103 protein-coding genes, 1 pseudogene and 1 riboswitch (2 of these 105 cut by a window edge) are annotated in these 111,516 nt (G+C 65.4%); of the genes and pseudogenes, 51 read left to right on the top strand and 53 right to left on the bottom strand.

Annotated features, from left to right (window positions below):
• Both ACRSCF_RS01485 and ACRSCF_RS01480 read right to left on the bottom strand, forming a co-directional pair.
• Positions 1 to 1,216, bottom strand: the 5' portion of a protein-coding gene (locus ACRSCF_RS01485; RefSeq protein WP_050042251.1) for a sensor domain-containing diguanylate cyclase. Its footprint begins 362 nt before the window's first position; the window shows 1,216 of its 1,578 coding nt (coding positions 1–1,216); its start codon is at positions 1,214 to 1,216; its stop codon lies beyond the left edge, outside the window.
• Between the two features lie 965 nt (positions 1,217 to 2,181).
• A complete protein-coding gene (locus ACRSCF_RS01480; RefSeq protein WP_193726188.1) occupies positions 2,182 to 3,069 on the bottom strand; it encodes a transglutaminase-like domain-containing protein in 888 nt (295 codons plus the stop codon).
• Between the two features lie 273 nt (positions 3,070 to 3,342).
• On the opposite strand from ACRSCF_RS01480, the gene ACRSCF_RS01475 reads away from it, so the two are divergent.
• Positions 3,343 to 5,739 carry a catalase gene (locus tag ACRSCF_RS01475; RefSeq protein ID WP_034366588.1) on the top strand — a complete coding sequence of 799 codons (2,397 nt, stop codon included), beginning with the start codon at positions 3,343 to 3,345 and terminating at the stop codon, positions 5,737 to 5,739.
• 62 nt (positions 5,740 to 5,801) lie between these two features.
• A complete protein-coding gene (locus tag ACRSCF_RS01470) occupies positions 5,802 to 6,320 on the top strand; it encodes a low affinity iron permease family protein (RefSeq protein WP_171249260.1) in 519 nt (172 codons plus the stop codon).
• An 89-nt stretch (positions 6,321 to 6,409) separates the two neighbouring features.
• Here the strand turns inward: ACRSCF_RS01470 and ACRSCF_RS01465 are convergent, their stop codons facing one another.
• Entirely contained in the window at positions 6,410 to 9,184 is a 2,775-nt protein-coding gene (locus tag ACRSCF_RS01465; protein ID WP_034366585.1) for an excinuclease ABC subunit UvrA, read from the bottom strand.
• Positions 9,185 to 9,281: 97 nt separating this feature from the next.
• On the opposite strand from ACRSCF_RS01465, the gene ACRSCF_RS01460 reads away from it, so the two are divergent.
• Positions 9,282 to 9,926 carry an HAD domain-containing protein gene (locus tag ACRSCF_RS01460; protein ID WP_432675181.1) on the top strand — a complete coding sequence of 215 codons (645 nt, stop codon included), beginning with the start codon at positions 9,282 to 9,284 and terminating at the stop codon, positions 9,924 to 9,926.
• Positions 9,927 to 10,116: 190 nt separating this feature from the next.
• Here the strand turns inward: ACRSCF_RS01460 and ACRSCF_RS01455 are convergent, their stop codons facing one another.
• Entirely contained in the window at positions 10,117 to 10,749 is a 633-nt protein-coding gene (locus tag ACRSCF_RS01455) for a hypothetical protein (RefSeq protein ID WP_050042316.1), read from the bottom strand.
• Positions 10,750 to 10,844: 95 nt separating this feature from the next.
• Here ACRSCF_RS01455 and ACRSCF_RS01450 point away from each other — a divergent pair, with 95 nt between their 5' ends.
• A complete protein-coding gene (locus tag ACRSCF_RS01450; protein WP_050042317.1) occupies positions 10,845 to 11,294 on the top strand; it encodes an HAD domain-containing protein in 450 nt (149 codons plus the stop codon).
• Positions 11,295 to 11,308: 14 nt separating this feature from the next.
• On the opposite strand, the gene ACRSCF_RS01445 is transcribed toward ACRSCF_RS01450, so the two are convergent.
• The 3 genes from ACRSCF_RS01445 to ACRSCF_RS01435 form a co-directional block, all read right to left on the bottom strand.
• The gene (locus tag ACRSCF_RS01445) at positions 11,309 to 13,060 is read right to left on the bottom strand and encodes a hypothetical protein (protein ID WP_050042318.1); all 1,752 of its coding nucleotides are present in this window, start codon (positions 13,058 to 13,060) and stop codon (positions 11,309 to 11,311) included.
• A gap of 95 nt (positions 13,061 to 13,155) precedes the next feature.
• Positions 13,156 to 15,690 carry a S8 family peptidase gene (locus tag ACRSCF_RS01440; RefSeq protein ID WP_154833140.1) on the bottom strand — a complete coding sequence of 845 codons (2,535 nt, stop codon included), beginning with the start codon at positions 15,688 to 15,690 and terminating at the stop codon, positions 13,156 to 13,158.
• A gap of 66 nt (positions 15,691 to 15,756) precedes the next feature.
• Positions 15,757 to 16,740 carry an AAA family ATPase gene (locus ACRSCF_RS01435; protein WP_034366583.1) on the bottom strand — a complete coding sequence of 328 codons (984 nt, stop codon included), beginning with the start codon at positions 16,738 to 16,740 and terminating at the stop codon, positions 15,757 to 15,759.
• An 81-nt stretch (positions 16,741 to 16,821) separates the two neighbouring features.
• On the opposite strand from ACRSCF_RS01435, the gene ACRSCF_RS01430 reads away from it, so the two are divergent.
• Positions 16,822 to 17,118: a helix-turn-helix domain-containing protein gene (locus tag ACRSCF_RS01430; protein WP_050042346.1), complete on the top strand. Its 297-nt coding sequence runs from the start codon at positions 16,822 to 16,824 to the stop codon at positions 17,116 to 17,118.
• Between the two features lie 145 nt (positions 17,119 to 17,263).
• Entirely contained in the window at positions 17,264 to 17,614 is a 351-nt protein-coding gene (locus ACRSCF_RS01425) for an H-NS histone family protein (RefSeq protein WP_050042347.1), read from the top strand.
• 29 nt (positions 17,615 to 17,643) lie between these two features.
• Here ACRSCF_RS01425 and ACRSCF_RS01420 read toward each other — a convergent pair whose 3' ends face one another.
• From ACRSCF_RS01420 to ACRSCF_RS01380, 9 genes are all read right to left on the bottom strand, one after another.
• Positions 17,644 to 18,078 carry a hypothetical protein gene (locus ACRSCF_RS01420; protein WP_227469604.1) on the bottom strand — a complete coding sequence of 145 codons (435 nt, stop codon included), beginning with the start codon at positions 18,076 to 18,078 and terminating at the stop codon, positions 17,644 to 17,646.
• Between the two features lie 7 nt (positions 18,079 to 18,085).
• A complete protein-coding gene (locus tag ACRSCF_RS01415; RefSeq protein ID WP_034366580.1) occupies positions 18,086 to 19,072 on the bottom strand; it encodes a hypothetical protein in 987 nt (328 codons plus the stop codon).
• Positions 19,073 to 19,428: 356 nt separating this feature from the next.
• Positions 19,429 to 20,946 (bottom strand): IS66 family transposase, encoded by a 1,518-nt coding sequence (tnpC, locus tag ACRSCF_RS01410; protein WP_059153614.1) that lies wholly within the window; start codon positions 20,944 to 20,946, stop codon positions 19,429 to 19,431.
• 143 nt (positions 20,947 to 21,089) lie between these two features.
• Complete coding sequence (gene tnpB, locus ACRSCF_RS01405; protein ID WP_014386445.1) at positions 21,090 to 21,431, bottom strand: IS66 family insertion sequence element accessory protein TnpB; 342 nt, start codon at positions 21,429 to 21,431, stop codon at positions 21,090 to 21,092.
• A complete protein-coding gene (gene tnpA / locus ACRSCF_RS01400) occupies positions 21,428 to 21,769 on the bottom strand; it encodes an IS66 family insertion sequence element accessory protein TnpA (RefSeq protein WP_014386446.1) in 342 nt (113 codons plus the stop codon). Before tnpA ends, tnpB begins: the two co-directional genes overlap by 4 nt.
• A 445-nt stretch (positions 21,770 to 22,214) precedes the next feature.
• Complete coding sequence (locus ACRSCF_RS01395; RefSeq protein ID WP_016452127.1) at positions 22,215 to 23,156, bottom strand: TniQ family protein; 942 nt, start codon at positions 23,154 to 23,156, stop codon at positions 22,215 to 22,217.
• A 6-nt stretch (positions 23,157 to 23,162) separates the two neighbouring features.
• A complete protein-coding gene (locus ACRSCF_RS01390) occupies positions 23,163 to 24,056 on the bottom strand; it encodes a TniB family NTP-binding protein (RefSeq protein ID WP_223275228.1) in 894 nt (297 codons plus the stop codon).
• A 7-nt stretch (positions 24,057 to 24,063) separates the two neighbouring features.
• Entirely contained in the window at positions 24,064 to 26,013 is a 1,950-nt protein-coding gene (locus ACRSCF_RS01385) for a Mu transposase C-terminal domain-containing protein (RefSeq protein WP_227740878.1), read from the bottom strand.
• Complete coding sequence (locus tag ACRSCF_RS01380) at positions 26,003 to 26,653, bottom strand: heteromeric transposase endonuclease subunit TnsA (RefSeq protein WP_034366604.1); 651 nt, start codon at positions 26,651 to 26,653, stop codon at positions 26,003 to 26,005. The genes ACRSCF_RS01385 and ACRSCF_RS01380 overlap by 11 nt, the downstream gene beginning before the upstream one ends.
• A gap of 153 nt (positions 26,654 to 26,806) precedes the next feature.
• Here ACRSCF_RS01380 and ACRSCF_RS01375 point away from each other — a divergent pair.
• A pseudogene (locus ACRSCF_RS01375) lies at positions 26,807 to 27,478 on the top strand (ATP-binding protein); the annotation flags it as partial.
• A 122-nt stretch (positions 27,479 to 27,600) separates the two neighbouring features.
• Positions 27,601 to 27,903, top strand: coding sequence for a helix-turn-helix domain-containing protein (locus tag ACRSCF_RS01370; protein ID WP_034366575.1), 303 nt, complete (start codon positions 27,601 to 27,603; stop codon positions 27,901 to 27,903).
• An 88-nt stretch (positions 27,904 to 27,991) separates the two neighbouring features.
• On the opposite strand, the gene ACRSCF_RS01365 is transcribed toward ACRSCF_RS01370, so the two are convergent.
• Positions 27,992 to 28,915: a LysR family transcriptional regulator gene (locus tag ACRSCF_RS01365; RefSeq protein ID WP_034366572.1), complete on the bottom strand. Its 924-nt coding sequence runs from the start codon at positions 28,913 to 28,915 to the stop codon at positions 27,992 to 27,994.
• 102 nt (positions 28,916 to 29,017) lie between these two features.
• On the opposite strand from ACRSCF_RS01365, the gene ACRSCF_RS01360 reads away from it, so the two are divergent.
• Together ACRSCF_RS01360 and ACRSCF_RS01355 are read left to right on the top strand one after the other, a co-directional pair.
• Positions 29,018 to 30,220 carry a YbfB/YjiJ family MFS transporter gene (locus ACRSCF_RS01360; protein WP_016448656.1) on the top strand — a complete coding sequence of 401 codons (1,203 nt, stop codon included), beginning with the start codon at positions 29,018 to 29,020 and terminating at the stop codon, positions 30,218 to 30,220.
• Positions 30,221 to 30,254: 34 nt separating this feature from the next.
• Complete coding sequence (locus ACRSCF_RS01355; protein WP_209801435.1) at positions 30,255 to 31,328, top strand: NAD(P)H-dependent flavin oxidoreductase; 1,074 nt, start codon at positions 30,255 to 30,257, stop codon at positions 31,326 to 31,328.
• 13 nt (positions 31,329 to 31,341) lie between these two features.
• Here ACRSCF_RS01355 and metC read toward each other — a convergent pair whose 3' ends face one another.
• From metC to ACRSCF_RS01335, 4 genes are all read right to left on the bottom strand, one after another.
• The gene (gene metC / locus ACRSCF_RS01350) at positions 31,342 to 32,559 is read right to left on the bottom strand and encodes a cystathionine beta-lyase (protein ID WP_034366569.1); all 1,218 of its coding nucleotides are present in this window, start codon (positions 32,557 to 32,559) and stop codon (positions 31,342 to 31,344) included.
• A complete protein-coding gene (locus ACRSCF_RS01345) occupies positions 32,559 to 33,557 on the bottom strand; it encodes a Bug family tripartite tricarboxylate transporter substrate binding protein (protein ID WP_065345443.1) in 999 nt (332 codons plus the stop codon). Before ACRSCF_RS01345 ends, metC begins: the two co-directional genes overlap by 1 nt.
• A 206-nt stretch (positions 33,558 to 33,763) precedes the next feature.
• Positions 33,764 to 35,335, bottom strand: coding sequence for a rhodanese-like domain-containing protein (locus ACRSCF_RS01340; protein ID WP_034366567.1), 1,572 nt, complete (start codon positions 35,333 to 35,335; stop codon positions 33,764 to 33,766).
• A 131-nt stretch (positions 35,336 to 35,466) separates the two neighbouring features.
• Positions 35,467 to 36,003: a cysteine dioxygenase family protein gene (locus ACRSCF_RS01335; RefSeq protein WP_052151702.1), complete on the bottom strand. Its 537-nt coding sequence runs from the start codon at positions 36,001 to 36,003 to the stop codon at positions 35,467 to 35,469.
• A gap of 165 nt (positions 36,004 to 36,168) precedes the next feature.
• Here ACRSCF_RS01335 and ACRSCF_RS01330 point away from each other — a divergent pair, with 165 nt between their 5' ends.
• The 4 genes from ACRSCF_RS01330 to ACRSCF_RS01315 all read left to right on the top strand — a co-directional run bounded on the left by ACRSCF_RS01330 (position 36,169) and on the right by ACRSCF_RS01315 (position 39,468).
• Entirely contained in the window at positions 36,169 to 37,029 is an 861-nt protein-coding gene (locus ACRSCF_RS01330) for a LysR substrate-binding domain-containing protein (RefSeq protein WP_016448662.1), read from the top strand.
• A gap of 140 nt (positions 37,030 to 37,169) precedes the next feature.
• The gene (locus ACRSCF_RS01325; RefSeq protein WP_016452138.1) at positions 37,170 to 37,496 is read left to right on the top strand and encodes a DUF3649 domain-containing protein; all 327 of its coding nucleotides are present in this window, start codon (positions 37,170 to 37,172) and stop codon (positions 37,494 to 37,496) included.
• The gene (locus tag ACRSCF_RS01320) at positions 37,493 to 39,190 is read left to right on the top strand and encodes a PepSY-associated TM helix domain-containing protein (protein WP_244387732.1); all 1,698 of its coding nucleotides are present in this window, start codon (positions 37,493 to 37,495) and stop codon (positions 39,188 to 39,190) included. The genes ACRSCF_RS01325 and ACRSCF_RS01320 overlap by 4 nt, the downstream gene beginning before the upstream one ends.
• On the top strand, positions 39,187 to 39,468 hold the full coding sequence (locus ACRSCF_RS01315; protein WP_016452140.1) for a DUF3325 domain-containing protein: 282 nt from the start codon (positions 39,187 to 39,189) through the stop codon (positions 39,466 to 39,468). Before ACRSCF_RS01320 ends, ACRSCF_RS01315 begins: the two co-directional genes overlap by 4 nt.
• 17 nt (positions 39,469 to 39,485) lie before the next feature.
• On the opposite strand, the gene ACRSCF_RS01310 is transcribed toward ACRSCF_RS01315, so the two are convergent.
• The gene (locus ACRSCF_RS01310) at positions 39,486 to 40,277 is read right to left on the bottom strand and encodes an SDR family NAD(P)-dependent oxidoreductase (RefSeq protein WP_244387731.1); all 792 of its coding nucleotides are present in this window, start codon (positions 40,275 to 40,277) and stop codon (positions 39,486 to 39,488) included.
• Positions 40,278 to 40,370: 93 nt separating this feature from the next.
• On the opposite strand from ACRSCF_RS01310, the gene ACRSCF_RS01305 reads away from it, so the two are divergent.
• The 4 genes from ACRSCF_RS01305 to ACRSCF_RS01290 all read left to right on the top strand — a co-directional run bounded on the left by ACRSCF_RS01305 (position 40,371) and on the right by ACRSCF_RS01290 (position 44,101).
• Positions 40,371 to 41,306, top strand: a complete 936-nt coding sequence (locus tag ACRSCF_RS01305) for a LysR family transcriptional regulator (protein ID WP_244387730.1) — start codon at positions 40,371 to 40,373, stop codon at positions 41,304 to 41,306.
• Positions 41,307 to 41,567: 261 nt separating this feature from the next.
• A complete protein-coding gene (locus ACRSCF_RS01300) occupies positions 41,568 to 42,341 on the top strand; it encodes a ferredoxin--NADP reductase (RefSeq protein WP_016448667.1) in 774 nt (257 codons plus the stop codon).
• Between the two features lie 44 nt (positions 42,342 to 42,385).
• Positions 42,386 to 43,192, top strand: coding sequence for an IclR family transcriptional regulator (locus ACRSCF_RS01295; protein ID WP_016448668.1), 807 nt, complete (start codon positions 42,386 to 42,388; stop codon positions 43,190 to 43,192).
• A gap of 135 nt (positions 43,193 to 43,327) precedes the next feature.
• On the top strand, positions 43,328 to 44,101 hold the full coding sequence (locus tag ACRSCF_RS01290) for an SDR family oxidoreductase (RefSeq protein ID WP_016448669.1): 774 nt from the start codon (positions 43,328 to 43,330) through the stop codon (positions 44,099 to 44,101).
• Between the two features lie 92 nt (positions 44,102 to 44,193).
• On the opposite strand, the gene ACRSCF_RS01285 is transcribed toward ACRSCF_RS01290, so the two are convergent.
• The 12 genes from ACRSCF_RS01285 to ACRSCF_RS01230 all read right to left on the bottom strand — a co-directional run bounded on the left by ACRSCF_RS01285 (position 44,194) and on the right by ACRSCF_RS01230 (position 55,917).
• Positions 44,194 to 44,493 carry a HigA family addiction module antitoxin gene (locus ACRSCF_RS01285; RefSeq protein WP_013800141.1) on the bottom strand — a complete coding sequence of 100 codons (300 nt, stop codon included), beginning with the start codon at positions 44,491 to 44,493 and terminating at the stop codon, positions 44,194 to 44,196.
• A gap of 42 nt (positions 44,494 to 44,535) precedes the next feature.
• Positions 44,536 to 44,817: a type II toxin-antitoxin system RelE/ParE family toxin gene (locus ACRSCF_RS01280; protein WP_016452144.1), complete on the bottom strand. Its 282-nt coding sequence runs from the start codon at positions 44,815 to 44,817 to the stop codon at positions 44,536 to 44,538.
• Positions 44,818 to 44,946: 129 nt separating this feature from the next.
• Positions 44,947 to 46,122 carry an ABC transporter substrate-binding protein gene (locus tag ACRSCF_RS01275; RefSeq protein ID WP_013800139.1) on the bottom strand — a complete coding sequence of 392 codons (1,176 nt, stop codon included), beginning with the start codon at positions 46,120 to 46,122 and terminating at the stop codon, positions 44,947 to 44,949.
• 55 nt (positions 46,123 to 46,177) lie between these two features.
• The gene (locus ACRSCF_RS01270; RefSeq protein WP_013800138.1) at positions 46,178 to 46,885 is read right to left on the bottom strand and encodes an ABC transporter ATP-binding protein; all 708 of its coding nucleotides are present in this window, start codon (positions 46,883 to 46,885) and stop codon (positions 46,178 to 46,180) included.
• Entirely contained in the window at positions 46,872 to 47,636 is a 765-nt protein-coding gene (locus tag ACRSCF_RS01265) for an ABC transporter ATP-binding protein (RefSeq protein ID WP_016452146.1), read from the bottom strand. Before ACRSCF_RS01265 ends, ACRSCF_RS01270 begins: the two co-directional genes overlap by 14 nt.
• Complete coding sequence (locus ACRSCF_RS01260; RefSeq protein ID WP_034366560.1) at positions 47,623 to 48,597, bottom strand: branched-chain amino acid ABC transporter permease; 975 nt, start codon at positions 48,595 to 48,597, stop codon at positions 47,623 to 47,625. Before ACRSCF_RS01260 ends, ACRSCF_RS01265 begins: the two co-directional genes overlap by 14 nt.
• Positions 48,598 to 49,461 carry a branched-chain amino acid ABC transporter permease gene (locus ACRSCF_RS01255; RefSeq protein WP_016448674.1) on the bottom strand — a complete coding sequence of 288 codons (864 nt, stop codon included), beginning with the start codon at positions 49,459 to 49,461 and terminating at the stop codon, positions 48,598 to 48,600.
• Positions 49,462 to 49,681: 220 nt separating this feature from the next.
• Positions 49,682 to 50,620, bottom strand: a complete 939-nt coding sequence (locus tag ACRSCF_RS01250; RefSeq protein WP_016448675.1) for a LysR family transcriptional regulator — start codon at positions 50,618 to 50,620, stop codon at positions 49,682 to 49,684.
• A 123-nt stretch (positions 50,621 to 50,743) separates the two neighbouring features.
• Positions 50,744 to 51,730: a YihY/virulence factor BrkB family protein gene (locus ACRSCF_RS01245; protein WP_034366599.1), complete on the bottom strand. Its 987-nt coding sequence runs from the start codon at positions 51,728 to 51,730 to the stop codon at positions 50,744 to 50,746.
• 70 nt (positions 51,731 to 51,800) lie between these two features.
• A complete protein-coding gene (gene garD / locus ACRSCF_RS01240; RefSeq protein WP_034366557.1) occupies positions 51,801 to 53,366 on the bottom strand; it encodes a galactarate dehydratase in 1,566 nt (521 codons plus the stop codon).
• Positions 53,367 to 53,554: 188 nt separating this feature from the next.
• Positions 53,555 to 54,553 carry a Bug family tripartite tricarboxylate transporter substrate binding protein gene (locus tag ACRSCF_RS01235; protein WP_034366555.1) on the bottom strand — a complete coding sequence of 333 codons (999 nt, stop codon included), beginning with the start codon at positions 54,551 to 54,553 and terminating at the stop codon, positions 53,555 to 53,557.
• 47 nt (positions 54,554 to 54,600) lie between these two features.
• Positions 54,601 to 55,917, bottom strand: a complete 1,317-nt coding sequence (locus tag ACRSCF_RS01230; protein WP_034366552.1) for a glucarate dehydratase family protein — start codon at positions 55,915 to 55,917, stop codon at positions 54,601 to 54,603.
• An 87-nt stretch (positions 55,918 to 56,004) separates the two neighbouring features.
• On the opposite strand from ACRSCF_RS01230, the gene ACRSCF_RS01225 reads away from it, so the two are divergent.
• The 7 genes from ACRSCF_RS01225 (at position 56,005) to ACRSCF_RS01195 (ending at position 63,885) form a co-directional block, all read left to right on the top strand.
• Positions 56,005 to 56,793 (top strand): FadR/GntR family transcriptional regulator, encoded by a 789-nt coding sequence (locus ACRSCF_RS01225; protein ID WP_034366548.1) that lies wholly within the window; start codon positions 56,005 to 56,007, stop codon positions 56,791 to 56,793.
• 175 nt (positions 56,794 to 56,968) lie between these two features.
• A complete protein-coding gene (locus ACRSCF_RS01220) occupies positions 56,969 to 57,946 on the top strand; it encodes a Bug family tripartite tricarboxylate transporter substrate binding protein (RefSeq protein WP_026062356.1) in 978 nt (325 codons plus the stop codon).
• A gap of 46 nt (positions 57,947 to 57,992) precedes the next feature.
• The gene (gene kdgD, locus ACRSCF_RS01215; RefSeq protein WP_016448682.1) at positions 57,993 to 58,904 is read left to right on the top strand and encodes a 5-dehydro-4-deoxyglucarate dehydratase; all 912 of its coding nucleotides are present in this window, start codon (positions 57,993 to 57,995) and stop codon (positions 58,902 to 58,904) included.
• Positions 58,905 to 58,962: 58 nt separating this feature from the next.
• Positions 58,963 to 59,922: a Bug family tripartite tricarboxylate transporter substrate binding protein gene (locus ACRSCF_RS01210; RefSeq protein WP_244387729.1), complete on the top strand. Its 960-nt coding sequence runs from the start codon at positions 58,963 to 58,965 to the stop codon at positions 59,920 to 59,922.
• Positions 59,923 to 60,028: 106 nt separating this feature from the next.
• The gene (locus tag ACRSCF_RS01205) at positions 60,029 to 61,018 is read left to right on the top strand and encodes a 2-hydroxyacid dehydrogenase (protein WP_034366545.1); all 990 of its coding nucleotides are present in this window, start codon (positions 60,029 to 60,031) and stop codon (positions 61,016 to 61,018) included.
• A 44-nt stretch (positions 61,019 to 61,062) separates the two neighbouring features.
• Positions 61,063 to 62,400 (top strand): enolase C-terminal domain-like protein, encoded by a 1,338-nt coding sequence (locus ACRSCF_RS01200; protein WP_034366542.1) that lies wholly within the window; start codon positions 61,063 to 61,065, stop codon positions 62,398 to 62,400.
• A 36-nt stretch (positions 62,401 to 62,436) separates the two neighbouring features.
• Positions 62,437 to 63,885, top strand: coding sequence for an aldehyde dehydrogenase family protein (locus ACRSCF_RS01195; protein ID WP_244387728.1), 1,449 nt, complete (start codon positions 62,437 to 62,439; stop codon positions 63,883 to 63,885).
• A 104-nt stretch (positions 63,886 to 63,989) separates the two neighbouring features.
• On the opposite strand, the gene ACRSCF_RS01190 is transcribed toward ACRSCF_RS01195, so the two are convergent.
• From ACRSCF_RS01190 to ACRSCF_RS01180, 3 genes are all read right to left on the bottom strand, one after another.
• On the bottom strand, positions 63,990 to 64,304 hold the full coding sequence (locus ACRSCF_RS01190; protein WP_016448687.1) for a hypothetical protein: 315 nt from the start codon (positions 64,302 to 64,304) through the stop codon (positions 63,990 to 63,992).
• Positions 64,305 to 65,195: 891 nt separating this feature from the next.
• Positions 65,196 to 65,888 (bottom strand): LrgB family protein, encoded by a 693-nt coding sequence (locus ACRSCF_RS01185; RefSeq protein ID WP_061287476.1) that lies wholly within the window; start codon positions 65,886 to 65,888, stop codon positions 65,196 to 65,198.
• A gap of 5 nt (positions 65,889 to 65,893) precedes the next feature.
• Positions 65,894 to 66,367: a CidA/LrgA family protein gene (locus tag ACRSCF_RS01180; RefSeq protein WP_034368601.1), complete on the bottom strand. Its 474-nt coding sequence runs from the start codon at positions 66,365 to 66,367 to the stop codon at positions 65,894 to 65,896.
• Positions 66,368 to 66,443: 76 nt separating this feature from the next.
• On the opposite strand from ACRSCF_RS01180, the gene ACRSCF_RS01175 reads away from it, so the two are divergent.
• Together ACRSCF_RS01175 and ACRSCF_RS01170 are read left to right on the top strand one after the other, a co-directional pair.
• Positions 66,444 to 67,352: a LysR family transcriptional regulator gene (locus ACRSCF_RS01175; RefSeq protein WP_034368598.1), complete on the top strand. Its 909-nt coding sequence runs from the start codon at positions 66,444 to 66,446 to the stop codon at positions 67,350 to 67,352.
• 4 nt (positions 67,353 to 67,356) lie between these two features.
• The gene (locus ACRSCF_RS01170) at positions 67,357 to 67,992 is read left to right on the top strand and encodes a pseudouridine synthase (RefSeq protein WP_012202181.1); all 636 of its coding nucleotides are present in this window, start codon (positions 67,357 to 67,359) and stop codon (positions 67,990 to 67,992) included.
• Here ACRSCF_RS01170 and ACRSCF_RS01165 read toward each other — a convergent pair.
• Both ACRSCF_RS01165 and ACRSCF_RS01160 read right to left on the bottom strand, forming a co-directional pair.
• On the bottom strand, positions 67,989 to 69,020 hold the full coding sequence (locus tag ACRSCF_RS01165; RefSeq protein ID WP_244387727.1) for a hypothetical protein: 1,032 nt from the start codon (positions 69,018 to 69,020) through the stop codon (positions 67,989 to 67,991). The two genes, ACRSCF_RS01170 and ACRSCF_RS01165, sit on opposite strands and share 4 nt — an antisense overlap.
• Before the next feature lie 2 nt (positions 69,021 to 69,022).
• Positions 69,023 to 69,379: a zinc ribbon domain-containing protein YjdM gene (locus tag ACRSCF_RS01160; RefSeq protein WP_013800120.1), complete on the bottom strand. Its 357-nt coding sequence runs from the start codon at positions 69,377 to 69,379 to the stop codon at positions 69,023 to 69,025.
• A 138-nt stretch (positions 69,380 to 69,517) separates the two neighbouring features.
• Here ACRSCF_RS01160 and ACRSCF_RS01155 point away from each other — a divergent pair, with 138 nt between their 5' ends.
• The 3 genes from ACRSCF_RS01155 to ACRSCF_RS01145 all read left to right on the top strand — a co-directional run bounded on the left by ACRSCF_RS01155 (position 69,518) and on the right by ACRSCF_RS01145 (position 72,352).
• Positions 69,518 to 70,411, top strand: a complete 894-nt coding sequence (locus tag ACRSCF_RS01155) for a LysR family transcriptional regulator (RefSeq protein ID WP_034368594.1) — start codon at positions 69,518 to 69,520, stop codon at positions 70,409 to 70,411.
• Positions 70,412 to 70,505: 94 nt separating this feature from the next.
• Entirely contained in the window at positions 70,506 to 71,228 is a 723-nt protein-coding gene (locus ACRSCF_RS01150; protein WP_016448694.1) for a DsbA family oxidoreductase, read from the top strand.
• Between the two features lie 92 nt (positions 71,229 to 71,320).
• Positions 71,321 to 72,352 carry a cyclase family protein gene (locus ACRSCF_RS01145; RefSeq protein ID WP_016452163.1) on the top strand — a complete coding sequence of 344 codons (1,032 nt, stop codon included), beginning with the start codon at positions 71,321 to 71,323 and terminating at the stop codon, positions 72,350 to 72,352.
• A 174-nt stretch (positions 72,353 to 72,526) separates the two neighbouring features.
• Here the strand turns inward: ACRSCF_RS01145 and argE are convergent, their stop codons facing one another.
• A complete protein-coding gene (argE, locus tag ACRSCF_RS01140) occupies positions 72,527 to 73,690 on the bottom strand; it encodes an acetylornithine deacetylase (protein ID WP_046984422.1) in 1,164 nt (387 codons plus the stop codon).
• Positions 73,691 to 73,854: 164 nt separating this feature from the next.
• On the opposite strand from argE, the gene ACRSCF_RS01135 reads away from it, so the two are divergent.
• The 4 genes from ACRSCF_RS01135 to ACRSCF_RS01120 all read left to right on the top strand — a co-directional run bounded on the left by ACRSCF_RS01135 (position 73,855) and on the right by ACRSCF_RS01120 (position 79,010).
• Complete coding sequence (locus ACRSCF_RS01135; protein ID WP_016448697.1) at positions 73,855 to 75,168, top strand: MFS transporter; 1,314 nt, start codon at positions 73,855 to 73,857, stop codon at positions 75,166 to 75,168.
• Between the two features lie 300 nt (positions 75,169 to 75,468).
• Positions 75,469 to 76,812: a C4-dicarboxylate transporter DctA gene (locus ACRSCF_RS01130; RefSeq protein WP_016448698.1), complete on the top strand. Its 1,344-nt coding sequence runs from the start codon at positions 75,469 to 75,471 to the stop codon at positions 76,810 to 76,812.
• A complete protein-coding gene (locus ACRSCF_RS01125) occupies positions 76,809 to 77,495 on the top strand; it encodes a GntR family transcriptional regulator (protein WP_016448699.1) in 687 nt (228 codons plus the stop codon). Before ACRSCF_RS01130 ends, ACRSCF_RS01125 begins: the two co-directional genes overlap by 4 nt.
• Positions 77,496 to 77,666: 171 nt before the next feature.
• Positions 77,667 to 79,010 (top strand): glycerophosphodiester phosphodiesterase family protein, encoded by a 1,344-nt coding sequence (locus ACRSCF_RS01120; protein ID WP_034368583.1) that lies wholly within the window; start codon positions 77,667 to 77,669, stop codon positions 79,008 to 79,010.
• Positions 79,011 to 79,112: 102 nt separating this feature from the next.
• On the opposite strand, the gene metH is transcribed toward ACRSCF_RS01120, so the two are convergent.
• Positions 79,113 to 81,869 (bottom strand): methionine synthase, encoded by a 2,757-nt coding sequence (metH, locus tag ACRSCF_RS01115; RefSeq protein WP_244387726.1) that lies wholly within the window; start codon positions 81,867 to 81,869, stop codon positions 79,113 to 79,115.
• A gap of 27 nt (positions 81,870 to 81,896) precedes the next feature.
• Positions 81,897 to 82,023, bottom strand: a riboswitch (S-adenosyl-L-homocysteine riboswitch).
• 277 nt (positions 82,024 to 82,300) lie between these two features.
• Here metH and ACRSCF_RS01110 point away from each other — a divergent pair.
• Genes ACRSCF_RS01110 through ACRSCF_RS01090 form a run of 5 tightly spaced genes read left to right on the top strand, consistent with a single transcriptional unit; the run spans position 82,301 to position 86,026 of the window.
• Positions 82,301 to 83,080: a FadR/GntR family transcriptional regulator gene (locus ACRSCF_RS01110; RefSeq protein WP_244387725.1), complete on the top strand. Its 780-nt coding sequence runs from the start codon at positions 82,301 to 82,303 to the stop codon at positions 83,078 to 83,080.
• Complete coding sequence (locus tag ACRSCF_RS01105) at positions 83,077 to 83,883, top strand: transporter substrate-binding domain-containing protein (RefSeq protein WP_013800110.1); 807 nt, start codon at positions 83,077 to 83,079, stop codon at positions 83,881 to 83,883. The genes ACRSCF_RS01110 and ACRSCF_RS01105 overlap by 4 nt, the downstream gene beginning before the upstream one ends.
• 31 nt (positions 83,884 to 83,914) lie before the next feature.
• Positions 83,915 to 84,643: an amino acid ABC transporter permease gene (locus tag ACRSCF_RS01100; protein WP_034368581.1), complete on the top strand. Its 729-nt coding sequence runs from the start codon at positions 83,915 to 83,917 to the stop codon at positions 84,641 to 84,643.
• On the top strand, positions 84,640 to 85,293 hold the full coding sequence (locus ACRSCF_RS01095) for an amino acid ABC transporter permease (RefSeq protein WP_034368578.1): 654 nt from the start codon (positions 84,640 to 84,642) through the stop codon (positions 85,291 to 85,293). Before ACRSCF_RS01100 ends, ACRSCF_RS01095 begins: the two co-directional genes overlap by 4 nt.
• Positions 85,280 to 86,026: an amino acid ABC transporter ATP-binding protein gene (locus tag ACRSCF_RS01090; RefSeq protein ID WP_016448706.1), complete on the top strand. Its 747-nt coding sequence runs from the start codon at positions 85,280 to 85,282 to the stop codon at positions 86,024 to 86,026. Before ACRSCF_RS01095 ends, ACRSCF_RS01090 begins: the two co-directional genes overlap by 14 nt.
• Positions 86,027 to 86,098: 72 nt before the next feature.
• On the opposite strand, the gene ACRSCF_RS01085 is transcribed toward ACRSCF_RS01090, so the two are convergent.
• The 7 genes from ACRSCF_RS01085 to urtA form a co-directional block, all read right to left on the bottom strand.
• Complete coding sequence (locus ACRSCF_RS01085) at positions 86,099 to 86,458, bottom strand: FmdB family zinc ribbon protein (protein WP_016452169.1); 360 nt, start codon at positions 86,456 to 86,458, stop codon at positions 86,099 to 86,101.
• A 46-nt stretch (positions 86,459 to 86,504) separates the two neighbouring features.
• On the bottom strand, positions 86,505 to 87,734 hold the full coding sequence (gene fmdA, locus ACRSCF_RS01080; protein WP_244387724.1) for a formamidase: 1,230 nt from the start codon (positions 87,732 to 87,734) through the stop codon (positions 86,505 to 86,507).
• Positions 87,735 to 87,770: 36 nt separating this feature from the next.
• Positions 87,771 to 88,460, bottom strand: coding sequence for an urea ABC transporter ATP-binding subunit UrtE (gene urtE, locus ACRSCF_RS01075; protein WP_016450221.1), 690 nt, complete (start codon positions 88,458 to 88,460; stop codon positions 87,771 to 87,773).
• A gap of 20 nt (positions 88,461 to 88,480) precedes the next feature.
• Positions 88,481 to 89,224: an urea ABC transporter ATP-binding protein UrtD gene (urtD, locus tag ACRSCF_RS01070; RefSeq protein WP_012202162.1), complete on the bottom strand. Its 744-nt coding sequence runs from the start codon at positions 89,222 to 89,224 to the stop codon at positions 88,481 to 88,483.
• Positions 89,225 to 89,243: 19 nt separating this feature from the next.
• The gene (urtC, locus tag ACRSCF_RS01065) at positions 89,244 to 90,434 is read right to left on the bottom strand and encodes an urea ABC transporter permease subunit UrtC (RefSeq protein ID WP_012202161.1); all 1,191 of its coding nucleotides are present in this window, start codon (positions 90,432 to 90,434) and stop codon (positions 89,244 to 89,246) included.
• A 72-nt stretch (positions 90,435 to 90,506) separates the two neighbouring features.
• Complete coding sequence (gene urtB, locus ACRSCF_RS01060; RefSeq protein WP_012202160.1) at positions 90,507 to 91,421, bottom strand: urea ABC transporter permease subunit UrtB; 915 nt, start codon at positions 91,419 to 91,421, stop codon at positions 90,507 to 90,509.
• Positions 91,422 to 91,531: 110 nt separating this feature from the next.
• On the bottom strand, positions 91,532 to 92,797 hold the full coding sequence (gene urtA / locus ACRSCF_RS01055; protein WP_012202159.1) for an urea ABC transporter substrate-binding protein: 1,266 nt from the start codon (positions 92,795 to 92,797) through the stop codon (positions 91,532 to 91,534).
• 214 nt (positions 92,798 to 93,011) lie between these two features.
• On the opposite strand from urtA, the gene ACRSCF_RS01050 reads away from it, so the two are divergent.
• Both ACRSCF_RS01050 and ACRSCF_RS01045 read left to right on the top strand, forming a co-directional pair.
• A complete protein-coding gene (locus ACRSCF_RS01050) occupies positions 93,012 to 96,512 on the top strand; it encodes a hybrid sensor histidine kinase/response regulator (protein WP_244387723.1) in 3,501 nt (1,166 codons plus the stop codon).
• Positions 96,513 to 96,531: 19 nt separating this feature from the next.
• Positions 96,532 to 97,524, top strand: a complete 993-nt coding sequence (locus ACRSCF_RS01045) for a response regulator transcription factor (protein WP_034365577.1) — start codon at positions 96,532 to 96,534, stop codon at positions 97,522 to 97,524.
• On the opposite strand, the gene ACRSCF_RS01040 is transcribed toward ACRSCF_RS01045, so the two are convergent.
• Entirely contained in the window at positions 97,497 to 97,991 is a 495-nt protein-coding gene (locus tag ACRSCF_RS01040) for a PACE efflux transporter (RefSeq protein ID WP_012202156.1), read from the bottom strand. The two genes, ACRSCF_RS01045 and ACRSCF_RS01040, sit on opposite strands and share 28 nt — an antisense overlap.
• 74 nt (positions 97,992 to 98,065) lie before the next feature.
• On the opposite strand from ACRSCF_RS01040, the gene ACRSCF_RS01035 reads away from it, so the two are divergent.
• The 4 genes from ACRSCF_RS01035 to ACRSCF_RS01020 all read left to right on the top strand — a co-directional run bounded on the left by ACRSCF_RS01035 (position 98,066) and on the right by ACRSCF_RS01020 (position 102,026).
• A complete protein-coding gene (locus ACRSCF_RS01035) occupies positions 98,066 to 98,998 on the top strand; it encodes a LysR family transcriptional regulator (protein ID WP_034365579.1) in 933 nt (310 codons plus the stop codon).
• A 68-nt stretch (positions 98,999 to 99,066) separates the two neighbouring features.
• Complete coding sequence (locus ACRSCF_RS01030) at positions 99,067 to 100,713, top strand: M30 family zinc metallopeptidase (protein WP_034365580.1); 1,647 nt, start codon at positions 99,067 to 99,069, stop codon at positions 100,711 to 100,713.
• A 5-nt stretch (positions 100,714 to 100,718) separates the two neighbouring features.
• Complete coding sequence (locus ACRSCF_RS01025) at positions 100,719 to 101,120, top strand: hypothetical protein (RefSeq protein ID WP_016452176.1); 402 nt, start codon at positions 100,719 to 100,721, stop codon at positions 101,118 to 101,120.
• 27 nt (positions 101,121 to 101,147) lie between these two features.
• Positions 101,148 to 102,026 (top strand): PPK2 family polyphosphate kinase, encoded by an 879-nt coding sequence (locus ACRSCF_RS01020; RefSeq protein WP_017404944.1) that lies wholly within the window; start codon positions 101,148 to 101,150, stop codon positions 102,024 to 102,026.
• A gap of 24 nt (positions 102,027 to 102,050) precedes the next feature.
• Here the strand turns inward: ACRSCF_RS01020 and ACRSCF_RS01015 are convergent, their stop codons facing one another.
• Positions 102,051 to 102,869 carry a fumarylacetoacetate hydrolase family protein gene (locus ACRSCF_RS01015; RefSeq protein WP_244387722.1) on the bottom strand — a complete coding sequence of 273 codons (819 nt, stop codon included), beginning with the start codon at positions 102,867 to 102,869 and terminating at the stop codon, positions 102,051 to 102,053.
• A 176-nt stretch (positions 102,870 to 103,045) separates the two neighbouring features.
• Between ACRSCF_RS01015 and ACRSCF_RS01010 the strand changes: the two genes are divergently transcribed.
• The 6 genes from ACRSCF_RS01010 to ACRSCF_RS00985 all read left to right on the top strand — a co-directional run bounded on the left by ACRSCF_RS01010 (position 103,046) and on the right by ACRSCF_RS00985 (position 109,363).
• A complete protein-coding gene (locus tag ACRSCF_RS01010; protein ID WP_016450234.1) occupies positions 103,046 to 104,350 on the top strand; it encodes a Glu/Leu/Phe/Val family dehydrogenase in 1,305 nt (434 codons plus the stop codon).
• 324 nt (positions 104,351 to 104,674) lie between these two features.
• The gene (locus ACRSCF_RS01005) at positions 104,675 to 105,643 is read left to right on the top strand and encodes a Bug family tripartite tricarboxylate transporter substrate binding protein (protein WP_012202149.1); all 969 of its coding nucleotides are present in this window, start codon (positions 104,675 to 104,677) and stop codon (positions 105,641 to 105,643) included.
• 30 nt (positions 105,644 to 105,673) lie between these two features.
• Entirely contained in the window at positions 105,674 to 107,254 is a 1,581-nt protein-coding gene (locus ACRSCF_RS01000) for a class I adenylate-forming enzyme family protein (RefSeq protein WP_034365633.1), read from the top strand.
• 14 nt (positions 107,255 to 107,268) lie between these two features.
• The gene (locus ACRSCF_RS00995) at positions 107,269 to 108,267 is read left to right on the top strand and encodes a tripartite tricarboxylate transporter substrate binding protein (protein WP_155524846.1); all 999 of its coding nucleotides are present in this window, start codon (positions 107,269 to 107,271) and stop codon (positions 108,265 to 108,267) included.
• A 194-nt stretch (positions 108,268 to 108,461) separates the two neighbouring features.
• Positions 108,462 to 108,914, top strand: coding sequence for a PaaI family thioesterase (locus ACRSCF_RS00990; protein ID WP_034348652.1), 453 nt, complete (start codon positions 108,462 to 108,464; stop codon positions 108,912 to 108,914).
• Positions 108,915 to 108,952: 38 nt separating this feature from the next.
• Entirely contained in the window at positions 108,953 to 109,363 is a 411-nt protein-coding gene (locus ACRSCF_RS00985; RefSeq protein ID WP_012202145.1) for a Rap1a/Tai family immunity protein, read from the top strand.
• Between the two features lie 163 nt (positions 109,364 to 109,526).
• Here the strand turns inward: ACRSCF_RS00985 and ACRSCF_RS00980 are convergent, their stop codons facing one another.
• From ACRSCF_RS00980 to ACRSCF_RS00970, 3 genes are all read right to left on the bottom strand, one after another.
• Complete coding sequence (locus ACRSCF_RS00980) at positions 109,527 to 110,072, bottom strand: hypothetical protein (RefSeq protein ID WP_012202143.1); 546 nt, start codon at positions 110,070 to 110,072, stop codon at positions 109,527 to 109,529.
• A 138-nt stretch (positions 110,073 to 110,210) separates the two neighbouring features.
• Complete coding sequence (locus ACRSCF_RS00975) at positions 110,211 to 111,290, bottom strand: Bug family tripartite tricarboxylate transporter substrate binding protein (RefSeq protein ID WP_034365581.1); 1,080 nt, start codon at positions 111,288 to 111,290, stop codon at positions 110,211 to 110,213.
• Between the two features lie 187 nt (positions 111,291 to 111,477).
• A protein-coding gene (locus tag ACRSCF_RS00970) for an HpcH/HpaI aldolase/citrate lyase family protein (protein ID WP_034365582.1) crosses the window boundary here: on the bottom strand, positions 111,478 to 111,516 show its 3' end. It continues 834 nt past the right edge of the window; the window shows 39 of its 873 coding nt (coding positions 835–873); its start codon lies off the right edge, out of view — the gene reads right to left on this strand; the stop codon is at positions 111,478 to 111,480.

Below are 111,516 nucleotides of genomic sequence, written 5' to 3'. Positions count from 1 at the left end.
CACCGGCCAAGTGACCATAAATATCGTTGTAATTCTTAAAATGATCTACATCGAAGATTATTGTTGATAGTTTGCGCTGATACCTACGGCTTTGTCCAAAAATCTCTGCGAGCCGTATGTCGAACGCTCGCCTATTGAATATACCTGTCAGACCATCTTGATCCGCGAGTTCGGCAAGCTGTTGGTTTTTCCGCATGATTTGCTCATGAGCGTTATGCAGCGCACGGTCAGCCTCCCGACGGACCTTCATGCTACGGAAAACATAGCTTCCAGATAGCGCGATAACTGTAATTAGTAATAGTAAACAAATGGCTTGCACTTGGGTAGCGCTACGCCAGTGAGACAGAATTTCCTCCTCTGAGAGCGCTACTGTCACAAAGAGAGGATTACTTCCCAGATGCTCGAAGATGACGAGTCGTCTTATTCCATCGAAAGGGGACGCTAGCAATAGCATTCCGGCCCGTTCATTCTTTGCTATATTCAAGAGTGGATTATTTGGAATGGTTCTACCCAAATCCTCAACGGAATATGGTCGTCGTACAACGAGAATACCATCAGCAAGACTCAGTGAGATGGCGCCCTGTTCCCCGATATCGAATCCATCCAAAAGAGTCAATAGATATCCAACTCTAATCGTAGCAAGAACAACACCCGCAAATCTTCCGTTAGCATCATTGAGACGCTTGGAAACCGGAATAATCCATTCACCCGTGGAACGACTCTTCAACGGCTTACTGATAAGCACTTTTTTGCTCGGGCTATCGCGATGGCTTATAAAGTACTCGCGGTCTGAATTGTTTGCGTTCGGTGGTTGAGTCGCCTGTGTGTGTACGAGCCAATTTCCATTGGCATCATATACAAATATTCCATGCAAATAATCGGCGTTTCCTAGATGGTTGACCATCAATGGCTGAAGCGACTCAAGGGCCGACGGCTCCATATCTGCTTGCTCAATTATATATTCTATGGTGTTAAGTACCCGTGCGACCTCGCTGAACACACTGTCTAATTGATGTGCAACAGAATGCCCAAGATTCCGAGAGGTTTTTGCGGCCTGAGACCAGGCGTCTGCATGTGCACGCCATGCTAGCCATGCGTTGGTGGCGACCAACAGGAAAGTCAAAAGTCCGAGGGATAGTGCAGCAGCTAAGAAAGGGCGTCCAATCAAGCGCTGTAGTGGGCGCTGATGTCTCTCATCTTGAAAAGGAGGCGTCATACTGCTGATTTTAACGAGGTATCAGCCTAGTAAGATGAGCGCACAGACCACCATCTGATCAAAATACCTTGGCTTGCACAGTCGAGCATCCTAGGCGTAGCGGGAAAACCCGGCAATGGTGTTTTGACATATCGATTCAACAAGAGCGTTTACCCGCACACGGTTTATCTCCGCTCGTCGCGTGCGAGAAAAGAATTTCAAATGCATGAGCCGTTGATTAACTGTGACGGGAAATCAGGTCAAACTCGTGTTGAACCATGGATGCTGCGTGCCTGATAGCTGCCCGAAGCTCGGGGTCACCTGATTCAATGTTGACGACCCAATTGGACGCACAAGCATCTTGTTGCAAAGGTAGGGCCATTATCGAGATGCCTGGTAAATTCTTCACATGAAAATGGACAGAATACTGACTGCTAAATAGTGCTTGGTATATCGCCGAGATCAACTCCTCAGGCGTCTTTTCCTTCCTGGTCATAAAATCACCTCATGAAGGTAAGCGAAAAACTTTAGCCCCACCATGGTGCAAGAAATATCGCCACGTCGTATAGTTCAAAGACTATATATGCATTTATTGTTAAATCATTCTCCAAAATTAATTATTCTCAGGCCAACATTTATTCGTTTCCTGAAAATCAATTTCTAATGGGGCAACGGCAATCAGAAGCTCCCGAAGACCATCACCCACTCTTCAAAAATCCCTGCCACCATATTTACAATTTTTTTGAACACAATATTGCAATAGTTGGCGAGTTTTACATCGCAGAAATAAAGATCCTCAATTAAATCCAACCGATTTTTGGCTCTTACTAGGACCACCAACATCGGCGCGAGAAGACGATGCAATTTTACGCACCTATCCTGCGGTAGGAAAGGATTTTGTAAATAAACGATAAAGCCTCTTGAGAGGTCGCCACTGATAGCGCCCGATAATTTGTGTTGAAATGGTTCAACCTACAATAGTGTCATTAAAATCGAAGTTCGGCAGGATGGCGGGCACCAGAATATCTTGGAAGCTGTTTGCAATTCGGATTACCCGGGGGCGGAGATTTGCCCAGCTGTGTCAAATTACTTGAGTCTCTTTCCATCGAAACTGTAGGCTGCAACGATATCACCGCACCGAAAATAGTGGCATATGCAGTATCAGCCGCATCACGTCCTCTGCCGATCCTTATGAAATTCTTCGTATCTCCTGTGCTTATCGGATCTAACAAAACCCACCCACCGCTCAGGAAAGCCTCCACGCAGGCGTGGAAAGTTGGCATAGGTTGGCTTTGACCTTCTGTAAAACTTATGCCAGTGACCAAACGGGAAGGTATGTTAAGAGCCCTCAGAAAACTAATAGTGAGGTGGGCAATCTCGCGTCCTCCGCCTGCCCGGTCAATCATGGTGTCGAGAGCGGATGTTGTGGTGGCCCCGGCTGCGGGGTAATAGGCTATATAGTTCCTTACCCAAGCCCTGACTGCGGCGATTCGCTGGAGTCCAGGTTCAGATTTGCCAAAGTTTCTATAAGATATTGCAGCTAGCTTATCTGACTGACAGTATCTGCTGGGATATAAATATGGCAGAGTGCTTGACGGTAGCACACCAATAGGGACCTCGTTATATTCGCGAGATTGGAAAACACGCTGTGTTAGTGAAAAAGTAGAGTTATAGAGCAGCTCAAAATTCCCTTGATCTGCATGGAGATGAAATACACGATTTCCACGTCGTAGCCGGGCTGGCAATTTGTACTCAACGGGTTGATTGATCTTCATGGCCTCGTCAAGAATAACTTGCTGTTTGTCGGCCGCGACAGGGAAGCCAAATATAAAGTCAGCGCCACTTGCATCACGAACATCGTAGACGAACCGCATTTCGACACTGTATATTTGCATGATATTAAACACTCGGGATATTGAAAACGCTCTCCCCAGTGTCTGCCAAATTTTGGCACCTAGGCAAGTAGGCGGAAGCCGCAAACGAGCCAATCCGGTAAGGGTAAAAATTGCGGTTTCGGTATTAGTTGCAGAAAATATTGCGCCATTCAATATTCGCCCAGACGCCATCTCTAGAACTTATCAACCTCCTCCTACATTCTTATTGCGAGCTCACCTTATCCTCTGATTTTCTTAACCCAGGAGATCACGATGAAAAAGACGGGCAAGGTATCCGGGGACAGCGTCAAGGCGGCCCCAGCACGAAATACAGATAGTGGTCCTGCTTCTATACAGGCAGTGGACCAACTGTCGGAAAAATCTCTTCAAACTGAGACGCTTGCTGCCGGCCGCCCTTACAACCCGATCAAGGCTGGCGAGCATGGCTTTGACAGCGGGACACGACCTGCTCCTGGCGCTGTGAGTGCTTCTGCGTCGCGCCTAGCAACCGCCAGCACCTTGTCCGAGCAAAATTCCTCAGCCAAAACAGGTACGGAGGCTGTGCAGGGCAACAATGCCACCGTAGACACGCTGGACCGAGTGCGTGTGGATGCGGCGGGTCAGGTGCTGACCACCAACCAAGGCGTGGCTATTGCGGACAACCAGAACTCGTTGAAGTATGGCGAGCGCGGGCCCGTTTTGCTTGAGGACTTCATTCTCCGCGAAAAGATCACCCATTTCGACCATGAGCGCATCCCCGAACGCATCGTTCATGCGCGCGGCTCCGGCGCCCACGGCTTCTTCGAGTGCTATGAGCCGCTTACTGAGCTGACACGTGCCGCGCCCTTCCAAGAGGCAGGCAAGATCACGCCAGTGTTTGTGCGCTTTTCGACGGTGGCTGGAGAGCGCGGCTCCAAGGACACGGCACGTGACGTGCGCGGGTTCGCAGTGAAGTTCTATACCGACGAAGGCAACTGGGATCTGGTTGGCAACAACATGCCGGTTTTCTTCATCCAGGACGCCATGAAGTTCCCCGACCTGGTGCATGCTGTCAAGCCTGAGCCACATCACCAGATGCCGCAGGCCGCGAGCGCCCATGACACGTTCTGGGATTTCGTCTCGCTCATGCCCGAGTCCACCCACATGCTGATGTGGCTGATGTCGGATCGCGCCATCCCCCGCAGCTTCGCCACGATGCAGGGTTTTGGCGTGCACACCTTCCGCTTCGTCAATGCAGAGGGACAGTCGGTCTTCGTCAAGTTCCACTGGAACCCCAAGGCGGGCACGCATTCGCTGGTCTGGGACGAGGCGGTCAAGATCTCGGGCGCGGACCCGGACTACAACCGGCGCGACCTGTGGGAACGCATCGAGGCCGGCGCCTATCCTGAATACGAACTTGGCGTGCAGGTCTTCACCGAGCAAGAGGCCGATGCGTTCAGTTTTGACATCCTCGACGCCACCAAGCTCATCCCCGAGGAACTGGTTCCCGTGCGCCCGATAGGCCGCATGGTCTTGAACCGTAACCCCGATAACTTCTTCGCCGAGACGGAGCAAGTGGCGTTCTGTGCTGCGCATGTGGTTCCAGGCATCGACTTTTCCAACGATCCCCTGCTTGCCGGCCGCATCCACTCCTATGTGGACACCCAGATCTCGCGGCTTGGGGGCCCAAATTTCCATGAGATCCCAATAAACACCCCTTTGACACAGGTACATAACAACCAACGTGACGGTATGCATCGGCAGGCCATTCACCGTGGCAAGGTAGCCTACGAGCCCAATTCTCTGGGCGGCGGTTGCCCCTTTCAGGCAGGTGCTGCCCAAGGATTTGTATCCGTTCCTGCACGGATCGAAGCCAGAGCGGCCCAAGGAAAAGTGCGTGCGAAACCCGAGAAATTCGCAGACCACTACACACAGGCCAAACTTTTCTTCGATAGCCAAAGCCCGGTTGAGCAGGCCCACATCGCGGCAGCCTTCCGTTTCGAGCTGAGCAAGGTCACGGTTCCTGCCATCCGTGAACGAATGGTGTCTTCCTTACGCAATGTCTCTGAAGAGCTAGCAAACCAGGTAGCCGCTAAGCTGGGCATCACGGAAATGCCCGAGCCGATGCCCAAGGCGCTGACCAGCGCTCCTGCAGCTGAGGTGAACATGTCGCCCTCGTTGTCGCTCCTCGCGCGACCTGGAGAAACAGGAATCCAGGGGCGCAAGGTTGCAATTTTGGTTGCCAATGGCGTTGAAGCCGAGAGCCTGCTCAAGCTGCATAGCAAGCTCTTCGAGCTGGGAGCGGTGCCACGTTTCGTTGCCCCTCACATTGGCCCGTTAACCACCAGTAAGGGTGCGGTCATCGATGCCGATGCGTCACTGGAAAACGAACCAGGATTCCTATTCGATGCTTTGGTCTTGCCTGATGGGGAAATGGGCGTCAAGGAACTGGCTAGGGATGGTCACACACTTGAATTTATCAAAGATCAATATCGCCATTGCAAACCCATAATGGTCATGACCGCTTCCACGGTTCTTATGCACATGGCACAAATCCCGCCGCTCCTGCCTTCAGGCAATGAAGATCCCGGGATCGTGGTGGGGATTGACGATTCAGCAATCGCACAGTTTGTATCTGCAATTGCGCGCCATCGACATCCCGAACGCGAAACCGATCCCCCTGCTGTGTAGCGGATTCGTTGTTTTACATATGCCTGGAGACCATACGGTCTCCAGCATTACCCGAGCACATCATGTCTAAAACGAATACTCCAAATAGCTCGGCCAAAGACGTGCTGGGTTCAATGCCGGACACGTCCAGTGCCTCTTACGCTGACAGGTCCCCAATACTGACGGCATTCGACCATTTTGCAAGCAAAGTGACACGGTGGGCTGGTTCCCCAGTTGCTTTCTGTTTAGCGTTAGTTTGCGTGCTTGTCTGGGCTGCCGCAGGACCAGTGTTCTCTTTCTCAGAGTACTGGCAACTGGTGATTAACACCGGCACGACCATTGTCACATTTCTTATGGTTTTTTTGATCCAGCAAAGCCAAAATAAGGACAGCGTCGCACTACATCTTAAACTTAACGAGTTACTGGCGGCGAGTAAATCTGCCAGCAATCGTATGATTGGGATTGAGGACCTCGATGAAGAGCAGCTTCGTGAAGTCGCAAATTTCTATGATCAACTGGCAACTCAGGCTCGCGCACAAAAAGCATGCAAAGAAATTCATTCTATTGACGAAGAATTGACACAAGCCTTGAACAGAGAGTAGCGACAGAAACCAATCGACGTGCGCCCACGCAAAAGCTGTTGTCGAGCGTATTGCGGTTTTTCCAAGGTTGCGGATCGCAAGCGAGCCATTCAGTTTGCGGTGGTGTTGTTCAATGCTGCCGCCAGATACCGTGCCGTGCGCGAGGCGGTGCAACGTGCCACCTGATGCGGCGTCCCAGTCGCTACGATGCTTCCACCTTGTGTTCCCGCACCAGGACCAATATCGATCACCCAATCGCTGGAGGCAACGAAGTGCATGTCATGTTCGACCACCACGACGGTATTGCCAGCCTGGACCAATGCGTCCAGCTGCAGCATCAGGCGGTCCACGTCGGCCGGATGCAGGCCCGTCGTAGGTTCGTCCAGTACGTACAGGGTATGGCCGCGCTGGGTACGCTGCAGCTCGGTGGCAAGTTTGATGCGCTGAGCTTCACCCCCTGACAGCTCTGTCGCGGGCTGGCCCAGACGCAAATAGCCCAGCCCGATGTCGCGCAGCGCATGCAGCGGCCTCAGCACGGCTGGCTCGGCGGCAAACGCCTCGCAGGCAGCGTCCACCGTGAGGCCAAGTACATCGGCGATGCTGAGCCCGTTCCATGTGATGGACAGTGTGTCGGAGTTGTAGCGCGCGCCGTGGCAGGTGGGACACGGCGCGTACACGCTGGGCAGAAAAAGCAGTTCGACGCTCACCAAGCCTTCGCCCTCGCAGGTGGAACAGCGGCCTTTGGCGACGTTGAACGAAAAGCGGCCCGCGTCATAGCGTCTTTTACGCGCTGCCGGTGTAGCTGCGAAGAGCTTGCGCACGGCATCAAACAGGCCGGTATAGGTGGCAAGGTTGGAGCGGGGCGTACGGCCGATCGGTTGCTGGTCCACGCGCACAAGCCGGCGAACGTGGTCTGTGGCCCCGCCAAGTCGGCCTGAAGTAGTGGCGCCTTCATCTGTCATCGTGATGGAGACCGAGTCATCGCCGTCCGCTGTGGCATCAGGCGGCCCGTCGGCCAGGCTTTCACCTTCACTCGACGCAAGAGGCTGCCCCAAGTGGGCGGTGACCAACTCCAGCAGTACTTGGCTAACCAGGCTCGATTTGCCCGAGCCGGAGACGCCGGTCACAGCAGTCAGGCACGCTGTGGGGAAGGCCACGTCGACGCCACGCAGATTGTGGCGGTGTACACCCTGCAGCGTCAGCCAACCCTGACTTCGATCTTCGGGTTTGGGGGTGCGCCGCTCGCGGCGTGAACGCGTGCCGTCCTCGAACAGGTAGCGACGCGTCTGCGACTCGGATATCTCTGCGAGCCCTTCGGGCGGGCCGCTGTAGAGGACGCGTCCCCCACGCTCGCCGGCCCCGGGGCCTACATCCACCAGCCAGTCTGCGCGCTGCATGGTGGTCACGTCATGCTCGACCACGAAGATGGAATTGCCAGCGTCCTTCAAGCGTTGCAGAGCAGTCAGCAGCGAAGCGGTGTCGGCCGGGTGCAGTCCGGCAGACGGCTCGTCCAACACGTACACCACGCCGAAGAGTTGCGATGCCAACTGCGTGGCCAGCCGCAGGCGCTGCAGCTCGCCCGGTGACAGCGTGGGCGTAGCCCGGTCGAGCGAGAGGTAACCCAGCCCCAGTCCGGTCACGGCCTGCACGCGGACCAGCAGTTCCTGAGCGATGCGCTGTGCAGCCAGCTGCTTTTCGGGCGAGAGGTGGGGCGTGCGGCGCACATCGGGTGCGGCTGCATGGGCGCAGGCGCCGTCCGCCTTCCGTTGAAGTGCAGCGCGCTTGCGTGCAGCAGCAGTCATGGCAGCACCGGCATCGCCCGTCACGGTTGGAGTGGTCGCGCCCTCGGCCACAGGTCGGAGCACATCGGCCAAGGCGTCAAGGGGCAGGCGAGCCAGATCGCCAATGTCCAGGCCGCAAAAGGTGACAGAAAGCGACTCGGGCTTCAGCCGCTTGCCATGGCAGACTGGGCAGCGCGTCCCCACCATGAACTTGGACACCTTGCGCTTCATCATCGCGCTCTGGCTGGTGGCAAATGTCTGCATCACATAGCGACGTGCGCCGGTGAATGTGCCCATGTAGCTGGGCTGCTGGCCCGCTTGGCGCGCGCGCCGAACCTCGTCAACCGTGAGTCCCGGGTACACCGGCACGGTGGGCTGCTCGTCGGTGAAAAGGATCCATTCGCGCGTCTTGCGCGGCAGATTGCGCCAAGGCACGTCGATGTCGTGCCCCAGCGTTGTGAGAATGTCGCGCAGATTTTGGCCCTGCCAGGCGCTTGGCCAGGCGGCAACGGCCCGCTCGCGCACGGTGAGCGAATCATCCGGCACCATGGACGCCTCTGTCACGTCGTAAAGACGGCCCAGTCCATGGCAATGCGGGCAGGCGCCCTGCGGGGTGTTGGGTGAAAAATCCTCCGCATGCAGCATAGGTTGGTGCGCGGGGTACGCTCCAGCACGGGAGTAAAGCATGCGCACCAGGTTGGAAAGAGTGGTGACGCTGCCAACCGACGACCGCGCCGTGGGTGCGCCACGATGCTGCTGCAGAGCCACTGCAGGGGGCAGACCATCAATGCCATCAACCTGCGGAACGCCCACCTGGTCGATGAGTCTGCGCGCATAGGGCGCGACCGATTCGAAGTATCGGCGCTGCGCCTCGGCATACAAGGTGCCGAAGGCGAGCGATGACTTGCCCGAGCCGGACACCCCAGTGAAGACCACAAGGCAGTTGCGTGGAATCACCACATCCACGTTCTTCAGGTTGTGCTCGCGCGCGCCACGAACACGAATGCAGCCATCGGTGGGGTGGGACACTGCCGTGGGATCGTTGTGCGCAGGAACTGGTGCGGGAGTCGTCGCAGATTCTGAAGAGGGGGATGGAAGAGGCATGGGCGAGTGGTCGGGTTGTCGCAAGGACCGCTGGCGGGCTGGGCTACTGGCATCAGTGTCGTGGTGCAGGCAGTGGCACGCCGTAGGCGGATGCCCCTTGCCCCCCAAGGTCACCGACCACGATCACATCGCATGGCGTGAAAATGCCGAAATGACAAGCATGTCCACAGGCATCTCGGCCCCCTACATCCCTGCGTCTTCGCCTCGCAGCGCTGACGTGGTTTTGTACCTTGACCTTGACGGCGTAGTTCACCACGAAGCCGTGCTTTGGCACCCCCGATGTGGCATCTACATGAGTCCATACCAAGCCACTGGGCACTCCTTGTTCGAGTGGCTTCCCATTTTGCAAGAAGAACTCGCCCCGTACCCGCAAGTCTCCCTTGTGCTCAGCAGTACCTGGTGCATCCGCCCTGGTTATGCCAAGACGCTGCAGCGATTGCCGGAACAACTGCGTACCCGTTTCATTGGTGGCACTTTTCACAAGCGTGTTCATGGAGCGGATCCATGGATCCTGGCGAGCTTTAGAAACACTTCGCGTGGCCAGCAGATCTTGGAAGACGTGACACGCAGAAAGCCCAGGCAATGGCTGGCCTTAGACGATGACATTGAGGATTGGCCCACCACTATCCTGGATCGCTTGGTGGCGTGTGATGGCAAGACAGGACTTTCTGATCCGCAGACGCTCATGGCGCTTAGAGACATGCTTCAGAAATGTGATGCAGCGCTAGTCGGCAACCATTGAAAGTCATAGGGTCTTCTTCAAACGCATTGACCCAGAACTTCCAAAAATCAACGCCCACCGTGCGCCTCGCGGCAGGGCACAAGCCGCCGTGCAGCTGCGCAAGGCGCCTCGCCGGCCCTAGTCCGCGCACACTCAAAAAATCGGACTGCTGCCTCACCATTTAGCGAGCTAGGGGGTAAAGCTCACATTTCTATCCTCGCAATCGAGGAGGTGTATGTCCCAAGCGAATGGCGATGTCGCGCTGGGTGGACGTCAAGGCCGGCCATATTAAATGCACCCTACTCTCGTCCATTGAGAGCAAATCCGATCTTTGCTTGGCAGTCTTTAGAGTGATCTTAAAAAATCCGGGATTATGGTCTATTTGATTAATCTTGAGTCGCCACAAAACGACGAATGCATATTTCGGCGTTAGATTTTTATTCTTCCTGAGATAGGTAAGTGCATTTTTTAGAATGTCGTTGTTCTCAGTCGCAGCCACCCTCTCCAGCGCATTGATACAAGATTCCATGCGCATTTGTTCTTCGAGACGATTCAGTCTACGTTTGGCTTCCTCTGGTGAAAGCCTGCGTCCTTGTTCGAAAACAGAGACGTTGAATCGCAAGATGCAATGTGATCCGACCCATAGATGGTGATTCGTTAGCTGATTCTTTATACGGAAATGATAGCGAAGGCCGTCTTGCTCGCACAGTTCACAGATCTCATCTTTATGATCATGATCAATTACTTCATCGGTGAATAACCATTCTTCAAATGCTTCGGGAAGGGTTGAGCCCACAGATAAGGGAAGGATATTATCTCGAACGCGTTGCGAGTAACTCTGCATAACTGGTTAACTCCTTGGATCGTTAAAGAACTCAACTAGACCATGACGATGATGGGTGTAAGCCTTTGGGCACCCGCCAACACTACAATTGCAGCGTGAACACAATATTCTTGGACTTTGATGGAGTGATCCATCCCGAGTTCTGCCACGAGTCAAAGCACTTGTGTTGCTTGCCTGTGTTCGAGAACGTGCTGCGACGTTGCACGGATTGGGACGTGGTCATCACAAGTACCTGGCGCCTTCAACGCTCGCTTGAGAGCCTGCGCTCACTTTTTTCCGATGATGTTGCTTCACGCGTTCATGATGTGACACCTCGCTTTGCGGAACTTCACGACGTTCCAAATTCCCTTCTTGCCTATGAACGTGAGGCCGAGTGCAATGCTTGGCTTCGGGACAACGATCGTATGGTGTTTCCCTGGCTTGCGATCGACGATAGATCCTGGCTTTTTCGCCCCTTCAATAGATCCGTATTCCTTGTGGATGGAAGGACTGGTTTGACTGCTGTCACAGCGGAAGAACTTACAGAGCGGTTATTAAGCCTGTAGAGACAAGGCGCACTTCAGAGAAGTTTTCGTCGGACGTAGTCAGCACTAAGCACACCATTTTCGAACTTGTGTTTAATGCGTCCCCTTACTACTGAATTTTCCAGATTTCTCCAGTCCCCATTATTCCAGCGACCCTTTGTCAAAACAGCAAGCTTTAGGATTTCGCTCAGACTTTCTTCTGGAAGCCTCGCACCGTTTTCAATAGGCTTGACTATCAGAGCATAGAAGGCTTCTTCATCCAGAACTTCAAGTTCAAAGAAATACTGTAATGAGCCATCAGGCAGCTCAATTTCACTCACCCAGCACAGCCGTCCTCTGGCATCGTCTCCTCTACCCACAATGGCCCAAGGAATATCTGTCGTTCCAAGTTTAGTAGGGAGCATGCAATATACTGCACTCCCAACAGCGACAGGATTTATTAATCCATAGTCCAATCTCTGTTTAATGACTTTTTCTTTCTCAAGCTGCATGAAACACGCGGCCAGAGCGCTGAATCTGTTCTTTATTCCGCTTTGCGCGTGGGCGCTAAGGGAAGCGCTGCTGAGGCTTCCCGACGAGGATTTATGCCCGGTACCATGGTTCTTTTTGCGTTTGTATGATTTTTCATCAGATTTTATGGCCTGATCTGTAAAAGTAACCTTTTTATATTCAATCCTCATGTCAGGTAAATCAGACCACATCTCGTTGATCGCAAGATGAGATACATAATTTCCCAGCCTGGTATCTGCTGGCGGATGGATAACCACAGGGTCTCCGTTTAAGCCTTTGGGTTGTCCTGCAGGCTCAGAAAATGCTTGTGAAGACTGCTGCGAATTTATCGGTATTTTTTGGTTAGCCAGGACACGAACGAGAGGCACGGGAGGAGGCGGAAATTCAGAGTTATAAATCCACATCACTAGAATTGCCCCGCTTGAAAGCTGTTGACCAAGAAATGACAGTGTTATATCGTCTTTTTCCTTGTCTTCAGTCCAGTGCGGATGAACTTGAACCCATGGGTGACTTACTCCCGACCTCCGGGAGTTTTGTATGCCCACAAATATGCCCTGTGCCTGCTTGTTGGCGTATTCAGAAGTCTGGAAATGTGCAATGGCGCGGCAGCTGATGGAAGACAATTTTTGTTTTGTTAGGATCTTATAGACATCACCCTCTGGCGTGAATCCCGTTTCACTTCCTACAATTAAATTCTCCAACTCATTGTTCCAATGATTGGATAGTAACGCATTTGATAAAAAGGAGCATACGCCATAAAATCTCCTGAAGACCTCGTAGGCAGGAATAATAAGTTCCAGTCCCGTGTCACTATAGCAACGATAATATGGCGCATCTCTAAGGTCGTGAAGCTGTCCAGCTATGTCTTCGCCGCTCAGGGGAAATTCTTGTATACCGTAGTGCCCGTGGATACGGATGTAGTCTTTTGGATGAACAAGTATCCACTTTTGCGGGGGAATGCGAAGGTTTTCAATCTTGATTTGATCACCCATGATCAAACCATGTTGTCTGGTCATATCGTGCCAGAACGAACCCAACGGGAATGCTGGCAAAGAACCCGCTGATTCAATCACCGACAACAGGCTACAAGCTCCGCTGGCTCTTCGGGCATAGGCAAGACGCTCAGGCTCATGATTATCAATCTCAGCAAACCACAGCTGCACGCGTGGCGTCTCCATCTCATCAATTTTGGGGAGTATTTTGGCGGCGCCAACCAATCGGTACAAAGTGTCATTCAGAGGTAGGCGGGCGAATTGGGTATCTGAAACGGGAGACATGCTGGACTGATGAAGTGCACGAGAGACTAGGCGAAAGGCCAGCGCTTGGCACTGACGGCCAAGTACAGTTAGGGCATAACGTTCTTCGGGTATGCCTAAGCAGTGATGTCAACAGCGTTGACGATTGCGATTTCTGTGGCGATCGGCGTATAGAGATCTACTGGCACGTCCACCTCTTGGATGGGGCGCAGTGAAACGACCAACGAATACCTGGTGGACTTGCCGGCGCGTTCGGCTCCTGGCCAGTCCTTCCACCAACCGCCAATGGGGAACACTGCGATGTGCGACTTCTCACGCAGCTGTGCCGCAGTCCCCCTCCAGACATCGCTATGCACAGAGCCTCTAGCGCGTAGCACTGCCCCGATGTGCCACTCGTTCATATCGGGGTCCGACAGGCTTTCGTCTTCGTCAAAATCTTCAAGGCGATCGAGCTTGTTGATTCGTTGGTTGAAGCGCACCTCATCTTCGCTGGCACCTTTGACAGCAAATCTAAGCCCATGAGACTGATATCGGAATTTGCTCTGCCACCCTCTGCGGCTGGGGTTCGGTTCTACAAAGAAGGATAGAGTTACCCTCATCTCCACCGCAACTTCACCTAAGGCCTCTAGCTCATCGGCTGGCCAAGGTAATTTGTGCAATTTCAGCTCTTTGAGTTTGACCTTGCTCTTTTCAAGCTGATACGGAACGATTGTGTCCTGAACGATGAGAGTGGGAGCGTCTTCAGCCGAAGCCAAGGAATTTTGCAGAGAGACTTTGCCGAAGCCATAGGTGCGCAAGAGTTCCCTCATGTCCCTTTTCTTCGCGCCTCTCGGCAGCTGAGCCAGCATTTGGGGCGTGAAGCGCGCGCCGTGAATCACCAGGGCACGAACGGTTTCTTCCCAATAGTGTGGATACCTAGCTCTTATGTGGGCGCAAATTCGTGCCACTTCTGCGGCTGCTGCACTGGTGTCCCCTGTTTCCGCAAAAGGCCCCTGGTGCATTCTGTGTGATGTCGTCAATATTCGTAAGCTGCTAGGCCCCACTGCAGGAACATTGGTGTCATCAATCGTCGCATTTCCACCTTCCGCTACAACGTCTGGCTTCAAGGGCCATGAATTTCGCCACAAGCGCGATGTAGTCGATGCCGGGGAGAGTGCACCCCCCTGTGCGATGAGCGCGTACGTCGGCCAGCGCTGAATGTCCAAATAGGTCAGGTCAGTGCAGGCACCTACGGTAAGGCCATTCCAGGACTGGCCAGGGTCCTCGATGGAAGTAGAGTGGTTGATATCGGGGTACTGAGTCCAACCCTGCCAGGGCACGTTTCCTGCGGACATCACGAACAGCCGCTGTTTGAGCGCAAAGTCCGTACCCCAGCTGATGCCCTTGGTGTAAGGGTCAAGGCCGTTCAAGCCAAAAGCCAATTGATCCACGCACGCCGACCATTCGGTAGGCATCCCTGCTCCGGGACCGATCGCTGTAGTCATGGTCACAAAAATGCGTGAGCGTCCCGGATTCTTCTGTTCGACCTTGTCCACTGCTTTTGCCATGATCCAGCCGTACAGATGTGGTGGATTAGCTCCTGCAGGCGGGAAGATTTTCACCGACTCCATTCGATGAGGCACATCGAGCTTCTGATCATGCGCCAAAGGTGCCACCAGGTCGCCGTGACAGATGACGCCTGCCATCTCGGTTCCATGTCCATCTACATCCGTACCTGGACCCCACTCCGCATCCACCGCCATCACGTCCTCATGGGCGACAGCCTTCTCCAGCAGAGGATGGGCTCGGTTCACACCCGTGTCGAGCAAGGTGACATAGGGGCTTGTGCCTGGCTCGGCGAATGTGCATCGTTGCAGCAGCTCTTGCACCCAAGGGGCCTGCTCACGAGGCGCAAGATCTGAAAGAAAGAACTCTGCGTGTGGTTGAACGTACCGTATCTCGGCGATCAGATCCAACAGTCTGAGTGCGCCCTCCAATGCTTTGCGAGTCGTCCATGCTGCAACTACAACGCGACCAGGGAAGCTGAGGTAACTCGTTTCGACCTGAATACCGAACTGCACGGCAGCTGCTTGGAATGCCTTTGCTGTTGCGCTCGCTGTCCGGGCACCGTTGCGCAACCAGATTTGCAGCCAAGTTGCTTTCTCAGGCGCTGGTGGTGCCGCATCCTCTGTCCACAACTCTGCAAAGGCCGCTCCACGAATTTTCTCTATTGCATTGACGAGCTGTGTATGGGGAGGCTTCCCATACTTTGTCATAGGGCCGCTCAGGTACTTCCTTACCCGAGTCTCAAGCGCACTCAGCTTGCCTTCCGGAACATGAAGCGCAACGACTTGGGCTCCGCCACCGGACTGCGCAACAGTTAAAACCTCTATTTCGTCTTTGCGCCACTCGAGGGCTTTGACATCAAATTTCGCCTGAGCCGAAAACTCGATCGCAATGATCATTCCAGTGGACGTAGTCAGCCCGCGCTTTGCACGCTCCAAGGAAAGAGCTTCTGCGTCTAGCCGTAGTTTCGCGAGTTGACGCAGCAACGCGCTGCCATGCTGCTCCCGGTCCCGCTGAAGCTCCGATGGCTTGGGAAACGAGTGTGTCGACTGGAAGCTTCGGTCGGTAGTGAATCCCGTAACTGACAAATGATCGAGATCTGGCATGGTGAGGGCAACGATTCATTTTGTTACCTCAATGTACCAGACCGGCCGGCCGGACGGCCGGGCCGATCAGTTGTGCAGCTGGCTTGCAGCTCGCTCCTGCAGGTGGGTGAGAACGCTTTTTTCTGAAATGCTCGATCGTTCGTCAAGGATGGCGTCCTTGATGGCGTCCTCACAAGCCTTGGTGATTTCGGAGTGGGAAAGCCCCACTGCACGGGGGACCAGATTTGACCAGTTCAAGTCTGCAGGAGCCATCATCGCCAAACGATTGCGCAGCAGTTCATCGACTTGCGCTTCGTCTGGGGTGGCATATCGAATCACATCGTCGAAGCGGCGAAAGAGCGCAGTATCAAGAGAAGCTCCGTGGTTCGTTGCCGCCACGATGATGCTGTCCGAGGTGTCCTGCTCGATCAGCTGCAAGAACATGTTCAACGTGCGGCGCATCTCTGCAACGTCATGCTGCCCCCCCCGCTGCATGCCCAGCGAGTCGAACTCGTCAAAAAAGTACACACCGCGGGTGATCTTGAGAGCTTCGAAGACCAAGCGAAGCTTAGAGGCGCTTTCCCCCATGAACTTGGTGATGAGACTGTCAAACCGCGCGGTGAAAAGCGGCAGCTTCAGCTCCGTAGCGAGCACGGCAGCCGTCATCGTTTTGCCTGTGCCGGGAGGCCCTACCAACAAGAGCTTGCGGCGAGCCGCCAATCCATGCTCACTGAGACGCTCATGCTGACGCTGCTCCAGGAGCACGCGTTGCAGCTTCTGCTCCACCTCCCTGGACAGGACCATGTGCTTCAAAGGGTGCTGAGGGTACTGCGCTGTCAGCAGCTCAGCCAGTTCGCCGCGAGGCTGCACAAGAGGCAATGTCCGTGCGCGCGCACGGGGGGCAGCAGGGGCTCGCGCCTTTTCAATGAGCTCTCGCAGCTCCGCTGCAAGTTTTGAGTGACCACGGCGAGCTTCATCCGCAGCGACTTGAAGTGCCACGGAGATGAACTGTGCGTCTTCGTTACCTGCGTAGGCTCTGAAAAGCGCTTTGATTTGGTCTGCTCTTGCCATGTTGTTTCTAATTTTGATTGTAGGTGAGGCTACTATCAAATTGTGCTATTGTTGCACATATGATGTATCTATAGCACATCAATGAGTATTCAAACGTTCCCTACACGACAAAGTGAACTGATCAGGCAGGCACGAGGACAGCGCACCCAAGCCGAATTCGCGAAGCTCCTTGGCGTAGATCGTTCTTGTTTGTCGCGGTACGAGCGCGAGCAACTCGGTGCCCCGACATCCGTCATCAACCACTGCCTCGGTGCGATAGCAGCACAGTCGCGCTCCCCCGTTGCTGAAGTGGACCCTGTGCGCCGTGCACTGCGTTTGACTATCGACGCAACGAGGGAGTTGCAGATCGCCACGGCCCTGGATGCCCGTGAGCAATGAAACTGACGGCAGCAGGGACGGATGCTCCTTGCCGTTCACTATCCCCACCGACCTGATCTTTACTGGCGGCGAGGCTCAGTCAGTTCCAAGTAAGCCCGATAATTGTTGGCGCCACACGTGATGGCGAACGCCCATGGACCAAGGTATGACTATGAATTTGACCGAACTACTGGCCGCGAAAGCTGCTCTGGATGCAGAAATCGCCAAGGCAAAGAAAACTGAAGCCACAGCCGCACTTCGTCGCGTACAAGAGCTCGTCACCGAGTTTGGCCTCACCTCTCAGCAAGTCTTTCCGTTGCTGCCCGCCAAAAGCAAAAAGCAAGGCGCGGCCAAGTACCAAAATCCAACTACTGGCGCCACATGGACAGGACGGGGCAAGCCTCCTGCGTGGATCGTCGGCCAAGATCGCAACGCCTTTCTCATCGCTCAACCTGCCCAACATGAAGGGCCGTTCCTAGCAGAGATGGCTGCTGCGGCAGATCGCCGTAGAGCCTAATCTCGGTCCCGGCGTTTTCCGAGAACGCCTCACGCCAGTTCCAGCTCTCGCTGCAGGTTGGGCGACTTGTGAGGTCTGCCGTGAAGAGCCTGGCTCATCACGTGCAGCAAAGGCCCATCGCTGGCGACATTGGCGAAGAACTGCGGTGGATGAAAGCCGCCCGCCATGTCGCGCAGCTTGCTCAGCGGTATGGGAGACGCGAGTTGTGTAGGTTCGCTCAGCCCCAGTGCAAAGGCTTTTGGCAGACCCGAAAAATACTCAAAGAACTCGTGGCGCTTGAGCCCGGATACAGTGCCGAATCGCCTCCACAGAGTACTGGGAGCGAGTGTGTGCAGGCCTGTCACCGTGGCGCATCCGACGATGCTACCCACCGGCATCTTTACATAGATCCAGACCGTCGTTGACGTATTCCGTAGCGCATCTGATTGCTGAAGCTCGCTACAGCCTGTAGATGCCTTGGGCATCTTCGGTTCAGTGGCGTGCTTGCTTTCGGTTCGTCGGGATTTCGTACTTTCTCAGATGGTAGGAAACAGCAGATGTGCTGAGGCAGTCACTTATCAGTCGGCCCGGGAACACCCAAGGGTTGAAGTCTGACCCACCCAAATGTTCTGGTGACTGCAGCGCTCGGACAAACGCGCCCACTTCTTGCGGCACCTCCATCCAGCGATCCTTCAGGCGCATCTGCAACCCTGTCGCCCAGTCAACGTCCTGGTGTCTCAGCTGAAGTATTTGCGTCAGTGGCACGTTCAGTAGGTGCGCAAGTAACGTAGCGGTCAACGACAACTCAGTTGGGCGAGGAGGTTTGCCCGCAATGGCATCCATCAATAGCCTTGCGTACCGCGCTTGCGGCAGCAGAGATTGTCTGGGTGCCGTGCGCTTGCCGGGCACCTTCAGGCGCATCCCGTGCCGGCTCGCCAAGTGCGACAAGTAGGGGGTCAGTGATGCGCGCAGGCCTGGCTTGCTTCGCAAGAGTGCATCGACTGCTTCCTGCTTGAGTTGCGTTGCGCGTCCCACCTTGGCGGCAGTCAACAGGGCAATGGCAGCAGAAAGATAGGACTTGCGACTTCGTACATTCAGCGGCTTTTGCCGTTGGGCCAACGCCGTATCAAAGGCTTGGAGATCGGCGGCCCAGGGCTTGCCTGTAGCGCCCTTGAGCTTGCTTTGCACCAAGGCCTCATCCGAGTTTTGGCGGCGCGCTGCAGCGTCTTGGAGGAAAGCGCCTTGTTCCACCAAAAACTGCATTAGCAACCCCATTTGCCGCAGCTCCTGCGTTGTGAAGGTCTCCAGCAACACGGCCTGGTCCAACGGGACGGATGCCTGCTGCAGCGCGATGTCTATGCGAGTGATGAACTGCAAGTAGCGCGAAGCATGCGCCGCCAACTTGCTTGCCCGCTGCGATGAATTGCCCCACTGCGTGAAGTCCGCGTACAGCTGCTTCGCCTGTTGAGTCACTAGCATGTGCTGGGCTGACTGCTGCCGTTTCACATTCCCGCGCTTGATGGAACAGCTGAAACAAGGCGAGAAGCCCGTTCCCTGCACGCGCGAGCCGCAATCTGGACAGTCATGGCTGGGACCATCCAGTTCGCAGCACTTGCTGCAAAGATGGCAACCAGCGAGCGTCATAAAGTACTGAGTGCGGTGCTTGTGACAGTGGCTGCAGGTAGCCTGAGTAACTTTGCGCAGACAACGCTCACACATCTGGCCACGCTCAGGAAAGCCGCGCGACCTGCTCAGCCTCGCGCTCGGCGTTCCACAGTAAGCGTTCCGCGAACGACACCCTTGCGCCGTCGATGACGGCGTGTTGAAGGATGGTTCTACGCGGCGGCGGCGAGCGCCGCGTTTGGCACGGCGATGTCGGTGGCAGGCCGCCAGTTGTGCGGCAGCAGCTGCGCGAGGTCGCGCTGCTTGAGCGTGGGCAGACGCTCGAAGACGTCCTTGAGGTAGGCCCAGGGATCGTGCCCGTTTAGTTTGGCCGACTCGATCAGGCTCATGACCACGCCAGCGCGCTCGCCGGCCTGCTGCGAGCCTACAAAAAGCCAATTCTTGCGGCCAACGCACAGCGGGCGCACCGCGTTCTCCGCCGCGTTGTTGTCGATTGGGACGTCGCCGTCGTCCAGGTAGCGCGTGAGCGCGCGCCAATTGCTCAGCGAATAATCGATCGCCTTGGCCGTCACGTCGGCATTGGCCAGCTTCTGGCGCTGCCCGGTCAGCCAGAGGTGCAGGGCCTGGACGATGGGCCTGGAGCGTTGCTGGCGCAGCAGCCACCGTGCCTGGGGTTCGAGTTCGCGCGCCTCGCGCTCGACCTCGTACAGCTTTGCGATCAGCGCCACCGCCTGGCCGGCGATCTGGCTGGCGTTGAACTCGTGCGCCTCGAACAGCTTGCGCCGCGCGTGGGCCCAGCATAGTGCGGCGCTGACGCCTTGCGCCTGAAGCCCAAAATAGCCGCTGTAATCGTCGCTGACCAGCGTGCCGCCGAAGCCTCGCAGCACGCGCCGCGGATGTTCGCCGGCGCGGCTGGCGGTGAAGTCGAACAGCACCGCGCGCTGGGCCACGAAGTTGGTCGTGCGGTAGACCCAGACGTAGGCCCGTTTGGTCTTGCCGCGCCCCGGCGCCAGCAGCGACACCGGCGTCTCGTCGGCGTGGATCACACCGTGGCTGAGGATGAAGCCCTTCAGTGCATCGGCCAGCGGTGCCAGACGCACCCCGCAGATGCCGATCCACTGGGCCATGCTCGAGCGCGGGATGTGCACGCCAGAGCGCGCGTAGATCTCTTCCTGCCGGTACAGCGGCAAGTGATCGTCGTGCTTGGCCACCACCACCTGCGCGAGCAGGCCCGGCGCGGGGATGCCTTTGTCGATGATCTGCGCGGGCATCGGCGCGGCCTGGATCGTCTGGCAGCACGTGCAGGCGTACTTGCCGCGGATATGGCGCAGCACGAAGAATTGGGCCGGCACGCAATCGAGCTGCTCGCTGACTTCTTGGCCGATGCGCTTGAAGGGCTGGCCGCACTCGCAGTGGGTCTGCTCGATCTCGTGATGGTGATCGATGCGCGGCAGGCTCGCCGGCAGCGCCTGGCGCACCGCCTGGCCTTTGGCCCGGGGTGGCGCTACCGGTGGCTTCTGGTCTTGCTGGGCGGCGCGGTCTTCCAGCGCCGTGTCGGCCAGGATCTGATCGAACAGCACCGCCTGCGTGCTCGTCTCCAGGCTCTCGCTGGAGGAGCCGAAGCGCCAGCGCTTCAGCCGCGCGATCTCGAAGTTCAGCGCCTCGATCCTGGTTTGCTTGAACTTCAGCTCGCCTTGCATGCGCCCGATCACATCGCGCAGCTCCTGCATCGAATCCAGTGCGCCCGGCGCATCGATCGTGTGGGTGTCCGGGCCTTCGAGCATGGCCGCCATCATGCCTCGCGCGCGTGCGCGCGAGGCATGACTTTCTCCAATAGACAAACGCGCAAATCCCGACCTCGAATCGAGCGCATTCAGACCACCGTGATCGACTGCGGCTGCGCGCTGCCCAGGCGCTGCCACGGCAGGCCCGCGACGAGCCAGTCGAACTGCTCGCGCGTGAGTTGAAGTGACCCCGTGTCCTGGCGCGGCCAGGCGAAGCTGCCCGCTTGCAGCCGCCGGGTGCACAGCCACATGCCCGCGCCGTCGTAGACCAGCACCTTGAGCCGGTCGGCGCGGCGGTTGGCAAACACGTAGGCGTGGTGGGCTTGCGCGCCCAGCGCGAAGCCGCGCACCACTTGGGCCAACAGCGTGTCGATGCCCCCGCGCAGGTCGGCCGCGCCAAGCGCCAGCCAGATGACGTCGATGCGAATCATCGGCCGAACTCCCGCAGCAGCGAAGCGAGTTCACGCGTGTGCGCCAGCGGCCAATGCAGATCGAGCCGGGTGCCTCCCACGTTCAATTCGACGCGCACCGATGTCGATGCGGCACCAGGCGCCACGCGGGCGGCCACGAAGCCGCTCGGCCTGGCGGCTGGCGAGGGCTCAGGGCTGACGCCGTCGAGCCGCGCCTGCCAGCGCCGCGCATGTGCGCACCAGCTTTGCAGCGTTCCCGCTGGCACCCCGTTGGCCTCGGCCCATACCTGCGCCTTCTGGCCAGAGGCACGATACGCCGCCACTTGCTCCAGGCACCGTTCCATCTGCTGTCGATCCATGTCCACCTCGTCTCGTTCGTTGATTGCGAAGACCCGAGGTTCGCAGCTTCAACGGTGAGATGAAAGATGGGTTCGCGGAACGCTTACGTTCCACACGTATCGCAAGGTCTTGAAGTGCGGTAATAAGGCGCACATGATGCGCATGCAACGCGGTCTCCGACCCGCAAAGCGGCTTGGGGAGTCAAACGGCCGCAACGCAGACATGTGCGGTCCTGCCGTGCACATTTCCCACATACCGACGAGGTTGCATGCTTGTGGGCTCTGGCCGTCTCGCCGCAGATCTGGCAGGTTCGCGGAGGAAAAACTGCTGGGTAGCAAATGCTGCAGTACTTCACTCCATGATGGATGCGGTGGGCCTTGTCCATCGATCGCCCACAGTTGCCGCACGCTGAACGCAGTGCATGTGCGAAATATTGTCCCGGCGACCCATCAGCTTTGGATTGGGTCATAGCCGTGCCTTCACACGCGATGCAGTGGAGCGCCTGACCGACAAACGCAATGCAATCTGAAGGATCCTGCGGGCCCGCAGCTGAGGATCACGCGGCACTTCCCAGCACGACCTTGGCGTCGTACGTGCCTGCGGCAAAGCACGAACGTAACACTCGTGGACTCCAACTTCTCTTGTGTAGCACTCCATATCCTCGTCAAACCTGGCCAAGGCGTTCTCCAGCAGGTGGCTGCGAGCAAAGATTCGCCAGTAGCTCCACGGTTCTCCTGCGCCTGAAAAATCAGGAGCCTTTTTCGCCCTCTGAGTGATCAACCGATAGGCCAACGCCAAAGGCAGCGGGTGCCCGAGAAACGCCTGCCTCCACAACGCATCGACACGCTCTTGCTGCGCCTGCTGCCGCGCAGAACAGGTAGATGGATGTGCGCTGTACAAAGCAAAGGCGCAACACTCGCACCGCCCCAAAACAAGAGAGTCGTTTCGATATGGAGCGAACGGGGCGCCACAGTGCGGACACGCATCCATGAGACTGACGCCGTGCCTGAGGCAAATCCACGATGAAGCCAAGCGCCAGTGCATATGCAGATGGCGCGGCATATCTTCCCTTAGGCAAGCAGGGCAGAACAGCTGCCCAAAACGAAGCCTGCGCCGATGGTAGATCCCTAAAGGCAGCAGCCAAGGCAGAAAGCCGCTGCGGTGCACAGGTACTGCTGCTGCAGCCAGCTGACTGCAATAGGTCATACAACGAACCTGCTCCAGCCTGCAGCCACTGGCCGCTGCAATGGCTTGCAACATCTCCTCGGACAAGCTGCGGTCCAGATCCCTGGTCCAAACGAAGTAGCCCAGGCCCAGTCGATGAGACAAGACTGCAGGCTGCTCCCCCCGAGCCCATGCCCAGCGCACCAAGAACGAGCCCAGCGTCTCTTGGGAATATGGCTGCATGATTGTTCAGCTCGGCCGCGGTGCCGTGACCAAGCGGCTCCTGGTAAAAGACTGGCAGGCGCCTTGCAGAATCTCGAACGTCACCCGCTCGCCACCATCTTTGAGCACGCGCTCGACAGCTTGGAGCGTGATCTTTCGTACGGACCCGATGGTGCCATCGCAGCTTTTGAACACCTCAAGCGCCATCTTGGGGGCAGTCAGATTTGAGGGCCTGGCGAGCGGCATCAGTCGCTCAAAAGATGCGAGCAGCTTGAGAAAACTCTCATCTGCCTGCCAACGGGGCAACGCCAATCGAGTGAAACGACTGACGAACTGAGTATCGATAGCCAAGGCCCTTGAGACGTCGACAGTCCCGCACGCCACGATGCTTAACTGACGCATGTTAGAGAGCCTCTTGAGCGAGGCCATGAACTGCTTTTGCTGACGCGCGGGGCTGTTGAGCATGGCGTGCAACTCATCGAGGACCAGTACAGAAGTGCGCTGCACGGCCAATTCTTCATGCGCAAGCGCTTCCAGCCGTGCTGGGGGGGCGTCGGGCCGATGCGTCACGTTCAAGGCACTCAGGATCGCGCTGTACAGCCGTCGTTCATCAGCACTCGCAGGTGTCTCGACCCACAACACCTTGGTGATCGGATAACCGGCCTCATCCAGCACGATGGGGTTGTTGGCAATGAACTGCCGCGTCAACGTGGTCTTGCCATTGTCGCTGTCTGCGATGACAGCGCGACACTCAGGTTTAAGCGAACGAGGGAACGCCACCAGATCCTGCAGGTCTCGCAAAATATGGTCGTAGGCGGGGTAGCCGAACAGGTGGTTCGAGCGAACGAACTCCAGCTTTTCGGGCAGTGAAGCCTCCAGCATTTGAGCCGTAGCTTCGTGTAGATGAGGAAATTGGTTCATCGTCACGCTACGCATTGAAGCCCGTAATTTTCTTGCTCAAGAATGCTTCAAAGGGATTGGCCCCCGATCCCACAGGCTCCCGCGCAGGCTGCATTTGCGTCTCGACAACCGACCGGTCTGCGCCACCACTTCGAGGCGACGAGGATGGAGGTTTTCGCCTCACTCTCTTCGTGTCTGCCACAGCATTGGCCTCTCTGTGGGCGCTACGCAAGCGGTAACCTGCCTTGGCTTTCTTGTCCTCCAGCTGGCTTCCTTCGTGCTGCCTGCGGGCCTCAATCGCAATGTGCTCTTCCACGCCCACGTAGCCGTCAACCTCGTCATCTCCGGGAGCTTGAAATGGATAGCGATCGAGCTTCACGTACTGCTTGACCTCGGGGTCGAGAAACCACACCTCACGCCGGCGCCGAGGATGGTACTTGACGGTGAATTTGCGCTTCTCCGAAGGATGGTCGGGATCGCTTGCATTGATCCATCGATTGAGAGCCTCGTGATAGTAGTCAGCCTTGTTCATTCGGACGCCCGAGGGCGACACCACACGCGACTCCAGCGGGAGAAAGTCCAACTTGAGCTTTTCCGGATCCGCGATCTGGATCGGAAGTCCGGCTGCCATTGCTCCGTCTGTACCCAGGATCTTTTCCTCCCAAACGATCAATGGTGGCTTCATCAGCGAACTGTGCTTGTGCACGTGGTAGTGGTTCACAACCCAGTCTGCAATTTCGATCTCCAACTCGTGCAAGGTGTAGGCAGACTTTTTCTTGGAGTCATAGGTTCCCCGCTGCTGGGGGTTGGAGAACGTCGTGCCAGGCTTCTTGCGAAGCATCATGTTGACATTGCCCACTAGGCGCTCGATGTAGGCCCCGTAGCGTGGCTGCTTGACTGGCCGAAGATCCAAGTCGATGGAGTTCTCCTTGCAGCCGAACTTAAGTGCCTCCCCTCGGAACTCCTTGGCGTTGTCACACAGCACCTTGCGAATCTTGCCGTGCACAGGCCAACGCCCTGGCAAACCGAGGGATGCGAGGTAATCCTGTTTTGGCAGCATGCCCATCGCCAGGGCCATGCCGGCAGCTACTGCTGAAGGGCGGTCCATGCTCAGATAGAAGCCGACGATCACGCGCGTCAGGCAGTCAATGGCCAGGGTCAGCCAAGGCCGTCCCCATGGCATACGTGTGTCAGAAAAGACCACGATCATGTCGAGTTGGACATGGTCGATCTGCACCGGATTGAGTGGATTGACGGGTTCGGGGAACACACCCGGAGTAGGCATGTCCTTGTCTGCCAATGCAACTTGACCGCGCTTGCGCCGAACCCGGTTTAGAGGAAGTGCAGCGATCCTGTTGCGCACGGTGTTTTCGTGGGGAACGGGCTTGCGCTCGAGTTCGCAACGGTCTTTCACGGTCTGATAGATATCCCGAGGCGTCAGTTGTTGCGACGACAGGTAGAGCTGGTCTATCGCCTCCTGGATGAATTGCTCCACCCGCTCATCAAGCTTCTTCACGCTGGGGGCGCCTCGCTTGCCATCCATGAGGCCCACGAGAGAGCCACAGCCGTTGTAGTTCTTGATCCACTTGTAGAGCGTGACTGCCGAAACCCCGGACTGCCTGGCATGGTCCTCGACATCTTTGCGAGAACGCTTGCGCATTGCCAACAACGGAGCGATCACATCCAGACGCTTTTCAGCCTTCGCAATCTCGGCAGCAGTAAAGGCCAGCAGCGCTGGTGGCAGGGCTGACGGTCCAGCAACCATCTCCCCTGTAGCCCCAGCTTCATGTTCGGGCACGAGCGTGGTGATCGAAGACAGCTGGTTGATGAACGCGACCTCTGAGCGGCCGGTATCAATGTCTTCGATGATCACCCGATCGGTGGAGAGAACACGGCGCACGATGCAAGCTTTCTGCTTGAACACCACCGGTGCTCCAGGGCGGACAGCGAAGCCAGAAGCATGCAGTTCATTTGCCATACAGCGTAGGTTCCTCGTACCAAATTTCTGATTTCATCGTTAACCTTTGCCTGAGATTCGCGCCGATGGAGCCATTCGCCACCATTCGCCACATGGCGCCCACAGCTTGCATGCGGTTGGTCAGGTCCATGAAGGTTGCAGCCAACAGTTCCGAAGGTGTGGAGACTTGAAGCTCTTGCAGAGTCTGTAGGAGCATGAGAGCCGACTTGCCATCGGAGGGATACGAGCGGTAGTCACGCAGAAAAGTGACATTTTTCAGATAGTCGTTGCGGATGTAGCGTTCATCGACAACCTGAAACCCCCAACGCCGCTGTGCGCAAACCATACGGGCGGCCCGGAAACCCGCTTCGAGGTCGCTCCATCGATCCCGAAGTTCATCCAGATACTTGACCTCAAAAAGTAGGGTCCGTGCAGGCTTCCTGAGCTGACTGCCCCGAGAAGTAGCCAAGTAGTCAGGCGTGTATGAGCGCTCCTCGCCAGACTCGAGACGGTACCGGATCTTCATCGGTTGGTGGGTGATGCGCGCTATCCGAGGATCGAAGTCCATCAACAAGACCAGGTCACGCTCCAAGGTGCTCTCGAATGACACCGTCTGCCCATCCAAGGTTTGCACCCGCCCGGTGACCGAACGGTAGTTCATGGGGACCTGCCGCACACCAAGATCGCTTTCAGTAACGTCAATTATTGTAATTTTCATATCAGTTAACTAATTCAATGTATTGAATCAACCCATTCGACAGACCTGATAGACCATTGTGTAGCAAGATGTGACGCCGTGGTTAAGCTTTTCGTTGTAATCGACAGAGGTTCGCCGCCGCGCCCTGGCGAGATCTCGCAGTCCCATCACGGAGTACTGTTTCTGGACGAATTCCCCGAGTTCGCACGCAGCGCGCTGGAGGCGCTGCGCGAGCCGCTGGAGACCGGCCAGATCACCATCGCCAGAGCCGCCCAGCGCTGCGAATTCCCCGCGCGCTTCCAGCTCGTCGCGGCCATGAATCCCTGCCCCTGCGGCCATTGGGGGTCGACGGTGCAGCGCTGCCGCTGCACGCCCGACAAGGTGGCGCGCTACCAGGCGCGCATCAGCGGCCCGCTGCTGGATCGCATCGACCTGCATGTGGAAGTCGGCGCCCTGCCCCCGCAGGAGCTGCTGGCCGCGCGCTCTGGCGAGGCCAGCGACACCGTGCGCGATCGCGTGGTCCAGGCCCGCGCGCTGGCCCTGCAGCGCCAGGGCAGTGCCAACCACCAGCTCCAGGGCCAGGCCCTGGACGACCACCTGGGCCTGTCGCCCGAGGCCCTGGCCTTCGCCCACAAGGCCGCCGCACGCCTGGGCTGGTCGGCCCGCAGCACCCACCGCGCGCTCAAGGTGGCGCGCACCATTGCCGACTTGGCCGGCAGCGCGGCAGTGGAGACAGGGCATGTGGCGGAGGCCATGCAGTATCGGAGGGTGTTGCGGTTGCCTTCATGAGGATCTGCATTGGACGCGGTTGCATGGTTTGTTGGAACTGTTTCTGAAATTCCGAAATTTCCGGCGTTTCAACCAGAAATTTGACTGAATTTCGGAATTCCATAAATCACTCGGATCCTCCCATGCCATCTTTCCAACGCCCCCAAACTCCGGCCCATGAGGTAGCTATACCCCGTGGCGCCGAAGTCATCGTGAGCTTGCAGGGACTCGGCGCCCTGATCCGCTCCATGCGCAAGGCGCAGCATCTGCGCATTGATGACACGGCCGCCCTGTGCGGCGTATCCCTGGACTTGCTTTTTCGCCTCGAAAAAGGACAGGGCGGTGTGGGCTCTGACAAGCTGCTGACCGTTCTTGATGGACTGGGCCTCGCCATGATCATTGCGCCCAAGCAAGATTCGTTGATGGCAGGACTCCCTCAAGCCTGAATTTCCATGGAGGTGTGTATTGGGCTCAACTATGCTGGTGGACATCGCCCAAAAGGCAGCAGCCTTGCCTTCCGACCTGTTCTGAGTTTCAGGCAGACGCTGCCGGGACGGCTTCCACGCACAGGGCCTCTTCGCCCTGCACACCCTCGATCCCCAACACCTCCACGCACGCATGCAGCGCAGGCGACCAGCCCTGGCGCGCGGGCACGACGAACCAGGTTTCCACGCGGGCGACTTCCTGGGCGAGTGCGCCGGGCAGGGCCGTGATGTGCACGCCGAAGCGGTGCTGCTGGGCCTGGACCACGCTGCGCGGCAGCAGGCCGTAGCCCATGCCGGCGGCCACGCAGCCGAGGATGGCGTCCAGCGATCCCATTTCCATGATGCGTGCGGCCACGCCGCGCGTGGCCAGCAGCAGTTCGATGCGCTGGCGGTAGCTGCAGCCCTGGCGGAAGGCCAGGAAGGGCACGGCGCTGAGCTGGGCGGCATCGGGAAAGCGCGGCAGCGCGAATGCGGTGACCAGCACCAGTTCCTCCTCGAAAACCTTCCAGCCCTGCAGCCGCGACTGGGGCGGCATGCCCGAGACGAAGGCGCAGTCCAGCCGCCCTGCCAGCAGGTCAGCCAGCAGCTCGGCCGTGGTGGCCGTGCGCAGCTCCAGGTCCAGGCCGGGCCGGGCCTGGTGCAGGCGCGCCAGCAGCGGCGGCAGGCGCAGCGCAGCCGTGGTTTCCATGGAGCCTATGCGCAGCGCGCCTGCGGCCCGGGCGCTGCCTTGCAGCAGGGCCAGCGCCTCGTCATGGTCGGCCAGCATGCGCCGCGCGTATTGCTCCAGCAGGCGGCCGGCAGGCGTTGCGTGCACGGGCGCGCTGCGCTCCAGCAATTGCACGCCGGCCTCGTCCTCGAGCTTTTTCACATGGGCCGTCACGTTGGACTGCACGGTGTGCAGTTGCTGCGCGGCGGCGCCGAAGCTGCCGCTGTCGCAGACGGCCAGGAACATGCGCAGGGACTTCAATTGCATCGCGGCTCCAGTGGCATTCATCTTCAATCGAGATCGACGCCATCATTTTGAATCATTGGACATGATGACTCCGGCGGCTTAAGGTATGCCCATCCTCCCCGCATGGCGCCCACTCCCGTGATCCAACGCAACGAAACTTCCCTGCTGCTGACCGGCTTCATGGCCACGCTCAGCGGCGTCGGCCTGGCGCGCTTTGCCTACACGGCGCTGATGCCGCAGATGGTGCATGCCGGCTGGTTCAGCGGCGAGCAGGTGGCCTATCTGGGCGCGGCCAATCTGCTGGGCTATCTGATCGGTGCGCTGGCCGCCGCGCCGCTGGCCGAACGCCTGGGCGCGCTGCGCGTGCTGCTGTGGTGCTGGGTGGCCCTGGCGCTGAGCTTTGCGGCCTGCGCCTGGCCGCTGCCCATGCCCTGGTTCTTTGCCTGGCGCTGCATCTCGGGCATTGGCGGCGCCATCCTGATGGTGCTGGGTCCCTCGGTGGCCCTGGCGGCCACCCCCCTGCAGCGGCGTGCGGCCCTGGGGCCGCTGATGTTCTGCGGCATAGGCGCCGGCGCCCTGCTGTCGGCCACGCTGATACCGCTGCTGGCGCGCCAGAGCCTGGGCGCCGTCTGGTGGGCGCTGGCGGCGGTCTGCGCCTGGGCCGGCTGGCTGGGCTGGCGCCATGTGCGGCGGCTGCCGGTGCCTGCGCCCATCGCCATCACGCCCCATGCCCGGCCCGTGCCCGCCGCGCCCCTGTGGACGCTGCCCGTGGTGCTGGTGATGCTGGCCTATATGACGGACGCCTTCGGCTTTGTGCCGCACACGGTGTTCTGGGTGGACTACCTGGCGCGCGAGCTGCAGTTGGGCGATGCCTACGCCTCCACGCAGTGGGCCGTGTTCGGCCTGGGCGCCATTGCCGGGCCGCTGGTGGCCTCGCTGTGCGCCACGCGCTTTGGCTGGTGGGGCACGACCACGGGCGCCTATGCGGTCAAGACCCTGGCCATTGCCATGCCGCTGTTCTGGGTGGGATTTGCGGGGCATGCGACCTCGTCCTTTCTGGTGGGCGCGCTGTCGCCGGGCATGGCGGCCATCACCTCGGGCTACCTGATGCAGCTGATCGGCCCCGTGCAGCACAAGCGCATGTGGGGCTATGCCACGGCGGCCTTTGCGCTGATGCAGGCCGTGTCGGGGTATTTCATGGCCTGGAGCTATGCGGGCCTGGGCTCGTACCAGCGCCTGTTCGTCATCGGCAGCGTGTCGCTGCTGCTGGGCACGCTGATGATCGCCGCCAGCCGCGCCAGCGCGCGCCGGCAGGCCGCCGCATGAGTGCGCGGATTCGAGGCAGGAAACAAGGAGTCGTATGAGCACCGCAAAGACCGCGTGGATGGCCCGCCTGGGCATGCGCCATCCCATCATCCAGGCCCCCATGGCCGGAACGTCCACGCCCGCGCTGGCGGCCGCCGTCACCGAGGCCGGCGGCCTGGGCTCGCTGGGCATTGGCGCCAGCGGCACGGAGCAGGCACGCCAGCAGATCGTGCAGACGCGCGCGCTGACTTCGGGCGCCTTCAACGTCAACCTGTTCTGCCACCGGCCGGCCCGGGCCGATGCGCAGCGCGAGGCCGCCTGGCTGGCCCATCTGGCGCCCGAGTTCGCGCGCTTTGGCGCCACGCCGCCTGCCACGCTCAACGAGATCTACGCCACCGCCGTCGGCAACGCCGCGCTGCAGGCCATGCTGCTGCAGGAGCGGCCCGCCGTGGTGAGCTTTCATTTCGGGCTGCCTGAGCAGGGCTTCATCGACGCGCTGCGCGCGGCCGGCGTCGTGACCCTGGCCAGCGCCACGTCGCTGGACGAGGCGCGCCAGGTGGAGCAGGCCGGTGTCGATGCCATCGTGGCCCAGGGCGTGGAGGCCGGGGGACACCGCGGAACGTTCGATCCCGCGCAGGACCGCATGATGGGCACCTTCGCCCTGGTGCGCGTGCTGGCGCGCAACACGGCCCTGCCGGTGATCGCGGCCGGCGGCATCATGGATGGCGAAGGCATCGCGGCCGCGCTGGGCCTGGGCGCCTGCGCGGCGCAGCTGGGCACGGCCTTCATCCTCTGCCCTGAATCGTCCGCCAGCCCGGCCTACCGTGCCGAGCTGCGCAGCGAACGCGCCCACCACACAGGCATCACCGCCGCCATCTCGGGCCGGCCGGCGCGCGGCATGGTCAACCGGCTGCATGCGCTGGGCGCCAGCCATGGCCAGCCCCTGCCCGACTATCCGCGCGTCTACGACGCAGGCAAGGCGCTGCACCAGGCGGCCTCGGCGCAGGGCAGCTCCGACTACGCAGCCCACTGGGCCGGCCAGGGTGCGCCGCTGGCGCGCGAGATGCCGGCCGCTGCGCTGGTGCAGACGCTGGCCGGCGAGCTGGCGAGCGCTCAGGCAGGCCGCTAGAGCGTGTTATCCACTAAAGTGCCGCCAGCCCCTGCTCCAGATCGGCGATGAGGTCGCGCGGCGACTCCAGGCCGATGTGCAGGCGCACCACGGGCCCGCGCGCACTCCAGTCGGTGACGCTGCGCGCCTGCGCCATGTGCGCGGCTGTCGCCAGGCTCTCGTAGCCGCCCCAGGAGGCGCCAATGCCGAAGAGGCGCAGGCCGTCGATGAAGCGGTCCACGGCGGCCTCGGCGGTGCCGGGCTGCAGCTCCAGCGACACCAGGCCGTTCGTGCCCTGGCAGTCGCGCAGCCACAGCGCATGGCCGGGGTGCGTGGGCAGCGCGGGGCAGAACACGGTGGCCACGGCCGGGTGCTGCTGCAGCCAGTGCGCCACCTCCAGCGCATGCGCCTCGTGCATCTGCAGCCGTGCGGCCAGCGAGCGCATGCCGCGCAGCACCAGCCAGGCATCGTCGGGGCTGACCGCCATGCCGAAGGCATCGCAGCGCGCGGCCAGCGGCTCCCAGGCGGCCTCGGTGGTGGCCACGGTGCCCATCATCACGTCGGAGTGGCCAGCCAGGTACTTGGTGGCTGCCATCACCGAGACATCGGCCCCCAGCGCCAGCGGCCGGTACTGGCAGCCCGACCCCCAGGTGTTGTCGGCCAGGACCAGGGCGCCGCGCGCATGGGCCATGGCCGCCAGCGCGGGCAGGTCGCACATTTCGTAGACCAGCGATCCCGGGCATTCGGCATAGACCATGCGGGTGTTGGGGCGCATGCGCGCCTGGGCGTCGCTGCCATCGGCCGCGAAGAAGTCGTACTCGATGCCGTAGGGCCGCAGCCATTGCCCGGCCAGGTGGCGCACAGGCTGGTAGGCGCTGTCGGTCAGCAGCACATGGTCGCCGGGGCGCAGGTAGCTGAGCAGGGCCATGCCGATGGCCGCCAGGCCGGTAGGCAGCAGCCGCGTGCGGTGGGCGCCTTCCAGCTCGCTGACGGCATCTTCCAGCGCAAAGCCGGTGGGTGTGCCGCGCGCGCCGTAGCTGAAGATGCGCTCGCCGGCGCGGCGCTCGCGCATCTCGCGCTGCTGTGCCGTGCTCTCGAACAGCACGGTGCTGGCGCGCACCAGGGGCGGGTTGACGGCCGTGCCGCCCGCATAGGCCGGGCGCTTGCCCGCATGCAGCAGCCGGGTCTGCAGGTCCAGCGCGGGGGCGCCAGAGGCCGATGATCCAGGCACGGGGGCGTGTTCGGCAGCCATCAGTCGATCTTCGCGCCCGAGAGCTTGACCACGCGCGACCAGCGCTCCATGTCCTGGCGCAGCTGGGCGGCAAAGGCCTCGGGCGTATTGGCCACGACTTCGCTGCCGCCATCGACGACCAGCTTGGTCACTTCCGGCAGTTGCAGGGTGCGCACGATGGCGTCGTGCAGATAGGCCACGCGCTCGGGCGGCGTGCCGGCGGGTGCGAAGAAGCCGTACCAGTCCTCGAAGCGCGCATTGCGCAGGCCCAGTTCCTCCAGCGTGGGCACCTTGCCGAACACGCCGATGCGGCGCGGGCTGGTGACGGCCAGCGCGCGCACCTGGCCCGCCTGGATCATGCCGGCCACGGACGAGGTGGAGGTGATCAGCACATCGACCTGCTGGCCCAGCAGATCGTTGATGGCCGGCCCCGCGCCCTTGTAGGGCACATGGGTCATGGGCACGCCGTTTTCCTTGGACAGCACCACGCCCACCAGGTGCGACAGCGTGCCGTTGCCGGGCGTGGCATAGGTGACGCGGCCCGGCTCGCCCTTGCTGCGCGCCACCAGGTCGGCAAAGCTCTTGAGGGGCGAGGCCGAGGCGACCACGATGGCCAGCGGCGCCGCGTTGATCTGCGTGATGGGCACGAAGTTCTTGAGCGGATCAAAGCCCGGCGCGCTGTAGAGCGCGGGGTTCACCGCCATCAGCGAGACCTGGCCCGTGAGCACGGTGTAGCCATCGGGCTTGGCCTCGGCCACGGCCTTGGCGCCGATGTTGCCGCCTGCACCGCCCCGGTTTTCCACCACGGAGGGCTGGCCCGTGGCCTCGGTCAGCCGCGTGGTGACCCAGCGCGTGCTGGCGTCGTTGCCGCCGCCCGGCGGGAAGGGCGAGATGAAGCGGATCGGCTGGGCCGGATAGCCGTTGCGTGCAGCCAGCGGCTCGGCCGTGGCCTGCGAGAGCATGGCCAGGGCCGCGAGGCTGGCGGCCAGCATCCTGGCCAGGGTGGGGATTGCGAACATGTCTTGTCTCCTGTCGTTATGTGATCTGATTTATGTCGCTCTACGGCAAGTCAGCGATATATGGCGCTGCCTTTGCAACTGACGTGACTTTGGCCAGGGGCACCAAGCAAGGGCCTACGCCGGCCGCGCCGCCCCCGCAGCGAGGGTGCCGTCCCCCTCCCGCGCAGCGAGAGAGGGGGAAGCGGCGAAGCCGCTCAGGGGGAGCTTCATGCACTCGGCAGGCGGAAGGCGGCCAGTTCCTGGGCATCGAGCTGCGGCACCAGGCCCGTCTCCCAGGCCAGGTAGCGGCGTGCCGCTTCCTTGTTGCCGTCGTGGCGGTCGTGCACGAAGAACAGGTAGTCGATGCATTCGGCGTCGGTGGGGCTGTCGGGCGTGGCCTCGACGGGCAGGCCGGCCTGCTGCCATGCGGCCAGGCCGCCTTCGAGCAGCAGCGGCGCGGCGCCCTGCAGCTCCAGCGCGGCCCATTGCGCCATGCCGGGCTCGTCGGCCACCAGCACGATCTGGCGCGTCTCGCCGGCCAGATCGCTGGCAAGGCACGGGCGGATGGACCAGCGGGCCCCGGCGATGTGGCCTGCGCGGTACTTCATGCCCGCGCGCAGATCGACCACGGCCACCTCGCCCTGGCGCATGCGTTCGTGCAGGGCCTGCACCGCGATGCCTGCCAGTGCGGGGGCCTGGGGCAGCTGGGCCGGTGCGAGGTCCAGGCCGCTTTGCAGGCCGCCCCGCAGCACGCAGGCGTCATGGCCGAGCTGGCGCAGCCAGCTGGCCACCACGGGGGCGCGCACGCCATCGCTGTCGAACAGCACCAGGCGCGCACCGCGCACGCCCACGTACTGGTCGCCGGCCTGCATTAGCTGGCCACCGGGCGTGTGCTGGGCGCCGGGCAGCGAACCGGCCTTGAATTCCTCGGGCGTGCGCACATCGCACAGGAACAGCGTGCGCGCAGCATCCTGGCTCCAGGCGCGCACGGTGTCGGCATCGACCTCGGGCACGTCGAAGCGTTCGGCCAGGGCGCGGGCCTGTGCTTGCAGCGCGCTGCTGGCCGAGTCGTCGCCATAGCGCTGCGTGCCGCCATGCTCCAGCGGCAGGTCGGCCAGGTACCAGCCCTGGGTGCCGTTTTCCAGCGCGTAGACGGGGTTGGGAATGCCCAGGTTGATCAAGGTCTGCGCGCCGATGATGGAGCGCGTGCGGCCCGCGCAATTGACCACGATGGGCGTGGCCGCATCGGGCACCAGGCGGCTCACGCGCAGCGCCAGCTCGCCATTGGGGCAGCAGATGGCGCCGGGGATGTTCATCTTGTGGAACTCGGAGACGGGCCGGCCGTCCAGCACCACCAGGGGCAGGCCCGCCGCCTGGCGCGCCGCCAGCTGCTGGGCCGTGATGCGCGGCGTGCCGTAGGCGTGCTCGGCCAGTTCGCCAAAGGTCTTGGAGGGCAGGTTCACGCCGGCGAACAGCGTGTAGCCTGCCGCGCTCCAGGCCTGGGTGCCGCCTTCCAGCACAGACACCTGGGTGTAGCCCAGGGCTTCGAGGCGGCGCGCGGCGCGCCCGGCCACGCCCGCGCTGACATCGCCCTCGCCACCGTCGTAGGTGACGACGCGCACCTGCCTGCGCGGCACCAGGCGGGGCACATCCAGCTCCAGCCGGCTGTAGGGCAGGGGCGTGGCGTAGAACAGGTGCGACTCGCCGTACTGGCCGTGCTCGCGCACGTCGAGCAGCGCGATCTCCTGGCCGTCGTGCAGCCAGGATTTGAGGGTGTGGGCGTCAATGGATGCGGTCATTGCATGCGGTCCGGGAAAAAGATCGGCAAGGAATTTCGGGCAAAGCCCTGCCACGCGCGCCCCGTGGGGCGCGCTGCGGCATGGACAGGGAAAAGGCAGGAAGCGGGAGGTAGCGGCCGGAAGGCCGGGACTCAGCGGCGCGTCTGCACGCCGATGGCCATGGTCTGGCAGGTGCCGGCGGCCAGGTCGTAGCTGGTGCGCTCGTTGAGCGTCTCCAGCGCGCGGCCGTACATGTGCAGGTGGCGGATGACCTGCTCGCCCTGGATCTCCACGGAGTGGATGTCCTCGGGCATGAGGGCGATGCCCTGGCCTGGCGCCACCACCACGAGATCCGTCTCACGCAGCGTGGCCTTGCCGGGGACGGAGCCGTCGTCGGTGCGCTCGTAGACGCGGTTGTGCTCCGTGCCTTCCACGGCGGCAATGCAGGCCCAGGTCGTGTGGTTGTGCGGCACGATGCGCTTGCCCGGGCGCATGACGTTGAGGTACAGCGCATAGCTCTGGTCGGCGTCCTCTGCGATCAGGTAGCGCGCCTGGTGCTCGCCCTCTTCGGGCGCGGCGTAGTCGGCCTGCTGCCAGAAGTCTCGGCGCGCGGCCAGGGCCAGCAGCTGCTGGAGCACGGCGTCCAGGCTGGCGCGCGTGGCAGCGCCTTCGCCAATGGCCTGCTTCATGTGGTCGATGGCCGCTGCCACGGCGGCGCTGCGCTGTTCGGTGATGGTGGTGGTGGTGGTGGTGTTCAAAGGGGACTCCTTGTCGTCGTTGAAGCCCACTGTAGTGAGGCGTCCGGCCCGCAACAATCCACGCACCCTCAACAAATACTTCAATAAAATTGAAGTATGGAGACGCTTGACCTGGACCTGCTGCGCACCCTGGCCGCCATTGCCAGCCACGACAGCTTTGCCGCCGCCGCCGTGCAGATGGGGCGCACGCAATCGGCCATCACCCAGCAGATGCAGCGGCTGGAGGAGAAGATCGGCCACGCGCTGTTCGAGAAGCAGGGCCGGCAAAAACGCCTCACCGACCACGGCCAGCGCCTGCTGGGCTATGCGCGCCACATGCTGGCCATCCACGACGAGGCGCTGCGCAACCTGCAGCACCGCCAGGTGCAGGGCCTGGTGCGCATTGGCGCACCGCACGACGCGGCCGACAACATGCTGCCGCCCGTGCTGCAGGAGATCGCGCTGAACTTTCCGGGCATGCAGATCGACATCCATGTGGGGCGCAGCCCTTTCCTGATGGAGTCGCTCAAGCAGGGCGAGCTGGACCTGGCCATCTCCAACCGGGAGGATGAGGGCTTCGAGGGCTTTGCCCTGCGCTCCACACCCACGGTCTGGCTGTGCGGCGCGGGCTATGCCCATGACCCGGGCAAGCCCGTGCCCCTGGTCATGGCCGACGGACCCAGCATCTTCCGCCGCCTGGGCTGCGACGCGCTGGATGCGGCAGGCATCGCCTGGACACCGCGCCACACCTGCACCAGCCTGGTCGGCATACGCGCGGCCCTGCGCGCGGGCCTGGGCGTGACGGCGCGCGGCGTGGAGCAACTGGACCCGGGCCTGCGCGTGCTGGGTGCGGGCGACGGTATGCCGCCGCTGCCGGACCTGGTCTACCGCCTGTACATCCGCAGCCATGTGATCAGCCCCGTCACGCGCCAGATCTTCGAGAACCTGCAGGCACGCATGCGGCTGCCGGCCGGCTGATGGACAGCGTTGGGGAGGCAGAGGGACGGCAGGCGTGCAGCTTGCCAGCGCTGCTTGTAATGGGACTTATTCTCAAATAACATCCGCGCCACTGCCGCCTCCTCTGCCGGTGTTTTTCGAGCCTTTCCAGGCACTGCGCCATGCCATCTCCCACTCTTGCCCGCACCCATGACTGGTTCCGTGACTGGTTCCGTGACTACGGGCCGCTGATCTCCCGCATCCTCGCTGCGCTGTTCGGCGGCTATGCCGTGGCCGCCCTGGCCAGCGTGGCCGTTGTGGCCCTGCCCGCAGACCGCACGCAGGCGGCGATCTCGGGCACCTTGCTGAGCTTTGCCGTCTACGCGGGCGCGGTGATCTGGGTGTTTGCCGTGCGCAGCGCCACGCGCGCCTGGGCCGGCCTGCTGGTCGCCGCCCTGGTGCTGGCGCCTGCCGCGTGGTGGACCTGGGGCAAGGGGCTGGGCGCATGAACACGAACGCCACGAACACCACGGACACCACGAACACGGCAGGCAAGCCCGCCAAGCCCGCGAAAGCGGCCAAGGCACCCGGCATCCGCCAGACCATGTCCGACCTGCACACCTGGGTCGGCCTGCTGCTGGGCTGGTTCCTCTACGCCATGTTCCTCACGGGCACGGTGAGCTATTTCAGGAACGAGATCACGCAGTGGATGCAGCCCGAGCAACCGCACCAGAGCCAGGCGAGCGAGCCCGCGCTCGTGGCCCAGCGGATCGGCGACGCCATGGCGCATGTGGCGCCGCAAAGCCCGCAATGGCTGATCAACCTGCCCGATGCGCGCAGCACGGTGGCCACGGTGTTCTGGAGCCCGCCGCAGACCGAAAAGGGCGCCAGGCGCCGCTTCGAGAACGGCCGCTTCGACCCGGCCACCGGCACGCGCCTCGAAGGCCCGGTGCGCGAGACGCGCGGCGGCGAGTTCTTCTACCGCTTCCACTTCCAGTTCCACTACATGCCCGTGCTCTGGGGCCGCTATCTGGCGGGGCTGTGCGCCATGTTCATGCTGGTGGCCATCGTCAGCGGGGTGATCACGCACAAGAAGATCTTTGCCGACTTCTTCACCTTCCGCTGGGGCAAGGGCCAGCGCTCCTGGCTGGACGCGCACAACGCGCTGTCCGTGCTGGGCCTGCCCTTCCACCTGATGATCACGTACACCGGCCTGGTGACCCTGGCCCTGATGTACATGCCCTGGGCCAATCTGGCCACGGCCATGACGCCCGAGCAGCGCGTGGTGGCAGGCCAGCAGCTCAGCGCCTTCGTTCCGGCTGGCAAGCCCTCGGGACAGGCCGCGCCCCTGGCACCGCTGGCCGACATGGTGCGCCAGGCCGAGCAGCGCTGGGGCGCGGGCCAGGTGGAGCGCCTGAACGTCAACCTGCCCGGCGATGCCAAGGCCAGCGTGGTCGTGGTGCGCGGCGACAACGGCCGCGTCTCCATCAGCCCGCAGTTCATGACGTTCGACGGCGTCAGCGGCCAGCTGCTGCAGGCCCAGGACAGCGTGGGCGCCGCCGCCGAGACGCGCGGCGTGCTCTATGCGCTGCACATGGGCCGCTTCGGCGACCTGCCCACGCGCTGGCTGTACTTCATCGTCAGCCTTGCGGGCACGGCCATGGTGGGAACAGGACTGGTGCTGTGGAACGTGAAGCGGCGCAGCAAGCTGCCCGACCCGGAAAGGCCGCATTTCGGCTTCCGGCTCGTGGAACGGCTGAACATCGCCACCATCGCCGGCCTGTCCATCGGCATGGCCGGCATGCTCTGGGCCAATCGCCTGCTGCCGGTGGAGATGGCGCAGCGCGCCGAGTGGGAGGTGCACGCCATGTTCATCGCCTGGGGGGCCACCCTGTTCTGGGCGATGGGCCGGCCCGCCAAGCGGGCCTGGATCGAGTTGCTGTGGGCCGGCGCCGCCGTTCTGGCCCTGCTGCCCGTGGTCAACGCGCTGACCACGGATCGCGGCCTCTTGGCCAGCCTGCGCGCGGGCGACTGGGTATTCGCGGGCATGGACCTCATGCTGCTGGCCCTGGCCGCACTGCATGCCCATCTGGCCCTGCGCACCCAGCGCCACCAGCCCAAGGCCAAACCGGTGCGCGCCTCCCGGCCCGCGCCCAAGTCAGCCGCCACAGCAGCAGCCGCCGCAGCGGAGACCAGCGCATGAGCATGGCCCATCTGTTCTGTCAGCTGCTGGCCCTGGGCGCCTTCGCCTGCCTGGCCCTGGCCATGGACCGCCACCAGAGCGACCTGTTCGGCAAGGAACTGCCACCCGCCCGCACACGGCGCCTGCGCGCGGCCGGCTGGGTGCTGCTGGCGCTGTCGCTGTGGGCGGCGCTGCAGGTGGAGCCCTGGTCGCTGGGGCTGGTGGCCTGGTTCGGCCACATCAGCGCAGCCGCCGCCATCGTGCTGCTGTCCATGGTGGCGCGCGAGCGGCTGCGCTGACGCCCCTCCTGGCGCCTTCAGAGAAACATGCCGCCCGAGGCCTCGATGCGCTGACCCTGCACCCAGCCCATGCCGGGCTGCAGCAGGGCGGCCATCACGGGGCCGATGTCGTCGGGTTGGCCCACGCGGCCCAGCGCCGTCTGGCTGGCCAGGGCCGCGCCTACCTGTGCATCGTCGCGCACACGGCCGCCGCCGAAGTCCGTGGCAATCGCCCCCGGCGCCACCGTGTTGACGCGAATGCCGCGCGCCCCCAGCTCGCGCGCCAGGTAGCGCGTCAGCACCTCCACGCCGCCCTTCATGGCCGCATAGGCCGCATAACCGGGCTGGGTGAAGCGCGTGAGCCCGCTGGACAGGTGGATGATGCTGCCGCCGTCGCGCAGCAGGGGCAGCAGGTGCTGGCTCAGGAAGAACGGCGCCTTCAGGTGGATGGCGACCAATTCATCGAACTGCGCCTCGGTGGTAGCCGCGAAGGGTGCATTGATGCCGATGCCGGCGTTGTGCACCAGCGCATCGAGGCGGTCGGCCTGCCAGGTCTCGGCCAGGGCCCGGCGCACGCGGGCCGCAAAGTCCGCAAAGCCCGCGCTGCGCGCCACGTCCAGCTGCAGGGCGGCGGCCCGCCCGCCCAGCGCCTCGATGGCGGCCACGGCGGCCTGGGCCTGGTCGGCACGCTCGCGGTAGGTCAGCACCACGTCCAGGCCCTGGCGCGCCAGGTGCTCGGCCGTATTGCGGCCCAGGCCGCGGCTGCCGCCCGTGACGAGGACGATGCGGCGGGCGGCAGGGGAAGAAGCGGTCGAAGGAGAAGCTGTCATGGCGGACCTCGTTAGGTGGTTTGCAATGACAGCGACTGTATTGAAGGTCTATTTTTGGATAAATTGGCTGTTTCTGATTTATTTGTTCGCACCATGCAAACAATCAAGCTTCTGGAGCAGATGCAGATCTTCAGCCGCGTGGCCGAGATGGCCAGCTTCACGCGTGCGGCCGACAGCATGGGACTGCCCAAGGCCAGCGTCTCCCAGGCCGTGCAGCAACTGGAGGCTCGGCTGGGCACGCGGCTGCTGCACCGGACCACGCGGCGCGTGCAGCTCACCCAGGACGGCCAGGCCTGCTACGAGCGCTGTCAGGACCTGCTGGCCGACGTGGACGAATTCCAGGGCCAGTTCCAGCAGGCCGGCGACGCACCGCTGCAGGGCAAGGTGCGGCTGGACATGACCACGGGCCTGGCGCGCCACGTCGTCATGCCCTTGCTGCCGCAACTGCTGCAAAGCCATCCGGCGCTGGAGCTGGAACTGAGCTGCACCGAGCGCCGCGTGGACCTGGTGCGCGAAGGCTTTGATTGCGTGCTGCGCCTGGGCCCAGTGGACGAGCCCGGGCTGGTCGCCCGCCCGCTGGGCCGGCTGGCGCTGGTCACCTGCGCCAGCCCCGGCTATGCGCAGGCCCAGGGCCTGCCGGCCACGCTGGCCGACCTGGGCGGACACCGGCTGGTGCACTACCAGCGCACGCTGGGCGCGCGGCCGCTGGGCTTCGAGTACGAAGAGGACGGCCAGGCACTCAGCCTGCCCATGGCGGGCGCGCTCACCGTGAACAACGCCGAGGCCTATCTCTCGGCCTGCCAGGCCGGCCTGGGCCTGATCCAGGTTCCGCGCCTGGCCGTGCAGCCGCTGCTGGATGCCGGGGAGCTGATCGAGGTGTTGCCCCGCCATCCGCCCCCGCCCATGCCCTTGCACCTGATCTATGCCCACCGCCGCCAATTGCCACGCCGCGTGCGCGTGCTCATGGACTGGCTGGCACAGGCCATACAGCCCTGGACACTCGACGCTGGCCTGCCCGAAAAGCAATAGGCGATGGCCCGATGGACTCGGCCAGCGTCATTTTGCTTATCACTAATCCGTATCAAGACAAAGGTTCGCGCCTGCCCCTTTTGACGCCATTTACCGGACAATAGCGACCTTGCCCCGGTCACCGGCCGCCACGAAGCAGCGGCAACGCGCACACCGCGCCTGCCCCCTGCGCTTCCCGCCACCGCGTGCCTGCATGGCACTGACCTCTCATTGCAACGTCCCGGCGGGCACTGTCCGCCCCGAATTCACCGTATTGCCAACATGAGTGCTTTTCTTGAAGAACGCGTGCTGTCCGTCCACCACTGGACCGACCGCCTTTTCTCCTTCACCACCACCCGTGACACTGCGCTGCGCTTTTCCAACGGCCATTTCACGATGATCGGCCTGAAGGTCGACGGCAAGAACCTGCTGCGCGCCTACTCCATTGCCAGCCCCAATTACGAGGAGCACCTGGAGTTCCTGTCCATCAAGGTGCCCGACGGCCCGCTGACCTCGCGCCTGCAGAACATCAAGGTGGGCGACACCATCATCGTCGGCAAGAAGCCCACGGGCACGCTGCTGATCGACTACCTGCTGCCCGGCAAGAACCTGTACCTGATCGGCACCGGCACGGGCCTGGCCCCCTGGCTGGCCGTGGCGCGCGACCCCGAGACCTACGAGCGCTACGAGAAGGTGGTCGTGGTGCACGGCGTGCGCCATGCCAACGAGCTGGCCTACCAGGAGCTGTTCGAGAAGGAACTGCCCGAGCACGAGTTCCTCGGCGAGATCGTCAAGGACAAGCTCATCTACTACCCCACGGTGACGCGCGAGCCCTTCCGCAACCAGGGCCGCATCTCCAACCAGATCACGGCCGGAACCTTCCCGCAGAACATCGGCCTGCCCGAGCTCAACCCCGAGACCGACCGCGTCATGCTGTGCGGCAGCCCCGCCATGCTGAACGAACTCAAGGAGCTGCTGGAGCACCGCGGCTTCAAGGAAGGCAACACCACCACGCCCGGCGACTTCGTGGTCGAGCGCGCCTTCGTCGAGAAGTAAAGCCCACGACACCCCGTGGCGGGGCGGCTGCCGATAATCGGCGCATGCCGCCCTCCTCCCTCCCTTCAGCCCCGCCAGGCGACGAAGACCGCAACTTCATCGTCGCACTGGCGCGCGGGCTGGACGTGCTGTCGTGCTTTCGCTCCGGCGAGAAGCTGCTGGGCAACCAGGACATCGCCAGGCGCTGCGGACTGCCCAAGTCCACGGTCTCGCGCCTGACGCACACGCTGACCACGCTGGGTTACCTCATCCATGTGCCCGAAGAGGGCAAATACCGCCTGGGCACGGCCACGCTGGCGCTGGGCAGCGCCATGCTCTCGCGCCTGGACGTGCGCCAGATCGCGCGCCCGCTGATGCGCAAGCTGGCGGCCGCCACCGATGCCGAGGTGGCCCTGGCCACGCGCGACCGGCACAACATGGTCTACATCGAGCACTGCCCCAGCGCGCGCTTCATGCACCGCGACCTGGACATGGGCTCGCGCATTCCCCTGGCCACCACGGCCGTGGGCCGTGCCTGGCTGGCCGCCAGCCCCGCGTCCGAGCGCCAGCGCGCGCTGGACTATCTGCAGTCTCACGCGCCCGAGCAATGGGCCGCCGCACAGGCCCAGCTGCCGCTATGGCCGGAGGCAGGCAACCAGCCCCAGCCCTGGCTGTCGCGCTCGTTCGGCGACTGGCAGCCCGAGGTCAACGCCATCGCCCTGGCCTTCTCGCCGGGGCGCGGCCTGCCGCTGATGGCCGTCAGCCTGGGCGGGCCCTCGCGCTTCGTCACGGCCGACGCACTGCGCCAGGACGGCGTGCCCGCGCTGCAGCGCATGGTGCGGCGGCTGCAGCAGGACATCGACAGGGCCTGAACGCCTGTCCCGCAGGTGCCCGCGTGGTACCGCTCAGCACGGCAAAGTAGCCAAGACGACAGCGTGCACGGTGCCGGCGCCCTAGCATGCAGGTGTTGCTCAACCACCAGAAACCCAAGCCAGGAGACATACAGCATGAGCGTGAAAGCATTGTTCGACCTCACGGGCAAGACCGCCCTGATCACCGGAGGCTCGCGCGGCCTGGGCCTGCAGATGGCCGAGGCGCTGGGCGAGATGGGCGCCCGGCTCGCCATCACGGCGCGCAAGTCCGACGAGCTGGCCGAAGCCAAGGCCCACCTGCAGGGCCTTGGCTACCAGGTCGAGACCTTCACCAACGACCTGCAGAAGTTCGACACCATCCCCGCCCTGGTCGAGGACGTGCTGGCGCGCTGCGGCGACATCGACATCCTCGTCAACAACGCGGGCGCCACCTGGGGCGCCAAGGCCGAGGAATACCCGGACGAGGCCTGGAACAAGGTCATGAACCTCAACGTCTCCGCGCCCTTCTTCCTCACCCGCGAAGTGGCCAGGCGCGTGATGATCCCCAAGGGCCGGGGCAACGTGATCATCACGGCCTCGGTCGCCGCCTTCAAGGGCACGCCGCCCGGCATGAACACCGTGGCCTACAACACCTCCAAGGCGGCCGCCGTGCACCTGGCGCGCACCCTGGCCTCGGAATGGGGCCACTACGGCATCCGCGTCAACTCCATCTGCCCGGGCTTTTTCCCCAGCAAGCTGGCCAACGGCCTCATCGACAAGCTCGGCGACCAGCTCATCGCCCGCGCCCCGCTGCGACGCATCGGCGGCGAGGAGGACCTCAAGGGCGCCGTGGTCTACCTGGCGTCCGATGCATCGCGGCACATGACGGGGCAGGCGTTGGTGCTGGATGGTGGAGCGAGCTTGTTGTAAACAACGCAGCCCTGCAATGAGAAAGGCCCCTGTACCGCGGTGCAGGGGCCTTTCTTACGTGAGCCGCTGCGCAGCGACTCAGCATGTCTTCTTCAAGCCTGCAGAGCAAAGGGCTCGATGGACTCCAGGTCGTCGCCTATGGCCTCGCGCGCGATATCGGCGTCGTACTGGCTTTGCAGATTCATCCAGAACTCCACGGACGTGCCAAAGAAGCGCGCCAGCCGCAGCGCCGTATCCGCCGTGATGGAGCGGCCGTTCTTGACGATGGCCGCGATGCGTGTCTGCGGGACATGGATGGCCTGGGCCAGGCGGTATTGCGTCAGGCCCATGGGCTCCAGGAATTCAGTGGCCAGGATTTCGCCTGGCGTGGGGAGGTTCAAAGGTTTGTTCATGGTCAGCACTCCTGCGCCAGATCCAGGATCAACGCTTTCGCTTCAGTGGTAATCGACGATCTCCAGCTGACTCGGGCCTTCATGGGTCCACACAAAGCACACGCGCCACTGGTCATTGATGCGGATGCTGTGCTGCCCCTTGCGATCTCCGTGCAGCGCCTCCAGCCGGTTTCCGGGCGGGACCCTCAAGTCCTGAAGCACATGAGCGGCATGCAGCATCCGAAGCTTGCGCAGCGCAACCACTTCAATGCTGCTCCACCGACGCACCCGCCTCTGCTGGAACAGTTGCTCGGTGTCGGGGCACTTGAATGACTGGATCGTCATGGAAGCAAATAATAACGTGCCGCGTCAGTAACGTCAAACGCAAGTACCGGACAACTGAGTCCACAAGAAAGCGCCTGGGCCAGATCAAGCTGGCACCAGGCGCTTTCGGTCGAAAAACTGAGCGGCGCTCTACTTGTTCGCCACCGTCATCACCGCCTCGATCTTGCCGTCGCGCACAGCGGCGCCGCGTTCCGTGGTCAACGTGCCGCCGCGCTCATCCACGCCCTTGACGCCGCCGGGGTTCACGTCGGGGCGCAGGGATTTGTAGGCTTCGTCGAGCTTGGCGTGGATGGCCTTGGTGTCCGAGGCCGAGCCGGCCAGCTGCATGGCCTTGACGGTGGCGTGCACGGCCGTGTAGTTCCACTGCGCCTCCGAGCCGGGGATGCGGCCCGGGTAGACCTTGCCGAAGCGTTCGACGAAGGCCTTGTTCTCGGGCTTGGTGTCCTCGGAGACGGGCATGACGCCGATGGCGCCTTCCAGCGGCGCATAGCCGCCGACCACGCGGGCCATTTCGTCGAGCTTGGCCTGGTCCATGACCACGAAGCCGCCCTTGAAACCCAGCTCGCGCGCCTGCTTGACGACCAGGGCCGTGGGCTCGGAGGCTCCGCCCACGAAGAGCACGTCGGGCTTCTCGGCCAGGGCCTTGCTCACGCCGCTGTAGAAATCGGTGGCGCGGTTGTAGCTCATGGCGTTCTCGGCCACCACGGTGCCGCCCAGCTTTTCCCAGCCGGGCTTGAAGGCGGCGACCCAGGCCTTGGCGTAGTCGTGGTCGGCGCCCACCAGGGCCACCTTCTTGCCGAAGCGGCCCATCACGTACTTGGAGAACGGGTCGATATACGAGGTGAACTCGGGCGGGATGCGCAGGGTCAGCTTGTTGCCCCGGTTGGTGATCTGCGGCACCGAGCTGTAGGCCAGCACGATGAAGTTGCTGCGCTCGTTGGTGGTCTGCAGCGCGAAGATGCCGCCCGAATGCGGCACCAGGATGGCCGCCGTCTTGTGCTGCTGCACCAGGCGCTGGGCGTTGATCGCGGTCTCGGACGGGTTGTACTTGTCGTCCAGCGGAACGATCTCGATCTTGACCTTCTTGCCACCGATCTCGGGCGCTGCGGCATTGATCTCGGAGACGGCCATCTGCATGCCGTCGAGCACGTTCTTGCCGTACTGGGCAGCGCCGCCCGACAGCGGGCCGGAGTAGCCGATCTTGACCACCTCCTGCGCCAGCGCGGGGCCGGCGGCGGCCACGGCGGCGCAGGCCAGGGCCAGCGTGCCCACCCTGCGGCGGGTCAATGGTGCGAATGCTGTCATGTCTGTCTCCTTGGATCGTTGGTGGTGGTGGCTTGGGTAGAGGCAAGAGGCGGCGTCATGCGCCGATGTAGGCCTTGCGGATGGAGTCGTCGGCCAGCAATTCGGCGGGCCTGCCCTCGCGCACGATGCGGCCGCTTTCCATCACATAGGCGCGGTGCGCGATCTTCAGCGCCGCATAGGCGTTCTGCTCGGCCAGCAGCACGGTGGTGCCGGCCGCGTTGATGCGCTGTATGGCCTCGAACATCTGCTTGATGACCAGGGGCGCCAGGCCCAGCGAGGGCTCGTCCAGCAGCAGGGCCTGGGGCCGGCCCATCATGGCGCGGCCGATGGCCACCATCTGCTGCTGGCCGCCCGACAGCGAGCCGGCCGGGTCGTGCTGCTTCTCGCGCAGGATGGGAAACAGCTCCATCACCTCCTGCAGCGTCTTCTGGCTGGGACCGGGGTCGCGGCGGTGCACGTAGGCGCCCAGCTGCAGGTTGCGCAGCACCGACATCTGGGGGAACAGCTTGCGCCCTTCGGGGCACTGCACCACGCCGGACTGCACGATGGCCGAGGGCTTGCTGCCAGCCAGCTCCTTGCCATTCCAGACGATGGAGCCACCCGCGGCCTTGTGGATACCGCTGGCCGTGAGGAACAGCGAACTCTTGCCCGCGCCGTTGGCGCCCAGCAGCACCACCAGCTCGCCCCGGTCGGCATGCAGGCTCACGCCGTCCAGCGCCAGGAAGCTGCCGTAGCGCAGCGACACGTTCTCAAACTTCAGCATGCTCGCTCCCCAGGTAGGCATCGATGACGGCGGGGTTGCGGCGTATCTCCTCGGGCGTGCCCTCGGCGATCTTCTCGCCGTAGCTGAGCACCAGGATCTTGTCGGCCAGGCTCATGATCATGCCCATCTTGTGCTCGATCAGCGCCACCGTGATGCCGTGGCGCACCAGCTTGCGGATCAGCTCGGCCAGGCCCTCGGTCTCCTCGGGGTTGACGCCGCCGGCGGGCTCGTCGAGCAGCATCAGCTTGGGGTCGGTGGCCAGGGCCAGCGCGAAGGCCACGCGCTTGCGCTCCTCCTGCGTGATGTCGCCCGCGATGCGGCCGGCCACATGCGACAGGCCCACGAAGTCCAGCGCGTCGCGTGCCTTTTCGCGGCACACGCGCTCTTCCTCGCGCAGGCGGCTGGAGCCGCGCAGCACATCCCATAGCCCTGAGCGCGTGCGCAGCCGGTGGCCCACGATGAGGTTGTCCAGCACCGTGGCGCGGTCGAACAGCGCCGTGGTCTGGAAGGTGCGCGCCACGCCCAGTTTCGCCACCTGGTCGGTGCGCAGCGAGGTCACGTCCTGGCCATTGAAGGTGATGGTGCCCGAGGTGGGCTTGTGCACGCAGCTGATCAGGTTGAAGAACGTGGTCTTGCCGGCGCCGTTAGGGCCGATGATGGCGTTGATGCGGCCTTCCTCGATCACGGTGCTGACATCGCTCACGGCGGCCAGTCCGCCGAACCGCTTGGTCAGGTGGTCAATCTTGAGCATGCGGCTTGCCCTCCTTGGCATTGCGGCGCGCGCGCCAGGCGGTGACGCTGCCCACCACGCCGTAGGGCATGAAGATCACCAGCATCACGAGAATGGGGCCGAAGACGATGAAGCGGTACTCCTGCAGGAACTGCAGGTACTGCGTGATCCAGGGCATGCCGATGGCGCCCAGCAGCGGCCCCAGCACCGTGCCCATGCCGCCGACCATGGCGAAGATCATCATGTCGAAGGTGTGGTGCACGCCCGCCATGTCCGGCCCGATGAAGCGCACGAAGCCGGCGTACAGGCCGCCCGCCACGCCCGCGTAGACCACGCTCAGCATGAAGGCCAGCACCTTGTTGCGCATGAGGTTGATGCCGAGCGCCTCGGCCAGCTCGTCGCTGTTGCGGATGGCCACGAAGGTGCGGCCCAGCAGCGACCGGACGATGCGCCGCATCACCCAGACCGAGACCACGAGGAAGGCCAGCACCAGGTAGTACAGCGCCAGCGGCGACTCGAAGCTCAGCGCGCCCAGGGCCTCGGGCGCGGGGATGCCCATGATGCCCACCGTGCCGTGGGTCAGGCCCTCCCACTTCTCGATGACGAGGAACATGATGTAGCCCACGCACAGCGTGAAGATGGAGAAGTAGTGGCCCTTGAGCCGCAGCGAGACGATGCCGATCAGGTAGCCCAGCACCGCGCACACCACGCCCGACATCACCAGCCCGCCCCAGAACGGCCAGCCATGGTCCACCGTGAGGATGCCCACGGTATAGGCGCCCGCGGCCATGAAGCCCGCATGCGCCAGATTGAGCTGGCCCGTGTAGCCCGTGATCAGGTTCAGGCCCAGCGTGGCGATGGCGAAGATGTAGGCCGTGCTCATCACCGTGAGGTGGTAGTCGTTGCCCGCCAGCCAGGGAAAGGCGATGCCGGCGGCCAGCAGCAGGCCCCAGGCAACGCGGGAGTCGATGAATCCGTTCATTCAATGACTCCTCTTGGCGAACAGGCCCTGAGGGCGCAGCGACAGGATCACCACCAGCAGCACGAAGGCGATGATGTCCTTGTAGTCGGTGGAGATGTAGTAGGCGCCGAAGCTCTCGGCAAAGCCGATGATCAGCCCGCCCAGCACGGCGCCCGGGATGCTGCCCATGCCGCCCAGGATGATGATCACGAAGGCCTTAGTGATGACCAGGTGGCCCATGGCCGGATAGACCAGGTTGATGGGCGCATACAGCGTGGCCGCCACGGCCGCGAGCACGCCTGAGATGGCAAAGGTCAGCATGGACACGCGGTTGGCATCGATGCCCACCATCGATGCGCCCTCGCGGTTCTGGGCCATGGCGATGATGGTCGAGCCCGTGGTGGTGCGCGTCAGGAACAGGTGCAGCGCCACCATCAGCGCAAAGGCCGCGACGATGATCAGCAGGCGCTGCGCAGGCGCCGTGATTCCGCCCATCTCGACGATGGAGGTGTAGGGCGTGGGCATGCGCTGGAAGTCCGCGCCCCACAGCGCCTGGGCTCCGGCCTCCAGGAACAGCAGCAGCCCGATGGAGGCGATCTTGGGATGCAGGGGCGAGGCCTTGCGCAGCGGATGGAAGATCAGCCGCTCGCTGACGATGCCCAGCACCGCCACCGCCACCGCCGCCACCAGCATGGCCGCCCAGTAGCCCCAGCTCCAGGCCACCATGGCCTGGAAGGCCACGAAGGCGCCGATCATGTAGAAGCCCCCGTGCGCGAAGTTGGGCACGTGCAGGATGCCGTAGACCAGGGTCAGGCCCAGGGCCACGAGGCCATAGATGCCGCCCAGGGTCAGTCCGTTGAGCACTTGCTGCAGGAAGACGTCCATCACCGCCTCCCGCCTGCCGCCGCCGGTGGCCGCCACCGGACCAGGGTCTGTTCTCGCATTGCCTTGCCTCCTTGTTTGCTGTGAACCAGCTTAGGAGGCGGTGCCGTGCACCATCAACCCGAAGATTCCGCACAGCGGAATTCACCTGGGAAACCCCGAGGCGCAAACCGCTGCGGCAGTAACCTAGATGACAGGCGCAGGCCGGCAGGAGCGGGGAACGCTAGATGGACAGCGCCGGCAGGTTCTCGGGCAGGCCCTGCATGGAGCGCTGCGTGTGCTCGGCCACGAAGTCCAGGAAGCTGCGCACGCGCGCCGGCATGAACTTGCGCGTGGGCAGGGTGGCGTAGAGCGTGAATCGGCCCGTGGTCCATTCGGGCAGCACATGGCGCAGCCGGCCCGAGCGCAGGTGGCGCGCGATCAGGTCCAGCGGCTGGGTGCTGATGCCCGCGCCGTCCAGCGTGGCGCGCAGCAGCGTGCCCGTGTGGTTGGCCACCAGCACGGGGCGCACGGCCACCTCGACCTCGCCCGCGTTGCCGTCGAGCCGGCGCATGCGCAGCATGTCGGAGCGGCCCTGGATGCGCCGGCGCAGCAGGCACTGGTGGCCGGCCAGGTCCTCGGGCACGACAGGCACGCCATGGGCGTCCAGGTACTCGGGCGCGGCGCAGGCCAGGCCGCAGGTGGTGACGATGGGCCGGGCCACCACGTTGCCGTCGTAGCCCTCCTCGGCATTGACGAAGGTGATGTCGTATTCGCCCACGGCCGCCTCGCTGGCCGACTCCACGAAGACCTCGATGCAGATGCGCGGGTGCAGGCGGTGGAAGTCCGCCACCAGCGGCGCCAGCACATGCTCAGCGAACACGGGCGGCGTGAGCACGCGCACGGCGCCAGACAGCTCCAGCGTGTGCGCCTGGGCCAGGCTGAAGGCGTCCTCCACATCGGCCAGGATGCCGCGCACGCGCTCCAGGTAGGCCTCGCCAGCCTCGGTCAGCGACACGCTTCGCGTGGTGCGCTGCAGCAGCCGCGTGCCCAGGTGCTGCTCCAGGTCGGCCACCAGGCGCGTGACCGTGGGCACGGACATGTCCAGGCGCCGCGCCGCCGCCGAAAACCCGGCCTCGTCGGCCACGGTCTGGAATACCCGCATGGTCTGCAATCGGTCCATCTTGTCCTTGGCCCCCGGCCTTGGTGCCAGGGGACTTTGCTGCATTGTTCCATTGCCCAAACGCCTGCGCCGCGGCTTTGCGGGCCGCGGCGCAGGCGTTCATCTTCGTCGAAATGCGGGAACTCAGCCCGTGCCGCCCGGAGTGTCCCCGGCGCTGGCCGCCTCGGCGGGCGGCGCCCAGCGGATGGGGTGGGTGAAGCGCACGCCGGCATCGCTGAAGGCCTTGGCCGTGGCGGCCGACAGCAGCAGGATGGCCGAGGAAAAGTAGATCCACATCAGCAGCACCACCAGCGAGCCCGCCGCGCCATAGGCCGAGACCACGGCCGCCGTGGCCAGGTACCAGGCCAGGGCCTGCTTGCCCAGCGTGAACAGCAGGGCGCCGATGATGGCACCGAAGATCAGATAGCGCAGCCGGGGCTTGGGGCCGCCGCCTATGCGCATCAGCCCCACAAAGAGCAGCACGGTGATGCCGAAGGACACGCACTCGTTGATCAGGCTGACCAGCGGCCCCAGCGGCTGCATCTGCAGCTTGGTGCCGGCCCAGTTGGTGATCAGCTGGATGGCCGTGGACAGGGCCATGGACACCAGCAGCAAGAAGCCCAGCGCCAGCACATAGGTCAGGCCGCGCAGCCGCAGCGCGGCCATGCGCCACCACACGGCCTTGGGCGGCGGCGGCTCGCCGTTCGAGGTCCAGAGCCTTTCCAGCGCGGACTGCAGCTCCACGAAGACACCGGTGGCGCCCGACATCAGCAGGATGAAGCCGAACAGCGAAGCCAGCCGCCCCTCGTCGGGCCGCTGGGCGCTTTCCAGCGCGCCGCGCACCACCTGGGCGCCGCGCTCGCCGATCACGTCCTGCACCTGGTCGATGAGCTGGTGCTCCACATAGCTGCGGTCCACCCACCAGCCCAGCACGCCGACCAGCAGCAGCAGCAGCGGCGCCAGGCTCAGGATGCCGTAGAAGGACATGGCGGCGCTCATGCGCAGGCCATCGGCGTCCAGCCACAGCTGCACGGCGTTCCACATGGCGCGCAGCGGGTTCAGTTCCAGCAGCCGGTCCAGGCGTGCGGACCAGGACGAGGCGGGGGGAGTTTCCGGGGTATCTGAGGGCATGGCCCCCATTGTGCGCAGCGGCGCACCGGCGCCCTGTCAGCCTGTGCCGACAGGGGCCTGTGCGCGCGGCTCAGGTCACGGGCGCTGGATTGAACAGCACCAGGGCGTTGTGCAGCTTCCACTGCTCGGCCCAGGTCTTCCTGCGACCGCTGGCCACGTCCAGCATCAGGCGGAACATCTCCCAGCCCACGTCCTCGATGCTGGCCTGGCCCTCGGCGATGCGGCCCGCGTTCACGTCCATCAGGTCATGCCAGCGCCGTGCCAGGTCGCTGCGCGTGGCCACCTTGATCACGGGCACCTGGGCCAGGCCGTAGGGCGTGCCCCGGCCCGTGGTGAACACATGCAGGTTCATGCCAGCGGCCAGCTGCAGCGTGCCGCAGATGAAGTCGCTGGCCGGCGTGGCTGCATAGACCAGGCCGCTTTGGATGCCCCGGTCGGCCAGACGCTGGCCCGGCGACAGCACGCCGGTGATGGGCGCCGTGCCGCTCTTGATGATGGAGCCCATGGCCTTCTCGACGATGTTGGACAGGCCGCCCTTCTTGTTGCCCGGCGTGGTGTTGGCGCTGCGGTCCACGCGGCCCTTGTCCAGGTAGGCGTCGTACCAGGCCATCTCCTCGATCATGGCCTGGGCCACCTCGGGGCTGGAGGCGCGCGAGGTGAGCTGGTCGATGCCGTCGCGCACCTCGGTCACCTCGCTGAACATCACGGTGGCGCCTGCGCGTACCAGCAAATCGGTGCAAAAGCCCACGGCCGGATTGGCCGTGACGCCGCTGAACGCATCGCTGCCGCCGCACTGCACGCCCACCACCAGGGCGCTGGCCGGCACGGTCTCGCGCCGGCGCGCGTTCAGCCGCTCCAGATGCACCCTGGCGCGGCCCATGATGGAGTCCACCATGGACATGAAGCCCACATGCGCCTCGTCCTGCAGGCAGACCACGTCCAGCGCGGGCTCGCGCTCATCGACGATGGGAAACGACCCGGGCGGCAGCAGCCGTTCGGGCTGCAGCTTCTCGCAGCCCAGGCTCACCACCATCACCTCGCCGCCAAAATTCGGGTTGTGGCTGATGTTGCGCAGCGTGCGCTGCGGAATCTCGGCGCCCACGGCATCGATGGCCACGCCGCAGCCATAGCTGTGCTCCAGGCCCACCACATCGTCCACATTCGGATAGCGCGGCAACAGCTCGGCCTTGATGCGGCCCACCGCGAAATCCAGCACCCCGGCCACGCACTGCACCGTGGTGGTGATGGCCAGGATATTGCGCGTGCCCACCGTGCCATCGGCATTGCGGTAGCCCTCGAAGGTGTAGCCCGTCAGCGGCGGCAGCGCGGGCGGCTGCACCGTGGCGATCGGCAACCCCTCAAGAGACAGCGCCCCCGGCATGCGCAGCAGCCGCTCATGCACCCAGCTGCCCGCGGCAATGGCCTGCAGCGCATAGCCGATCACCACGTTGTAGCGGCGCACCTCGCCGCCCTCTGCAATGTCCACCAGCGCCACCTTGTGCGCCTGCGGCACCTTGTCGACCAGCACCAGCCCCCCGGGCATCACCGTGCCTGCAGGCAACCCCCCGTCATTGGCCACGATGGCCACGTTGTCGGCCGGATGCATGCGGATGGAAAGAGGAAGTGGGGTACTCATGGCAATGTCTCAATTTTCTAAAGGGCTGGCACTACAGCAGTAAAGCAGCTGGCACAGCCCTCGCAACCGGCGCGGCCCAAAGCGAGGGACACCAAGCAAGGGCCTACGCCGGCCGCGCCGCCCCGCAGCGAGGGTGTCGTCCCCCTCCGCGAAGCGAGAAGGGGGAAGGCGCGAAGCGCCTCAGGGGGTCACTCTGCTTTTATTCCAGCAGCCTTGATCACCTTCCCCCACTTGACCACCTCGGCCTTCTGGAACTCGCCCAGCTCGGCCGGTGTCATCTGCGAAGGCAGCATGCCGAAGTTCTTCAGGCGCGCCTGCACCTCGGGCGTGGCCACGATCTTCATGATCTCCGCATGCAGCCGGTCCACGATGGGCCCCGGCGTGCCTGCGGGCGCGAACACGGCCTGCCAGGAGCCCATGTCGAAGCCCTTCTCGCCGGCCTCGGCGATGGTGGGCACATCGGGCAGCGACTCCAGGCGCCGCGAGCTGGTCACGGCGATGGGACGCAGCTTGCCGGCCTGCACATGGGGGCCGACGACCAGGGCGGTGTCGAACATCATGTCCACCTGCCCGCCGATCACGTCCTGCACGGCCGGGCCGCTGCCCTTGTAGGGCACGTGGGTGAACTTCACGCCCGTCTGGTAGCCCAGCAGCTCCAGCGCCATGTGGTTGGAGGTGCCGCTGCCCGGCGAGGCCGAGGTCAGGCCGCCCGCCGCCGCCTTGGCCTTGCTGGCGGCCAGCACGTCGGCCAGCGTCCTGTAGGGGCTGGAGGCCGGCACCACCAGCACCAGCGGGCCCGAGCCCAGCATGGCCACCGGCGTGAAGGACTTGACCGGGTCGTAGTCCAGCTTGGCGTACAGGCTCACATTGATGGCGTGCGAGCTGATGGTGCCGCCCAGGATGGTGTAGCCATCGGCCGGTGCGCGCGCCGCAATGGCCGAGCCCACGCTGCCGCCCGCGCCGCCCTTGTTCTCGATCACCACGGGCGTGCCCAGGGCCTTGCTCAGCGGCTGGGCGATCACGCGCGCCAGCGTATCGGTATTGCCGCCAGGCGGGAACGGCACCAGGTAGGTGATGGGTTTGCCCGTGGGCCAGTTGCCCTGCGCTGCGGCCGGCATGGCGGCCAGGGCCGTGCCCAGCAGCAGGGCGCTGGCGAGGGAATGTTGGATGAGTGTGCGGCGTTGCATGGTGCTTGTCTCCGGGTATGCGTCGTTGGAATCGTGTGAAAGCGGGTTCAGAAGCGCGGCTGGTGGCCGGTGAACGCGGGGTCGTACTTGCGCATCTGCCCCAGGTCGTCGCGGTTGCGGATGCCGCAGTGCAGGTAGTTGTCGTGCAGGCGGGCCAGGGCCTCGCGGTCCAGCCGCACACCCAGGCCGGGCGCCGTGGGCACGCGCAGGCTGCCCTGCTCGAACTGCAGCCGGCCGCCCTCGACCACTTCCTCGTCCTGCCAGGGGTAGTGCGTATCGCAGGCATAGGTCAGCAGGGGCACGCTGGCGCACAGGTGCGTCATGGCCACCAGGCTGATGCCCAGGTGGGAATTGCTGTGCATGGACAGGCCCAGGTCGAAGGTGCGGCACAGCGTGGACAGGCGCTGCGTGGCGCGCAGCCCGCCCCAGTAGTGGTGGTCGCTGAGCACGATCTTCACGGGGCAGCCCATCTCGGCATTGCGGCGGAACTCGGCAAAGTCCGTCACCACCATGTTGGTGGCCAGCGGCACATCGCACTCGCGTGCCACGGCGGCCATGCCGTCCAGGCCGGGCGCCGGGTCCTCGTAGTACTCGAGCACGCCCTGCAGCTGCTGCACGATCTTCAGGCTGGTCTCCACCGTCCAGTTGCCATTGGGATCGATGCGCAGCGGCGTGCCCGGAAAGGCATCGGCCAGCGCCAGGATGCCGGCCGCCTCCTGCTCGGGCGGCAGCGCGCCGGCCTTGAGCTTGATGCTCTGGAAGCCGTACTGCGCAATCATGCGCCGCGCCTGCTCCACCAGCTGCTGCGGCGCCAGGGCCTCGCCCCAGGCGTCGGGCGAAGAATCTGGCCCATAGGGCCTGTCGATGTGCTCGGCGTACTTGTAGAACAGGTAGGCCGAGAACGGCACGCTGTCGCGCGCCGCCCCGCCCAGCAGGTCCACGATGGGCGCCCCGGCCATCTGGCCCTGCAGGTCCAGCATGGCGACCTCGAAGGCGCTGACCACCTTGGCCACGGTCTTGGACACATGCGTGCCCGGCGCCAGCGACACCTGCTGGCCCAGGAACTCCGACGCCGTCAGCGCAGGCGGCGCCACCAGGGCCGCGACGCGGGCCTCCATCTCGTTGAGCGCCCAGGGCGACAGCCCCACCAGCGCGGGCGCGGACTTGGCCAGCGCATCGAGCATGGGCTGGTCACCGTAGCTTTCGTTGATGCCGACCAGGCCCGAGGCCGTCTCGATCTCGATGATGGAGCGCAGCGCCCAGGGCTCGTGGATGCCGGCCGCATTGAGCAGCGGCGGATCACGGAAGGCAATGGGCGTGATGCGGACGTGGCGGATCGCGTGGGTCGCTTGGGAGGTGCTCATCTGGACTGCGGACGGGGTCGGAAAATCGGAAAAATCTGCGAAAGCGTTGACGTCTTGTGATACGTTGTCGTACAACTTGGAGCGATTATGATCAGCACCATGGAAAGTTCGGCAAAGGGATTTCCCGCATCACCCCCAACGATCGAGCTTCCCCTGCGAGGAAAGTCCGGTCGCAGCGGCCGCAATCTGGCCGCCCTCCTGTTCGACGAGTTCGCGAGCAAGATCCGCAACGGCCTGCTGGCCGAAGGCGAGAAGCTGCCTACGGAATCGTCGCTGGTGCAGACCTACGAAGTCAGCCGCACCGTGGTGCGCGAGGCGCTGTCGCGCCTGCAGGCCTCGGGCCTGGTGGAGACGCGCCATGGCATAGGCACCTTCGTGCGCGCCGCCCAGCCCGCATCCACGCTGATGCTCAATGCCGACGAGCTGACGGCCGCCGTGGACGTGATGGCCGTGCTGGAGCTGCGCATCAGCCTGGAGACCGAAAGCGCCGGCCTGGCCGCGCTGCGCCGCAGCCCCGAGCAGCTGCAGGGCATACGCACGGCGCTGCAGGCCTTCGAGATCGCCTTTGCGCGCGGCGAGGACACGGTGGCCCATGACCTGGCCTTCCACACCCAGATCGCCGAGGCCACGGGCAACCGCTACTTCGGCGACATCCTGCGCCACTTCGGCGCCCAGCTGATTCCGCGCACGCGCATCGCCTCCATCCACCAGCCCCAGCGCGACCCCGACTACCTGCGCCGCGTCAACCGCGAGCATGAGGAAATCCTCGCCGCCATCGAGCGCCAGGACGCCGACTCGGCCCGCGCGGCCATGCGCATCCACCTGACCAACAGCCGCGAACGCCTGCGCCTGGCGCAAAAGACCAGCGCCGCCTGACGCCTTCTGACGCCTTCTGGGCATCCTGGACCGCCCTGCGCCCTGCGGGACCGATGGCGCCGGCACAGGAATTCAGACAACCAAGGGAAAACCCTTTATCACGGCATGCATGTCTCGGTTGAAAATTCGCTCCAGTTGTACGACAACTGACAACATAAAACCCGGAGACAAGAGCATGACCCTGAGCCGAAAGCAATTCCTGCGCGCCGCTGGCGCCACCGCCCTCGTGGCCACCGGCGCCGGCGCGCTGGCCCAGAGCAACTGGCCCACGCGGCCGCTGCGCCTGGTGGTGCCCTACCCGCCGGGCGGCAGCTCGGACATCATTGCGCGCGCCATCGGCCCGCTGCTGTCGGCAGAACTCAAGCAGCCCGTGGTCATCGAGAACAAGCCTGGCGCCAACGGCAACCTGGGCGCCGACATGGTGGCCAAGGCCCAGCCCGACGGCCACACGCTGATGCTGTGCGACCTGGGTGCGCTGGCCATCTCGCCCTCGCTCTACACCAAGCTGTCCTTCGACCTGTCCCGGGACCTGCGCGGCACCGCCATGCTGGCCTACTCGCCCCACCTGCTGGTGGTCCACCCCTCGGTGCCGGCCAACAACCTGCAGGAGCTGGTGGCCCTGTCCAAGAAGGAAGACCTGAGCTTTGCCGTCACCGCCACGGGCAGCGCCCCGCACCTGGCCGGCGTGGAACTGGCGCGCGCCACGGGCGCCCGCTGGGAATACGTGCCCTACAAGGGCGGCGTGCAGTCCATACAGGACACGGTGGCAGGCCAGACCCAGGTGCTGATGAACGGCATGCTGGCCACCTATCCCCATGTGCAAAGCGGCAAGCTCAAGCTGCTGGGCCTGTCCAAGGGCACGCGCATGCCGCTGGCCGCCAACGTGCCCACCATCGCCGAGCAGGGCGTACCCGGCTTCGAGACCGGCACCTGGCAAGGCGTGGTCGTTCCCGCCAAGACGCCCGAGGCCGTGGTCCAGCGCCTGCATGAGGCCCTGATCACCGCCATCCGCTCGCCCGAGGTGCGCGCCCGCCTCACGGGCCAGGGCGCCGAGGTCGTGACCATGAACCCCGCCGAGACCGCGCGCTTCCTGGCCACCGAACGCCAGCGCTGGCAAAAAGTGGTTCAGACAGCCGGTTTGAAGCTCGACTGATTCCACCCCTTTTTCTTTCTTCCCCACCCTTGTTCCCGAGAGCACCATGACCCCCCAAGACCTCAAAGACGTGATGAGTTCCGGCCTGCTGTCCTTCCCCGTGACGGACTTCGACAGCAACGGCAACTTCAATGCCAAGGGCTATGCGGCCCGCCTCGAATGGCTGGCCCCCTACGGCGCCAGCGCGCTGTTCGCGGCCGGCGGCACGGGCGAGTACTTCTCGCTGTACGGCGAGGAATACGGCCAGATCATCAAGACCGCCGTGGACACCTGCCGCGGCAAGGTGCCCATCATCGCGGGCGCCGGCGGCCCCACGCGCACGGCCATTGCCCACGCCCAGGAGGCCGAGCGCCTGGGCGCCCACGGCGTCCTGCTGCTGCCCCACTACCTGACCGAAGCCGGCCAGGAAGGCCTGATCGCCCATGTGGAGCAGGTCTGCAAGAGCGTGAAGTTCGGCGTCATCGTCTACAACCGCGACCGCACCCGCTTCACGCCCGAATCGCTGGCCATCCTGGCCGAGCGCTGCCCCAACCTGGTGGGCTTCAAGGACGGCATGGGCAACATCGAGACCATGTCCTCCATCTTCATGACGATGGGCGACCGCTTCGCCTACCTGGGCGGCCTGCCCACGGCCGAGGTCTATGCGGCCGCCTACAAGGCCCTGGGCACGCCGGTGTACTCCTCGGCCGTCTTCAACTTCATCCCCAGGACGGCGATGGCGTTCTACGAAGCCGTGCGCACCGACGACATGGCCACGCAGCACAAGCTGCTCAAGGAATTCTTCATGCCCTACCTGAAGATCCGCAACCGCGTCGAAGGCTACGGCGTGAGCATCATCAAGGCCGGCGCCAAGCTGGTCGGCCACGACGCCGGCCCCGTGCGCGCCCCGCTGACGGACCTCAAGCCCTCCGAGCTGGAAGAGCTCAAGGCCCTGATCGACAAGCTCGGCCCCCAATAAGCCACAAGACCGGGCGCAGGGGCCAGTCCGGCCCTTGCGCCCCCCAGGAGACAAGAACATGAAAAAGATTCTGATCGCGCTGAGTGCCGCACTGGCCCTCACGGCGCAGGCGGCCGGCAGCTTCCCGGACAAGGCCGTCAACATCATCGTGCCCTTCCCGGCCGGAGGGTCCACCGACACCGTGGCCCGCGCCATGGCCCTGAGCATGGGCGAGCAGCTGGGCAAGCCCTTCGTGGTGGAAAACCGCCCCGGCGCCACGGGCACCATCGGCGCGGGCGCCGTCAAGCGCGCACCGGCCGATGGCTACACCCTGCTGGTGGCCTCGCTGGGCCCCTTCGTGGTCACGCCGCACCTGGTCAAGAACGTGCCCTATGACGCAGGCAAGGACTTCGACTACATCACCATCCCCGTGCAGGCGCCCAACGTGCTCGTGGCCAGCCCCGCGCAGAAGGCCCGCACCGTGGCCGAGGTCATCGCCGCGCTCAAGGCCAACCCCGGCAAGATCAGTTTCGCGAGTTCGGGCAACGGCTCCTCGGACCATCTGTCGGCCGAGCTGTTCTGGCAGCAAAGCGGCACCGAAGGCATGCACGTTCCCTACAAGGGCGGCGCCCCGGCCATCACCGACCTGATCGGCGGCCAGGTGGACTTCTCGTTCCAGAACGTCAACGCCGTGCTGCCCCATCTGCGCAGCGGCAAGCTGCATGCGATTGCCGTGACCGGCAGCCAGCGCTCGCCTGTGCTGCCCGATGTGCCCACGCTGGCCGAGACCGGCGTCAAGGGCGCCGAGGTCTATTCCTGGCAAGGCCTGGCCGCACCCAAGGGCCTGCCCGCCGATGTGAAGGCCAAGCTGGCCAAGGCCGCCATCGCCTCCGTGCAGCAGCCCGACATCCGCAAGCGCTTCGTGGAGCAGGGCCTGGAGATCGTGGGCAACACGCCCGAGGAATTCACGCGCTACCAGGCCCAGGAATCGGAGCGCTGGAGGCAGCTCATCCAGACAAGAAAGATCACCGCTGATTGAGCTGGAAACAACGGGCCGGCCCCGGGGCCTTTGCCCGCTGGCCTGCGCACCGCAGGCCCTTTTCACCGGGGCTTGCAGCCCCTGCAAGTTCCAAGGATTCCAAGGCATGGCGACCTCCCGTCCACGCGTTCTCCAGTTCGGCAAGATGCCGCTGCCCCAGCTCGATGCCGAGCTGGCCCAGGCCTATGAGGTGACGCTGCTGTCCGAGCGACCCGACCGCGAGCGCTTTCTCGCCGAGCACGGCGCGCAGTTTGAATACCTGGTCACCTCGGCCGCCATGGGCGTGCCCGCGAGCGTGGTGCAGGCCCTGCCCCAGCTGCGCTTCGTGAGCAGCTTCGGCGTGGGCTTTGACGCGCTGGACCGCGAGTCCCTGCTGCGCCAGGGAGCCCGCGTGGGCTACACGCCCGGCGTGCTCGACGACTGCGTGGCCGACATGGCCTTCGCACTGCTGCTGGACGCCGCGCGTGGCCTGAGCGAGTCCGACCGCTTCGTGCGCCGGGGCGACTGGAGGCAGGGCCGCTTCGGCATCCGCACGCGTGCCAGCGGCAAGCGCCTGGGCATCTTCGGCATGGGCCGCATCGGCTCCACCGTGGCGCGCCGCGCGGCCGGCTTCGACATGGAGGTGGCCTATCACAACCGCCGCCCGGTCGAGGGATCGCCCCACCTCTACCAGCCCTCGCTGCTGGAGCTGGCGCGCTGGGCCGACTTCCTCGTCATCACGGCCGCAGGCGGCGACGGCACGCAGCACCTGGTCAACGCCGAGGTGCTGGACGCGCTGGGCCCGCAGGGCTTTCTGGTCAACGTGGCACGCGGCAGCGTGGTCGACGAGGCCGCACTGGTCCAGGCCCTGCAGCAGGGCCGCATCGCAGGCGCGGGCCTGGATGTGTTCGAGGACGAGCCACGCCCCCATGCCGAGCTGCTGTCGCAGGACAACGTGGTGCTTGCGCCCCACATCGCCAGCGGCACGCATGAAACCCGCCGCGCCATGGCCGACCTCGTGCTGCGCAACCTGGCGCAGTTCATCGCCACGGGCCGGCCCGAGGCCGAAGTGCCCTGGTCGGCCGCGCAGCAGCCGGCCACCGCCGCCACCGCATAGCCCTTTTTTTCCCAGAGACCGATCCAACGATCCAAGAGCACGCCATGTCCTCCACCCCGACCATCACCGAGATCGAAGTCATTCCCGTCGCCGGCCGCGACGGCATGCTCATGAACCTCAGCGGCGCGCATGCGCCCTACTTCACGCGCAACATCGTGCTCGTGCACGACAGCGCGGGCCACACCGGTGTGGGCGAGGTGCCTGGCGGCGAAGGCATACGCCAGGCGCTGGAGGACAGCAAGGCGCTGCTCATCGGCCAATCCGTGGGCAACCACCTGAAGCTGCTGCAGAACCTGCAGCAGGCCCTGGCCGGCCGCGACACGGGCGGGCGCGGCCTGCAGACCTTCGATCTGCGCATTGCCGTGCATGCCGTCACCGCCGTGGAGTCGGCCCTGCTGGACCTGCTGGGCCAGCACCTGGGCGTGCCCGTGGCGGCCCTGCTGGGCGAAGGCCAGCAGCGCGACCGCGTGGAGATGCTGGGCTACCTGTTCTTCACCGGCCCCACCGACAAGACCGACCTGCCCTACGTCCAGCCCGGCGAAGACAAAAGCGGCACCGACGACTGGACGCAGGTGCGCCACATGACCGCCATGGACCCGGCCGCCATCGTGCGCCAGGCAGAGGCGGCGCACGCGCGCTACGGCTTCAACGACTTCAAGCTCAAGGGCGGCGTGCTGGCCGGCGAGCAGGAAGTGGAGGCCGTCACCGCGCTGGCCAGGCGCTTTCCGCAGGCGCGCGTCACGCTGGACCCCAACGGCGGCTGGCTGCTCAAGGACGCCATCCGCCTCATGCGCGACATGCACGGCGTGCTCGCCTATGCCGAAGATCCCTGCGGCGCCGAGAACGGCTTCTCGGGCCGCGAAGTCATGGCCGAATTCCGCCGCGCCACCGGTCTGCCCACGGCCACCAACATGATCGCCACCGACTGGCGCCAGATGGTGCATGCGCTGTCGCTGCAGTCCGTGGACATCCCCCTGGCCGACCCGCATTTCTGGACCATGGCCGGCTCCGTGCGCGTGGGCCAGACCTGCCGCGACTGGGGCCTGACCTGGGGCTCGCACTCCAACAACCACTTCGACATCTCGCTGGCCATGTTCACCCACGTGGCCGCCGCCGTGCCCGGCAAGGTCACGGCCATCGACACGCACTGGATCTGGCAGGACGGCCAGTACCTCACCCAGAACCCGCTGCAGATCAAGGGCGGCTTCGTCGAGGTGCCCAAGACCCCGGGCCTGGGCGTCACCGTGGACCGCGCCGCGCTGCAGCGCGCCAACGCCCTGTACCTGGAGCACGGCCTGGGCGCCCGCAATGACGCAATGGCCATGCAGTACCTGATTCCCGGCTGGACCTTCGACAACAAGCGCCCCTGCATGGTCCGCTGACCCCTTCCTTCCGTTACCCCTTTTCCGGAGCACCTCATGTCCCGCTACGACAACCTCATCAACGGCCAATGGAAGGCCGCCGACGGCTACAGCGCCAACACCAACCCCAGCGACCTGTCCGATGTGATCGGCGAGTACGCCCAGGGCAATGCCGCCGATGTGGAAGCCGCCATCGCCGCGGCGGCCGCGGCCTTTCCCGCCTGGAGCACCTCGGGCATCCAGGCCCGCCACGACGCCCTGGACAGGATCGGCAACGAAATCCTGGCCCGCAAGGAAGAGCTGGGCGACCTGCTGGCGCGCGAGGAAGGCAAGACCCGCCCCGAAGCCATCGGCGAAGTCGGCCGCGCAGGCCAGATCTTCAAGTTCTTCGCGGGTGAATGCCTGCGCCTGGCCGGCGAAACCCTGCCCTCCGTGCGCCCCGGCATCGGCGTGGAAATCACGCGCGAGCCCGTCGGCGTGGTGAGCCTGATCACGCCGTGGAACTTCCCCATCGCCATTCCCGCCTGGAAGATCGCCCCGGCCCTGGCCTTCGGCAACTGCGTGGTCCTGAAGCCTGCCGACCTCGTGCCCGGCAGCGCCTGGGCGCTGGCCGACATCATTCACCGCTCGGGCATTCCGGCCGGCGTGTTCAACCTCGTCATGGGCCCGGGCCGCGTCATCGGTGATGCCCTGGTGCGCCACAGCGACGTGGCCGCCATCAGCTTCACCGGCTCCGTCGGCGTGGGCCGCGGCATTGCCCGCGCCTGCGTGGAAAGCGGCAAGAAGGTGCAGCTGGAGATGGGCGGCAAGAACCCGCAGATCGTGCTGGACGACGCCGACCTCACCCAGGCCGTGGAGCTGTCCGCGCAAAGCGGTTTCTACTCCACGGGCCAGCGCTGCACGGCATCGAGCCGCCTCATCGTCACCGACAGGATCTACCCCGCCTTCATCGAGGCCCTGCAGGCCCGCATGGCCAGGATCAAGGTGGGCGATGCCCGCGCCGCAGGCACCGACATGGGCCCCGTGGTCAGCCAGGCCCAGCTGGAGCAGGACCTGAGCTACGTGGAAATCGCCAAGGCCGAAGGCGCCGTGCTGGCTGCCGGCGGCGCAGCCGCCGCCTGCCACACCGGCAGCGGCAACAAGGGCTACTACATGGCGCCCACCCTGTTCGTGGACACCCAGGCCGCCATGCGCATCAACCGCGAGGAAGTCTTCGGCCCCGTGGCCAGCGTCATCCGCGTGAAGGACTACGAGGAAGCCCTGGCCGTGGCCAACGACACGCCCTTCGGCCTGGCCGCAGGCATTGCCACCACCAGCCTCAAGCACGCCACCCACTTCAAGCGCCACAGCCAGGCCGGCATGGTCATGGTCAACCTGCCCACGGCCGGCGTGGACTACCACGTGCCCTTCGGCGGCCGCAAGGGCAGCAGCTACGGCCCGCGCGAACAGGGCCGCTATGCGCAGGAGTTCTATACGACGGTGAAGACCGCCTACACGCTGGCCTGAACAGCATCCGGCTGACGAGAAAAAAGCACCTTTCGAGGTGCTTTTTCATTGGGCGGATTCCGGGAGTCAACAGCCCGGGGCGCCCTGGCAAGCGGACCAGCGAATCAGCGCTGGAACGCCACCGCAGCAGCCGCCATCCGCCGCAGATACGCCGGGTCTTCCTGCAGGCAATGCACGTGGTTGACCTCGTCCTCCACCAGCTCCTCCATCCGCTGCGCGGCCCCGCAAATGGCCTGCAGCGCATTGGCCACCACCTCCAGATTGCGGTAGCCCTCGGGCCGCTCCAGCCAGGCCAGCGCCAGCTGGCCCAGCGAATACACCTCGCTGCTGCCCTGCAGCGTCAGCCGGCCGATTTCGGTCACGGCATGGCTCAACTGCTGCGGCGTGGGCTGGGTCAGGGTTGTGGAAGCGGTATTCATGGCGCGACCTCTCTCACGGCAGGCACGCCTGGACTGCGCGCACACTTGATGGAGAAGGCCGAGAGAAAAACGGCGTACATGGTTTCGTGCTCCTTGCTGAGATCGAACCCACCGACCCGTGTTCTTACGCACAGACAGGTGGACGGGATGTTAAGAACACAGAGCAAGCCGTGCGGACGCCCTTGCGGGTAGCCCCATCCCGCCCAAAACCGCATGGACGAGCGGGCGCTATGCCCACTCTTTCCGAGTGATCAGACGTGACAAGGCCTCGCTAACGGGGAGGCAGCGCCGCTTACTCTAAAGGTGTTCTTACGCACCAGCCCCTGAACAGGGGGCCGCCGCAATGATAGAGGCATTCAGGACCGCAAGCGCCCCGAAGCCCCAGGCCGAGCGCAGCGAAGGCCTGGGCAAACTCCCCGTATGTCCGCGCCTGCGCCGTGGCGGTTGCGGGGTTGCAGTCCTGCCGAAGGACAGGACTGCTTCGTCATCTGACTCGCCGTGATTGTTTGAACGTAGCGCGCAGCGCGAAGTGAGTTTCACGGCGAACCCCGCAACCGCCACGGCGCAGGTGGCCCCGCAGCGCAGCGAAGGGGTCGCGGACATCCGGGTCGCCTTCTTTGATCTGACCTTTCTTGGCGAATCAAGAAAGGGCAGTCGGCTGCCGGGCCGAGACCCGGCCTCGAAAAACAACCACCCGGCAGGGGCAAAAGATTGCACCTAAGCCAAAAGCAAACAAGGTGGGCGGGAGTCAAGAACATGTGCAAGGCATGCGGACGCCCTCACGGGCAGCCCCATCCCGCTCCAAACCCAAAGACAGCCAGGCCCCCAAAAGCCCCAGCCATCAAACCCGGGCCAAGGATGGCAGCTCCCGCATCACTTCAGAAAATCACTTCAGAAAAACAGCACCCTCACCCAAGGCGCCACCACCACATTCAACGCCCCCGCAATCATCATCACCAACGAAGCAACCACCGCCTGCACATCCCCAAACTGCCGCGCCTTCGCCACCCCGCTGCCATGCGCGGCACCGCCCAGAATGGCGCCCGCAGCCAGCTTGCTGCGCACGTGCGGCAGCAGCCGCAGGATGGTCTCGCCCATGAGCATGCCGCTGACGCCCGTGAGCAGCACGAACAGCGCGGCCAGGTCGGTGGGCCCGCCCAGCACGCGCTCGGCCTCGATGGCGAAGGGGGTGGTCACCGAGCGCACGGCCAGGCCCTTTTGCAGGTCCACGGGCAGTCCGAAGGCCTGTGCGAACCAGATGGTGGTGGCAATGGACACGCCACTGGCCACGAGCACGCCGGTGGCGATCGACATCCAGTGCTTGCGCAGCAGGTGGCGGTTTTCGTGCAGGGGCAGCGCAAAGGCCACCGTGGTGGGGCCCAGCAGCCAAACCAGCCAGTGAGTCTGGGCGATGTACTGCGGGTAGCGCACATGGGTCAGCAGCGCCAGCGCGATCAGCACCATGGGCGTGGCGACGATGGGCATGAGCAGCGGATGCGGATGGCGGCGGTACACGCGCTTGTTGGCCGCATAGCAGGCCAGCGTGGCCAGCAGCGACAGCAGGCCTATCGTCTGGTCGGACATGGCGTTCATTCCTGCTCCCTGTGCAGCCCGGCGCGCGTGGAGCGGCGCCGGGCCAGCCACAGCTCCAGCCGGTAGACGCGGTCCACGGCCAGCGCCGTGGCGGCCATCACGCAGGCCGTGCTGGCCACGATGACGCCCAGGATGCGCAGGCCCTGGTGCTGGATCAGCTCGGTGTATTCGGTGACGACCAGCATGGCGGGCACGAAGAACAGCAGCATCTCGGCCAGCAGCCAGTTGGTGCCACCCTGCAGCCAGCGCGCCTTGACCAGCCCGCTGAACAGGCCCGTGGCCAGCAGGGCGAAGCCGATCAGCCCGGCCGGCATGCCCCAGCCGAAATGGGCGCGCACGGCCTCCATGGCCACCCACAGCGCACTGAGCAGCCCCACCTGCAGCACGCCGCGCAGCAGCGGCCAGCAGCGGTGCAGCAGGCCCTGAAACACCTGCGGCCGCAGGACGGGCATGGCGGAAATCTTTGACATGGGGCAATCCTAGGGTTTGCACTCAGATTCGTAAAATGAATAATCTCCATTTTTCCCATGCACAAAAGGAATCCTCATGGACCTGCGCGCGCTGCGCTACTTTGTCGAGGTGGTGCGCTGCAACAGCTTCACGCGTGCGGCCGAGGCGCTGCATGTGACCCAGCCCACCATCAGCAAGATGGTGCGGGCGCTGGAGGAGGAGCTGGGCGGCCCGCTGCTGCTGCGCGAGGGGCGCGGTGTGCAACTGACCGACGCGGGCCAGGTGGTCCATGCGCGCGGCCTGCAGGTGCTGGAGCAGTCACGCCAGCTGCTGCAGGAGGTGGCCGAGGTGGACGGCATTGCGCGCGGCAGCCTGAGCGTGGGCATCATGCCCACGGCCGGGCACTACATGGCGCCCGTGATCGCGCGCTTTCAGCAACTGCATCCGGGCGTGGAACTGCATGTGCAGGAGCAGGGCGCACGCGCCCAGCGCCAGCTGCTGCTGGACGGCAAGCTGGACATGGCGCTGGGCCTGCACGGCGCGGGCGAGGCGAGTGGCGACCTGGCCGGAGAGGGCCTGGAGTACTGCACCATCGCCCACCAGAAGACACGCGTGGCCTTTGCCGCGCACGAGGTGCCCGACCCGGACGCACCCGTGCACTGGAGCGAGCTGGCCCGGCGGCCCTTTGTGTTCTACACCTCGGACTTCGCCCTGCACCAGGCCGTGCTGGAACATTGCGCGGCGGCAGGCTTCAGCCCACAGGTGCGGCTGCAGACGCGCTACTGGGACTTCATCGGCGACCTGGTGGCAGAAGGCGTGGGCGTGGCCGTGATGTTCGAGCACGTGATCGCGCGGTTCGACCCCCGGCGCGTGTCCAGCCGCCCGCTGGTGGGGCCTGAACTGCACTGGGACGTGGTGCAGCTGTGGCGCAACGGCTATCTGTCACGCGCGGCGAGGGCCTGGCTGGAGTGCGTGCGTGCGGTCTATCCCGACGACAATCGCTGAGTCCATGCAACCCAGAAAACGCCCTCCCTCGCGCTCCTTTGCGGGCCCATCCCGGCGCCTGCAGACCGCCTTCGCCGACCGGCCCGACACCGGCCCCTCACGCCTGCTGTGCTTCAACAAGCCCTACGGCGTACTCAGCCAGTTCACCCCCGAGGGCCGCTGGCGTGGCCTCAAGGAATACATCGACGTGCCGGGCGTGCATGCGGCAGGCCGGCTCGACGCCGACAGCGAAGGATTGCTGCTGCTGACCAATGACGGCCCGCTGCAGGCGCGCATCGCCGATCCGCGCTTCAAGATGGAGAAGACCTACTGGGTACAGGTCGAGGGACTGCCCGACGAGGCCGCGCTGCAGGCCCTGCGCCAGGGCGTGCAGCTCAACGACGGCATGACGCTGCCCGCGCAGGCGCGCCGGCTGGAGCCGCCGCCCGTGCTGTGGCAGCGCGACCCGCCCATCCGCGTGCGCCAGAACATTCCCGACTGCTGGATCGAACTGGTCATCCGCGAAGGCCGCAACCGCCAGGTGCGCCGCATGACGGCGGCCATTGGCCACCCCACACTGCGGCTGGTGCGCGCGGCCATCGGGCCCTACACGCTGGACGGCCTGGAGCCCGGCCAGTGGAAGGACGTGGAGCCCGCCTAAGGCTCCGGATTGTCGGTAGGTGCCACAGCCTGCCAGCCCTGCAGGCCGAGCCACGGATGAAAGCGCCGCGCCTCGCCCACCTCCACACGCTCCACACTGCCGGCCAGCAGCGGCCACAGGCGCTGCAATTGCGCCGAGCGCTGCTGCGTGCAGCGCCGCGCGCGGGCCAGCAGCTCGCTGCCCTGGCCCAGCAGGCGCGACAGCTCGCGCAGGCGCGGCGGCGGCAGGCATTGGGCGCTGGCCAGCATCAGCCAGGACGGTGCCTGGCCCGCCTGGGCGGGGCCGCTGGCGGCGAACTGCTCCAGCAAAGCGACATGGGCGCTGAGCAGGGGCGCGGGTGGTTTCTCGGCCAGCATGATCTCCAGCAGCCTGCCATCGATGCGCCAGCGGGCGGGAACCACGGCATGCTCTACCGAGTTGCCGAAGCGCGTGGACTGGCGATGGCGGACGGCACGGCTGCCCTGCTCCAGCAAGGGCTGCAGCAGTTCGGCCAGGGCCTGCTCGCGCTGCGCCGTGGGCGCTTCGGCCAGCGTGATGCGCAGCGGCACGGCCTCGTAGCCGCGCAGCTGGTCGCGCCAGGCCATCCAGCCCGCCGTATCCGGGCCGCCCAGCAGCAGGGCGAGGAAGGCGCCCAGGCCGGCCAGGGCCGATCCGGTCCACCAGGAGACCGGCACAGGCTGCCGCCCGGCGATCAGCCAGCCCGTCAACCAGACCAGCGCCCCCGCGCAGGTGGCCGCCAGCAGGCCCATGCCGAAGGCGAGGAAGGGCGCGCCATCGAGCCGGTCGGGCAGCAGCACCAGCATGGCCACGCAGGCCGCGCCGGCGCACAGCGCAACGGCCCACCAGCCCGCCACGGGCAGGGTGCGCGCGGTGCGCTCGGTGCGCTCTGTGTGGCCTATGCGCCCCGCCACCGCAAGCAGCATGAGGGCCACCACCGCGCCAGCGGTCAGCGCAATGAACAGGGGCGCAAACACCCACAGCGCCAGCAGCCCGAGGACCGCCGATACCGCAAGCGACAGCGCCAGCATGCTCAGGCCTTCTTGAGGAACTCCGACTTGAGCAGCATGGAGCCCAGTTCGGTCTTGCAGTCCACGTTGTGGCCGTCGGCGCCATCGACCAGGCGGATGCCCTTGATCTTGCTGCCCTTCTTGAGCACGGTGGACGAGCCCTTGACCTTGAGGTCCTTGACCAGGATCACGGCATCGCCGTCGGCCAGCGCATTGCCGTTGGCGTCGCGCACGATGCCGTCGCCAGCGGCGGCTTCGCCGGACTCTTCTTCGGCCTGCATGGGCCATTCGAAGGCGCAGTCGGGGCAGATGTAGCTGGTGGCATCGGGATAGGTGTTTTCAAGGCCGCACTGGGGGCAGGCGGGAGTGGTCTGGGGCATGGGATGGACAGATTCGGTGAAGACAAAGGGGCGCGGCGGGCGCGCCGTACCTGGCGATTGTCGCCCCTGCCCCCGCAGGCATGCCCCGGCAAACCCGAGCGGCCTGCTACGCTGCGCGCCACTCTTTGCTTTTTCCCCATGGATACGCTGACCCCCTTGCGCGCCTTCCGGCGCATCGTAGAACTGGGCTCCATCGCCAAGGCGGCCGACGCGCTGGACCTGTCCTCGGCCGCGCTGAGCAAGCAGCTGCGCGCGCTCGAAGCCCATCTGGGCGCCGTGCTGCTGCAGCGCACCACGCGCCGCATGAGCCTGACCGACACGGGCCAGGCCTACTACGCCGAGTGCTGCCGCCTGCTCGATGAATTCGATGCGCTGGAGCAGTCGGTGCGCGCGCAGTCGCAGCAGGTGGCCGGCCGGCTGCGCGTGAATGCGCCGCTGTCGTTTGCGCTGAGCACGCTGTCGCCGCTGCTGGCGCGCTTCATGCAGCGCCATCCGCAGCTGCAGATCGACCTGTCCATGGAAGACCGGCTGGTGGATGCGGTGGGCCAGGGCTTCGATGTGTCCATCCGCCTGAGCGCGGAGCTGGCGGACTCCTCGCTGATCGCGCGGCGCCTGGCCTCGCTGTCGCAGATGCTGTGCGCGGCCCCGTCCTATCTGCAGGCGCATGGCCGCCCGGCCAGTGCCGCCGGGCTGCGCGGCCATGCGCTGCTGAACTACAGCCTGGCGCATGCGCCCCGCGAAGCGGGCGAGATTCCCCAGGCGCCATCCGAGGCGCGCGCCAACGTCAACAACAGCCTGATGCTGCGCGACCTGCTGGTGGCGGGCCTGGGCATTGGCGCCCTGCCCTCGTTCCTGGCGCGGCCGGCGATTGCGGCAGGCCAGCTGGTCGCACTGGACCTTGCGGACCAGGCCGCGCAGGCCCGCCATGTCTACGCGGTCTATCCCACGCAGCGCCACCTGCTGCCCAAGGTGCGCGCCTTCGTGGACTTCCTGGCCGAGGAGCTGCCCGCCGCCATGGGCGAGGATTGTTGACGCCGCGTTAAGAGTTCCTCAAGCGCGCGCCCCTTTTTCGCGCCGGGCCTGCGGCCTACGCTTGCCGTCCATCACAGCCATGAAGGACACAAGCATGACGCAATGCAATGATTTTTCCTGCGCCCTGCCCGCGCAGGATGCGGCGGCCGCCTCGCCGCAGCAGGCCCTGCAGGCGGCGCCCGCAGCGGCGCCTGCGGTCGCCCCCGCCATCGACTTCTTCCATGACGTGGTCTGCGGCTGGTGCTACGTGATGTCGCCACGCCTGCGCCAGGTGGCGCGCGAGCTGGGCCTGCGCGTGCGCCACCGCAGCTTCGTGCTGCAGGCCTCGCGCGCCGAGATGGTGGCGGCCTTCGGCTCCATGGAGCGCGCCAAGCAGGTCATCCTGGAGCACTGGCAGGCCTGCGCGCAGCATGACGACGAGGACCGCATCGACATCGAGGGCATGCGCCGCGAGGCCTTCGAGTACCCCAGCGGCATGGCCGGCGCACTGGCCTGCCAGGCGGCCCAGATCCTGGGCGGCGATGACGCGCACTGGGATCTGTTCGACGCCATCCAGCACGCCCACATGAGCGAGCACCGCAACATCGGCGACGCCGAAGTGCTGCTGGACATCGCCACGCGCACGGGCTTCGAGCGCAATGCCTTCGCGGGCTGCATGGAAGGCGCCCAGGCGCTGGAGCAGGTGCGCCAGGACCGCGCTCTGGCGCAGCGCATGGGCCTGCGCTCCATTCCCACGCTGATCGCGCCGGGCCTGCCGCCGCTGCAGACCCAGTCGCTGGCTGCGCTGCGCGAACGGCTGCACTTCCTGGCGGCCTGAGCGCCCCCGTCTTTGCTTTTTTTCATCGGCGTTTTCCGCCTTCCCTTGCGCGCGGCATGCGCGCCCTTTTTCAGCAGACCAAGGACTCTTGCATGACTCTCCAACGCTTCGCTCGCCGCATGGCGCTGCACTCTCTCGTGATCGCCCTGGCCGCCGCCTTCGCGGGCACCGCGGCCCAGGCCCATGGCGGCCACGAGCCCCCGGCCGGCGCACGCCAGGACGTGGGCACCAGCCCCTGGGGGCCGGCCGACGAGATCGGCCGCCTGAACCTGATCACGCCGGCCTCGCGCGCGGCCATCCTGCAGCGCATCACGGGCGGGCAGGTCTATGACCTGGCCACCGAGTACTACGTGGGCATGCCCAGCTGGCAGGACGCGGGCGATCCTCACTACCAGTTCTGGATGACGCACACGCCGCGCGGCACCGTGGTGGACGACCCGATGAACGTGGGCAAGGACATGAACGCCACGCGCAGCTACACGGGCACGGCGTTTTCCATGTACAGCCACACGGGCACGCACATCGATGCGCTCAACCACTTCGGCATCCGCGGCAGGATCTGGAACGGCTTCAGCGCAGACCAGCACCTGGGCGACCGGGGCTGGCAGCGCACGGGCATAGAGAAATTCCCGCCGCTGGTGGCGCGCGGCGTGCTGATCGACGTGGCGGCCGCCAAGGGCCTGGAGATGCTGCCCGACCAGTACCGCATCACGCGCCAGGATCTCAAGGATGCGCTGGCACGCCAGAAGGTGACGCTGCAGGAGGGCGACATCGTGCTGGTGCGCACGGGCCGCATGAAGCTGTACGGCCAGCCCCAGGCCTACATGGCCAAGCCGCCGGGCCTGGGCCTGGATGCCGCGCGCTTCCTGGTGGAGGAGGGCGGCGCCATGATCGTGGGCGCCGACAACCTGAGCCTGGAGACGTTCCCGTCCGAGGTGGACGACGACTACGTACCGCTGCACAGCTACCTGCTGGCGCAAAAGGGCGTGCCCATCATGGAGCTGGTGGCGCTGGACGACCTGTCGCGCGACAAGGTCTACGAGTTCGCCTTCATCGGCGGCCCGCTCAAAATCCGCGGCGGCGACGCCGCGCCGCTGCGGCCCATCGCCATCCCGGTGCGCTGAGCGGGGCAAGACGAGATTTCTTGAGCTTGACCTCGAAACTCCCGCGCCCCCAAGGCGAGGGACACCGAGCAAGGGCCTACGCCGGCCGCGCCGCCCCGCAGCAAGGGTGTCGCCGGCTGCCCGTACGCCCCCCTCCGAAGAGAGGGGGAAGGCGCGAAGCGACTCAGGGGGTGATCACAGACTCGTGCCCATTTTGCTGAGGAAGCGCTCGCAGGCGTCGAGCTGGGCCAGCTCGACGAACTCGTCGGGCTTGTGCGCCTGCTCGATGGAGCCGGGGCCGCAGACCACGGTGGGAATGCCGGCGTTGTGGAACAGGCCGGCCTCGGTGCCGTAGGCCACCTTGCGCTTTTCCTGGTCGGCGGTCAGCGCGCGCACCAGCTGGGTGATGGCGGCTTCTTCCGAGGCTTCCAGCGCAGGCGCGCTGGCGCCGGTCTCGATCTCGATGCGCGCGTCGGCGAACTCGGCGCGCATGCGCGGCAGCAGTTCGTCGCGCACATAGGACTCGACCTGGGCCTGGATGCCATCCACCGACATGCCGGGCAGGTTGCGGAATTCATAGGCGAATTCGCACAGCTCGGGGATGGTGTTGACCGCGATGCCGCCCTGGATCTGGTTGGTGGTCATGGTGGTGAAGGGCACGTCGAAGAATTCGTCGTAGGGGCCGTGCGCCTTGAAGTGGTCGGCGATGTCCCGGATGCGACAGATCAGCCGCGCCGCGTATTCGATGGCATTGCTGCCGCGCGGCGTGAGCGACGAATGCGCGGCCTTGCCGTGCACGCGGCAGCGGTAGAGGTTGATGCCCTTGTGCGCCACCACGACCTGCATGCTGGTGGGCTCGCCGACCACGCAGCCGTCGAAGCGCGCGCCCTCGGCCTTGAGCTGGTTGATCATCACGGGCGCGCCCGCGCAGCCGATTTCCTCGTCGTACGAGAAGGCCAGGTGCACGGGCCTGGCGCGCTGCGTGGCCAGGAATTCGGGCACCAGCGCCAGCGAGGCGGCGATGAAGCCCTTCATGTCGCAGCTGCCGCGACCATAGAGGCGCCCGCCCTTTTCGGTGAGCGCAAAGGGGTTGGTGCTCCACTGCTGGCCATCGACCGGCACCACGTCGGTATGGCCGGACAGCACGATGCCACCCTGCGTTTCGCCATTGCTGGCCGGCAAAGTGGCGAAGAGATTGGCCTTGGCGCCGTCCGGAGAGTGGAACAATCGGGCACTCACGCCCAGCGTGGCCAACTCATCGCGTACACACTCGATCAGCGCCAGGTTGGAGTTGCGGCTGGTGGTGTCGAATGCGACCAGTGTTTCCAGCCAGTCGCGGGTGTTTTTCCAGGTAGTCATGTGGTTCCATCTGCGCCATGGCCTGCGCCGCCCTTCGTGGACGACGCAGGCCATGGCATAGGCATTGCATATGGCGAAGCAGTGTACGCCCGGGTTGCGGCCCGGGCAGGCACGCCGCCCCATGCCCCGGGCGTGACTGCCGTCTTTTCAATCCCTTTTCGGAAATGGACCCTGCTTTGACCAAGCAAACCGTCTCGACCCGCAACATCGTGGCTGCCGTCATCGGCAACGCGCTGGAGTGGTATGACTTCCTGGTGTTCGCCTTCATGACACCCATCGTCGCCAAGCTGTTCTTCCCCAGCAATCCCGACAATCCGGACGACAACATCAACCGCATCCTGATGACCACGGCCGTGTTCGGCGTGGGCTTTTTCATGCGGCCCGTGGGCGGCATCCTGCTGGGCCTGTACGGGGACCGCAAGGGCCGCAAGGCGGCCATGGTGATGGTGACCGGCCTGATGGCCGTGGCCATCGCGCTGATCACGCTGGCGCCCACGTATGCGGCGGTGGGCATCCTGGCGCCGCTGTTCATCGTGCTGGCACGGCTGCTGCAGGGCTTTGCGGCCGGCGGCGAGTTCGGCACGTCCACGGCACTGCTGATCGAGCTGGCACCGCCCGGCAAGCGCGGCTTCTATGGTTCCTGGCAGATGGCCGGCCAGATGCTGGCCCTGCTGATCGGCGCGGCCACGGGCACGCTGATCACCGAGATCTTCACCGAGGAGGAACTGATGGCCTGGGCCTGGCGCGTGCCCTTCGCCGTGGGCCTGCTGATCGTTCCCGTGGCGCTGTACATCCGCCGCCATGTGGAGGAGCCCGAGGTCTTCAAGGAAATGCAGGCCGCGCAGGCCAGCGGCAAGGCGCGCCAGATCGGCATCATGGAGATGCTGCGCACGCATGCGCGCGAGACGCTGGTGGGCATGGGCCTGGTGGTCACGGCCACGGTGTCCATCTACATCACCTTCACCTATCTGGTGACCTATGCCACGGTAACGCTGAAGCTGCCCATGCGCGATGCCTTCATGGTGCAGATGGCCGGCGCCGCGCTGATGGTGGTGATCATGCCGTTCTTCGGCGCCCTGTCGGACCGCGTGGGCCGCCGCATGCTGACCATCGGCTCGCTGATCGGCTACCTGGTGGTGCTCTACCCGCTGTATGCCTGGCTGACCGACGGCCCCACGGTGCAGAAGCTGCTGATCACCCAGCTGGTGGTCTGCGTGTTCGTGGCCGTGTTCTTCGGCGTGTTCAGCACGGTGATGGCCGAGCTGTTCCCGCCCCAGGTGCGGTCTGCCGGCATGTCCATGGCCTACAACGTGGCGGTGATGATCTTCGGCGGCTTTGCGCAGTTCATCGTGACCTGGCTGATCCGCTCCACGGGCTCGCCCATGGCGCCGGCCTTCTATGTGATGTTCGGCGTGACGCTGGGCCTGCTGGCGGCCTTCTTCATCAAGGACCGCGCGATGGAGCGCAACCTGCGCTGATCCCCCCGGGCGGCGCGCCCTGCGCCGCCCTCGCGCATGCCCCGGCACGGGGCCTGCGCAGCCTTGCCGCACGCCGCGCGCACGATGCGCGGGCATGCCGGCCCCCGCCCTGCACCACGGCGGGGAGGCCCGCCCGCATCTGCCGATTTCATGCAGAAAAAGTCAGGGCTGAACTTCTCTGGAGTGCCGCAAATCCGCAGGGAATACCCTCTGCTGGCACGCGTTTCGCTTGTCTACATTCTTGCATGCAAGTTGCAGAGCCACTTGCATACAAGATTCCACAACTTGCGAAAGACGACTATGCGCCGCTTTGCCAGATCACTGTTCGGACAGGTGGTGATCGCACTCATCCTGGGTGTGCTCGCCGGAATATTGGCCCCTGAATGGGCCGTGAAACTCAAGCCCCTGGGCGATGGCTTCATCAAGCTCATCAAGATGATCATTCCCGTGCTGGTGTTCTGCGTGGTGGTGCACGGCATCGCGGGCGCGGGCGACCTCAAGCGCGTGGGCCGGGTCGGCGTCAAGTCGCTGATCTACTTCGAGGTGCTGACCACCATCGCCCTGGTGCTGGGCCTGGTGCTGGCCTTCGTGTTCCAGCCCGGCGCGGGCATGAACGTGGACCCGAGCAAGCTCGACGCCTCGGCCATGAGCGCCTATGCCAGCAACGCCGACAAGCTGACCAGCGGCGGCACGGTGGACTTCCTGATGAAGCTCATCCCCACCACCGTGGTGCAGGCCTTTGCCACGGGCGACGTGCTGCAGGTGCTGCTGTTCGCCGTGCTGTTCGGCTGCGCACTGACCATGCTGGGCGAGCGCGGCGCGCCCGTGCATGCGCTGATCGACACGCTGTCGAACGTGCTGTTCAAGATCATGGGCATCCTCATCAAGCTGGCGCCGCTGGGCGTGCTGGGCGCCATCGCCTTCACCGTGGGCCAGTACGGCATAGGCTCGCTCAAGCAGCTGGGCATGCTGGTGCTGCTGTTCTACGTGGCCGTGATCTTCTTCGTCTTCGTGGTGCTGGGCCTGGTGATGCGCTTTTCGGGCTTCAGCCTGATCAAGCTGCTGCGCTACCTGCGCGAGGAGCTGATGGTGGTCTTCGCCACCACCTCCTCGGACAGCGTGCTGCCCCAGATCATGGCCAAGCTGCGCAACCTGGGCGTGCGCGACTCCACCGTGGGCCTGGTGATTCCCACGGGCTACTCGTTCAACCTGGACGCCTTCTCCATCTACATCACGCTGGCGGCCGTGTTCATCGCCCAGGCCACGAACACGCCCATCGGCATGGCCGACCTGCTGACCATCCTGGCGATTGCGCTAGTGACCTCCAAGGGCGCCCACGGCGTGCCGGGCTCGGCCATCGTGGTGCTGGCGGCCACGCTGCATGCGATTCCGGCCATCCCCGCCATCGGCCTGGTGCTGGTGCTGTCGGTGGACTGGTTCATGGGCATTGCCCGCGCGCTGGGCAACCTGATCGGCAACTGCGTGGCCACGGTGGCCATCGCGGCCTGGGAAGGTGACATCGACCGCGAGCGCGCCCATGCCGTGCTCAACGGCCTGGCCGACAATCAGGGGCCCGACGCCGAGCCCTCCGGCGCCGCCGCCGTCCCCGCAACCGTGACTCCTGCCCACCCTGCAACGCAATGACACCTGTAAGCCCCCAGCACATCGCCGAGCGCGTCGTCGAAGCCATCCTGGCCCAGAAACTGGCGCCCGGCGAACGGCTGGGGGAGCAGGAACTGGCCGACAACTTCGAGGTCAGCCGCACCATGGTGCGCGAGGCGCTGATGCAGCTGCAGGCGCGCGGCTTCGTGCAGGTGCAGCCCCGGCGCGGCTGGTACGTGGTCCAGCCCTCGGCCGAGGAGGCGCAGGACGCCTTCGCGGCGCGCCGCATCATCGAGACCGGCATCCTGGGCGAGGCCGGGCGCCCCCTGCAAAGCGTGATCGGCCAGCTGCGCCGCCACATCGCCCAGGAGCAGGAGGCCATTGCGGGCGCCGACGCCGCCACGCGCGCCTTCCTGCTGGCCGACTTCCACGTCTGCCTGGCCGAGCAGATGGGGCACCGGCTGCTGGCGCTCACCCTGCGCGACCTCACGGCGCGCACCACGCTGGCGGCCACATTGTTCCAGTCCACCCACAGCGCCAGCCAGTCCTGCGCCGAGCACGAGCGCATCGTCGAGGCCCTGGAGCGCGGCGACACCGAGGGCGCCAAGGCCCTGCTGCTGGAGCACATCGGCACGGTGGAGCGTTCGCTGGAGATCCGCCCGAGCGAGGCGCCCGACGCCGGCGACCGCCTGCGTGCCACGCTGGCGCCCCTGTTCGGGGGATAACCCTGTGTCGGTGGGTCGGCAAATTTCCACCGACCGTCGCTAAAACGCCAATCCGGGCCCTACGGAGCGCACTGTCATGGTGCCGACACGGCTGACTGCATACGCTGCTGAGCTGGCGCATTGCGCGCCGTTCATCAACCCACCACTGCTTCGGATATGACCCAACGTCCTATGTCCTTTTCCCGCACTCCCCTGCTCGCGTCCCTGTGCGCGGCTGCAGTCCTCACGGCCTGCGGCGGCGACGGCGGCTCGTTCTACCTCACGCTCGACGGAAAGCAGCCCCAGGTGATCGCCCACCGCGGCTTCTCGGGCAAGTTCCCGGAGCAGACGCGCATGGCCTACGAGGCCGCCGCCGACGCGGGCGCGGACATGCTCGAACTCGACATGCACCTGACGAAGGACTGCCAGCTGGTCGCCCGCCACAACGCCTGGCTCAGCGACAGCACCAACGTGGCCGACGTGGCCAAGACCAATGCCGAAGTGGCGCGCCGCCAGCGCACTGCGGCCGGCGTGCTGGTCAACGTGAAGTACCCCGCCGTGCCTGCCAACGGCCCCTCGCAATACCTGAGCGACCAGCTCGATGCCAACGATCCCAAGTCCGTGCTCAAGGCCCTGGTGGTCGATGGCGAGGACCACCGCAACGACTGGTCCATCAGCGACTTCACGATGCAGGAGCTGCGCACCTGGCTGGGCGGCACGATCCTGGACAACCGCAGCGAGCGCCCCACCGAGTGGAACGGCAAGCTGCCCCTGATCAGCGCCCAGGACGTGCTGGACATCGCCGCCGCCAAGGGCAAGGCCCTGGGCCGCACCATCCCCGTCTACGCCGAGACCAAGAACCCGTACTGGAACAACCAGCAGGCGATCGCCAACGGCTGCGGCGCGCCCGGCTCGCGCCCGTTTGAAGACGCGGTGATCAAGCTGCTGGACCAGAACAAGCTCAACGCCAAGGATTCGCCCATCTACATCCAGAGCTTCGACCCGGCCAGCCTCAAGTACCTGCGCCAGGCCGGCATGAAGGCCAAGGGCGTGCAGCTGATCGACGGCAACGACTTCAATCTGCGCGACGGCTCCATGGTCTACATCACCAACGATGAGTGGACCTTCATCAGCGGCCGCCCCTACAGCTGGACCCTGGCCGGCGACGCGCGCACCTTCGCCACCATGCTCACGCCCGCAGGCCTGGCCGAGATCAAGACCTATGCCGACGGCATCGGCCCCTGGAAGCCCCAGGTCCTGGCCCACTCCGTCGTGCCCTACAAGGACGGCGCCGGCCTCAAGGACGTGAACACCGTCAAGGACACGGGCCTGATCCGCGACGCCCACAAGGCCGGCCTGATCGTGCACAGCTTCACCTTCCGCAACGAGCCGGGCCGCCTGGCCGGCCTGTACAAGGGCGACCCCGTGCAGGAATACCTGGCCTACTACCGCCTGGGCATCGACGGCGTGTTCACCGACTTCACGGACACGGCCGTGACGGCGCGCAAGGCGTACAACAAGGAAATCGGGCTCTGATCGAGCGCTGAATGCCGCTGCGGCAGCGTCCATAAAAAAGCCAGGGCATGCCCTGGCTTTTTACTTGCAACGCGCGGCACCAGTCCGCGCGGACAAACGTTCTCACCCCAGATTCGGCGCCAGCAACCGGCGCAGTTCCTCGATATCCATGCCCCGGCGCGCGGCCATGTCGGCCAGTTGGTCCTCGCCGATCTCGCCGACGTTGAAGTAGACGGAGTCGGGGTGGCCAATGTAGAAGCCGCTGACGCTGGAGGCCGGGTTCATGGCCAGGCTTTCGGTCAGCGTCATGCCGATCTCGTCGGCCTTGAGCACGGCGAACAGGTCGGTCTTGGCGCTGTGGTCGGGGCAGGCCGGGTAGCCGGGCGCGGGGCGCACGCCCTTGTACTGTTCCTTGATCAGCGCTTCGTTGCTGAGGTCCTCGTCGGGCGCATAGCCCCACAGGTCCTTGCGCACGCGCTGGTGCAGGCATTCGGCGAAGGCCTCGGCCAGGCGGTCGGCCAGGGCCTTGAACATGATGCCGGAGTAGTCGTCCAGCGCGTCCTGGAACTCCTTGTCCTTCTTCTCGGCGCCGATGCCGGCCGTGACGGCGAACAGGCCCGCGTAGTCCTGGATGCCCGATTCCTTGGTGGCCACGAAGTCGGACAGGCAGCGGCTGGGGCGCATCACAGGCTGGCCATCCGGGCCTTCCACCATCTGCTTTTCGGTCTGCTGGCGCATGCCGTACCAGGTCATCAGCACCTGACTGCGGGACTCGTCGGCGTAGAACTCGATGTCATCGCCCACGCGGTTGGCAGGGAACAGGCCGATGGCGCCGTTGGCCTGCAGCCAGCGGCCTTCGATGATCTTCCTGAGCATGGCCTGGCCGTCGGCCAGCACCTGGCGGGCCTGCACGCCCACGATCTCGTCGTCGAGGATGGCCGGATAGGGGCCGGCCAGGTCCCAGGTCTGGAAGAACGGGCCCCAGTCGATGTATTCGGCGATCTCGGCCAGGTCGAAGTTGCGGAACACGCGCCGGCCCAGGGCGCGTGGCGCCACGGGGGCCTGGGAAAAGTCCACGGGCGTGGCGTTGGCGCGGGCCTTGTCCAGCGGCCACAGCGGCGTCTTCTTCTTGTTGGCGTGCTGGGTGCGGACCTTGTCGTAGTCGGCCTGGATCTCGGCCAGGTAGTTGCCCTTGTTCTCGCCCAGCAGGCTCTGGGCCACGCTGACGCTGCGCGAGGCATCGGGCACGTAGACCACGGGGCCTTCGTACTTGGGCGCGATCTTGACGGCGGTGTGCACGCGCGAGCAGGTGGCGCCGCCGATCAGCAGCGGAATCTTCTTGATGCGGAAGTAGTCGTCCTTGTGCATCTCGCCGGCGACGTACTGCATCTCTTCGAGGCTGGGCGTGATCAGGCCCGACAGGCCGATGATGTCCGCGCCCTCGGCCTTGGCCCGGGCCAGGATCTCATGGCAGGGCACCATCACGCCCATGTTGATGACCTCGAAGTTGTTGCACTGCAGGACCACGGTGACGATGTTCTTGCCGATGTCGTGCACATCGCCCTTGACGGTGGCGATGACGATCTTGCCCTTGCTGGACACGTCCAGGCCCGCCGCTTCCTGCTGGCGCTTTTCCTCTTCGATGTAGGGCACGAGGTGGGCCACGGCCTGCTTCATCACGCGCGCCGACTTGACCACCTGGGGCAGGAACATCTTGCCGGCGCCGAACAGGTCGCCGACGATGTTCATGCCGTCCATGAGCGGGCCTTCAATCACGTGCAGCGGGCGGCCGCCGCCCTGCACCACGATCTGCTGGTAGGCCTCTTCGGTGTCGGCGACGATGAAGTCGGTGATGCCGTGCACCAGGGCGTGCGACAGGCGCTCGTCCACGGTCTTCGGGTTCTCGGGCGTGCCGCGCCATTCGAGCTTCTTGCTGTCGTCCTTGGCGGCGCCCTTGGCGGCGTCGGCAATCTCCAGCAGGCGCTCGGCGGCGTCAGGGCGGCGGTTGAGCACCACGTCTTCCACGCGCTCGCGCAGCTGGGGCTCCAGGTCGTCATAGACGCCGACCATGCCGGCGTTGACGATGCCCATGTCCATGCCCGCCGAGATGGCGTGGTACAGGAACACGGTGTGGATGGCCTCGCGCACGGGGTCGTTGCCGCGGAAGCTGAAGCTCACGTTGGAGACGCCGCCCGAGACCTTGGCGCCGGGCAGGTTGCGCTTGATCCAGCGCACGGCCTCGATGAAGTCCACGGCGTAGTTGTCGTGTTCCTCGATGCCGGTGGCCACGGCGAAGATGTTGGGGTCGAAGACGATGTCCTCGGGCGGGAAGCCCACCTCGTCCACCAGGATGCGGTAGGCGCGCTCGCAGATCTCGATCTTGCGCTGGTAGGTGTCGGCCTGGCCCTTCTCGTCGAAGGCCATGACCACGGCGGCCGCGCCGTAGCGCCTGATCAGCCGGGCCTGGCGCTTGAATTCATCCAGGCCTTCCTTCATGGAGATGGAGTTGACGATGCCCTTGCCCTGCAGGCAGCGCAGGCCGGCCTCGATGACTTCCCACTTGGAGCTGTCCACCATGACCGGCACCTTGGCGATGTCGGGCTCGGAGGCGATGAGGTTCAGGAAGCGCACCATGGCGGCCTTGCTGTCGAGCATGGCCTCGTCCATGTTCACGTCGATCACCTGGGCGCCGTTTTCCACCTGCTGGCGTGCCACGGACAGCGCTTCCTCGTACTGTTCGTTGAGGATCATGCGCGCAAAGGCCTTGGAGCCCGTGACGTTGGTGCGCTCGCCCACGTTGACGAACAGCGTGCCCTCGCCGATGGAGACAGGCTCCAGGCCCGACAGACGCATGGGAGGGGGAGTGAAAGAGGACGACATCAAGCTCACCTGCAAAAACGGCATGGCAACAGGTGAGCGTCGTTGGCACCGTGGGCGCGGTCCGGCCGGGAACCTGCACCTGGCCCAAGCCTGACGCGGCACGCGATCCGGTGTACGGATGGGCGGGTGCCGCGCTGCAACGCTCCTCGGGCCAAAGCCCGGGATTCTACGGCGGCTGGCGGCGGCCTGCAGTGCGGGTTTTACGCCCGCATTCGGGGCAGGCCTGCACAAAGCCATGCGGCACTGCACCAAAGCGCGGCAGCGCGGGCCGCCGGCAGCGCCTTCGGGGCAGATTGTGGATGCCCCATCGCCCCGGATTCTTTGCAACGCCTGAGGACAACGCTCCTTTTTTTGCATCTGGCACGCAATTCGCTATCTGCTGGGTACGTGGTCTGACCAGTCAGGCCAAAACCCTCCACCCGCGCCAGCCCATGCAAAGCATTCCGATATCGATGGCCCAGACGCTGCAGCAGCACATCCTGAGCGGCCACTACCCCGGCGGCAGCCAGCTGCCGCCGCAGCGCGAGCTGGCCCGGCAGCTGGGCATCAGCCGCGCTTCGCTGCGCGAGGCGCTGTCCATGCTGGAGGCCCTGGGCCTGGTCGAGATCCAGCCGGGCAAGGGCGTGCGCATCAACGGCCCGCACAGCGGCCGTGCACGCATGCACCGCGCCTACGCCACCCCGGCGCTGGGCACGCTGTCGCCGCGCCAGCTGATCGAGCTGCGCCTGGTGCTGGAGCCCGGTTGGGCCGCGCTGGCGGCCGTGCGCGCCGACGACAGCGGCCTGCGCCAGCTGCAATGGACCCAGTCCCAGCTGGCCCATGCCCTCGCCCGCAGCGACCTGCTGGCCGCCGCCGACGCCGATCTGCAGTTCCACCTGCTGCTGGCCCAGCTGTCGGGCAACCCGGGCCTGGTGGCCATGGCGCGCCAGCTGGAGCTGGCCATCAGCCACAGCCTGCGCCTGCCCTTTGCCTGGAGCGGCGCCGACGACCAGCCCGTGCGCGAGCACGACGCCATCGTGCAGGCCGTCTGCGCGGGCGATGCGCCGGGTGCCGCGGGCGCCATGCGCGCCCACCTGCTGTCGGCCGCCAGGCGCAGCGGCATCGATCTCGACACACCGGAGCCCGACACAACGGCGCCCGATACACCAGCGCCCGAACCGGACCCGCTTTCCTTTCGCCTCACCCCACCTTCCGAAGGAGCTTTCGCATGACTTCCCCCCTGACACCCCGCCGCGCATTCATCCGCACCGCCCTGGCGGCCGCCACCCTGGCCGCTGCCGGCCTGGGCGGCGCAGCCCATGCCGACATGCTGGCCAACATCCAGAAGGCCGGCGTGCTGCGCGTGGCGATTCCGCAGGACTTCCCGCCCTTCGGCTCGCTGGGCACCGACCTGAAGCTGCAGGGCTATGACATCGACATGGCCGCCCTGGTCGCCCAGGAGCTGGGCGTGAAGGTGGAGCTGGTGCCCGTGACCAGCACCAACCGCATCCCCTTCCTGACCACGGGCAAGGCCGACATCGTCATCTCCAGCCTGGGCAAGAACGCCGAGCGCGCCAAGGTGATCGACTTCACCCAGGCCTATGCGCCCTTCCCCAAGAGCGTCTACGGCCCCAAGGACGTGAGCATCAAGGCCCCTGCCGACCTGGCCGGCAAGACCGTGGGCGTGACGCGCGGCTCCACCGAGGACCTGGCCCTCACGCAGGTGGCGCCGGCCTCGGCCACCATCAAGCGCTACGAGGACAACAACGCCACCGCGCAAAGCTATCTGACGGGCCAGGTGCAGCTGGTGACGCTGGGCAACATCGTGGCCAACGCCGTCAACGAGCGCACCAGGCTGCGCCAGCTGGACGTGAAGTTCGCGGTCGAGGACACGCCCTGCTACATCGGCGTGGCCAAGGGCGAGCCGGCGCTGCTGCAGAAGGTGGACGCCATCATCACCAAGCTCAAGGCCGACGGCCGCCTGACCGGCCTGTCCCAGCGCTGGATGAAGATGCCGCTGCCCGCCACCCTGTAACCGCTGCGCCCCTGTTCCCGGAAATCCTTCCATGGCCTATCAATTCGACTTCGGTGCCGTGTTCGACTACAGCGGCCTGCTGGCACAGGGCGCAGGCTTCACGCTGGCGCTGACGGCGGCGGGCGCCGTGCTGGGCGGCGCCATCGGCGTGGCCGGCGGCGTCAGCCGCGCCTGGCGCATTGCGCCGCTGCACTGGCTGTTCAAGGTGTACGTGGAGGGCATACGCAACACGCCCTTCCTGGTGCAGCTGATGTTCGTGTTCTTCGGCCTGCCTTCGCTGGGCGTGCAGATCAACGAATGGCAGGCCTGCCTGCTGACCACGGTGATCAACCTGGGCGCCTACATCACCGAGATCGTGCGCGCCGGCATCCAGGAGACGCCGCGCGGCCAGCTGGAAGCCGCTGGCGCGCTGGGCATGGGCCGCTGGGCGGTCTTCCGCCATGTGGTACTGCGCCCTGCGCTGCAGCGGGTCTGGCCCTCGCTGAGCAGCCAGATCGTGATCGTGATGCTGGGCACCTCGGTGGTCTCGCAGATCGCCGCCCAGGACCTGACGTTTGCGGCCAACTTCATCCAGTCGCGCAACTTCCGCGCGTTCGAGACCTACCTGGTGGTGACGGCAGCGTACTTCGTGCTGGCCCTGGCACTGCGCCAGTTGCTGGCCTGGATAGGCCATCGCTTCGTGGTGGGCCGCCGCACGCCGCGTGCAGCCCGGCCCGCTGCACCCGCTACACCTGCGACCACTGCCGGAGACGCCGCATGATTGCCGACATTCCCCTGCTGCCCATCCTGGCCAAGCTGGCCGAGGGTCTGCTGGCCACGCTGGCGCTGTCGCTGCTGGCCTTCGTGCTGGGCGGCGCCACCGGATTGCTGGTGCTGTTCGCCCGCGTGGGCCGCAGCCTGAACCTGCGCCGCCTGGCCAAGGCCTATATCCAGGCCTTCCAGAACACGCCGCTGCTGATGCAGATGTTCATCGTGTTCTTCGGCTCGTCCATGGCCGGCCTGGACATCTCGCCCTGGACGGCGGCCGCCATCGGCCTGACGCTGTACACCAGCGCCTACCTGGCCGAGGTCTGGCGCGGCTGCGTGGAGTCCATCCCCAGCGGCCAGTGGGAAGCCTCGTCCAGCCTGGCCATGGGCTACCTGCAGCAGATGCGCCATGTGGTGCTGCCGCAGGCGCTGCGCCTGTCGATAGCGCCCACGGTCGGCTTCTCGGTACAGATCATCAAGGGCACGGCGGTGGCCTCGATCATCGGCTTCAGCGAGCTGACCAAGCTCGGCTCCATGCTGGCCAACGCCACCTTCCAGCCCTTCCTCATCTACGGCCTGGTCGCCGCAGGCTACTTCCTGCTGTGCTGGCCCCTGTCCCTCTACGCATCCCATCTGGAGAAGAAACTCTATGCCGCTCGTTGATGTGCGCGCCGTTCACAAGCATTACGGCAACAACCATGTGCTCAAGGGCGTGGACCTGAGCGTGGACAGCGGCCAGGTGGTCGCTATCATCGGCCGCAGCGGCTCGGGCAAGAGCACGCTGCTGCGCTCCATCAACGGGCTGGAGGCCATCCAGTCCGGCCAGATCGTGGTGGACGACGCCGTGCTCAAGGGCTCGGAGGGGAGCGCGCCCTCGCCCGCCCAGCTGCGCGCGCTGCGCCTGAACGTGGGCATGGTCTTCCAGCAGTTCAACCTGTTCCCCCACCTGACGGCGGGCGAGAACGTGGCCCTGTCGCCCACCGTGGTCAAGGGCGTGAAAAAGCCCGAGGCGGCGGCGCTGGCGCGCCAGATGCTGGCCAAGGTCGGCCTGGGCGACAAGTACGACAGCTACCCCGACCAGCTCAGCGGCGGCCAGCAGCAGCGCGTGGCCATTGCGCGCGCGCTGGCCATGCAGCCCAAGGTGCTGCTGTGCGACGAGATCACCTCGGCCCTGGACCCGGAGCTGGTCAACGAGGTGCTGGCCGTGGTCAAGCAGCTCGCCGCCGAGGGCATGACGCTGATCATGGTCACGCACGAGATGCGCTTTGCCCGCGACGTGGGCGACCAGCTGGTGTTCATGCACCAGGGCCTGATCCACGAAAGCGGCCCGGCCAAGCAGCTGTTCGCCAGCCCGCAGACGCCGGAGCTGGCCGGCTTCATCGGCGCCGTGCACTGAGCGGTACGGCCAGGCAGGACAAAGGCCCGCGTCGCGGGCCTTTTTTGCATCGGTGCGGCGCAGGGGCCGCGGTCAGTGGCTGATCATCCAGGGCCGCTTGGTCGGGAAGGTCTTGGCGCCGTTGGGCGCCGTGACCGTGGAGCCGCGCTTGCTGGCGCCGCTGCAGCAGCCGCAGCCCGAGGGGTGGCGCATGCGCGCGTAGCTGCCCTCGGCCACATCGCGTGAGCGCCTGGGCTCGTGCCGGGCGCGCTCGTTGGTGTCATGGGCGCGGCGCTGCTCGGGGCTGGTGCAGGCCAGGCGCGGCGCGCTGACGAAGACGCGGGGCGAGGCCGCCTCGCAGATGGGGCAGGGCGCGGGCTCGTTGCGCTGCGAGAGGCTGCGCAGCGCGTCGAAGCCGCCGCATGCGGCGCAGTGGTAGTCATAGGTGGGCATGGGCGGCCTCTGGCGGATGGTGGATGGCGGGTGTCGTGTGCCGGGCTTACTTGTCCTGGGCGATGGGCAGGTCCACCCCGCCCGTGATGATCTTCTGTGGTCCCTCGGCCGTGGGATTGATGTCGAAGTCGAAGATCTCCGTGGGCAGCCACAGCGTGGCGCAGGCATTGGGCACGTCCACCACGCCGCTGATGTGGCCCTGCACGGGCGCCGTGCCCAGCAGCGAGTAGGCCTGGGCACCGCTGTAGCCGAATTTCTTCAGGTACTCGATGGCGTTCAGGCAGGCCTGGCGGTAGGCCACGGTCACGTCCAGGTAGTGCTGCTTGCCCTTTTCGTCCACCGAGATGCCTTCGAAGATCAGGTAGTCCTTGTAGTTGGGCGTCATGGGGCTGGGCTTGAAGATGGGGTTCTTGATGCCGTACTTGGCCATGCCACCCTTGATCAGCGAAACCTTCATGTGCACCCAGCCGGCCATCTCGATGGCGCCGCAGAAGGTGATTTCGCCATCGCCCTGGCTGAAGTGCAGGTCGCCCACGCTCAGGCCCGCGCCGTCCACGTAGACGGGGAAGAACACGCGCGAGCCGCGCGAAAGATCCTTGATGTCGCAGTTGCCGCCGTGCTCGCGCGGCGGCACGGTGCGCGCGCCTTCGGCGGCGGCCTTGTCGCGCGCCTCGCCCTGCATCTGGCCCATGTGGGCGGTGGTGGCGTTGGGCGGGTTGGCCAGGCCGGGGATGCGGTCGGGGTCGGTGGCGATGAGGCCGGTCTCGCGCTCGTTCCAGCTGGCCAGCATCTTGGGGTCGGGCAGGCAGCCGATCAGTCCCGGGTGGATGAGGCCTGCGAAGTTGACGCCGGGGACGTGGCGGCTCTTGGTGAACATGCCGTGGAAGTCCCAGATGGACTTCTGGGCCAGCGGGAAATGCTCGTCCAGGAAGCCGCCGCCGTTTTGCTTGGAGAAAAAGCCGTTGAAGCCCCAGAGGCTGTCGTCGCGCGCGCCGATGTCCAGCAGGTCCACCACCAGCAGGTCGCCGGGCTCGGCGCCCTTGACGCCCACGGGGCCGGACAGGAAGTGGACGGTGGACAGGTCCACGTCGCGCACGTCTTCGGCGCTGTCGTCGTTCTTGATGGCGCCGCCGGTCCAGTCATAGGTCTCCAGCTTGAACTCCGCGCCCGGCTCCACCCAGACCGCCATGGGGATGTCGGGATGCCAGCGGTTGTGCACCTGCGGGTTGTCGTAGGGGGACTGGTTGAGATCGACCTTGATCAGGGTTTCGGCCATGGTGTGCTCCTTGCGATGGCAGTGGGAAAAAACGGATCAGACGGAGAGGTAGGACTTGATGCGCTGCTCGTCGGTATCTGCTCTGGCCGTCTCATGGACCAGGCGGCCGCCCTCGATGACGAACAGCCGGTCGGCCACATCCATGGCGAAGGAAAGCACCTGCTCGCTGACCACGATGGTGATGCGGCGCAGCTTGCGGATCTCGTTGAGCGCCTTGGCGATGTCCTTGATGATGGAAGGCTGTATGCCCTCGGTGGGCTCGTCCAGCAGCAGCACCTTGGGGTCGGTGACCAGGGCGCGCGCAATGGCCAGTTGCTGCTGCTGCCCGCCCGAGAGGTTGCCGCCCTTGCGCCGGCGCATGTCCCAGAGCACGGGGAACAGGGCGTAGATGTCGTCGGGCACCTGGCGCGACTTCGCGTTCTCCAGGCCCGTCTGTATGTTCTCTTCCACGGTCAGCGTGGGGAAGATCATGCGGCCCTGGGGCACGTAGGCAATGCCCTTGGCCACGCGCCGGAAGCTCTCGTCCTTCGTGACGTCCTGGCCGGCCACGGTGATCTGGCCGCTCTTGGCGGGCATGACGCCCATCAGGCTTTTGAACAGCGTGGTCTTGCCCATGCCGTTGCGGCCCATGATGGCCACGGTTTCGTTCTCGCGGCCCTCGAAGCTGATGCCGTGCAGCGCCTCGCTCTGGCCATAGGCCACGTACAGATCCTTGACTTGCAGCATGTGAATTCCTTGTGCGTGCCTCAGTGGCCGAGGTAGACGTCGATGACCTTGGGGTCGGCCTGCACCTTGTCCATGGGACCCTCGGCGAGGATCTTTCCCTGGTGCATGACGGTGACCTTGTGCGCGATGCGCGCCACGAACTCCATGTCGTGCTCGATGACGATGACGGAGCGGTTCTTGCAGATGCGCTGCAGCAGCTCGGCCGTCAGTTCGCGCTCGCGGGCGCTCATGCCGGCGATGGGCTCGTCCAGCATCAGCAGCTCGGGCTCCTGCATGAGCAGCATGCCGATCTCCAGCCACTGCTTCTGGCCATGGCTGAGCAGGCCGGCCTCGGTGTCCAGGCGCTCGTCCAGGCCGATGTCGGCGGCCACGGCCTGCACGCGGTCGCGCACCGCCTCCGTGCACTTGAAGGCCAGCGCGCCGAAGACCGAGCGGCCTTGCGGGTAGGAGACCTCCAGGTTCTGGAAGACCGACAGGTTCTCGTAGATGGACGGCGTCTGGAACTTGCGCCCGATCCCCAGGCGCACGCGCTTGTGCTCGGCCATGCGCGTGAGTTCCTCGTTCTTGAACTTGATGCTGCCGGCCGTGGCGCGGGTCTTGCCGCAGATCAGGTCCAGCAGCGTGGTCTTGCCCGCGCCGTTGGGGCCGATGATGACGCGCAGCTCGTTCTTGTCGATGTACAGGTTCAGCGCGTCGATGGCCTTGAAGCCGTCGAAGGAGACCGTCAGGTCTTCCACGGCCAGCGTGAAGTCGGTATTGCTCATGGTGTGCTCCCGCTGTGGTTCAGGCGCCCTGGCGGCCCATGCCTTCGGACAGGGCGGACGTGGGCTTGGTGGCGGCCGGGGCCGGGGCAGGTGCTGCCTGGGCTCCCTGCGCTGCGGCAGGTGCCGTGCCCTTGCGGCGGCTGTTCCACCACGGAACGATGCGGCTTTCCCACAGGCCGGCCAGCCCCATCGGGAAGGCCATGGTCACGCCGATGAACAGGCCCGCCATGAGGAACAGCCACAGGTCCGGGAAGCTCTCCGAGAAATAGGTCTTGCCCGCGTTGACCAGCAGCGTGCCGTACACGGCGCCCACCAGGCTCATGCGCCCGCCCACGGCGGCGTAGATGACCATCTCGATGGAGGGCACGATACCCACGAAGCTGGGCGACATGAAGCCCACCTGCAGCGTGAACATGGCGCCGCCTATGCCCGACAGCGCAGCGGCCAGGCAGAACACGAAGACCTTGAAGTTGGCCACGTCGTAGCCGGAAAAGCGCACGCGGTCTTCCTTGTCGCGCATGGCCAGCAGCAGGGTGCCCACCTTGCCCGTCTGTATCCAGCGGCACAGCACGATGGCGCCGATCAGCAGGGCCACGCAGACGTAGTAGAGGATGTACTTGGCGCTGTCCGTGCGCGTGTCCCAGCCCCACAGGGTCTTGAGGTCGGTCATGCCGTTGACGCCGCCCGTATAGCCCTGCTGGCCGATGATGAGCACGGTGACGATCAGCGCCACGGCCTGCGTGATGATGGCGAAGTACACCCCGCCCACGCGGCGCTTGAACATGGCGAAGCTGATGAGCCAGGCCAGCAGCGTGGGCACGGCGATGACGGCGGCCAGCGAGAACGGCAGGCTCTTGAAGGGCAGCCAGAACGAGGGCAGCTCGGTCAGCTGGTTCCAGTCCATGAAGTCGGGGATGCCGGGCGTGGACTGGATCTTGGTGCTGATGGGGTCGGACGCCTCCAGCTTCAGGAACATGGCCATGGCGTAGCCGCCCAGGCCGAAGAACACGCCCTGGCCCAGGCTGAGCACGCCGCCATAGCCCCAGACCATGACCAGGCCGATGGCGACGAAGGCATAGGTCAGGTACTTGCCGACCAGGTTGAGGCGGAAGATGTCCAGCGCCAGGGGCAGCACCACCGCCAGCAGGACGGTGAGCAGCACCAGGCTGGCGAGCTGGTAGCGCTGTATCCAGGCTTTGAGGGCTTGCATGGAATGACTCCGGTGAACTCAGGGGAAATCGGGGGAACGCGGGGAAATTCGTGGACAGGGCCGGCGCCGGGATCAGCGCCGCACCTTGGAGGCGAACAGGCCCTGGGGACGCAGCATCAGGATGAAGACGATCAGCGACAGCGTGATCACCTTGGCCATGGAGCCCGCCAGGAAGAACTCGGTGATGGACTGCGTCTGCGCAATGCCGAAGGCCGAGACCACGGTGCCCAGCAGGCTGGCCGCGCCGCCGAAGGTGACCACCAGGAAGGCGTCCACGATGTACAGCGAGCCCGAGGTGGGGCCGGTGGAGCCGATGGTGGTGAAGGCCGCGCCCGCCACGCCTGCGATGCCGCAGCCGATGGCAAAGGTCAGGCGGTCGGTCTTCTTGGTGTCGATGCCGATGGCATTGGCCATCACGCGGTTGCTGACCGTGGCACGCACGCGCAGGCCCCAGCGGCTCTTGTGCAGCGCGATCAGCACGCCGGCCGTGACCACCGCGGTCAGCGCCAGCACGAACAGGCCGTTGATGGGAATGTCCAGCCCCTCGGCCGGCGCCCACGAGCCCATCAGCCAGTCAGGCAGGGTGGGGCTGACTTCCTTGGGGCCGATGAAGGTGCGAAAGCACTGCTGCAGCGCCAGGCTCACGCCCCAGGTGGCCAGCAGCGTGTCCAGCGGGCGCTTGTAGAGGTGGCGGATCAGCCCCCACTCCACCAGCCAGCCGGCCGCGAAGGCGAACAGGAAGGCGGCCACGATGGCCAGCGGGAAGTAGTAGGGCATGAGCTCGGGCGCGTGCTGCGCCGTCAGCGTGGAGCCCAGGTAGATGGTGTAGGCGCCAATGGTCATGAACTCGCCATGCGCCATGTTGATCACGCCCATCTGGCCAAAGATGATGGCCAGGCCCAGGCCCATCAGCAGCAGCACGGCGAACAGGCTCAGCCCCGCGAAGCCCTGCATCAGGCCGATGTTCATCATGTCGGAAAAACTCATGGTGCTGCTCCTGCGCGCAAGCCAATCGGGAGAGGGGGAAACGGTTCACGCGGCGGCCCGCCCACCAGGCCGCAGGCCGCCACGCATCACCTGCCTGAACGGATCAGGACTTACTGGTAACCCTTGGGGAAGGGATCGGGTTTGATGAGTTCAGGCGACTCCGAGACCACCTTGAACGTGCCGTCCGGCTGCCCCACGGCAATGCGCGACTTGCTCCACAGGTGGTGGTTGGCGTCCACCTTCACGTAGCCTTCGGGCGCGGTCTTGAGTTCCAGCCCCGGCGATGCGGCCACCACCTTGTCCACGTCGAAGCTCTTGGCCTTTTCCACGGCGGCCTTCCACAGCCAGGGGCCCAGGTAGCCGGCCTGGGTGACGTCGCCGATGACGGCATTGGGGCCGTACTTGGCCTTGAAGGCGGCCACGAACTTCTTGTTGTTCTCGTTGTCCAGCGTCTGGAAGTACTTCATCGAGGAGTAGAAGCCCGTGAAGTTCTCGCCGCCCACGCCGGTCATCTCGTCCTCGGTCACCGACAGCGTGACCAGCAGTTGCTTGTCACCCGTGATGCCTGCGGCCTTGAGCGCCTTGTAGAAGGCCACGTTGGAGCCGCCCACCACGGCCACGAAGATGCAGTCCGGCTTTTGCAGCTTGATCTTGTTGACCAGCGAGCCGAAGTTGGTGCTGCCCAGCGGGTAGTACTCCTCGCCGACGACCTTGCCCTTCTGGAAGTTCTCGATGTGCTTGCGCGCGATCTTCATCGAGGTGCGCGGCCAGATGTAGTCCGAGCCGATCAGGAAGAAGGTCTTGGCCTTTTTCTCGGCCTTGGCCCAGTCCAGGCTGTACAGGATCTGCTGCGTGGCTTCCTGGCCCGTGTAGATCACGTTCTTGGACTGCTCCAGGCCTTCGTAGAAGGTGGGGTAGTACAGCAGGCCGTTTTCCTTCTCGAACACGGGCAGCACGGCCTTGCGCGAGGCGCTGGTCCAGCAGCCGAAGACGGCGGCGCAGCGGTCGTTGATGAGCAGCTTCTTGGACTTCTCGGCGAAGGTGGGCCAGTCGGAGGCACCGTCTTCCTTGATCACGCGGATCTTGCGGCCCAGGATGCCGCCCATGGCGTTGATCTGGTCGATGGCCAGTTGCTCGGCCTGGATGGAGCCGGTCTCGGAGATCGCCATGGTGCCCGTGGCCGAGTGCAGCTGGCCCACGACGACTTCGGTATCGGTCACGGCCAGCTTGGTGGTGTTGACCTGGGCCGTGGGCTGGGCGAAGGACCAGGCCGGCAGCCCGGCCACCGAGGCGGCGCCAAGCGCCTGCAGGACGCGGCGGCGGCCCATTTCCGTGCCGGGGGAACCAGGTGTGCGGGGGTCGGAGGGGTGGCTCATGGTGACTCTCCTGTAAGGATCGGTTGGGTGATCTGCAAGTGGCTGAAAACTGGCGTTGCGGTTACGGCTTGTTTCCGCGCTGGGTCCAAGATTAGGAAGAACCCTTGAAACCGCCCATACGTCAATTGACGTAGCCATTTGCGTACGCACCCCGCGCGCCCCTCTTGAAAGCCGCGCCAGCATTGGCCCCGCACGTTTCTTGCTAGACCTGGGAATGCACTCCGCACCCCCGCCCGACAGCCCCGCCAGCACCTCGCCCGCGCCGCAGACCATCTTTCGGTTCCGGCGCGAATACAACGCCTGGGTGGCCGACGAGACCATGGAGGACTACGCGCTGCGCTACACGCCGCGCAGCTTCCGGCGCTGGAGCGAGTTCCGCGTGGCCAACACGGCCTTCGGCTCGCTGTCCTTCCTGGCGCTGGAGGCGATCGGCGGCGCCATTGCGCTGAACTACGGCTTTGCCAACGCCATGTGGGCCATCGTCACCGTGGGCCTGGTGATCTTCCTGACGGGGCTGCCCATCGCCGTCTGCGCGGCGCGCTACGGGCTGGACATGGACCTGCTGACGCGGGGCGCGGGCTTCGGCTACCTGGGCTCGACCATCACCTCGCTGATCTACGCCGTCTTCACCTTCATCTTCTTTGCGCTGGAGGCGGCCATCATGGCGCTGGCCCTGCAGCTGGTGGTGGACTGGCCGCTGCAGTGGTGCTATGCGCTGTCGGCCCTGGTGGTGCTGCCGCTGGCCATGCGCGGCATCACGCTGATCTCGCGCCTGCAGGCCTGGACGCAGCCGCTGTGGCTGTTCCTGCTGGTGCTGCCCTTCGTGTGGATGGCGCTGGCCCAGCCGCAGCTGTACCGCGACTTCGCCAGCCTCACCGGCCTGCGCTCGGGCAGCAGCCAGTTCGATCCGCTGATGTTCGGCGCGGCGGCAGCCGTGATCTTCGCGCTGGTGGTGCAGATCGGCGAGCAGGTGGACTTCCTGCGCTTTCTGCCGCCGCGCACCCAGGCCAACCGGCTGCGCTGGTGGGGCGCGGTGCTGGTGGCCGGCCCGGGCTGGGCCGTGATGGGCATGCTCAAGATGGCGGGCGGCGCCTTTCTCGCCTTCGCGGCCATGCAGCTGGAAGGGGTGGACGCCACGCGCGCGGCCGAGCCCACGCAAATGTTCCTGGCAGGCTTCCAGCAGGTGCTGCAGGCCCTGGGCCTGCCGGGGCTGGCCGTGGCGGTGACCGTGGTCTTCGTGGTCATCTCGCAGGTCAAGATCAACGTGACCAATGCCTACGCGGGGTCGCTTGCCTGGTCCAACTTCTTCGCGCGCATCACGCGCAGCCATCCGGGGCGCGTGGTCTGGATGGTGTTCAACGTGGTCATCGCCACCTTGCTGATGACGCTGGGCGTGTTCGGCGCGCTGGAGAAGGTGCTGACCATCTACAGCAACGTGGCCATCGCCTGGGTGGGCGCGCTGGTGGCCGACCTGGTCATCAACAAGCCGCTGGGACTGAGCCCGCCGGGCATCGAGTTCCGCCGCGCCCATCTGTACGACTTCAATCCCGTGGGCCCGGGCGCCATGCTGCTGGCCGCCGCCGTGGCCTGCTGCGCCTATGCGGGCCTGCTGGGCGAGACGGCGGCCGCGTTCTCGCCCTTCATCGCGCTGGCGCTGTCCATGCTGCTGTCGCCGCTGCTGGCCTGGCTGACGGGCGGGCGCTACTACCTGGCGCGGCCCGCAGGCAACCTGTGGAAGCCCGGCGAGACCGTGCGCTGCGCAGTCTGCCAGAAGCATTTCGAGTCCGAGGACATGGCGCACTGCCCCGCCTACGGCGCGCCCATCTGCTCGCTGTGCTGCTCGCTGGAGTCGCGCTGCCATGACCGCTGCAAGACCGGATCGCGCGCGGGCGAGCAGTTGCACGCGCTGGCCTCGGCCCTGCTGCCGCCGCGCTGGGCGACCAAGGTGAACTTCCGCGCGGGCCAGTACCTGGTGGTGATGCTGTCGCTGTGCGCGGTGACGGCCTTCATGGTGGGCGTGGTCTACATGCAGGAAAGCCTGCAGGCAGGCAGCGTCGATGGCGGCGCGCTGCGCATCCCCTTCCTCAAGGTCTTCGCGCTGCTGGCCCTGCTGTGCGCCGTGGCCGCCTGGTGGGTGGTGCTGAGCACGGACAGCCGGCGCATGGCGCAGGACGAGTCCGAGCGCCAGAACCAGCTGCTGCTGCAGGAGATCGCCGCCCACAAGCGCACCGATGCCGAGCTGCAGGCCGCCAAGGACCATGCCGAGCAGGCCAGCCAGGCCAAGACGCGCTATGTGGCCGGCATGACGCACGAGCTGCGCTCGCCGCTCAACAGCCTGCTGGGCTATACGCAGATCCTGCTCAAGAGCCCGCAGGTCGATGGCTGGGTGCGCGAGACCCTGTCCACCATGCAGCACAGCGGCCAGCACCTGCGCGCGCTGATCGACGAATCGCTGGAGCTGGCCAGCATCGAGGCCGGCCGCCTGCGCCTGGACCTCGCCCCCCTGCCCCTGCCCGCGCTGATCGACGGCATCGAGGCCATGATGCGGCCCCAGGCACAGGCCAGGGGGCTGCAGTTCTCGGTAGAGACGCTGGGCACCATGCCGCGCTGGGTGCGGGCCGACGCCAAGCGGCTGCGCCAGATCCTGATCAACCTGCTGTCCAACGCCGTGCGCTTCACCCAGCACGGCGAGGTGCGGCTGCGCATGGACTTCAGGCCCCATGTCTCGCGCATCGAGGTCATCGATACCGGCATCGGGATCGAACCGCAGGACATGGAGCGCATCTTCGTGCCCTTCGAGCGCGGCAGCGCGGGGCGGCGCGTCAGCGAGGCGGGCACGGGCCTGGGGCTGACCATCACCCACCTGCTGACCGAGCTGATGGGCGGGCAGCTCACCCTGAGCAGCACGCCCGGCGAGGGCAGCTGCTTCACCGTGCGCCTGTACCTGCCCGAGATGGCGCCCGACGCGTCCTGGGTCCCTCCGGGCGCCGCCGCCACGCTGCACACCGTCATCGGCTATCTGCCGCCCCGGCGCACCCTGCTGGTGGTGGACGACCAGCCGCTGCAGCGCCAGCTGCTGGCCGGCCTGCTGCTGCCGCTGGGCTTCGAGATCCGCGAGGCCGCCAGTGGCCGCGAGTGCCTGGAGATCGTGGAGCAAAGCCCGCCCGACCTGGTGCTGCTGGACATCAGCATGGACGACCTGGACGGCTGGCAGACCGCCGCCCTGCTGCGCGCGCGCTGGGATGCGCAGCAGCTGCCCGTGGTCTTCGTCTCGGCCAACCTGTTCGACAACGACCCGCCGCGCCTGGCCGATGCGCGCTGCCAGGGCTTCGTCGCCAAGCCCGTGACCGAGTCCGAGCTGCTGCAGGTGCTCGAGCGCGTGCTGCGGCTGGAATGGGTGCATGACAACCGCCCGCTGCTGCTGCCGGCGCCGCGTGCAGAGCAGGCAGAGGCTAAGGCAGAGGAGGCGCCGTCAGCCGCCCCCTTCCCGCCCGACCTGCGTGAAGACCTGGCCCGGCTGGCGCGCTCGGGCCAGGCCACGGCCCTGCGCGAGCGCCTGCGCCAGGCGCGCCAGCAGGCGCCCGCGCATGCCGCGCTGATCGATGCGCTGCAGGCCTGCGCGAACCGCTTCGACTTCGATGCGCTGGCGCGCATGCTGCCGCGGCCCGAGCAAGAGGATGAAGAAGACGAAGAAAGAGAGGAGACCGATGAATGAGAACCCGCAAAGGCCACAGATGACGACCGCCGACAGCAGCAGACACCCCAGCCACCCCCCTCACAACGCCCACGTCATCCTCGTGGTGGACGACGCGCTGGACAGCCTGCGCATGCTGTGCGACGCGCTGGCCGCCGAAGGCTACGTGGTGCTCGCCGCCCGCGACGCCGACGAGGCCCTGCAGCGCTTCGCCCTCACCGTGCCCGACGGCGTGCTGCTGGACGCCGTCATGCCCGGCATGGACGGCTTCACGCTGTGCCGCACGCTCAAGGCCACGCCGGCCTGGGCCCATGTGCCCGTGGTGTTCATGACCGGCCTGTCGGACACGGACCAGATCATCCGCGGCTTTGCCAGCGGTGGCGTGGACTACGTGGTCAAGCCGCTGCGCATCCCCGAGGTGCTGGTGCGCCTGGCCACCCATGTGCGCAACGCCCGCGCCACGCGCCAGGCGCAGGAGGCCGTGGACGTGGCGGGGCTGGGCGTGGTGGTGCTCGACGGCCAGGGCCGCGTGGCCTGGCGCTCGCCCCAGGCATCGCGCTGGCTGGAGGAGGCCTTTGCGGACCAGCCCTTCCCGCTGGAGGCGGCCGGGGACTGGCTGGCCGGCGCCCGCCAGCCGGATCAGCACGGCAAAGCGGATCAGCCCGGCCAGGCGGATCAGGAGGGCCAGCCCGCCCCCCAGGATCTGGCGCTGGCCCTGGCCGATGGCCGCCAGCTGCTGGCGCGCCACATGGGCGCCAGCGGCCTGGGGGAGTCGATGGTGCTGCTCAGCCACGAGGCGCCGCAGACGCCGGCCGCGCGCCGGCTGCAGCAGGTGGCGCTCACCCCGCGCGAGACCGAGGTGCTGTCATGGCTGAGCAAGGGCAAGACCAACCGCGACATCGCCGACATCCTGGGCATGAGCCCGCGCACGGTGAACAAGCACCTGGAGCACATCTTCGAGAAACTCGGCGTGGAGACCCGCACGGCCGCCGCCGCCGTGGCCGGTCAGTTGCTGCAGGCCGGCTCGCCCTGAGCACGCGGGGCCACCGCAGCGGATGCCGAGGCCGAGGCCGGCAGGCCGAACACATGGTCGAAGCACCAGTTGAAGACATAGGTGTAGACCAGGAAGAAGACCAGCAGGCCGGCCTCCATCACCGTGGCCTCCCACAGCGTGACGCCGAACCACCAGGCCATCAGCGGGATCAGCACCATGGCCAGCCCGCCCTCGAAGCCCAGGGCGTGCACCACGCGGCGCATCACCGAGCGGCCCTTGACGCTCTGGCGCGCCTCCCATTGCTCGAACAGGTGGTTGAAGGTCAGGTTCCAGACGATGGCCAGCGTGGAAGCGGCAATCGCCATGCCGCCAGAATGCCCGGCGCTCTGGCCGATGGCCATGAACAGCAGGCTGGAGGCCGCGATGGCGATCAGTTCATACAGGGTCACGAAGACCACTTTGCGCTTGGGCCCCTGGAGGCCCTTTTTGTGTGTCTGCAAGGTCATAGGGGGCGCAGTTTATTTGTCCGGAATTGAACGTTAAAGTCAGATTCTTTCAATAAAACTGACAGGTCCCCGCCATGTCCTTCCCCGCCGACCAGGTGCCGCTGTTCCTTGCCGTGCTGGACCACGGCTCGTTTTCCGCTGCCGCGCGCCGGCTGGGCCGCGTTCCCTCGGCCGTGAGCATGGCCATCGCCCAGCTGGAGGCGGAGCTGGACCTGCAGCTGTTCGACCGCAGCGGCCGCGAGCCCCGGCCCACGGCGGCGGCGCGCGCACTGGAGCCCCAGGCCCGGCTGCTGGCCGCCCAGCTGCAGCAGCTCAACCACCAGGCGCTGGCCCTGCACCAGGGACTGGAGGAGCGGCTGACCCTGGTGATCGCGCCCGAGCTGCTGTCCACGGCCTGGGCCGCGCCGCTGCAGCCGCTGGTCGAGGAATTCCCGGGGCTGGAGGTGGAGGTGCTGGTGGCCGCCCAGGTCGATGCGCTCAAGGAACTGCATTCGGGCCGCGCGCATCTGGCCCTGGTCTTCGAGCGCCCGGCCATCGACGGCCGCGAGGATTTCCAGGAGATGGGCCAGGAAACCATGGTCGCCGTGATGGCGGCCAGGCACCCGCTGGCCCGGCAACTGGGCGTGGACGGTCAGCAGCGCCTGGACGTGGGCCAGCTGGCCGGCGCGCGCCAGATCCTGCTGGCCAGCCGCGACCTGGCCCACACCGATCCGCGCTTCGTGTTCTCGCACCAGCTGTGGCGCACGGACAGCCACCTGGCAGCCCTGTCCCTGGTCTCGGCCGGCCTGGGCTGGGGGTGGCTGCCCTTCAGCGTCGCCGAGCCCCTGCTGCAAACGGGCGCGCTGCTGCGCATTCCGCTGTGCAACATCAGCAACGGCACCCAGCTGTTCGTGGACTGGGTGTGGTCCAAGGAGCGCCCGCTGGGGCTGGCGGCGCGGCGGTTCGTGGAGCAGCTGCAGGTGCCGGTGCGGCCGTTGCCGGACAGCGATGCGGATCGCATCGGGTAGCATCTCACGCCATATCGGATCAAGAATCCACATCTCCAGCAGCCGGTCACACAAGAGGAAGGGAAAACATGTTCTTTGATCATCAGCACAGCAAAACCGCCATCGCACTGGCTTTGGGCGCCGTCCTGGCCGGTTGCGGCGGCGGTGGAGGCGGCGGGCCGTCCGGCCCGTCTTCCCAGTTGACGGCCGCCTGCTCGGGCACGGCCTGCGGCGCGGCCAATGCCACCACCTATTCGGGCCAGGGCGTGGGCGTCTGGAGCTACACCAACACCACGCAGGCCGAGCAGCAGATTCCTGTGGCGCTGACCAACCTGGGCAGCAAGCAGGTCACGCTGATCTACACCAACAACGGCGACGCCAGCGTGCCCATGCCCGCCCTGACGCTGACACCGCCCGCGGCGACCACCGCCACGGCCCAGAAAAGCCTCAGCGCCGCACCCGCAACGGGCAACCAGATTCCCGAGCGCATCCGCAACTTCAAGCCCCGCCTGACGGCAGCGGACACGCAGGCGCGGCAATCCATCAAGCCGCAGGCAGCGGCCATCCTGCCCGTGGGCAGCCAGCGCAGCTGGTTCGTGGAAACCGGCAGCTCGAAGATCGAGACCCGCCAAGCCACGCTCAGGCGCCAGGCCAGCGTGCCCACGCCCACCGGCACCCGCACCATCAACGTCTGGCTGGAAGACAGCGAGTACGACGCGGCCAAGGTCAGCGATGCCATGCTCGACACGCTGGTCCAGCGATTCACCAGCGGCTCCGACGCGGTCTACCCCCTGATCACCGGACTGTCTGGCGAACCCTGGGGAGCACACTCCTACAGCAACCTCATCGACCCCGACCAGCCCCTGGACATCGTGTTCGTGAATTTCGTGCCGGACCGCACTCCGTACGGGCTGCTGGGCTATTTCTGGTCGCTGAACAACTTCAAGGCGGACCCTGCAGATCCCGATGTCAAGTACAGCAACCAATCGCTGTCCTTCTATATGGACACGGAGACGCTGTACCTGGACCCTGCCGCCGGCATGACCAACCAGATCAGCACGCTGTCCCATGAGTTCGTCCACATGACGAACTTCTACCGCCGCAGCGTCCAGCTGTCCAAGCCCGGAACCGACTACGCGTTCGACACCTTCCTGGAGGAAATGAGCGCCATGATGGGCGAAGACATCGTGGCCCAGCGCGTCACGCCGGGCTTCAACTCCATCGCCAGCGGACGTGTCCCCTCCTGGCTGTCCCGCTCGGGCTTCAACTGCGATCCGGCCGCCTGGAGCGCCGACACCGCCGCGCCCTGCTTCGGCTACGACGTCAACGGCAGCCTGGGCGCCTATCTGGTGCGCCAGTACGGCGTGGGCTTCTACAAGCAGCTGCTGAGCAACACCACGTCCACCGATTCGCTGCAGGTCCTGGGCAATGCCATACAGCAAGCGGGCGGCCCCACGCTGCCGGTCGCCATCCAGCGCTGGGGCGCCAACATCGCACTGCTGCCCGGCGATGTGCCCAGCGGCTATGGCTGGCCCGCGCGCACGGAGCAGGGCTTCACCCTGGCCGCGATCAACGGCAGCAGCCTGGCGTCTTCCCGGGTCCTGCCCACCACGGTACCGGTGAACCTCAATGCGCGCGGCCATTTCCCCTTCCTGCGTCAGCCTGATGCGCAAGGCACCTACCAGGAACAGCTGCGTGTTCCGGCAGGCAGCACGCTGACAGCCGTCGTACGCTGAACGCCATGAACCACGCACACCCGACTGCTTCCGCCCGCGGCCTGCGCCGCAGTCTGCCGCTGCTGCTGGCCAGCGGCCTGGCCCTGCTGAGCGCCTGCTCGGCCCCGGCTTCGCCCGCCGCCAGCGCGGCTGCGCCGGCCTCGGGTGCGGCGGCTGAACCAAGCCAGCCCCTGACCCTGCAAGGCCGTCTGGTGCTGCGCGGCAATGCGCCCCATGAGCAGCCCGTTCTGCAGACCACCTCCGGCGAGACCTGGCAGCTCCAGGGCCTGAGCGCCGAGCAGATCACGCAGTGGCAGCGGCAGAACGTGGAGGTCCGGGGCCAGCCCGGCCCCAGGCCCGCCGCTGGCGCCGCGCCTTCGATGGCGCAGCCGCAACTGCAGGTGCAATCCATTCGCGCCCGGCCCTGACATTCCACCTCACCCACCGCTCTATCCATGGACGCCTCCAACCCTTTCTCCAGCCGCGATGCGGCCGTGCAAAAGCTCTGGGAACAGTGGCAGCCGCGCTCCGCCAGGTCCGACAAGGACAAGGACAAACCCATTGCCCTGGCCGACTTCGACCCGGGCGCCAAGCCCTTTTCCAATGGCAACGGCAAGGCCGAGGACAAGGTCGCCGTCGAGGCCCTGGCCGAGGAGCTGGATGCGCTGCAGAACCTGCTGTACGCCGACCGCCGCTACAAGCTGCTGGTCGTGCTGCAGGGCACGGACACGGCGGGCAAGGACGGCACCATCCGTGGCGTCTTCGGCCGCATGAGTGCGCTGGGCGTGCACGCCGTGGGCTGGAAGGCCCCCACCGAGGCCGAGCGCGCCCATGACTACCTGTGGCGCATCCACCAGCAGGTGCCTGCCGCTGGCGAAATCACGGTCTTCAACCGCAGCCATTACGAGGACGTGCTGGTGCCCGTGGTCAACGGCTGGATCACACCCGAGCAGCAGCGCCAGCGCTTTGCCCACATCAACGACTTCGAGCGCATGCTCAGCGAGACGGGCACCGTGGTCGTCAAGTTCCTGCTGCACATCAGCGCCGACGAACAGCGCATGCGCCTGCAGGAGCGCCTGGACGACCCGGCCAAGCACTGGAAGTTCGACGAGAACGACATGAAGGTGCGCACGCAGTGGAAGGACTACCAGCAGGCCTACGGCCAGCTGCTGGGCGCCACGCATACGCCCTGGGCGCCCTGGACCATCGTGCCGGCCGACTCCAAGACGCACCGCAACCTCATGATCGCCACCTTGCTGCGCGAGGTGCTGCGCAACCTGGAACTGCGCTTTCCGCCCGGCGATCCGGCCCTCAAGGACTACAAGATCACCTGATCACTCGATGGCCTGCCTGAAGGTTCACAGCTGCAGGCGGGCTTCGGCGATGCCGTCCAGCTCGGCCACCACCAGGTCGCCGGCCTGGGCAAAGGCCAGGCCATTCCACGTGCCCGTGGTCACCACCGTGCCTGCGGGCACGCTGCCATAGCGGCGCACCAGCTCCTGCAGCCAGCCGGCCAGCAGCCACAGCGGATCGCCCAGCGGATGCGTTCCGGTGAACGCCTGCAGCGGCGCCGCACCCACGCGCAGCCGGCAGACCTGGGCAGACCAGTCCCGCGGCGACTCGCGCGGCAGCAGCCGCGAAGCGTCCTGCCACGGCCCCAGCACCAGGGCGCCATGGCACAGGCCGTCGGCGGCCAGCAGCAGCGGCGGCGCCTTCAGGTGCTGGCGCCAGCGCGTATCCACCACCTCGATGGCGGCGGTGATGCCGTCGATCAGCTCCAGCCCATCGCCGGGCTGCAGCGCGGAAGCCATCTCGGCCGTCACCTCGCGGCCCAGGCGCAGGGCGATCTCGGCTTCGATGCCGCGCAGGTGCAGCGGCGCGCCACCGGCCACCGAAGGACTGGCCCAGACGCCTTCTTCGGGCAGCGGCGCATGGGTCAGCGGGGCATCGCGGCGCGGCGCGCCAGACTTCCAATAGCCCGGAACGCGGCCCGGTCCCTGCTGGCTGCCGGCCACGCGCCAGCCCAGGGCGGGCGCCAGGGCGGCCTGCACGGCCTGCGCATCTGCGGGCGCGCGCACCACGTCGGCCCAGTCGTCGGCATCCAGCAATTCGCCGCTGTGGCGCGCCTGGAGCAGCGCATGGGCCAAGGATGTGGGAGTGCGGGGCGTGTTCGTCATGGAGCGGCTTTCTTGGAGTGCATCGGAGGGTCGCAAGCGGCCCCGATTGTCCGCTGGACAAGGCGATCCCATGGTTATGCATTAAATGCATAAGGCTCTCGCGCATAAGGCGTTGGACAGCGCATAGCCCCGGGAATAAGCTCAAAACCCTCAGACAACTCTTGTGTGGAACCACCATGCAGCAACCCGCTTCGGCCGGCGTTACCAACCACGCCATCCCTTCCTACCTGCAGGCCGATCACCTCGGCCCCTGGGGCAATTACCTGCAGCAGGTCGATCGCGTCACCCCCTACCTGGGCCATCTCGCCCGCTGGGTCGAAACCCTCAAGCGCCCCAAGCGCATCCTGATCGTCGATGTGCCGATCGAGCTGGACAACGGCACCATCGCCCACTACGAAGGCTACCGCGTGCAGCACAACCTGAGCCGCGGCCCCGGCAAGGGCGGCGTGCGCTTCCACCAGGACGTGACCCTGTCCGAAGTCATGGCCCTGTCGGCCTGGATGTCGGTCAAGAACGCGGCCGTCAACGTGCCCTACGGCGGCGCCAAGGGCGGCATCCGTGTCGATCCCAAGACGCTGTCGCGCGGTGAGCTGGAGCGCCTGACGCGCCGCTACACCAGCGAGATCGGCCTGCTGATCGGCCCCTCCAAGGACATTCCAGCGCCTGACGTCAACACGAACGGCCAGATCATGTCCTGGATGATGGACACCTACTCCATGAACACCGGCGCCACCGCCACCGGCGTGGTCACGGGCAAGCCCGTGGACCTGGGCGGCTCGCTGGGCCGCGTCGAGGCCACCGGCCGCGGCGTGTTCACCGTGGGCGTGGAAGCGGCCAAGCTGACCGGCCTGTCGGTCCAGGGCGCGCGCATTGCCGTGCAGGGCTTCGGCAACGTGGGCGGCACGGCCGGCAAGCTGTTCGCCGACGCGGGCGCCAAGGTCGTGGCCGTGCAGGACCACACCGGCACCATCCGCAACGCCAACGGCCTGGATGTGACGGCCCTGCTGGCCCACGTGGCCGCCAAGGGCGGCGTGGGCGGCTTTGACGGCGCCGAGGCCATGGACGCTGCCGATTTCTGGGGCGTGGACTGCGACATCCTGATCCCCGCCGCACTGGAAGGTCAGATCACCAAGGACAACGCCGGCAAGATCAAGGCCAAGATGGTGATCGAGGGTGCCAACGGCCCCACCACCACCGAGGCCGACGACATCCTGACCGAAAAGGGCGTGCTGGTGCTGCCCGACGTGCTGGCCAATGCCGGCGGCGTGACGGTGAGCTACTTCGAATGGGTGCAGGACTTCTCCAGCTTCTTCTGGAGCGAGGACGAGATCAACGCCCGCCTGGTGCGCATCATGCAGGACGCCTTCGCGGCCATCTGGCAGGTGGCCCAGCAGCACGGCGTGACGCTGCGCACCGCCACCTTCATCGTGGCCTGCCAGCGCATCCTGCATGCCCGCGAAATGCGGGGACTGTATCCCTGATCACCCCCTGAGGTGCGGACGCGCCTTCCCCCTCTCTGCTTGCTTCGCAAGGGAGGGGGACGACACCCTCGCGGCGGGGCGGCCCTTGCTCGGTGTCCCTGACTTGGGCCGCGCCAGTTTTTGGCGCTGTGCACCACACGGTCAATGAAAGGCGCTTCGGCGCCTTTTTTCTTGGGCTCTTTTCTGGTGCTGGCAAGGGGTTAGCACCCGTTCCAGTAGGCCTAAGCGCGGGTTTCCGAATGGCGAAGCGGATCTCCAGTCAAACCCTGGTGCCCTGTGGCCCAGGGTTTTCTATCGTTGCGGGCAGTGAACTGGAGACTGCCCATGACCGTCCGCCGCAGCCTGCTGGCCCTGCTGGCCGCTTTGCCTTTTTTCTCCCTGGCTCCTGCCGCCGCGCTGGCGGCGGCCTGGCCTGAACGCCCCATCACCATCGTGGTGCCGGCCGCCGCTGGCGGCACCACGGACATTGCCGCGCGCGTGCTGGCCGAGAAGATGGGCAAGGACCTGGGCACCTCGGTGGTGGTGGAGAACAAGGGCGGTGGCGGCGGCAGCATCGGCACGGCCCAGGTGGCGCGCGCCAGGCCCGATGGCTACACGCTGCTCATGGGCAACATCGGCCCGGTGGCCATCAATTTCAGCCTGTACAAGCAGCTCAGCTACAAGGAAAGCGACCTGCGCGGCATCACCAATGTGATCTCCGTGCCCAACATCCTCGTGGTCCATGCCGATTCGCCCGTGCGCAGCGTGCGCGAGCTGGTGGAGCTGGCCAGGACCCGGCGCCTGAACGTGTCCACGTCGGGCGTGGGCCAGTCGCCGCACATGTCCTCGGAGATGTTCCGCCAGAAGGCCGGCATCGAGGTCACGCTCGTGCCCTTTCCCGGGGCCGCGCCTGCGGTCACGGCGCTGCTGGGCCAGCAGGTGGACTACATGATCGACAACCTGCCCAGCTCCATGCCGCACATCAGGAGCGGCAAGTTCCGCGCGCTGGCCATCACCAGCGCCACGCGCTCGGCCCAGTTGCCCGAGGTGCCCACCATGACCGAGGCCGGCGTGCCCATGCAGGTCACGGCCTGGTTCGGCCTGCTGGCCCCTGCCGGCACGCCCGATGCCGTGGTCGAGCGCATCCAGCAGTCGGCCCGGCGCGCCATGCAGACGGCCGAGGTGCGCCAGCGCTTTGCCGACCTGGGCGGCGTGCCCGGTGGCGAGACACCGGCCGAGTACGACGCCTTCATCGCCCAGGAACGCAAGAGCTGGGCCCAGATCGTCAAGGCCGCAGGCCTGTCGCTGGAATAGTTCTCCCCTCCCGTCCGTGCCTCCCCTCCCATGCAAGAAGACATCGCCGCCCTGCTGCGCCAGCCCTTTGGCTCGCTGCCCGAACTCGTCGCGCTGCAGGCCAGCCAGCGCCCCCGCCACACCGCCCTGGCCATGGACGGCCGCAGCCTCGACTACGCCGCGCTGCGCCTGGGCATGGACCGCGTGGCCCTGCGCCTGCAACGCCAGGGCCTGGGCCCCGGCGACGTGGTGGCCATCTGCGCGGGCAGCTCGCCCGAGTACGTGCTGGTCTTCCTGGGCGCGTTGCGCGCAGGCGTGGCCGTGGCGCCGCTGGCCCCGTCGGCCACGGCCGGCCACCTGAGCGCCATGCTGGACAACTGCGGCGCCCGGCTGGTGCTGCGCGACGCGGAAACCGCCGCGCAATGGCCGCTGCAGGCCGGACAGGATCTGCAATGCGTGGCCCTGGACGGCGCTGCCGAGGCCGGCATGCCGTGGTCGCAATGGCTGGCTGCGGACGAAGCGGACCATGGCACGGCACCCACGCCCATCCACCCCCAGCCCGACTGGCCCTTCAACGTCATCTACTCCTCGGGCACCACGGGCGTGCCCAAGGGCATCGTCCAGTCCTGGGCCATGCGCTGGGCCCATGTGCAGCGCGCCATCCACAACGGCTACGGGCCCGATGCCGTCTCGCTGTGCGCCACGCCGCTGTACTCCAACACCACCCTGGTCGCGGCCCTGCCCACCCTGGGGCTGGGCGGCACCCTGGTGCTGATGCGCAAGTTCGACGCGGCGCACTACCTGGAACTGGCCGAGCGCCACCATGCCACCCACACCATGCTCGTGCCCGTGCAGTACCAGCGGCTGATGCAGTGCCCGGGGTTCGACGGCGCCGACCTGAGCCGCCTGCGGCACAAGTTCTGCACCAGCGCGCCGTTCCATCCCGCGCTCAAGGCCGAGGTGCTGCGCCGCTGGCCCGGACGGCTCATCGAGTACTACGGCATGACCGAAGGCGGCGTGCGCTGCGAGCTGCACTGCCATGACTTCCCCGACAAGCTGCACACCGTGGGCAGGCCGGGACCAGGCGCCGACATCCGCTTCATCGATGAGCAGGGCCGCGAGCTGCCGCACGGCGAGCAGGGCGAGATCGTGGGCCGCTCGGCCGGGATGATGAGCGGCTACCACCGCCTGCCCGACAAGACGCAGGAGGCCGAATGGTTCGATGCCCAGGGCCTGCGCTTCATCCGCAGCGGCGACGTGGGCCGTCTGGACGAGGACGGCTTCATCGTGCTGGGTGACCGCAAGAAGGACATGATCATCACGGGCGGCTTCAACGTCTACCCGAGCGACATCGAGTCCGTGCTGCTGCAGCACCCGCAGGTGGCCGAATGCGCGGTGATCGGCGTGCCCTCCGATGCTTGGGGCGAGACCCCCGTGGCCTACGCCGTGGCGCGCCCCGATGCCACACCCTCGGCCGCCGAGCTGCGCGAATGGCTCAACGCCCGCGTGGGCAAGACCCAGCGCGTGGCCGAGCTGCGGCTGGCCGCCAGTCTGCCGCGCAGCGAGATCGGCAAAGTGCTCAAGCGCGCGCTGCGCGAGCAGTACCAGGCCGGCGCCCTGTCCTCTTCATGAAACGGAGTCCCCCCATGCCCATGCACCCACTCCCGCGCCGCCGCCTGCTGTCCTGCCTGGCCCTGGCGACCTGCGCCCTGCTGGCCCCGGCCACCCATCTCGCCCATGCTGCCGAGGCCTGGCCTGCCAAGCCCATACAGCTGGTCATTCCCTATCCACCCGGCGGCAGTGCCGACCTGCTGGGCCGCCCTCTGGCCGTGCAACTGCAGCAGCAGCTGGGCCAGCCCGTGGTGCTGGAGTACAAGCCCGGCGCAGGCGGCACGCTGGCCTCGCAATACGTGGCGCGCGCCAGGCCCGATGGCTACACCGTGCTCATGGTGCTGGCCGCCCATGCCATCAACGACAGCCTCTATCCCAAGCTGCCCTACGACACCCGCCGCGACTTCGCGCCCGTGTCTTTGGTGGCCAACCTGCCCATGGTGGTTGCGGCCAGCAGCAAGCTGCCGGCCAGGAACATCCAGGAACTCATCCAGGCCGCCAAGGCCAACCCCGGCAAGCTCACCTTCGGCTCGGCGGGCAACGGCAACACGGGGCATCTTGCGGCCGAGTACTTCGGTTCCATGGCAGGCGTGCGCATGACCCATGTGCCCTACAAGGGCAGCGCGGGCGTGGTCAACGCCATGCTGGCCGGCGACATCGACCTGACCTTCGACAGCATCTCCACCTCCATGCCCCACATCCGCAGCGGGCGCATGCACGCGCTGGCCGTCACCAGCCCGCAGCGCTCGGCGCTGGCGCCCGAGGTGGCCACCATCCAGGAGCAGGGCATCGCAGGCTTCGACGTGACCGGCTGGTACGCCGTCATCGCGCCGGCCGGCACGCCCGCCGAAGCCACCCAGCGCCTGAGCCGCGAGATCGCCTCCGCCCTGCGCCAGCCCGCGCTGCAGGCCCAGCTGGCCGCCGGCGGCTACGAGCCCGTGGGCTCCACGCCCGAGGCGCTGCAGGCGCATATCGACAAGGAAATCACGCGCTGGGCCACTGTCGTCAAATCGACAGGTGCACGGGTGGATTGAAAGTCACCCCCTGAGCGGCTGCGCCGCTTCCCCCGTGTGCACGGCGCCCTCTCTCGCTTCGCGGGAGGGGGGCATCCGGGCAACCGGCGGCACCCTCGGTGCGGGGCGGCGCGGCCGGCGTAGGCCCTTCCTCGGTGCCCCGGAGTCGGTACACGCCAGTCTCGAGCGCCGCGCCCAATGCGATGATCATGTCCATGAATACACCCATCAAAGACCACCCGGCCAACCCCTTCGAAGGCGAGGCGCCCGGCATCCTCTTCGGCCTGCCCATGCCCATGGCCCGCGCCATGAAGCTCAGCGGTGAACGCATCGGCGATGACCGCGCCCAGATCCGCATGGGCTTTCAACCGGACCAGGCCAACAGCCGCGGCGACGTGCACGGCGGCGCCATCGCCTCGCTGCTGGACTGCGCCCTGGCCTCGGCCTGCCGCTCGCACGACCCCACGGCCTTCGGCGTGGCCACCATCGATCTCACGCTGCACTACGTCTCGGCCGGCAGCGGCGATCTCATCGCCACCGCCCACTGCGAGCGGCGCGGCCGCTCCATCAGCTTCGCGCGCGGCGAAGTGCGTTCCGAGGACGGCACCCTGGTGGCCCTGGCCACCGGCACCTTCAAGCTGATGGCGCGTGGCGGGGCTCAGGCCTGAGGCGCAAGGTGTCAGTCCCTGACCAGAGCGTTTTGGCCATGACCTGCATCCGTGCCATGGTCTTGCGGCCAATTTCCGTGCTTTGTTTGGCATGGGGTCTCGGCACATCGGTCTGTGCGCACGCCGACACCCGGTTGACACGCCCGACGGCAGACTCTCAGCGGTTGATCATCGAGAACAACAACCTGACGGCGCAGGCATTCTTTTCGGCTTACATGAGCAAGGAAGTGCCGGAAAGAAGGTATGCAGAGATGTACCTGCTCGGCGTTCTCGACGCCACGGAAGGCCGGGCCTGGTGTGACTACCGGCACCTCAAGACCATCACTCTGGCAGAGGTGCTGCACAGCAGTTTGCGAAGCATGGATGCCAGACAGCGCGCAACTCGGGCTGCCCACGTCATCACCGACATTCTCGCCAAACAGTTTCCCTGCCAAGCTGGGCCTCAATGAAACCCTCCCGCATGAGGCCGAAAATCCGGCGCTTGGTGCTGACCATCGGCCTGACAGGCGCAGCACTGGCGCAGGGGCTGCCCGATAGCCCGCCGTGCCTTGCCCCCAGATCGCGGCGCGCACAAGGAAAGCGCATGCCGCGCTTTCCTTTTCACTCAAGCGGTCAGAGCCGCTTTTCCTTGGCCTCGATCAGCTTTTGCATCAGTTCGCAGACCTGCCTGGCCTGCTCCTGGGTGATGTCGATGTTCTCGATCACCGAGCGCTTGAACTGGATGCCGTTGACTGCGCCGCTGTTCTCGATGAAGCCCAGCGTCAGGGTGCGGTTCAGGAAGTAGATGACGGCGGCGATGCCCCAGCCGATCAGCATGACCACCAGGCCTGCAAAGAAGCTCTGGGCCATCATCGACCCGCCCATGAACAGCGACAGGGCACCGATGCCCAGCGCCGTCTTCCAGGGCTTGTGATAGCCGTAGTAGGTGGAGCAGATGCCCTGCAGCGGGATCAGGCGCGACTGGGTGCCCGACAGCGAGGCGCTGCTGAACTCCAGGCGCTCGCTGCCCACGCGGATGGTGGTGGTGGGATCGATGTTGACCTTGGACAGGATCCAGGCGACCAGGCCGCCTTCGCGGCCTGTGATGGCAATGTGGTTGCCCTTGTCGTCTATGGGTTGCTCGCTGGCTTTCCAGGCCTTGATGACCAATGCACTCACGGTAATACCCTCTCTTGAATGTTTGAGAAACCACGGGCTGTCCCGCCATGGCATTGCACCACCGGGGCCGCCTGAGGAGGGGCGATTACAGCACAGGGCATGAGTGCAGCCTTGGGCAACCAGGGCCGCTGTGCGCCATCAACCGGGTTGCACCCCCGCCGACTGCAGCAGCCGCCCCCAGACCGGAGCCTCCTGCGCCCAGGCCTTGCCGAAGCGCTGAGGGCTGTCGTCATCGACAGGGACGAAACCGGCCGCGATGATGCGGGCCGTGCCTTCGCGGCTGGCCACGGCGCGGTTGGAGATCTCGCCCCATTGCCGCGTGAGGTCGGCCGGCAGGCCCCTGGGGCCGGCGATGGCCAGCCAGCCGGACAGTTCCATGGCCTCGTGGCGGTAGCCGGCCTCGGCAAAGGTGGGCACCTCGGGCAGCAGGGGCACGCGGCGCGTGCCGGTGACGGCCAGGGCGCGCAGCTTGCCTGCATCGATGTGGGGCTTGAGCGTGAGCAGGCTGCCCATGCCGATGGGGATGCGCCCGCCCAGCATGTCCTGCACCATCAGCGCCTCGCCCCGGTAGGCGGCATGCGCCATGCCGGCACCGGCCATGTCGCTGAGCACGGCGCAGGCCAGGTGGCCGTGCGAGCCTATGCCGTAGGAGCCATACGAGAGCTTGCCCGCGTTGGCCTGGGCCCAGGCCATGAATTCGCGCAGGTTGGAGGCGGGCACGTCGGCCGTGACCACCAGGGCGATGGGCGCCATGCACACGCGCGACAGGGGCGTAAGGTCGGTCAGCGGGTCGTAGGCGGTCTTCTTGTAGAGGTATTTGTTGGTGAGCATGGTGGAGGTGGTGCCCAGCAGCAGGGTGAGCCCGTCCGGTGCGGAGCGGACCACCATCTCGCCGCCGATCAGTCCGGCCGCGCCGGGCTTGTTGTCCACCACCACGGTCTGGCCCAGCTGCTGGGCCATGCGCTCGCCCAGGATGCGCGCAATCACGTCGGTGGCGCCGCCTGCCGCAAAGGGCACGACGATGCGCACGGGCCGCGTGGCAAAGCCGGCCTGCGCCAGCACGCTGGCGGGCCCTGCCGCCACGGCGCCGGCCGCCAGGGCCAGCGCCTGGCGCCGATTCAATCGGTTATCCAGTCGGTCATCCATTCGGTCTTCAAGTCGGTCATTCAACTGGCCGTTGAATCCGCTGTTCGATGCCGTCCCCGAGATCACTGCCATCACATGCTCCTTTGCCTGGGTGCCTCCATGGGTGGAGATACTGGATCAAGAAACCGCCGTCTCGAAATCAATCGAGTTGGCCAAGCGTATTCGAGGCATATGGATTCAACATCAGGGAAATCATTGGACTGCTTGCACCAGAATCAGAAAACTCTGAGTGCAAAACGGACTTTCAGTCTCATTTTGATCAAGATCGTGCTGCAGATCTCTGTTGCGCCCAGGCATG

This window comes from Delftia sp. 11MD (genome assembly GCF_050907895.1).
Classification (GTDB): Bacteria; Pseudomonadota; Gammaproteobacteria; order Burkholderiales; family Burkholderiaceae_C; genus Comamonas; species Comamonas tsuruhatensis.
This window is presented reverse-complemented; position numbering and strand designations above follow the sequence as displayed.

Bases quoted from the DNA above. Each gene is read 5' to 3' on its own strand.
- ACRSCF_RS01415 (WP_034366580.1), bottom strand. From the start codon at position 19,072: ATGCTAGTGACTCAACAGGCGAAGCAGCTGTACGCGGACTTCACGCAG.
- ACRSCF_RS01045 (WP_034365577.1), top strand. From the start codon at position 96,532: ATGACGACCGCCGACAGCAGCAGACACCCCAGCCACCCCCCTCACAAC.
- ACRSCF_RS01395 (WP_016452127.1), bottom strand. From the start codon at position 23,156: ATGCAGCCATATTCCCAAGAGACGCTGGGCTCGTTCTTGGTGCGCTGG.
- ACRSCF_RS01090 (WP_016448706.1), top strand. From the start codon at position 85,280: ATGCCGCTCGTTGATGTGCGCGCCGTTCACAAGCATTACGGCAACAAC.
- ACRSCF_RS00995 (WP_155524846.1), top strand. From the start codon at position 107,269: ATGCCCATGCACCCACTCCCGCGCCGCCGCCTGCTGTCCTGCCTGGCC.
- ACRSCF_RS01445 (WP_050042318.1), bottom strand. From the start codon at position 13,060: ATGTCTCCCGTTTCAGATACCCAATTCGCCCGCCTACCTCTGAATGAC.
- ACRSCF_RS01005 (WP_012202149.1), top strand. From the start codon at position 104,675: ATGACCGTCCGCCGCAGCCTGCTGGCCCTGCTGGCCGCTTTGCCTTTT.
- ACRSCF_RS01000 (WP_034365633.1), top strand. From the start codon at position 105,674: ATGCAAGAAGACATCGCCGCCCTGCTGCGCCAGCCCTTTGGCTCGCTG.
- ACRSCF_RS01035 (WP_034365579.1), top strand. From the start codon at position 98,066: ATGTCCTTCCCCGCCGACCAGGTGCCGCTGTTCCTTGCCGTGCTGGAC.
- metH (WP_244387726.1), bottom strand. From the start codon at position 81,869: ATGTCGTCCTCTTTCACTCCCCCTCCCATGCGTCTGTCGGGCCTGGAG.
- ACRSCF_RS01110 (WP_244387725.1), top strand. From the start codon at position 82,301: ATGCAAAGCATTCCGATATCGATGGCCCAGACGCTGCAGCAGCACATC.
- ACRSCF_RS01185 (WP_061287476.1), bottom strand. From the start codon at position 65,888: ATGTCCGACCAGACGATAGGCCTGCTGTCGCTGCTGGCCACGCTGGCC.
- ACRSCF_RS01300 (WP_016448667.1), top strand. From the start codon at position 41,568: ATGAGTGCTTTTCTTGAAGAACGCGTGCTGTCCGTCCACCACTGGACC.
- ACRSCF_RS01470 (WP_171249260.1), top strand. From the start codon at position 5,802: ATGTCTAAAACGAATACTCCAAATAGCTCGGCCAAAGACGTGCTGGGT.
- ACRSCF_RS01275 (WP_013800139.1), bottom strand. From the start codon at position 46,122: ATGACAGCATTCGCACCATTGACCCGCCGCAGGGTGGGCACGCTGGCC.
- ACRSCF_RS01135 (WP_016448697.1), top strand. From the start codon at position 73,855: ATGGACCCTGCTTTGACCAAGCAAACCGTCTCGACCCGCAACATCGTG.
- ACRSCF_RS01230 (WP_034366552.1), bottom strand. From the start codon at position 55,917: ATGAGCACCTCCCAAGCGACCCACGCGATCCGCCACGTCCGCATCACG.
- ACRSCF_RS01365 (WP_034366572.1), bottom strand. From the start codon at position 28,915: ATGCAATTGAAGTCCCTGCGCATGTTCCTGGCCGTCTGCGACAGCGGC.
- ACRSCF_RS01330 (WP_016448662.1), top strand. From the start codon at position 36,169: ATGGAGACGCTTGACCTGGACCTGCTGCGCACCCTGGCCGCCATTGCC.
- ACRSCF_RS01225 (WP_034366548.1), top strand. From the start codon at position 56,005: ATGATCAGCACCATGGAAAGTTCGGCAAAGGGATTTCCCGCATCACCC.
- ACRSCF_RS01170 (WP_012202181.1), top strand. From the start codon at position 67,357: ATGCAACCCAGAAAACGCCCTCCCTCGCGCTCCTTTGCGGGCCCATCC.
- ACRSCF_RS00975 (WP_034365581.1), bottom strand. From the start codon at position 111,290: ATGGCAGTGATCTCGGGGACGGCATCGAACAGCGGATTCAACGGCCAG.
- ACRSCF_RS01050 (WP_244387723.1), top strand. From the start codon at position 93,012: ATGCACTCCGCACCCCCGCCCGACAGCCCCGCCAGCACCTCGCCCGCG.
- urtA (WP_012202159.1), bottom strand. From the start codon at position 92,797: ATGAGCCACCCCTCCGACCCCCGCACACCTGGTTCCCCCGGCACGGAA.
- ACRSCF_RS01155 (WP_034368594.1), top strand. From the start codon at position 69,518: ATGGATACGCTGACCCCCTTGCGCGCCTTCCGGCGCATCGTAGAACTG.
- ACRSCF_RS01015 (WP_244387722.1), bottom strand. From the start codon at position 102,869: ATGACGAACACGCCCCGCACTCCCACATCCTTGGCCCATGCGCTGCTC.
- ACRSCF_RS01210 (WP_244387729.1), top strand. From the start codon at position 58,963: ATGAAAAAGATTCTGATCGCGCTGAGTGCCGCACTGGCCCTCACGGCG.
- ACRSCF_RS01145 (WP_016452163.1), top strand. From the start codon at position 71,321: ATGACTCTCCAACGCTTCGCTCGCCGCATGGCGCTGCACTCTCTCGTG.
- ACRSCF_RS01250 (WP_016448675.1), bottom strand. From the start codon at position 50,620: ATGGACCGATTGCAGACCATGCGGGTATTCCAGACCGTGGCCGACGAG.
- ACRSCF_RS01040 (WP_012202156.1), bottom strand. From the start codon at position 97,991: ATGACCTTGCAGACACACAAAAAGGGCCTCCAGGGGCCCAAGCGCAAA.
- ACRSCF_RS01385 (WP_227740878.1), bottom strand. From the start codon at position 26,013: ATGGCAAATGAACTGCATGCTTCTGGCTTCGCTGTCCGCCCTGGAGCA.
- ACRSCF_RS01205 (WP_034366545.1), top strand. From the start codon at position 60,029: ATGGCGACCTCCCGTCCACGCGTTCTCCAGTTCGGCAAGATGCCGCTG.
- ACRSCF_RS01290 (WP_016448669.1), top strand. From the start codon at position 43,328: ATGAGCGTGAAAGCATTGTTCGACCTCACGGGCAAGACCGCCCTGATC.
- ACRSCF_RS01455 (WP_050042316.1), bottom strand. From the start codon at position 10,749: ATGCAGAGTTACTCGCAACGCGTTCGAGATAATATCCTTCCCTTATCT.
- ACRSCF_RS01420 (WP_227469604.1), bottom strand. From the start codon at position 18,078: ATGCCCAAGGCATCTACAGGCTGTAGCGAGCTTCAGCAATCAGATGCG.
- ACRSCF_RS01190 (WP_016448687.1), bottom strand. From the start codon at position 64,304: ATGAATACCGCTTCCACAACCCTGACCCAGCCCACGCCGCAGCAGTTG.
- ACRSCF_RS01435 (WP_034366583.1), bottom strand. From the start codon at position 16,740: ATGGCAAGAGCAGACCAAATCAAAGCGCTTTTCAGAGCCTACGCAGGT.
- ACRSCF_RS01340 (WP_034366567.1), bottom strand. From the start codon at position 35,335: ATGACCGCATCCATTGACGCCCACACCCTCAAATCCTGGCTGCACGAC.
- ACRSCF_RS01195 (WP_244387728.1), top strand. From the start codon at position 62,437: ATGTCCCGCTACGACAACCTCATCAACGGCCAATGGAAGGCCGCCGAC.
- ACRSCF_RS01360 (WP_016448656.1), top strand. From the start codon at position 29,018: ATGGCGCCCACTCCCGTGATCCAACGCAACGAAACTTCCCTGCTGCTG.
- tnpC (WP_059153614.1), bottom strand. From the start codon at position 20,946: ATGCAGGAGCTGCGCGATGTGATCGGGCGCATGCAAGGCGAGCTGAAG.
- ACRSCF_RS01020 (WP_017404944.1), top strand. From the start codon at position 101,148: ATGGACGCCTCCAACCCTTTCTCCAGCCGCGATGCGGCCGTGCAAAAG.
- urtE (WP_016450221.1), bottom strand. From the start codon at position 88,460: ATGCTGCAAGTCAAGGATCTGTACGTGGCCTATGGCCAGAGCGAGGCG.
- metC (WP_034366569.1), bottom strand. From the start codon at position 32,559: ATGGCTGCCGAACACGCCCCCGTGCCTGGATCATCGGCCTCTGGCGCC.
- ACRSCF_RS01095 (WP_034368578.1), top strand. From the start codon at position 84,640: ATGATTGCCGACATTCCCCTGCTGCCCATCCTGGCCAAGCTGGCCGAG.
- urtD (WP_012202162.1), bottom strand. From the start codon at position 89,224: ATGAGCAATACCGACTTCACGCTGGCCGTGGAAGACCTGACGGTCTCC.
- ACRSCF_RS01105 (WP_013800110.1), top strand. From the start codon at position 83,077: ATGACTTCCCCCCTGACACCCCGCCGCGCATTCATCCGCACCGCCCTG.
- ACRSCF_RS01475 (WP_034366588.1), top strand. From the start codon at position 3,343: ATGAAAAAGACGGGCAAGGTATCCGGGGACAGCGTCAAGGCGGCCCCA.
- ACRSCF_RS01440 (WP_154833140.1), bottom strand. From the start codon at position 15,690: ATGCCAGATCTCGATCATTTGTCAGTTACGGGATTCACTACCGACCGA.
- ACRSCF_RS01025 (WP_016452176.1), top strand. From the start codon at position 100,719: ATGAACCACGCACACCCGACTGCTTCCGCCCGCGGCCTGCGCCGCAGT.
- ACRSCF_RS01325 (WP_016452138.1), top strand. From the start codon at position 37,170: ATGCCATCTCCCACTCTTGCCCGCACCCATGACTGGTTCCGTGACTGG.
- ACRSCF_RS00990 (WP_034348652.1), top strand. From the start codon at position 108,462: ATGAATACACCCATCAAAGACCACCCGGCCAACCCCTTCGAAGGCGAG.
- ACRSCF_RS01175 (WP_034368598.1), top strand. From the start codon at position 66,444: ATGGACCTGCGCGCGCTGCGCTACTTTGTCGAGGTGGTGCGCTGCAAC.
- kdgD (WP_016448682.1), top strand. From the start codon at position 57,993: ATGACCCCCCAAGACCTCAAAGACGTGATGAGTTCCGGCCTGCTGTCC.
- ACRSCF_RS01265 (WP_016452146.1), bottom strand. From the start codon at position 47,636: ATGCTCAAGATTGACCACCTGACCAAGCGGTTCGGCGGACTGGCCGCC.
- ACRSCF_RS01345 (WP_065345443.1), bottom strand. From the start codon at position 33,557: ATGTTCGCAATCCCCACCCTGGCCAGGATGCTGGCCGCCAGCCTCGCG.
- ACRSCF_RS01480 (WP_193726188.1), bottom strand. From the start codon at position 3,069: ATGCGGTTCGTCTACGATGTTCGTGATGCAAGTGGCGCTGACTTTATA.
- tnpB (WP_014386445.1), bottom strand. From the start codon at position 21,431: ATGATTCGCATCGACGTCATCTGGCTGGCGCTTGGCGCGGCCGACCTG.
- ACRSCF_RS01255 (WP_016448674.1), bottom strand. From the start codon at position 49,461: ATGGACGTCTTCCTGCAGCAAGTGCTCAACGGACTGACCCTGGGCGGC.
- ACRSCF_RS01160 (WP_013800120.1), bottom strand. From the start codon at position 69,379: ATGCCCCAGACCACTCCCGCCTGCCCCCAGTGCGGCCTTGAAAACACC.
- ACRSCF_RS01355 (WP_209801435.1), top strand. From the start codon at position 30,255: ATGAGCACCGCAAAGACCGCGTGGATGGCCCGCCTGGGCATGCGCCAT.
- ACRSCF_RS01315 (WP_016452140.1), top strand. From the start codon at position 39,187: ATGAGCATGGCCCATCTGTTCTGTCAGCTGCTGGCCCTGGGCGCCTTC.
- ACRSCF_RS01390 (WP_223275228.1), bottom strand. From the start codon at position 24,056: ATGAACCAATTTCCTCATCTACACGAAGCTACGGCTCAAATGCTGGAG.
- argE (WP_046984422.1), bottom strand. From the start codon at position 73,690: ATGACTACCTGGAAAAACACCCGCGACTGGCTGGAAACACTGGTCGCA.
- ACRSCF_RS01280 (WP_016452144.1), bottom strand. From the start codon at position 44,817: ATGACGATCCAGTCATTCAAGTGCCCCGACACCGAGCAACTGTTCCAG.
- fmdA (WP_244387724.1), bottom strand. From the start codon at position 87,734: ATGGCCGAAACCCTGATCAAGGTCGATCTCAACCAGTCCCCCTACGAC.
- ACRSCF_RS01120 (WP_034368583.1), top strand. From the start codon at position 77,667: ATGTCCTTTTCCCGCACTCCCCTGCTCGCGTCCCTGTGCGCGGCTGCA.
- ACRSCF_RS01010 (WP_016450234.1), top strand. From the start codon at position 103,046: ATGCAGCAACCCGCTTCGGCCGGCGTTACCAACCACGCCATCCCTTCC.
- ACRSCF_RS01320 (WP_244387732.1), top strand. From the start codon at position 37,493: ATGAACACGAACGCCACGAACACCACGGACACCACGAACACGGCAGGC.
- ACRSCF_RS01260 (WP_034366560.1), bottom strand. From the start codon at position 48,597: ATGAACGGATTCATCGACTCCCGCGTTGCCTGGGGCCTGCTGCTGGCC.
- ACRSCF_RS01180 (WP_034368601.1), bottom strand. From the start codon at position 66,367: ATGTCAAAGATTTCCGCCATGCCCGTCCTGCGGCCGCAGGTGTTTCAG.
- ACRSCF_RS01295 (WP_016448668.1), top strand. From the start codon at position 42,386: ATGCCGCCCTCCTCCCTCCCTTCAGCCCCGCCAGGCGACGAAGACCGC.
- ACRSCF_RS01100 (WP_034368581.1), top strand. From the start codon at position 83,915: ATGGCCTATCAATTCGACTTCGGTGCCGTGTTCGACTACAGCGGCCTG.
- ACRSCF_RS01370 (WP_034366575.1), top strand. From the start codon at position 27,601: ATGCCATCTTTCCAACGCCCCCAAACTCCGGCCCATGAGGTAGCTATA.
- ACRSCF_RS01220 (WP_026062356.1), top strand. From the start codon at position 56,969: ATGACCCTGAGCCGAAAGCAATTCCTGCGCGCCGCTGGCGCCACCGCC.
- ACRSCF_RS01430 (WP_050042346.1), top strand. From the start codon at position 16,822: ATGAGTATTCAAACGTTCCCTACACGACAAAGTGAACTGATCAGGCAG.
- ACRSCF_RS01235 (WP_034366555.1), bottom strand. From the start codon at position 54,553: ATGCAACGCCGCACACTCATCCAACATTCCCTCGCCAGCGCCCTGCTG.
- urtC (WP_012202161.1), bottom strand. From the start codon at position 90,434: ATGCAAGCCCTCAAAGCCTGGATACAGCGCTACCAGCTCGCCAGCCTG.
- urtB (WP_012202160.1), bottom strand. From the start codon at position 91,421: ATGAGTTTTTCCGACATGATGAACATCGGCCTGATGCAGGGCTTCGCG.
- ACRSCF_RS01150 (WP_016448694.1), top strand. From the start codon at position 70,506: ATGACGCAATGCAATGATTTTTCCTGCGCCCTGCCCGCGCAGGATGCG.
- ACRSCF_RS01165 (WP_244387727.1), bottom strand. From the start codon at position 69,020: ATGCTGGCGCTGTCGCTTGCGGTATCGGCGGTCCTCGGGCTGCTGGCG.
- ACRSCF_RS01130 (WP_016448698.1), top strand. From the start codon at position 75,469: ATGCGCCGCTTTGCCAGATCACTGTTCGGACAGGTGGTGATCGCACTC.
- ACRSCF_RS01310 (WP_244387731.1), bottom strand. From the start codon at position 40,277: ATGACAGCTTCTCCTTCGACCGCTTCTTCCCCTGCCGCCCGCCGCATC.
- ACRSCF_RS01305 (WP_244387730.1), top strand. From the start codon at position 40,371: ATGCAAACAATCAAGCTTCTGGAGCAGATGCAGATCTTCAGCCGCGTG.
- ACRSCF_RS01245 (WP_034366599.1), bottom strand. From the start codon at position 51,730: ATGCCCTCAGATACCCCGGAAACTCCCCCCGCCTCGTCCTGGTCCGCA.
- ACRSCF_RS01085 (WP_016452169.1), bottom strand. From the start codon at position 86,458: ATGCCCACCTATGACTACCACTGCGCCGCATGCGGCGGCTTCGACGCG.
- garD (WP_034366557.1), bottom strand. From the start codon at position 53,366: ATGAGTACCCCACTTCCTCTTTCCATCCGCATGCATCCGGCCGACAAC.
- ACRSCF_RS01270 (WP_013800138.1), bottom strand. From the start codon at position 46,885: ATGCTGAAGTTTGAGAACGTGTCGCTGCGCTACGGCAGCTTCCTGGCG.
- ACRSCF_RS01380 (WP_034366604.1), bottom strand. From the start codon at position 26,653: ATGAACTACCGTTCGGTCACCGGGCGGGTGCAAACCTTGGATGGGCAG.
- ACRSCF_RS01465 (WP_034366585.1), bottom strand. From the start codon at position 9,184: ATGCCTCTTCCATCCCCCTCTTCAGAATCTGCGACGACTCCCGCACCA.
- ACRSCF_RS01030 (WP_034365580.1), top strand. From the start codon at position 99,067: ATGTTCTTTGATCATCAGCACAGCAAAACCGCCATCGCACTGGCTTTG.
- ACRSCF_RS01425 (WP_050042347.1), top strand. From the start codon at position 17,264: ATGACTATGAATTTGACCGAACTACTGGCCGCGAAAGCTGCTCTGGAT.
- ACRSCF_RS01125 (WP_016448699.1), top strand. From the start codon at position 76,809: ATGACACCTGTAAGCCCCCAGCACATCGCCGAGCGCGTCGTCGAAGCC.
- tnpA (WP_014386446.1), bottom strand. From the start codon at position 21,769: ATGGATCGACAGCAGATGGAACGGTGCCTGGAGCAAGTGGCGGCGTAT.
- ACRSCF_RS01335 (WP_052151702.1), bottom strand. From the start codon at position 36,003: ATGAAGCAGGCCATTGGCGAAGGCGCTGCCACGCGCGCCAGCCTGGAC.
- ACRSCF_RS01200 (WP_034366542.1), top strand. From the start codon at position 61,063: ATGTCCTCCACCCCGACCATCACCGAGATCGAAGTCATTCCCGTCGCC.
- ACRSCF_RS00985 (WP_012202145.1), top strand. From the start codon at position 108,953: ATGACCTGCATCCGTGCCATGGTCTTGCGGCCAATTTCCGTGCTTTGT.
- ACRSCF_RS01285 (WP_013800141.1), bottom strand. From the start codon at position 44,493: ATGAACAAACCTTTGAACCTCCCCACGCCAGGCGAAATCCTGGCCACT.